Origin of the sequence: Mesorhizobium sp. B4-1-1 (assembly GCF_006439375.1) — a bacterium.
In the GTDB taxonomy this organism is placed as follows: Bacteria; Pseudomonadota; Alphaproteobacteria; order Rhizobiales; family Rhizobiaceae; genus Mesorhizobium.
This window is the reverse complement of record NZ_VFTH01000009.1, coordinates 1-107,025: the sequence shown is the minus strand read 5'-3', so window position 1 is coordinate 107,025 and position 107,025 is coordinate 1. Positions and strand designations below refer to the sequence as shown.

121 protein-coding genes, 2 tRNA genes, 3 pseudogenes and 1 riboswitch (1 of these 127 only partly in view) are annotated in these 107,025 nt (G+C 63.8%); of the genes and pseudogenes, 76 read left to right on the top strand and 50 right to left on the bottom strand.

Going from position 1 to position 107,025, the window contains the following annotated elements; genetic code table 11:
- The 3 genes from mltG to gmk form a co-directional block, all read left to right on the top strand.
- Positions 1-1,206 carry the 3' portion of an endolytic transglycosylase MltG gene (mltG, locus tag FJW10_RS14960; protein WP_140900680.1) on the top strand. It extends 60 nt beyond the left edge of the window, so 1,206 of the gene's 1,266 nt are visible here — the last part of the coding sequence; its start codon lies off the left edge, out of view; its stop codon occupies positions 1,204-1,206.
- 247 nt (positions 1,207-1,453) lie between these two features.
- Positions 1,454-2,344: a YicC/YloC family endoribonuclease gene (locus tag FJW10_RS14955; RefSeq protein WP_140831273.1), complete on the top strand. Its 891-nt coding sequence runs from the start codon at positions 1,454-1,456 to the stop codon at positions 2,342-2,344.
- Between the two features lie 4 nt (positions 2,345-2,348).
- The gene (gene gmk / locus FJW10_RS14950; protein ID WP_140900679.1) at positions 2,349-3,023 is read left to right on the top strand and encodes a guanylate kinase; all 675 of its coding nucleotides are present in this window, start codon (positions 2,349-2,351) and stop codon (positions 3,021-3,023) included.
- Positions 3,024-3,050: 27 nt separating this feature from the next.
- Here the strand turns inward: gmk and FJW10_RS14945 are convergent.
- From FJW10_RS14945 to lptF, 8 genes and pseudogenes are all read right to left on the bottom strand, one after another.
- Positions 3,051-3,344: pseudogene (locus tag FJW10_RS14945) on the bottom strand (type II toxin-antitoxin system RelE/ParE family toxin).
- Positions 3,341-3,649, bottom strand: a complete 309-nt coding sequence (locus FJW10_RS14940) for a type II toxin-antitoxin system RelB/DinJ family antitoxin (protein WP_140900774.1) — start codon at positions 3,647-3,649, stop codon at positions 3,341-3,343. Before FJW10_RS14940 ends, FJW10_RS14945 begins: the two are co-directional and overlap by 4 nt.
- Before the next feature lie 143 nt (positions 3,650-3,792).
- Positions 3,793-4,638, bottom strand: a complete 846-nt coding sequence (gene rsmA, locus FJW10_RS14935; RefSeq protein ID WP_140831275.1) for a 16S rRNA (adenine(1518)-N(6)/adenine(1519)-N(6))-dimethyltransferase RsmA — start codon at positions 4,636-4,638, stop codon at positions 3,793-3,795.
- 7 nt (positions 4,639-4,645) lie between these two features.
- Entirely contained in the window at positions 4,646-5,680 is a 1,035-nt protein-coding gene (gene pdxA / locus FJW10_RS14930; RefSeq protein WP_140900678.1) for a 4-hydroxythreonine-4-phosphate dehydrogenase PdxA, read from the bottom strand.
- 36 nt (positions 5,681-5,716) lie between these two features.
- Positions 5,717-6,640 carry a peptidylprolyl isomerase gene (locus FJW10_RS14925; RefSeq protein WP_140900677.1) on the bottom strand — a complete coding sequence of 308 codons (924 nt, stop codon included), beginning with the start codon at positions 6,638-6,640 and terminating at the stop codon, positions 5,717-5,719.
- 238 nt (positions 6,641-6,878) lie between these two features.
- Positions 6,879-9,281, bottom strand: coding sequence for an LPS-assembly protein LptD (locus tag FJW10_RS14920; protein ID WP_181177540.1), 2,403 nt, complete (start codon positions 9,279-9,281; stop codon positions 6,879-6,881).
- Positions 9,281-10,363: an LPS export ABC transporter permease LptG gene (gene lptG, locus FJW10_RS14915; protein WP_140680024.1), complete on the bottom strand. Its 1,083-nt coding sequence runs from the start codon at positions 10,361-10,363 to the stop codon at positions 9,281-9,283. Before lptG ends, FJW10_RS14920 begins: the two co-directional genes overlap by 1 nt.
- 2 nt (positions 10,364-10,365) lie before the next feature.
- Positions 10,366-11,562 (bottom strand): LPS export ABC transporter permease LptF, encoded by a 1,197-nt coding sequence (gene lptF / locus FJW10_RS14910; RefSeq protein ID WP_140900675.1) that lies wholly within the window; start codon positions 11,560-11,562, stop codon positions 10,366-10,368.
- A gap of 377 nt (positions 11,563-11,939) precedes the next feature.
- On the opposite strand from lptF, the gene FJW10_RS14900 reads away from it, so the two are divergent.
- Together FJW10_RS14900 and FJW10_RS14895 are read left to right on the top strand one after the other, a co-directional pair.
- Positions 11,940-13,460, top strand: coding sequence for a leucyl aminopeptidase (locus tag FJW10_RS14900; protein ID WP_140900673.1), 1,521 nt, complete (start codon positions 11,940-11,942; stop codon positions 13,458-13,460).
- A gap of 4 nt (positions 13,461-13,464) precedes the next feature.
- Positions 13,465-13,914: a DNA polymerase III subunit chi gene (locus tag FJW10_RS14895; RefSeq protein ID WP_140900672.1), complete on the top strand. Its 450-nt coding sequence runs from the start codon at positions 13,465-13,467 to the stop codon at positions 13,912-13,914.
- A gap of 5 nt (positions 13,915-13,919) precedes the next feature.
- On the opposite strand, the gene FJW10_RS14890 is transcribed toward FJW10_RS14895, so the two are convergent.
- The gene (locus FJW10_RS14890) at positions 13,920-14,486 is read right to left on the bottom strand and encodes a T6SS immunity protein Tdi1 domain-containing protein (protein ID WP_140900671.1); all 567 of its coding nucleotides are present in this window, start codon (positions 14,484-14,486) and stop codon (positions 13,920-13,922) included.
- 138 nt (positions 14,487-14,624) lie between these two features.
- Between FJW10_RS14890 and FJW10_RS14885 the strand changes: the two genes are divergently transcribed.
- Genes FJW10_RS14885 through FJW10_RS31050 form a run of 7 tightly spaced genes read left to right on the top strand, consistent with a single transcriptional unit; the run spans position 14,625 to position 21,455 of the window.
- A complete protein-coding gene (locus FJW10_RS14885; protein WP_140900670.1) occupies positions 14,625-15,614 on the top strand; it encodes a 3-oxoacyl-[acyl-carrier-protein] synthase III C-terminal domain-containing protein in 990 nt (329 codons plus the stop codon).
- 3 nt (positions 15,615-15,617) lie between these two features.
- On the top strand, positions 15,618-16,601 hold the full coding sequence (locus FJW10_RS14880) for an NAD(P)-dependent oxidoreductase (RefSeq protein WP_140900669.1): 984 nt from the start codon (positions 15,618-15,620) through the stop codon (positions 16,599-16,601).
- On the top strand, positions 16,598-17,422 hold the full coding sequence (locus tag FJW10_RS14875; RefSeq protein WP_140900668.1) for an MBL fold metallo-hydrolase: 825 nt from the start codon (positions 16,598-16,600) through the stop codon (positions 17,420-17,422). Before FJW10_RS14880 ends, FJW10_RS14875 begins: the two co-directional genes overlap by 4 nt.
- Positions 17,419-18,675, top strand: a complete 1,257-nt coding sequence (locus FJW10_RS14870; RefSeq protein WP_140900667.1) for a CoF synthetase — start codon at positions 17,419-17,421, stop codon at positions 18,673-18,675. Before FJW10_RS14875 ends, FJW10_RS14870 begins: the two co-directional genes overlap by 4 nt.
- Positions 18,672-19,817, top strand: a complete 1,146-nt coding sequence (locus FJW10_RS14865; protein ID WP_140900666.1) for a GNAT family N-acetyltransferase — start codon at positions 18,672-18,674, stop codon at positions 19,815-19,817. The genes FJW10_RS14870 and FJW10_RS14865 overlap by 4 nt, the downstream gene beginning before the upstream one ends.
- Positions 19,814-20,809, top strand: a complete 996-nt coding sequence (locus tag FJW10_RS14860; RefSeq protein WP_140900665.1) for a Rieske 2Fe-2S domain-containing protein — start codon at positions 19,814-19,816, stop codon at positions 20,807-20,809. The genes FJW10_RS14865 and FJW10_RS14860 overlap by 4 nt, the downstream gene beginning before the upstream one ends.
- Positions 20,810-20,843: 34 nt before the next feature.
- Positions 20,844-21,455 carry an addiction module antidote protein gene (locus tag FJW10_RS31050; protein WP_348639757.1) on the top strand — a complete coding sequence of 204 codons (612 nt, stop codon included), beginning with the start codon at positions 20,844-20,846 and terminating at the stop codon, positions 21,453-21,455.
- Between the two features lie 6 nt (positions 21,456-21,461).
- Here FJW10_RS31050 and FJW10_RS14845 read toward each other — a convergent pair whose 3' ends face one another.
- The 3 genes from FJW10_RS14845 to FJW10_RS14835 all read right to left on the bottom strand — a co-directional run bounded on the left by FJW10_RS14845 (position 21,462) and on the right by FJW10_RS14835 (position 24,272).
- Entirely contained in the window at positions 21,462-22,619 is a 1,158-nt protein-coding gene (locus tag FJW10_RS14845) for an ATP-grasp domain-containing protein (RefSeq protein WP_140900664.1), read from the bottom strand.
- Positions 22,620-22,727: 108 nt separating this feature from the next.
- On the bottom strand, positions 22,728-23,228 hold the full coding sequence (locus tag FJW10_RS14840) for a DUF995 domain-containing protein (RefSeq protein WP_140900663.1): 501 nt from the start codon (positions 23,226-23,228) through the stop codon (positions 22,728-22,730).
- 132 nt (positions 23,229-23,360) lie between these two features.
- Positions 23,361-24,272, bottom strand: coding sequence for a glycoside hydrolase family 26 protein (locus tag FJW10_RS14835; RefSeq protein ID WP_140900662.1), 912 nt, complete (start codon positions 24,270-24,272; stop codon positions 23,361-23,363).
- A gap of 588 nt (positions 24,273-24,860) precedes the next feature.
- Between FJW10_RS14835 and FJW10_RS14830 the strand changes: the two genes are divergently transcribed.
- The 3 genes from FJW10_RS14830 (at position 24,861) to FJW10_RS14820 (ending at position 28,618) form a co-directional block, all read left to right on the top strand.
- The gene (locus FJW10_RS14830) at positions 24,861-26,720 is read left to right on the top strand and encodes a cellulose synthase catalytic subunit (protein WP_246674269.1); all 1,860 of its coding nucleotides are present in this window, start codon (positions 24,861-24,863) and stop codon (positions 26,718-26,720) included.
- A gap of 152 nt (positions 26,721-26,872) precedes the next feature.
- Positions 26,873-27,934 (top strand): acyltransferase, encoded by a 1,062-nt coding sequence (locus FJW10_RS14825; RefSeq protein ID WP_140900660.1) that lies wholly within the window; start codon positions 26,873-26,875, stop codon positions 27,932-27,934.
- 279 nt (positions 27,935-28,213) lie between these two features.
- Positions 28,214-28,618 carry a hypothetical protein gene (locus FJW10_RS14820; RefSeq protein WP_140900659.1) on the top strand — a complete coding sequence of 135 codons (405 nt, stop codon included), beginning with the start codon at positions 28,214-28,216 and terminating at the stop codon, positions 28,616-28,618.
- Positions 28,619-28,780: 162 nt separating this feature from the next.
- Here the strand turns inward: FJW10_RS14820 and FJW10_RS14815 are convergent, their stop codons facing one another.
- Both FJW10_RS14815 and FJW10_RS14810 read right to left on the bottom strand, forming a co-directional pair.
- Complete coding sequence (locus tag FJW10_RS14815) at positions 28,781-29,845, bottom strand: glycosyltransferase family 2 protein (RefSeq protein WP_140831311.1); 1,065 nt, start codon at positions 29,843-29,845, stop codon at positions 28,781-28,783.
- Positions 29,846-29,850: 5 nt separating this feature from the next.
- Positions 29,851-30,768, bottom strand: a complete 918-nt coding sequence (locus FJW10_RS14810; protein WP_140900658.1) for a lysylphosphatidylglycerol synthase domain-containing protein — start codon at positions 30,766-30,768, stop codon at positions 29,851-29,853.
- A gap of 486 nt (positions 30,769-31,254) precedes the next feature.
- Between FJW10_RS14810 and FJW10_RS14805 the strand changes: the two genes are divergently transcribed.
- A complete protein-coding gene (locus FJW10_RS14805) occupies positions 31,255-31,758 on the top strand; it encodes a DUF995 domain-containing protein (RefSeq protein WP_246674268.1) in 504 nt (167 codons plus the stop codon).
- A gap of 44 nt (positions 31,759-31,802) precedes the next feature.
- On the opposite strand, the gene galE is transcribed toward FJW10_RS14805, so the two are convergent.
- The 4 genes from galE to FJW10_RS14785 all read right to left on the bottom strand — a co-directional run bounded on the left by galE (position 31,803) and on the right by FJW10_RS14785 (position 35,585).
- The gene (gene galE, locus FJW10_RS14800) at positions 31,803-32,930 is read right to left on the bottom strand and encodes a UDP-glucose 4-epimerase GalE (RefSeq protein WP_140900656.1); all 1,128 of its coding nucleotides are present in this window, start codon (positions 32,928-32,930) and stop codon (positions 31,803-31,805) included.
- On the bottom strand, positions 32,927-33,988 hold the full coding sequence (locus FJW10_RS14795) for a UDP-glucuronic acid decarboxylase family protein (protein WP_140900655.1): 1,062 nt from the start codon (positions 33,986-33,988) through the stop codon (positions 32,927-32,929). Before FJW10_RS14795 ends, galE begins: the two co-directional genes overlap by 4 nt.
- 494 nt (positions 33,989-34,482) lie before the next feature.
- Entirely contained in the window at positions 34,483-34,836 is a 354-nt protein-coding gene (locus FJW10_RS14790; protein WP_140900654.1) for a hypothetical protein, read from the bottom strand.
- A gap of 275 nt (positions 34,837-35,111) precedes the next feature.
- Entirely contained in the window at positions 35,112-35,585 is a 474-nt protein-coding gene (locus FJW10_RS14785) for a carboxymuconolactone decarboxylase family protein (protein WP_140900653.1), read from the bottom strand.
- Positions 35,586-35,669: 84 nt separating this feature from the next.
- Here FJW10_RS14785 and FJW10_RS14780 point away from each other — a divergent pair, with 84 nt between their 5' ends.
- From FJW10_RS14780 to FJW10_RS14770, 3 genes are read left to right on the top strand one after another with little or no spacing between them, the layout of a single operon-like run.
- Positions 35,670-36,329, top strand: a complete 660-nt coding sequence (locus FJW10_RS14780) for a TetR/AcrR family transcriptional regulator (protein ID WP_140900652.1) — start codon at positions 35,670-35,672, stop codon at positions 36,327-36,329.
- Between the two features lie 20 nt (positions 36,330-36,349).
- Entirely contained in the window at positions 36,350-36,979 is a 630-nt protein-coding gene (locus FJW10_RS14775) for a hypothetical protein (RefSeq protein WP_140900651.1), read from the top strand.
- A 58-nt stretch (positions 36,980-37,037) separates the two neighbouring features.
- The gene (locus FJW10_RS14770) at positions 37,038-37,886 is read left to right on the top strand and encodes a 23S rRNA (adenine(2030)-N(6))-methyltransferase RlmJ (protein WP_140900650.1); all 849 of its coding nucleotides are present in this window, start codon (positions 37,038-37,040) and stop codon (positions 37,884-37,886) included.
- A gap of 13 nt (positions 37,887-37,899) precedes the next feature.
- Here the strand turns inward: FJW10_RS14770 and FJW10_RS14765 are convergent, their stop codons facing one another.
- Positions 37,900-38,655 (bottom strand): helix-turn-helix domain-containing protein, encoded by a 756-nt coding sequence (locus FJW10_RS14765; RefSeq protein ID WP_140900649.1) that lies wholly within the window; start codon positions 38,653-38,655, stop codon positions 37,900-37,902.
- A gap of 181 nt (positions 38,656-38,836) precedes the next feature.
- On the opposite strand from FJW10_RS14765, the gene FJW10_RS14760 reads away from it, so the two are divergent.
- The 3 genes from FJW10_RS14760 to FJW10_RS14750 all read left to right on the top strand — a co-directional run bounded on the left by FJW10_RS14760 (position 38,837) and on the right by FJW10_RS14750 (position 40,219).
- A complete protein-coding gene (locus FJW10_RS14760; RefSeq protein WP_140785110.1) occupies positions 38,837-39,259 on the top strand; it encodes a VOC family protein in 423 nt (140 codons plus the stop codon).
- 34 nt (positions 39,260-39,293) lie between these two features.
- Positions 39,294-39,659 (top strand): DoxX family protein, encoded by a 366-nt coding sequence (locus FJW10_RS14755; protein ID WP_140900648.1) that lies wholly within the window; start codon positions 39,294-39,296, stop codon positions 39,657-39,659.
- A gap of 107 nt (positions 39,660-39,766) precedes the next feature.
- Positions 39,767-40,219: a hypothetical protein gene (locus FJW10_RS14750; RefSeq protein ID WP_140831332.1), complete on the top strand. Its 453-nt coding sequence runs from the start codon at positions 39,767-39,769 to the stop codon at positions 40,217-40,219.
- Positions 40,220-40,408: 189 nt separating this feature from the next.
- Here FJW10_RS14750 and FJW10_RS14745 read toward each other — a convergent pair.
- Positions 40,409-40,811: pseudogene (locus FJW10_RS14745) on the bottom strand (YciI family protein).
- A 145-nt stretch (positions 40,812-40,956) separates the two neighbouring features.
- Positions 40,957-41,547, bottom strand: a complete 591-nt coding sequence (locus tag FJW10_RS14740; RefSeq protein ID WP_140680075.1) for a TetR/AcrR family transcriptional regulator — start codon at positions 41,545-41,547, stop codon at positions 40,957-40,959.
- Between the two features lie 102 nt (positions 41,548-41,649).
- On the opposite strand from FJW10_RS14740, the gene FJW10_RS14735 reads away from it, so the two are divergent.
- From FJW10_RS14735 to FJW10_RS14720, 4 genes are all read left to right on the top strand, one after another.
- The gene (locus FJW10_RS14735; RefSeq protein WP_140900647.1) at positions 41,650-42,165 is read left to right on the top strand and encodes a DinB family protein; all 516 of its coding nucleotides are present in this window, start codon (positions 41,650-41,652) and stop codon (positions 42,163-42,165) included.
- A 428-nt stretch (positions 42,166-42,593) separates the two neighbouring features.
- Positions 42,594-42,968: a hypothetical protein gene (locus FJW10_RS30445; RefSeq protein WP_181177539.1), complete on the top strand. Its 375-nt coding sequence runs from the start codon at positions 42,594-42,596 to the stop codon at positions 42,966-42,968.
- 271 nt (positions 42,969-43,239) lie between these two features.
- Entirely contained in the window at positions 43,240-43,836 is a 597-nt protein-coding gene (locus tag FJW10_RS14725; protein WP_140900646.1) for a glutathione S-transferase family protein, read from the top strand.
- Positions 43,837-43,964: 128 nt separating this feature from the next.
- Positions 43,965-44,333, top strand: a complete 369-nt coding sequence (locus tag FJW10_RS14720; RefSeq protein ID WP_140831342.1) for a TfoX/Sxy family protein — start codon at positions 43,965-43,967, stop codon at positions 44,331-44,333.
- Between the two features lie 93 nt (positions 44,334-44,426).
- Here the strand turns inward: FJW10_RS14720 and FJW10_RS14715 are convergent, their stop codons facing one another.
- Positions 44,427-45,074, bottom strand: a complete 648-nt coding sequence (locus FJW10_RS14715; RefSeq protein ID WP_140644522.1) for an outer membrane protein — start codon at positions 45,072-45,074, stop codon at positions 44,427-44,429.
- 413 nt (positions 45,075-45,487) lie between these two features.
- Here FJW10_RS14715 and FJW10_RS14710 point away from each other — a divergent pair, with 413 nt between their 5' ends.
- The 7 genes from FJW10_RS14710 (at position 45,488) to FJW10_RS14680 (ending at position 50,993) form a co-directional block, all read left to right on the top strand.
- Complete coding sequence (locus FJW10_RS14710; RefSeq protein WP_140900645.1) at positions 45,488-46,252, top strand: SDR family oxidoreductase; 765 nt, start codon at positions 45,488-45,490, stop codon at positions 46,250-46,252.
- Positions 46,249-48,330, top strand: a complete 2,082-nt coding sequence (uvrC, locus tag FJW10_RS14705; RefSeq protein ID WP_140900644.1) for an excinuclease ABC subunit UvrC — start codon at positions 46,249-46,251, stop codon at positions 48,328-48,330. Before FJW10_RS14710 ends, uvrC begins: the two co-directional genes overlap by 4 nt.
- A 325-nt stretch (positions 48,331-48,655) precedes the next feature.
- Complete coding sequence (gene pgsA, locus FJW10_RS14700) at positions 48,656-49,252, top strand: CDP-diacylglycerol--glycerol-3-phosphate 3-phosphatidyltransferase (protein WP_040984724.1); 597 nt, start codon at positions 48,656-48,658, stop codon at positions 49,250-49,252.
- A 5-nt stretch (positions 49,253-49,257) separates the two neighbouring features.
- On the top strand, positions 49,258-49,515 hold the full coding sequence (gene moaD, locus FJW10_RS14695) for a molybdopterin converting factor subunit 1 (RefSeq protein ID WP_041001878.1): 258 nt from the start codon (positions 49,258-49,260) through the stop codon (positions 49,513-49,515).
- Position 49,516: 1 nt separating this feature from the next.
- On the top strand, positions 49,517-49,996 hold the full coding sequence (locus FJW10_RS14690; protein ID WP_140900643.1) for a molybdenum cofactor biosynthesis protein MoaE: 480 nt from the start codon (positions 49,517-49,519) through the stop codon (positions 49,994-49,996).
- A 134-nt stretch (positions 49,997-50,130) separates the two neighbouring features.
- Positions 50,131-50,544 (top strand): YbaY family lipoprotein, encoded by a 414-nt coding sequence (locus FJW10_RS14685; protein WP_140900642.1) that lies wholly within the window; start codon positions 50,131-50,133, stop codon positions 50,542-50,544.
- A gap of 179 nt (positions 50,545-50,723) precedes the next feature.
- Positions 50,724-50,993, top strand: coding sequence for a hypothetical protein (locus tag FJW10_RS14680; RefSeq protein WP_140644528.1), 270 nt, complete (start codon positions 50,724-50,726; stop codon positions 50,991-50,993).
- Between the two features lie 291 nt (positions 50,994-51,284).
- Here FJW10_RS14680 and FJW10_RS14675 read toward each other — a convergent pair whose 3' ends face one another.
- Positions 51,285-51,761 (bottom strand): cupin domain-containing protein, encoded by a 477-nt coding sequence (locus tag FJW10_RS14675; RefSeq protein WP_140900641.1) that lies wholly within the window; start codon positions 51,759-51,761, stop codon positions 51,285-51,287.
- 64 nt (positions 51,762-51,825) lie between these two features.
- Here FJW10_RS14675 and FJW10_RS14670 point away from each other — a divergent pair, with 64 nt between their 5' ends.
- From FJW10_RS14670 to FJW10_RS14625, 10 genes are all read left to right on the top strand, one after another.
- Positions 51,826-52,281 carry a MarR family winged helix-turn-helix transcriptional regulator gene (locus FJW10_RS14670; RefSeq protein ID WP_140651854.1) on the top strand — a complete coding sequence of 152 codons (456 nt, stop codon included), beginning with the start codon at positions 51,826-51,828 and terminating at the stop codon, positions 52,279-52,281.
- An 89-nt stretch (positions 52,282-52,370) separates the two neighbouring features.
- Entirely contained in the window at positions 52,371-53,243 is an 873-nt protein-coding gene (locus FJW10_RS14665) for an amino acid ABC transporter permease (RefSeq protein ID WP_210239803.1), read from the top strand.
- A 41-nt stretch (positions 53,244-53,284) separates the two neighbouring features.
- Positions 53,285-54,049, top strand: coding sequence for an amino acid ABC transporter ATP-binding protein (locus FJW10_RS14660; RefSeq protein ID WP_281405126.1), 765 nt, complete (start codon positions 53,285-53,287; stop codon positions 54,047-54,049).
- Positions 54,050-54,088: 39 nt separating this feature from the next.
- A complete protein-coding gene (gene solA / locus FJW10_RS14655) occupies positions 54,089-55,231 on the top strand; it encodes an N-methyl-L-tryptophan oxidase (protein ID WP_140900640.1) in 1,143 nt (380 codons plus the stop codon).
- A 73-nt stretch (positions 55,232-55,304) separates the two neighbouring features.
- The gene (locus FJW10_RS14650; protein WP_140900639.1) at positions 55,305-56,225 is read left to right on the top strand and encodes an ABC transporter substrate-binding protein; all 921 of its coding nucleotides are present in this window, start codon (positions 55,305-55,307) and stop codon (positions 56,223-56,225) included.
- Positions 56,226-56,257: 32 nt separating this feature from the next.
- Positions 56,258-57,019 carry a glutamine amidotransferase gene (locus tag FJW10_RS14645; RefSeq protein ID WP_140900638.1) on the top strand — a complete coding sequence of 254 codons (762 nt, stop codon included), beginning with the start codon at positions 56,258-56,260 and terminating at the stop codon, positions 57,017-57,019.
- A gap of 168 nt (positions 57,020-57,187) precedes the next feature.
- Positions 57,188-58,204: a LacI family DNA-binding transcriptional regulator gene (locus FJW10_RS14640; RefSeq protein ID WP_140900637.1), complete on the top strand. Its 1,017-nt coding sequence runs from the start codon at positions 57,188-57,190 to the stop codon at positions 58,202-58,204.
- A gap of 45 nt (positions 58,205-58,249) precedes the next feature.
- A riboswitch (Fluoride riboswitch) is annotated at positions 58,250-58,310 on the top strand.
- Between the two features lie 98 nt (positions 58,311-58,408).
- The gene (gene crcB, locus FJW10_RS14635) at positions 58,409-58,822 is read left to right on the top strand and encodes a fluoride efflux transporter CrcB (protein WP_140900636.1); all 414 of its coding nucleotides are present in this window, start codon (positions 58,409-58,411) and stop codon (positions 58,820-58,822) included.
- Between the two features lie 3 nt (positions 58,823-58,825).
- Positions 58,826-59,248 (top strand): fluoride efflux transporter CrcB, encoded by a 423-nt coding sequence (crcB, locus tag FJW10_RS14630; RefSeq protein WP_140900635.1) that lies wholly within the window; start codon positions 58,826-58,828, stop codon positions 59,246-59,248.
- A 32-nt stretch (positions 59,249-59,280) separates the two neighbouring features.
- On the top strand, positions 59,281-59,625 hold the full coding sequence (locus FJW10_RS14625) for a DUF190 domain-containing protein (RefSeq protein WP_140900634.1): 345 nt from the start codon (positions 59,281-59,283) through the stop codon (positions 59,623-59,625).
- Here the strand turns inward: FJW10_RS14625 and FJW10_RS14620 are convergent.
- Both FJW10_RS14620 and ndk read right to left on the bottom strand, forming a co-directional pair.
- Complete coding sequence (locus tag FJW10_RS14620) at positions 59,607-59,846, bottom strand: hypothetical protein (RefSeq protein WP_140831363.1); 240 nt, start codon at positions 59,844-59,846, stop codon at positions 59,607-59,609. The genes FJW10_RS14625 and FJW10_RS14620 overlap by 19 nt on opposite strands.
- A 173-nt stretch (positions 59,847-60,019) precedes the next feature.
- The gene (ndk, locus tag FJW10_RS14615; protein ID WP_041010781.1) at positions 60,020-60,442 is read right to left on the bottom strand and encodes a nucleoside-diphosphate kinase; all 423 of its coding nucleotides are present in this window, start codon (positions 60,440-60,442) and stop codon (positions 60,020-60,022) included.
- Positions 60,443-60,597: 155 nt separating this feature from the next.
- Here ndk and FJW10_RS14610 point away from each other — a divergent pair, with 155 nt between their 5' ends.
- A complete protein-coding gene (locus FJW10_RS14610) occupies positions 60,598-60,834 on the top strand; it encodes a hypothetical protein (RefSeq protein ID WP_140900633.1) in 237 nt (78 codons plus the stop codon).
- A gap of 3 nt (positions 60,835-60,837) precedes the next feature.
- Here FJW10_RS14610 and FJW10_RS14605 read toward each other — a convergent pair whose 3' ends face one another.
- Positions 60,838-61,134 carry a DUF1905 domain-containing protein gene (locus FJW10_RS14605; RefSeq protein ID WP_140900632.1) on the bottom strand — a complete coding sequence of 99 codons (297 nt, stop codon included), beginning with the start codon at positions 61,132-61,134 and terminating at the stop codon, positions 60,838-60,840.
- 22 nt (positions 61,135-61,156) lie between these two features.
- Positions 61,157-61,849: a glutathione S-transferase family protein gene (locus FJW10_RS14600; protein ID WP_140900631.1), complete on the bottom strand. Its 693-nt coding sequence runs from the start codon at positions 61,847-61,849 to the stop codon at positions 61,157-61,159.
- Between the two features lie 61 nt (positions 61,850-61,910).
- On the opposite strand from FJW10_RS14600, the gene FJW10_RS14595 reads away from it, so the two are divergent.
- Positions 61,911-62,420, top strand: coding sequence for a DinB family protein (locus FJW10_RS14595; protein ID WP_140900630.1), 510 nt, complete (start codon positions 61,911-61,913; stop codon positions 62,418-62,420).
- Between the two features lie 401 nt (positions 62,421-62,821).
- Positions 62,822-63,607 carry a GGDEF domain-containing protein gene (locus FJW10_RS14590; RefSeq protein ID WP_140900629.1) on the top strand — a complete coding sequence of 262 codons (786 nt, stop codon included), beginning with the start codon at positions 62,822-62,824 and terminating at the stop codon, positions 63,605-63,607.
- Between the two features lie 76 nt (positions 63,608-63,683).
- Here the strand turns inward: FJW10_RS14590 and FJW10_RS14585 are convergent, their stop codons facing one another.
- Positions 63,684-64,103 (bottom strand): hypothetical protein, encoded by a 420-nt coding sequence (locus FJW10_RS14585; RefSeq protein ID WP_140900628.1) that lies wholly within the window; start codon positions 64,101-64,103, stop codon positions 63,684-63,686.
- A 238-nt stretch (positions 64,104-64,341) separates the two neighbouring features.
- Here FJW10_RS14585 and FJW10_RS14580 point away from each other — a divergent pair, with 238 nt between their 5' ends.
- Positions 64,342-65,157, top strand: a complete 816-nt coding sequence (locus tag FJW10_RS14580; protein WP_140900627.1) for a sterol desaturase family protein — start codon at positions 64,342-64,344, stop codon at positions 65,155-65,157.
- A 64-nt stretch (positions 65,158-65,221) separates the two neighbouring features.
- Here FJW10_RS14580 and FJW10_RS14575 read toward each other — a convergent pair whose 3' ends face one another.
- The 3 genes from FJW10_RS14575 to FJW10_RS30440 form a co-directional block, all read right to left on the bottom strand.
- A complete protein-coding gene (locus tag FJW10_RS14575) occupies positions 65,222-65,524 on the bottom strand; it encodes a DUF982 domain-containing protein (protein WP_140831379.1) in 303 nt (100 codons plus the stop codon).
- Positions 65,525-65,665: 141 nt separating this feature from the next.
- The gene (locus tag FJW10_RS14570; protein WP_140900626.1) at positions 65,666-67,747 is read right to left on the bottom strand and encodes an ATP-dependent helicase; all 2,082 of its coding nucleotides are present in this window, start codon (positions 67,745-67,747) and stop codon (positions 65,666-65,668) included.
- A 102-nt stretch (positions 67,748-67,849) separates the two neighbouring features.
- A complete protein-coding gene (locus FJW10_RS30440) occupies positions 67,850-68,017 on the bottom strand; it encodes a hypothetical protein (RefSeq protein WP_181177538.1) in 168 nt (55 codons plus the stop codon).
- A 144-nt stretch (positions 68,018-68,161) separates the two neighbouring features.
- Between FJW10_RS30440 and FJW10_RS14565 the strand changes: the two genes are divergently transcribed.
- Complete coding sequence (locus tag FJW10_RS14565; RefSeq protein WP_140648177.1) at positions 68,162-68,344, top strand: hypothetical protein; 183 nt, start codon at positions 68,162-68,164, stop codon at positions 68,342-68,344.
- Between the two features lie 368 nt (positions 68,345-68,712).
- Here the strand turns inward: FJW10_RS14565 and FJW10_RS14560 are convergent, their stop codons facing one another.
- Positions 68,713-69,681: a LysR substrate-binding domain-containing protein gene (locus FJW10_RS14560; RefSeq protein ID WP_140900625.1), complete on the bottom strand. Its 969-nt coding sequence runs from the start codon at positions 69,679-69,681 to the stop codon at positions 68,713-68,715.
- 112 nt (positions 69,682-69,793) lie between these two features.
- On the opposite strand from FJW10_RS14560, the gene FJW10_RS14555 reads away from it, so the two are divergent.
- From FJW10_RS14555 to FJW10_RS14535, 5 genes are all read left to right on the top strand, one after another.
- Positions 69,794-70,627, top strand: coding sequence for a hypothetical protein (locus tag FJW10_RS14555; protein WP_140900624.1), 834 nt, complete (start codon positions 69,794-69,796; stop codon positions 70,625-70,627).
- Positions 70,627-71,724 (top strand): DMT family transporter, encoded by a 1,098-nt coding sequence (locus FJW10_RS14550; protein ID WP_140900623.1) that lies wholly within the window; start codon positions 70,627-70,629, stop codon positions 71,722-71,724. Before FJW10_RS14555 ends, FJW10_RS14550 begins: the two co-directional genes overlap by 1 nt.
- Positions 71,714-71,926, top strand: coding sequence for a hypothetical protein (locus FJW10_RS14545; protein WP_140831399.1), 213 nt, complete (start codon positions 71,714-71,716; stop codon positions 71,924-71,926). Before FJW10_RS14550 ends, FJW10_RS14545 begins: the two co-directional genes overlap by 11 nt.
- Before the next feature lie 353 nt (positions 71,927-72,279).
- The gene (locus tag FJW10_RS14540; RefSeq protein WP_140900771.1) at positions 72,280-72,723 is read left to right on the top strand and encodes a MucR family transcriptional regulator; all 444 of its coding nucleotides are present in this window, start codon (positions 72,280-72,282) and stop codon (positions 72,721-72,723) included.
- A gap of 3 nt (positions 72,724-72,726) precedes the next feature.
- The gene (locus FJW10_RS14535; RefSeq protein ID WP_140900622.1) at positions 72,727-73,029 is read left to right on the top strand and encodes a hypothetical protein; all 303 of its coding nucleotides are present in this window, start codon (positions 72,727-72,729) and stop codon (positions 73,027-73,029) included.
- 87 nt (positions 73,030-73,116) lie between these two features.
- Here FJW10_RS14535 and FJW10_RS14530 read toward each other — a convergent pair whose 3' ends face one another.
- The 3 genes from FJW10_RS14530 to FJW10_RS14520 form a co-directional block, all read right to left on the bottom strand.
- Entirely contained in the window at positions 73,117-73,317 is a 201-nt protein-coding gene (locus tag FJW10_RS14530) for a hypothetical protein (protein ID WP_140831403.1), read from the bottom strand.
- A gap of 297 nt (positions 73,318-73,614) precedes the next feature.
- The gene (locus FJW10_RS14525) at positions 73,615-74,358 is read right to left on the bottom strand and encodes a lysozyme inhibitor LprI family protein (RefSeq protein ID WP_140900621.1); all 744 of its coding nucleotides are present in this window, start codon (positions 74,356-74,358) and stop codon (positions 73,615-73,617) included.
- A 159-nt stretch (positions 74,359-74,517) separates the two neighbouring features.
- The gene (locus FJW10_RS14520) at positions 74,518-74,754 is read right to left on the bottom strand and encodes a hypothetical protein (RefSeq protein WP_140900620.1); all 237 of its coding nucleotides are present in this window, start codon (positions 74,752-74,754) and stop codon (positions 74,518-74,520) included.
- Positions 74,755-74,992: 238 nt separating this feature from the next.
- Between FJW10_RS14520 and FJW10_RS14515 the strand changes: the two genes are divergently transcribed.
- Positions 74,993-76,870, top strand: a complete 1,878-nt coding sequence (locus FJW10_RS14515; RefSeq protein ID WP_140900619.1) for an ABC-F family ATP-binding cassette domain-containing protein — start codon at positions 74,993-74,995, stop codon at positions 76,868-76,870.
- Between the two features lie 39 nt (positions 76,871-76,909).
- On the opposite strand, the gene FJW10_RS14510 is transcribed toward FJW10_RS14515, so the two are convergent.
- Positions 76,910-77,362 (bottom strand): helix-turn-helix domain-containing protein, encoded by a 453-nt coding sequence (locus FJW10_RS14510; RefSeq protein ID WP_140900618.1) that lies wholly within the window; start codon positions 77,360-77,362, stop codon positions 76,910-76,912.
- A gap of 94 nt (positions 77,363-77,456) precedes the next feature.
- Here FJW10_RS14510 and FJW10_RS14505 point away from each other — a divergent pair, with 94 nt between their 5' ends.
- From FJW10_RS14505 to FJW10_RS14490, 5 genes are all read left to right on the top strand, one after another.
- Complete coding sequence (locus FJW10_RS14505) at positions 77,457-77,867, top strand: mercuric transporter MerT family protein (RefSeq protein WP_140900617.1); 411 nt, start codon at positions 77,457-77,459, stop codon at positions 77,865-77,867.
- A gap of 51 nt (positions 77,868-77,918) precedes the next feature.
- Positions 77,919-78,227, top strand: a complete 309-nt coding sequence (locus tag FJW10_RS14500) for a mercury transporter (protein ID WP_140900616.1) — start codon at positions 77,919-77,921, stop codon at positions 78,225-78,227.
- 105 nt (positions 78,228-78,332) lie between these two features.
- Positions 78,333-79,784, top strand: a complete 1,452-nt coding sequence (merA, locus tag FJW10_RS14495) for a mercury(II) reductase (RefSeq protein WP_140900770.1) — start codon at positions 78,333-78,335, stop codon at positions 79,782-79,784.
- Between the two features lie 139 nt (positions 79,785-79,923).
- Positions 79,924-80,061 (top strand): hypothetical protein, encoded by a 138-nt coding sequence (locus FJW10_RS30435; protein ID WP_181177537.1) that lies wholly within the window; start codon positions 79,924-79,926, stop codon positions 80,059-80,061.
- Between the two features lie 90 nt (positions 80,062-80,151).
- Positions 80,152-82,257, top strand: a complete 2,106-nt coding sequence (locus FJW10_RS14490) for a molybdopterin oxidoreductase family protein (protein ID WP_140900615.1) — start codon at positions 80,152-80,154, stop codon at positions 82,255-82,257.
- An 83-nt stretch (positions 82,258-82,340) separates the two neighbouring features.
- Here FJW10_RS14490 and FJW10_RS14485 read toward each other — a convergent pair whose 3' ends face one another.
- The gene (locus FJW10_RS14485) at positions 82,341-82,559 is read right to left on the bottom strand and encodes a hypothetical protein (protein WP_140900614.1); all 219 of its coding nucleotides are present in this window, start codon (positions 82,557-82,559) and stop codon (positions 82,341-82,343) included.
- A 202-nt stretch (positions 82,560-82,761) separates the two neighbouring features.
- Between FJW10_RS14485 and FJW10_RS14480 the strand changes: the two genes are divergently transcribed.
- Entirely contained in the window at positions 82,762-84,222 is a 1,461-nt protein-coding gene (locus FJW10_RS14480; RefSeq protein WP_246674266.1) for a winged helix-turn-helix domain-containing protein, read from the top strand.
- A gap of 23 nt (positions 84,223-84,245) precedes the next feature.
- On the opposite strand, the gene FJW10_RS14475 is transcribed toward FJW10_RS14480, so the two are convergent.
- Together FJW10_RS14475 and FJW10_RS14470 are read right to left on the bottom strand one after the other, a co-directional pair.
- Positions 84,246-84,746 carry a hypothetical protein gene (locus tag FJW10_RS14475; RefSeq protein WP_140900612.1) on the bottom strand — a complete coding sequence of 167 codons (501 nt, stop codon included), beginning with the start codon at positions 84,744-84,746 and terminating at the stop codon, positions 84,246-84,248.
- A gap of 254 nt (positions 84,747-85,000) precedes the next feature.
- Positions 85,001-85,264 (bottom strand): hypothetical protein, encoded by a 264-nt coding sequence (locus FJW10_RS14470; protein WP_140900611.1) that lies wholly within the window; start codon positions 85,262-85,264, stop codon positions 85,001-85,003.
- Positions 85,265-85,383: 119 nt separating this feature from the next.
- Between FJW10_RS14470 and FJW10_RS14465 the strand changes: the two genes are divergently transcribed.
- The 5 genes from FJW10_RS14465 (at position 85,384) to FJW10_RS14445 (ending at position 90,221) form a co-directional block, all read left to right on the top strand.
- Complete coding sequence (locus FJW10_RS14465) at positions 85,384-86,187, top strand: agmatinase family protein (RefSeq protein ID WP_140900610.1); 804 nt, start codon at positions 85,384-85,386, stop codon at positions 86,185-86,187.
- Positions 86,188-86,262: 75 nt separating this feature from the next.
- Complete coding sequence (gene dapB / locus FJW10_RS14460; RefSeq protein WP_140900609.1) at positions 86,263-87,039, top strand: 4-hydroxy-tetrahydrodipicolinate reductase; 777 nt, start codon at positions 86,263-86,265, stop codon at positions 87,037-87,039.
- Between the two features lie 219 nt (positions 87,040-87,258).
- Positions 87,259-88,218, top strand: coding sequence for an ABC transporter substrate-binding protein (locus tag FJW10_RS14455; RefSeq protein WP_246674276.1), 960 nt, complete (start codon positions 87,259-87,261; stop codon positions 88,216-88,218).
- A 259-nt stretch (positions 88,219-88,477) separates the two neighbouring features.
- Positions 88,478-89,332: an ABC transporter ATP-binding protein gene (locus tag FJW10_RS14450; protein ID WP_140831423.1), complete on the top strand. Its 855-nt coding sequence runs from the start codon at positions 88,478-88,480 to the stop codon at positions 89,330-89,332.
- Positions 89,333-89,345: 13 nt separating this feature from the next.
- A complete protein-coding gene (locus FJW10_RS14445; protein ID WP_140831425.1) occupies positions 89,346-90,221 on the top strand; it encodes an ABC transporter permease in 876 nt (291 codons plus the stop codon).
- Here FJW10_RS14445 and FJW10_RS14440 read toward each other — a convergent pair whose 3' ends face one another.
- Positions 90,222-91,610, bottom strand: a complete 1,389-nt coding sequence (locus tag FJW10_RS14440) for a sensor histidine kinase (protein WP_140900607.1) — start codon at positions 91,608-91,610, stop codon at positions 90,222-90,224.
- Complete coding sequence (locus tag FJW10_RS14435; RefSeq protein WP_140648061.1) at positions 91,607-92,284, bottom strand: response regulator; 678 nt, start codon at positions 92,282-92,284, stop codon at positions 91,607-91,609. Before FJW10_RS14435 ends, FJW10_RS14440 begins: the two co-directional genes overlap by 4 nt.
- A 483-nt stretch (positions 92,285-92,767) precedes the next feature.
- On the opposite strand from FJW10_RS14435, the gene FJW10_RS14430 reads away from it, so the two are divergent.
- From FJW10_RS14430 to FJW10_RS14415, 4 genes are all read left to right on the top strand, one after another.
- The gene (locus tag FJW10_RS14430; protein ID WP_140648060.1) at positions 92,768-93,001 is read left to right on the top strand and encodes a DUF680 domain-containing protein; all 234 of its coding nucleotides are present in this window, start codon (positions 92,768-92,770) and stop codon (positions 92,999-93,001) included.
- Positions 93,002-93,066: 65 nt separating this feature from the next.
- Positions 93,067-93,273, top strand: a complete 207-nt coding sequence (locus FJW10_RS14425; RefSeq protein ID WP_140900606.1) for a DUF680 domain-containing protein — start codon at positions 93,067-93,069, stop codon at positions 93,271-93,273.
- Positions 93,274-93,594: 321 nt separating this feature from the next.
- Positions 93,595-93,801 carry a DUF680 domain-containing protein gene (locus FJW10_RS14420; RefSeq protein WP_140648058.1) on the top strand — a complete coding sequence of 69 codons (207 nt, stop codon included), beginning with the start codon at positions 93,595-93,597 and terminating at the stop codon, positions 93,799-93,801.
- Positions 93,802-94,080: 279 nt separating this feature from the next.
- Positions 94,081-94,323: a DUF680 domain-containing protein gene (locus tag FJW10_RS14415; RefSeq protein ID WP_140831435.1), complete on the top strand. Its 243-nt coding sequence runs from the start codon at positions 94,081-94,083 to the stop codon at positions 94,321-94,323.
- Positions 94,324-94,425: 102 nt separating this feature from the next.
- Here the strand turns inward: FJW10_RS14415 and FJW10_RS14410 are convergent, their stop codons facing one another.
- From FJW10_RS14410 to purM, 3 genes are read right to left on the bottom strand one after another with little or no spacing between them, the layout of a single operon-like run.
- Positions 94,426-94,941, bottom strand: a complete 516-nt coding sequence (locus tag FJW10_RS14410; protein WP_140831437.1) for a histidine phosphatase family protein — start codon at positions 94,939-94,941, stop codon at positions 94,426-94,428.
- 8 nt (positions 94,942-94,949) lie between these two features.
- Positions 94,950-95,657, bottom strand: a complete 708-nt coding sequence (gene purN / locus FJW10_RS14405; protein ID WP_140831439.1) for a phosphoribosylglycinamide formyltransferase — start codon at positions 95,655-95,657, stop codon at positions 94,950-94,952.
- Positions 95,654-96,733, bottom strand: a complete 1,080-nt coding sequence (gene purM / locus FJW10_RS14400; RefSeq protein WP_140900769.1) for a phosphoribosylformylglycinamidine cyclo-ligase — start codon at positions 96,731-96,733, stop codon at positions 95,654-95,656. The genes purN and purM overlap by 4 nt, the downstream gene beginning before the upstream one ends.
- A 294-nt stretch (positions 96,734-97,027) precedes the next feature.
- Between purM and FJW10_RS14395 the strand changes: the two are divergent.
- From FJW10_RS14395 to hdaA, 3 genes and pseudogenes are all read left to right on the top strand, one after another.
- Positions 97,028-97,568 (top strand): annotated as a pseudogene (locus FJW10_RS14395) (CDP-alcohol phosphatidyltransferase family protein); the annotation flags it as partial.
- The gene (locus tag FJW10_RS14390; RefSeq protein WP_246674265.1) at positions 97,555-98,802 is read left to right on the top strand and encodes an AI-2E family transporter; all 1,248 of its coding nucleotides are present in this window, start codon (positions 97,555-97,557) and stop codon (positions 98,800-98,802) included. The pseudogene FJW10_RS14395 and the gene FJW10_RS14390, both read left to right, overlap by 14 nt.
- A gap of 1 nt (position 98,803) precedes the next feature.
- Positions 98,804-99,508: a DnaA regulatory inactivator HdaA gene (hdaA, locus tag FJW10_RS14385; RefSeq protein WP_140831443.1), complete on the top strand. Its 705-nt coding sequence runs from the start codon at positions 98,804-98,806 to the stop codon at positions 99,506-99,508.
- A 6-nt stretch (positions 99,509-99,514) separates the two neighbouring features.
- Here the strand turns inward: hdaA and FJW10_RS14380 are convergent, their stop codons facing one another.
- The 4 genes from FJW10_RS14380 to FJW10_RS30960 form a co-directional block, all read right to left on the bottom strand.
- Positions 99,515-99,778, bottom strand: a complete 264-nt coding sequence (locus FJW10_RS14380) for a hypothetical protein (protein WP_140900605.1) — start codon at positions 99,776-99,778, stop codon at positions 99,515-99,517.
- A 513-nt stretch (positions 99,779-100,291) separates the two neighbouring features.
- A tRNA-Pro gene (locus tag FJW10_RS14375) sits at positions 100,292-100,368 on the bottom strand.
- A gap of 73 nt (positions 100,369-100,441) precedes the next feature.
- Positions 100,442-101,629, bottom strand: coding sequence for an NAD(P)/FAD-dependent oxidoreductase (locus tag FJW10_RS14370; RefSeq protein WP_246674264.1), 1,188 nt, complete (start codon positions 101,627-101,629; stop codon positions 100,442-100,444).
- 124 nt (positions 101,630-101,753) lie between these two features.
- A complete protein-coding gene (locus FJW10_RS30960) occupies positions 101,754-102,722 on the bottom strand; it encodes an NAD(P)H-dependent oxidoreductase (RefSeq protein ID WP_140900604.1) in 969 nt (322 codons plus the stop codon).
- Between the two features lie 241 nt (positions 102,723-102,963).
- Here FJW10_RS30960 and FJW10_RS14360 point away from each other — a divergent pair, with 241 nt between their 5' ends.
- Both FJW10_RS14360 and FJW10_RS14355 read left to right on the top strand, forming a co-directional pair.
- Complete coding sequence (locus FJW10_RS14360; protein WP_140645008.1) at positions 102,964-103,269, top strand: ETC complex I subunit; 306 nt, start codon at positions 102,964-102,966, stop codon at positions 103,267-103,269.
- Between the two features lie 52 nt (positions 103,270-103,321).
- A tRNA-Arg gene (locus tag FJW10_RS14355) sits at positions 103,322-103,398 on the top strand.
- 76 nt (positions 103,399-103,474) lie between these two features.
- Here FJW10_RS14355 and FJW10_RS14350 read toward each other — a convergent pair.
- A complete protein-coding gene (locus tag FJW10_RS14350) occupies positions 103,475-104,401 on the bottom strand; it encodes a hypothetical protein (RefSeq protein ID WP_140900603.1) in 927 nt (308 codons plus the stop codon).
- A gap of 216 nt (positions 104,402-104,617) precedes the next feature.
- On the opposite strand from FJW10_RS14350, the gene FJW10_RS30955 reads away from it, so the two are divergent.
- Both FJW10_RS30955 and FJW10_RS14340 read left to right on the top strand, forming a co-directional pair.
- Positions 104,618-105,289 carry a CatB-related O-acetyltransferase gene (locus FJW10_RS30955; RefSeq protein WP_281405125.1) on the top strand — a complete coding sequence of 224 codons (672 nt, stop codon included), beginning with the start codon at positions 104,618-104,620 and terminating at the stop codon, positions 105,287-105,289.
- A gap of 3 nt (positions 105,290-105,292) precedes the next feature.
- Complete coding sequence (locus FJW10_RS14340) at positions 105,293-106,267, top strand: glycosyltransferase (RefSeq protein WP_140900602.1); 975 nt, start codon at positions 105,293-105,295, stop codon at positions 106,265-106,267.
- A 199-nt stretch (positions 106,268-106,466) separates the two neighbouring features.
- Here the strand turns inward: FJW10_RS14340 and FJW10_RS14335 are convergent, their stop codons facing one another.
- Positions 106,467-106,709 carry a DUF982 domain-containing protein gene (locus tag FJW10_RS14335; RefSeq protein ID WP_095816412.1) on the bottom strand — a complete coding sequence of 81 codons (243 nt, stop codon included), beginning with the start codon at positions 106,707-106,709 and terminating at the stop codon, positions 106,467-106,469.
- Positions 106,710-107,025: the final 316 nt, after the last annotated feature.

The window sequence follows — 107,025 nt, the reverse complement described above, 5'->3', positions numbered from 1 at the left end:
ACAAACGGGCCGATCAGGCCGAAGACCGCGGCCGAGGCGTTGCGCCCGGAAGCCGGCACGCCGCCGCCGTCGAAGCGCTCGCGCGCCTCGCGCAGCCAGGTCGTCGTCTTCCTCAATTTCTTCCTCTCCATGGTCATCCTGGTCGTGCTCGCCTCGGGTGTCGCGCTCTATTTCGGCATGCAGGCTTTCGTCGAGCCCGGCCCATCCGCCAATGGCGATACCTTCCTGATCAAGCCGAGCACCGGCGTGCAGGAGATCGCCGACCAGCTGGAACGCCGCAACCTGATCAGCGATGCCCGCATCTTCCGGCTGGGCGTGCGCGCCACGGGCAATGAATCGGCGCTGAAGGCTGGCGAATACGCCATCAAGCCGCGCGCCTCGATGCGCGACATCATGGAGCTCTTCAAGAGCGGCAAGTCGGTCATGTACTCACTCACCATTCCCGAAGGGCTGACGGTCGAGCAGGCGCTGCGCCGCGTCGCCGAGCAGGAGGCGCTGACCGGCGATATGCCGCCGGCCTTGCCGCCGGAGGGCAGCATCGCCACCGACACGCTGCGCTTCACCCGCGGCGCCACAAGGCAGCAGATGGTCGATAAGCTGATCGCCGACCAGAAGAAGCTGGTCGACGACGTCTGGTCGCACCGCGCGCCCGACCTGCCGATCGCCAACATCGACGACTTCGTCACGCTGGCCTCGATCGTCGAAAAGGAGACGGGCAGGAGCGACGAGCGCTCGCGCGTCGCCGCGGTGTTCCTCAACCGCCTGGCCAAGGGCATGCGGCTGCAATCCGACCCGACCATCATCTACGGCCTTTTCGGCGGCAAGGGAAAGCCGGCGGACCGGCCGATCTACCAGTCGGACCTCGACAAGCAGACGCCCTACAACACCTACATGATCAAGGGCCTGCCGCCGACGCCGATCGCCAATCCGGGCCGCGCGGCGCTGGAAGCGGTCGCCAATCCGTCGAAGACCGACGACCTCTATTTCGTCGCCGACGGCAATGGCGGCCATGTCTTCGCGGCGACGTTGGAAGAGCATAACCAGAACGTTGCCCGCTACCGGGCGCTTCAGAAGAAGCAGGCGGACGCCGCCGCCAAGGCTTCCGGCCAGACGACGGCGCCGGCCGCTCCCGATGGCAACGGCGACAGCGGCGATGCCGGCGCCAATGGCGAGAACGGCGACGCCGGCGTCGGCGACGCGCAATAGGCGCAATGCATGTCGCCCAAAAGTGCGCAGCGGTTTTGGGAAAACGACTTGCATCAAACGCACTGCATGTCGCCCAAAAGTGCGTAGCGGTTTTGGGAAAACGACATGCATCAAACGGAAGTACGCGTCCTTTGACGCGAGGCCGTATTCATGTTTTGAGGGGGCGCCGGCCTTTCGTCCGGTGATGTTTGGGGCGCGCAGCGCTGGGCCACGCATGCCTTGACTGCGACAGGGGGACGACAGGGCAATGAGCCTGCAAAGCATGACCGGTTTTGCGCGGTCCGCCGCCGAAAGTGATGGCACGTCGATCGCCTGGGAGGTGAAATCGGTGAACGGCAAGAGCGCCGAGGTGAGGCTGAGGTTGCCGCAGGGTTTCGACCGGCTGGAGACGGCGGTCCGGCAGACGATTCAGAAGCGCTTTGCGCGCGGCAACTTCCAGGCGACGTTGACCGTCGGCCGCGCCGCCGCCAGGCAAGTCCAGCCGGTGGTCAACGAGGCGTTTCTCAAGGATCTGGCGGGGCTGGCCAAGCGTTTGCAGGAGCAGTTCGGCACCGAGCCCGCCACCGCGGATGGCCTGCTTTCCCTGCGCGGCGTGCTTGACATCCCCGAGGCCGTGGAGACCGAGGAGGAGCGGGCTACCCTCGATGCCACGATCCTGTCGGCGCTCGAGGCGGCGCTCGCCGGCCTTGAACAGGCGCGCCTCGGTGAGGGCGCGGCACTTGGCGCGCTTCTTTCCGGCCATGTCGACACCATCGAGACGCTGACGCTGAAGGCGGAGGCCGATCCCTCGCGCGAACCTGCCGCGATCCGCGCGCGCATCGCCGAGCAGATGCGTCTGTTGATGGATGTCTCGGCCAATCTCGATGCCGTCCGGCTGCACCAGGAAGCGGCCTTCCTCGCCACCAAGGCCGACATCCGCGAGGAGATCGACCGGCTGAAGACACATGTCGCTTCGGCGCGGGCGCTGCTCAAAAGCGGCGGCGCCGTTGGCCGCAAGCTCGATTTTCTCGCGCAGGAATTCAACCGCGAATCGAATACGTTGTGCTCGAAGTCGAACGCCGCCGCGGTCACCGCGATCGGGCTGGAGCTCAAGGCGGTGGTCGACCAGTTTCGCGAGCAGGTCCAGAATCTGGAGTGACGGGATGGTTGCCAAGGAACCGACGGCCCCCAGGGATCTGGGGTCCCGCATCCGCCGTCGTGGATTGATGCTGGTGCTGTCGTCGCCGTCGGGCGCCGGCAAGTCGACGATCGCGCGCAATCTTCTGGAAAGCGATGGAAGTCTCGAGCTTTCGGTCTCCGTCACGACAAGGCCGCGCCGCGGCTCGGAAATCGAGGGCGTCCACTACCATTTCCGTACCATGCGCGAGTTCGAGCGGCTGCGCGACTCCGACGCGTTGCTCGAATGGGCCGAGGTGCACGGCAATTGCTATGCGACGCCGCGTGAGCCCGCGGAAATCGCGCTGGCCGAAGGCCGCGACATGCTCTTCGACATCGACTGGCAGGGCGCCCAGCAGCTCAAGGAGAAGATGCGCGCCGATATCGTTTCGATCTTCATCCTGCCGCCGTCGATGAAGGAATTGAAGGCGCGCCTAAAGCGTCGCGCCGAGGACCAGGAATCCGTCATCGAGACCAGGCTGAAGAACGCCCGCCTCGAGATCGAGCATTGGAAGGAATACGACTTCGTCATCGTCAACGACGATCTCGACCGCGCCTTCGCCGAGGTCCGCGCGATCGTGACGGCGGAGCGGCTTCGGCGCGACAGGCGCCCTGGCCTGTTCGATTTCATTTCGGGGTTGCTGGACGAGAAGACGACATAGCTGGCCGGACAAGCCGGATAAATAGCGTCAGCTGTCTGCAAGATCGTCCGGCCAGCGCTGTGCTCCATGAAGCACACGCAGGATTCGTATCCTGCTCTCAGCTATCTGATAGGCCACGATATATGGCGTGCCGACGATGACAAGCTCTCATGTTCCTGAAAGCCTGCCGGTACGGCCGCTCTCGGGAATGTCACGGAGACGGCCTATCGCGGCGACAATCCGCTCATCGATCGCGACCGCGGCGGCAGGGTTGTCAGCCTCGATATGCGTGAATATCCCATCGCGATCCGAAAGTGCGAATGCCGACCATACGATCTTCAAGATCTAGGCTCACTGACCTTGCGGCGTGCTGCAGCGTGTCTTTCGGCAAAATGCGACTCGACTTGTTCGTCAGGAATGTCGGCTCGGGTGTCGTCCAGAGCCTCGCGCACCTTGGCGCGAAACCACACATCGTAAGCCTCACTGTTTGCGAGCAGATCGATGGGCAACGCGCCCTCGTTGGCGGTTCGGGTAAGAAGTATCCGCACCGCATCCGAAACCGTGAGTCCCATGCTTTCGAGCACCGCGGAAGCCCGATCCCGGATATCGGCGTCGATACGCGTCTGGACAAGTGCGTTCGTTGGCATGGCCATCTCCTTTGCCATGAATGTAATGCGTTTGAATGACGGTTGCCAGCGCAACTTTCCCCTTAAGGAGCGCCATACTTTTGCAGGTTCGCGCCGCCCCTCATCTGCCGGCATTCTTCTCCCCGTGAACGGGGCGAAGAGAACTACACCGCGTTCGTCAACCTGACGAACTCCTCGACGCTCAGCGTTTCCGCCCGACGCGTCGGGTCGATGCCGGCGCGGGTCAGCAGCGCCTCGCCGCCCAGGCTCTTCACGCTTTGCCTGAGCATCTTGCGGCGCTGGCCGAAGGCGGCCTCGGTGACGCGGCCCAACTTTCTGGCGTCCACGGGCAGGGGAGATGGGCGAGGCACCAGATGCACCACCGATGAGGTGACCTTCGGCGGCGGCGTGAACGCCTGCGGCGGCACGTCGAAGGCGATCCTCGCCTCGGTGCGCCAGCCGGCAAGCACGCCGAGCCGGCCATAGGCGTCACTGCCAGGAGCCGCGGTGATGCGCTCTGCCACCTCGCGCTGGAACATCAGCGTCATCGACTGGTAGAAGGGCGGCCAGTCGGCCACCGTCAGCCAGCGGATCAGAAGCTCCGTGCCGATATTGTAGGGCAGGTTGGCGACGATCTTCACAGGCGCGCCGTTCGCCGCGCCGGCGAGTGCGGCAAAATCCGTCTTCAGCGCATCGCCGGGAATGATCTCGAGCCGGCCGGGATAATGGCTGGAAACCTCGGCCAGCGCTTCGAGGCAGCGCTCGTCGCGCTCGATGGCGATCACGCGCCGCACGCCGTTGAAGAGCAGCGCCCGCGTTAGTCCGCCCGGGCCCGGACCGACCTCGATCACCGTCGCCTCGCCGAGATCGCCGGCGGCGCGCGCGATCTTGCCTGTCAGGTTGAGGTCGAGCAGAAAATTCTGCCCGAGCGCCTTCTTGGCCTGCAGGCCGTGCCGCTCGATCACCTCGCGCAGCGGCGGCAACCCGTCGATTGTGGTGCGTCCGCTCAATGCATCCTCACGCGGCGGCGGCCTGCCGTCCGCTGTCGGCCAGCCGGCGCGCCAGCCTCAAAGCGGCGATCAGGCTGTCGGCGCGCGCGATGCCCTTGCCGGCGATGTCGAAAGCAGTGCCGTGGTCGGGCGAAGTGCGGATGAAGGGCAGGCCGAGCGTCACGTTGACCGCCTCGTCGAAGGCTAAGGTCTTGGCCGGGATCAGCGCCTGGTCGTGATACATGCAGAGCGCCGCGTCATAGCCGGCGCGCGCGCGCGGATGAAACATCGTGTCGGCCGGCAGCGGTCCGATCGCGTCGATGCCTTCCGCCTGCAACATCTCGACGGCGGGAGCGACGATCGCTGCATCCTCCAGCCCCATGGCGCCGCCCTCGCCGGCATGCGGGTTGAGCCCGGCGATCGCAAGCCTCGGCCGGGCGATGCCGAAGCGGTTCTTGAGATTGGCGGCGGTGATGCGCGCGGTTGCGACGATCAGCTCCGTCGTGAGCATTTTCGGCACTTCGGCCAAGGCGATGTGGATGGTCACCGGAACGGTACGCAGGTCCGGTCCGGCCAGCATCATCACCGGCGTCACGTCCCTGCCGGTGTGGCGCGAGGCCAGATGCGCCAGATACTCTGTGTGGCCCGGAAAGCCAAATCCGGCATCATAGAGCGGCTTCTTGGCGATCGGGCAGGTGACTATCGCCGCGGCGCGGCCGGCGAGGCAGTCCGCGACGGCGCGGTCGATGGCTTCGATCGTGCCTGCGGCATTGGCCGGGTCTGGCTCTCCTGGGCTGTCGACATGACGCGCATAAAGCGGCACGACGGGCAGTGCGCGGGAAAAATGATGCGCTGCCTGTCCTGGCAGCGTCTCGGCAATCGCAACATTTGCGCCGACCAGGCGGGCGCGGGCTTCGATCAAAGCGGGGTCGGCAAGCAGGTAGAAGGGCGGCACGCCGGCGCTGTCGCCGGCCTGCCAGGCAGCGATGGCGATTTCGGGCCCGATGCCCGAGGGATCGCCGACGCTGAGCGCCAGCGGCGCATCGGTCTTCTGCGCGCTCATGCGGTGGGCCGGCTGCGGTATCGCACGCTTGTCGCCCTAGCGTTCGACGATCTTGGCCTTCTGGCGCAGCTCGGCGACATATTTCTTGCTGAGTTCGTCGGCGTCCTTGTCGTTGCTGCCTTCGGCCTGGAACACCATCTGCGCGGCCTTGTCGTCGGAAACATCGCGCGAGGAGCAGACGCCGATGAATTCGACGCCGCGCTCGGTCTCGCGGGTCGGCGTCGCGGCGCCGACCTTGGTCGCCTTGATCTGCTCGGCCCAGTCGGACGGCAATTGTGGCGCCAGAAAGCGGCCGAGATCACGCACGGTGACGTCGAGCAGGCCCTTGGCGAAGTCGCGCGTGGTGTTGCAGCCGCTGAAGCGGGCGCGCATGGCGTCTGCCTCGCGCTTGCGTTTGGCGAGCGTGGCGCCGCGCTCCGACGCGGGCACCACGAAGATCACCTGCTGCAGCATGTATTCCGTCGCGGTCGGCTTTGCGCCGCCCTTGTCCAGCATGCGCCGCACGGCATCCTGCTCGGTCACCGAGCCGCCTTCACCGGAGCGGTAGCGAGCGCTGAGCGCCTGGTTCCAGGCCATCTGGGCACGGATGAATTCCTTGAAATGTTCCTTGGTGACGCCCGACTGCGCCATGATCGCGTCGAGTTTCGCCAGCGGCATCTTGTTGCCCGAAGCGAAGCGCTGGTAGGCGGCGTCGACCTGCTGGTCGCTGATGCGGATGCCGAGCCGCTTGGCCTCGGCCAGCCGCAGCGTCTGGTCGATCATCTCCTGCGCGGCATCGCCCTTCTTGTGCTGCAGCTTGAAGAAGGCTGCGCGGTGCGCGATGTCGCCGGTGGTGATCGCTATGTTGTTGACGACATACTTGATCTCAGCGGCGAAAGCAGGCTGCACGACAGCCGTGACCGAAACCGAGGCCGCTGCCACCAGAAGCGCGAATCCCGTTGAAAACAGGTATTTCCTCATCTTACCTTCCTAATTTTTCCCCATCCCAATTTTCCCCACCATCGCGGCGCCGCGCGTCCTCCGAACGCCTGCGCGATGCGGTCGACCCCCATGCCCATCTTATGCGGCGAAACGATGTCACCGGCGCATGGCCCTGAGAATCAGGCCCATTTTCGAAGGAACACGCTCCAGATCAAGACCAAAGCCCATCAGCGCTCCAGTCGACGCACGGCTCGGAGGCCGCGCGCCTGCCGCTTGGTCACTGGATGGTATCGATCGAGCTTGTTGACGAACCGAAATCGCCGAGCGTGCGGAACGACAGGTTGAAACCGATGTTCTGCGACACTTCCTTGGTGACGGTGTCACGCGTCTGCGAATACGTCATGATGTAAGTGAAGCAGGAATCATTGTAGGCGAAGCCGACACCGTCCTTAACCAGAACATTTGTCTCGATGTCGTAGGTGCCGGTGCCGAACAGCCGCCAGTTCTGCGCCAGATGGGTCGAGGCGCCGAGCGTGAGCTCGTGGCGGTCGGTGGTGAAACCATAGAGCGGCTGCGCCTCGATGAAGGCATATTTGGCGCTAAGCGATATCGGCAGGCTGGAATAGGCGGCCTTCACTTCGGCGCGCCTGACCTCGAAGGTCTGCTCGTCGAAACGCCCGCTCAGCGAACCGGAGAAACCGCTCGGGCTGTTGAAGCCGACCAGGCCGACGTAATCCGAGGTCCGCTTGTCCAGACCGGATTCGGCCGCAACGTTTACAAGATCGGGCGCGGTAAAAGAGTTTTCGCCGGCGAGCTGATAGGACTGGCCGAAGATGGCGTTCGTGCCCCAGCCATTGTCATAGGCGCCTGAATAGCGGAAGCCGACATTGGCGCGCGTGCCGCCTTCTATGCGGTCGTAGCCCGAGAATTTGTCGCGCTCGAACAGTGTGGTGGCGTCGAAGACGAAGCTCTGCGCGTCTTCGTTGGGAATCGCCAGCCCGCCGACATATTGCTCGTTCGGGCGCACGAAGACCTGCGCGGTCGGTTCCAGGATGTGGCTGGAGCTAGGCATCGAGAACAGCAGCGGCCAGCGCGCTTCGAGGCCGAGCGTGGCCATGTAGCGGGCAAGCGACGAGCGCATGTCGACGTCCTGGCCGAGATTCGTCGCCATGTCGTTGACCGCCGCAAGTGAAGCCGAATTGGCGTTGACGTAGCCGGCATCGCCGCGGAAGGCGAGCAAAGGCGTCAGCTGCAGGCCGTTATCGGTGGTGAAGGTCCGCTTCCACTCGGCTTCCGCGCTCAGCCGGCTGGATTGCCCCTCGATTCCGGGAACCCGTTCCACGTTCGAAAACTTGTCGAAAGTCTCATCCAGCCGGTTGCGGCTGATCACGCGTGCGTTGACGTTGAACGACAACTGGCCGCCGGCCACCGAGGTGTCGGGGACATAGGCGTAGTCGAGCGACGGCAGCACCCAGGGTTGCTTGGACGCGCGCGCCGTCGGGTCGCTGGAGAGCGTGTCTTCCTGCACCTCGAAGCGCATGGCGCGGACGTCGAAATAATTGCGGTCGCTCAAGCCCGTCAAATAGATCGACGACTGGTGGACGAGGTCGCTGTAGCCGTCGATGTTGTAGGTGCGCGAGAATTCCTTGTCGGTCTGGAGCAGCACGTCCCAGCCGAAATTCCAGCGCTCGTTGATGGCGAACTGGCCCTTGGTGCCCATCATGCCGCGGAACTTGTTCGGATCGTCGGCCGGCCCGGAATTCACATTGCGGATACCGGAATCGACAAACGCGTTGGGATCCTGCTGGTTGATGCCGGCGATCTTCAGCGTGTACTGGCCGTTGTTGAAGCGCTGGCGCCACTCGGCCTCGCCGAGGAAACCCTGCTTGGTATAGCCGCTGCCGGTGACGGTCAGGTCATAGGTCGGAGACAGCGCGAAGTAATAGGGGACTTTGACGCCGACGCCGAGATGGTTGTTGTAGACGATGCCGGGGATCAGGAAGCCGCTCTTGCGCTTCACCGTCGGGTCGGCGATCTCGAAGGCCGGCAGGTAGGCGAGGGGGAAGCCGAAGAACTCGAAATTCGAGTTCTCGAAGCGGACCGTCTTCTTCTCGCCGTTCCAGATGATCTTGCGCGCCTTGACGCGCCAGGTCGGCGCTTTGTCCGGCTTGTCCTCGCAAGGTTCGCAGGCGGTGTAGACGCCGTTGTGGAAGGTGGTGAGCACGCCGCCCATGCGCTCGGCACTCTCGGCGGCGAAATAAGCCTTGTCGATCGTCTCGACACGCAACGCGTTGAGAAAGCCGTCGGCGAAGTCGTCGGTGATGTCGATATGGTCGGAATTGACCTTGGTGCCGTCGCTGTTGATCAACTCGACGGCGCCGCTGGCGACGAGGCGCTTGGTGTCGCGATTGTAGACCACACGCTGGGCGACCAGCTTGTTGCCGCCATAGTCGATCTGCACACCGCCGACGGCGGTCACCGTATGCTTGTCGTTGTCATAGACGAGCGTATCGGCGGCCAGCAGCATCTGCGTGCCGGAAGGGACGGACTTGGCAGCGATCGTCTGCGCCAGCGCGGGCACCGTCGGCGCCGCGCAGGCGAACAGACACGCCAAGGCAGTCGCCCCATAGAGGCGTGCCAGACCGGCCTGCCTATGGCTGCGCAAAACCGCCTCCCTCACTAGCCGTCTTCCTTGTATAGCAGAAAGGTCACCCCAAAGAACATAGCCACGACAACCGGAACCCATGCAGCCACCACAGTAGGCACGAATCCGGCGACACCGAATGCCTTGACCAGTACCGAAACGACATAAAGCAGAAAGCCGGCCACGACGCCACCCAGAATCATCGTTGCCGACTGCCCCATTCGCGCAAATCTCATTGAAACCGTTGCAGCAATCAGCGTCATGGCCACGAGAAGGAACGGCAACGCCACCAGTGAATCAAATTGCATGGCGAAGGCGTTTGCCTTGAGTCCGAAGGAACGGGCGACCTCGATCTTGCGCGGCAGCTCGTAGAAGGGGATGGTTTCCGGACGCGCCAGCCGCTCCTGCACGAATTCCGGCTTCAGATTCGTCGGCACCTTGTCGGACGCCAGCGTCTGGATATTGCCGCCCTTGAAGACCTTGACGTCCTGCAATTCCCAATAGCCGTCGCGCAGGAAGGCCTTGGCGGCATCCTTGCGCTCGGTAATGTTGCCCTCATGGTCGAGGACGAAAAACACCGCATCCGCCATCTCCAGCCCCTGGTTGAGGATGGCGCGGGCGCCGATGATGGTGTCGCCCGATTCGGTCTTTTGCCGAAGCCACGGCGTGACATTGGTGGTGACTGCATTCGATTTGCCGGCCCGCAGGTCGTTCTCCATCTGCTCGGACCAGGAAAAGCCATGCGCGGCGATCGGGTTGATGATGGCGACCGACAGCACACCGAACATCAGCGCGCCGACGCAGCAGGGGAACAGGAACTGCCAGGCCGAGACGCCGGCCGAGCGCGCAATCACCAGCTCGTAGCGGCGGTTGAGCGATACCAGCGTCGCCATCGCCGAGAACAGCCCGACGAACGGCACCGTCTGCAGCATGATCATCGGCATCCTGAGCGCCGAAATCGCGAAGGCAATGCCGTAGGTGAAGCCGGGCAGCCCAGTCGTGCGGCCGGAAAGCTCGGTAAAGTCGATCAGGAACACCAGCGCCAGCAGGCCCAGGAAGAACCAGAAGGTGATCGAGACGTAGCGGAAGAAGAAATAGCGGCCCAGCGTCCAGCCCATCGTCAGGCTCCCTGGCCGTAAGTGCGCCGGGCGAGCCAGAGCTTGAATGCCATCCAATTGTCGCCGGTGCGCTTGGCAAGGTTCGTCAGCCAGTCGGCCCAACTGACCGGCAATTCCATGGTGCGCGAGGAGACGATGAACCAGACCGAAACCGCGGAGGCGATGATCGGTATGCCGTAGAGCAGGTAGACGTAATACCAGACCTTGTCGGCCTTGCCGGCGGCGAAGAAGCCAAGCCATCGCACGAAAAGCGCGATTGCGATCGCCGTGATCAGCGGATTGATGCGCGCTTCGCGATGCGAGCGCGCATCGCCCGCCACCGCTAGAGCGATCAGCGCAAACACCAGCGAATAGGACCATTCGGCGAAACGCTGGTTGAGCTCCGCACGATAGCTGCCCGGTTCGCGCTGGAACATCTTGTCGTTGGGATCCGGGTTGAGCAGATACGCCGTCGTCCGGTCCTTGGGCAAAAGCGTGATGTCGTTCGCCGCCGACAGGAAGGCCGACATGTCGAAGGCGTAAGAGGTGAAGCGGATGACGGAGAGGTCGCCGGTCACCGACTTGCGGTTGATGACGCCGTCATTCATCATCAGCACCTTCTCGTCGCCTTTTTCGACGATGCTGCCGGTCTTGGCGTAATAGGTGAGGCTGGCCCCTTCCTCGCGCGAATCGGCGACGAAGATGCCCCCGAGCCGGTTGCCGGGAAGCCGTTCGCCGACCTGCAGGTAAAGGCCTTCGTCGATCTTGCGGAACGTGCCTTCCTGGATGATCAGCGACACGAGGTCGGCGCGCGAGGCCGCCACCAGCTGGCGGTTTTTTTGCCTGGCATAGGGGTCGGCGGCGTTGTCCACGATGAAGGAAAACGCGCAGGCAAAAGCCGCGAGCAGCAGGATCGGCCGCGCGATCGTCCAGCGCGAGGCGCCCGCGGCGCCGAGCACCGCCAGCTCCGAATCGGTGTTCATCGCGCTCAGCGTCTGCGCCACCGCCACCACCAGGGCGAAGGGCACCACGATCGGGATGATGGAGGGGATGATGAGCGCCGCGACCTCGAAGAAGGTCAGCGCCGATTGGCCGTTGTCGGTGACGAGGTCGATCTTGGCCAGCACCTGCGTCGTCCACACGATCGCCAGCGTCCAGACCAGCGATGCGAGGAACATCGTCAGCGTGCGGCGCATGATGTAGCGTTCAACGACCTTCATGAAGGCTTTTCTCGATTTTGCCGAACGGCATCATGCCAGCCGACAAGGTAGTGATCCGGCGCCGCCCGCACAACTGGGTCATAGGCGGCTCGCTCCGGTTCGTCGCCCCACGCCGCGTGCCCCGGCGCGGCGGAGTCTCCGCGTCAATGGATAAGAAATGCAAAACATCGATGGTTAACAGCACGTTACGGCAGCAAGCTAAGGTCGTGCCGAGGCGAATCCTTTGTCTATGGTGGCGCTGATATAGACAGCGATTTCGGCCAAAGTCTTGCCAAATGGCTGAAAACGACCAAATGTCGCGCACGCTTGCCAACGCGTTGCTCGCCAAGAAATACCCTTTGCCGGCACCTTCCGGCCATCCCTGAAAGCAGGACCTGATGACGTCGAGACCTTCCATTTCTTTCGCCAAGTTTGCCGCGCCGAAAAAGGGCAGCGTCTTCGTGTTCGCCGCCGATGGCGGCGGGCTCGGCGAGGCGGCGAAGGCCTGCGATCCGGCCGGCGCGCTGGCACGCGCCTTTCCGGTCGCGGATTTTTCCGGCAAGTTCGCAAGCTCGGCCGAGGTGCTGGCGCCGGAAGGAACGCCGGTCGACCGGCTGGTGGCGGTCGGCGCCGGCAAGATCTCGAGCCTCGACGACAATGCATGGCTGAAGCTCGGCGGGGCCATTGCCGCTTCGCTGCGCAAGGCGGTCGAGGTGGCCGTCATCCTCGATCTGCCAGAACTGCAGCCCGACGGCCGTCAGGCGGCCAATCTTGCCGCCGGTATCCTGCTGCGCAGCTATTCCTTCGACAAATACAAGACCAGGAAAGACAAGGAAGACGGGCAGTCTGACGCGAAGGGCGCCAAGAAGGCCGAGGCGGCGAAGCCCGCGAGGATAACCATCCACTGCGCCGATCCCGCGGCCGCGAAGAAGGCGTTTGCGGGCGAGGAAGCCGTGACCGACGGCGTGCTGCTTGCGCGCGATCTCGTCAACGAGCCGGCCAATGCGCTCGGGCCGGTCGAATTCGCCGAACGCGTCAAGGCGCTGGAGCAGCTCGGCGTCGAGGTCGAGATCCTGGCTGAAAAAGAGATGAAGAAGCTCGGCATGGGTTCGCTGCTTGGGGTCGCGCAAGGCTCGCCGCGCGGCGCGCGGCTGGCAGTGATGCGCTGGAACGGCGGCAAGGCCAAGGACGCGCCGCTCGCCTTCATCGGCAAGGGAGTCACCTTCGACACCGGCGGCAATTCGATGAAGCCGGCCTCCGGAATGGAGGACATGAAGGGCGACATGGGCGGCGCGGCCGCCGTCACCGGCCTGATGCATGCGCTCGCCGCGCGCAAGGCGAAGGCCAATGTGGTCGGCATCATCGGCCTGGTCGAGAATGCCGTCGACGGCCATGCCCAGCGCCCCGGCGACATCGTCACATCGATGTCCGGCCAGACGATCGAGGTGCTCAACACCGACGCGGAAGGCCGCCTCGTTCTGGCCGACGCGCTCTGGTACGCCAACGACCGTTTCAAACCGAAATTCATGATCAACCTGGCGACGCTCACCGGCGCCGTCATGGTGGCGCTCGGCCAGCATTATGCCGGCCTTTTCTCCAACAATGACGAGCTTGCCGGGCGGCTTTTCGGCGCCGGCCAGGTCAGCCAGGAGCGACTGTGGCGCATGCCGCTCGGGCCCGAATACGACAAGCTGATCGATTCCAAGAACGCCGACATGAAGAACATCGGCGGCCGCTATGGCGGCGCCATCATCGCCGCGCAGTTCCTGCAGCGCTTCGTCCAGGACACGCCCTGGGCGCATCTCGACATTGCCGGCACCGCGATGGGCGCGCCGTCGAGCGAGATCAACCAGTCCTGGGGCTCGGGCTTCGGCGTGAGGCTGCTCGACAGGCTGGTGCGCGATCACTACGAAGGGTAGGGGGATGGCCGACATCCTGTTCTACCATTTGACCGAATCGACGCTCGAAGAGGCGCTGCCGGGCCTGCTCGAGCGCAGCGTCGAGCGCGGCTGGCGCGCGGTGGTGCAGACCGGCACCGAGGAGCGACGCGACGCGCTCGACCAGCATCTGTGGATTTTCCGCGACGATTCCTTTCTGGCGCATGCCACCGACCGCGAGGCCTATCCGGCCGAACAGCCGGTCCTGCTCACCACGGGCGGGGGCAACCAGAACGCGGCGCAGATCCGCTTCCTGGTCGACGGCGCAAGCCCGCCCGAACTATCGGGCTACGAGCGCGCCGTCTTCCTTTTCGACGGCCATGACGCCGCGCAGCTTGAAGGCGCGCGGACGCATTGGAAGACGCTGAAGGAAGCCGGCCACGCCGTGACCTACTGGCAGCAGACGCCCGACCGTCGCTGGGAGCGCAAGGCTTAGAGCCGTCAGCGATCGGAGATCGTTACCTTGTTGATTTTCGTACCGTGCGGAAGGTCTTTTACTTGCCGGTGAATCTGGCCGGCTATGTGCACTTTGACCACGAAGAAAGTCTTGTTGATTTGCTTAACGGACATTTCGCCACCGAGCACGGGCGGCTTTTCGAAGTCGTAACATTCGCCGACCCCCAAGACCAATCCCTTCTTTCGTGCCGTCGTCACCAATCCAGCCAGCAACAGTTCGTCGCGCCGATCAGGATCATTGAACTGGGTTGTAAGTTCCGGCCACGTTTCCGAGACTTCGGTCAATCGGCCTCCGACCATGTCCAGCAATTTGACGGAACCATCGGGAGCGCGGAAGAAAATGTCGCCGAACGCAGAGACTGCGCCGGGCTCCAAGCCATCAAGCCCAATCCACTTCCAGCCGTCCAGCGCTTCCCAGATATCCTTCTTTGATGGCTCGATAAACAGATGCTGGAGACCGCTCGGCCACGGGCTTCTGACAGCGTCTGCATTTGGCTTAGAAACAGAATTCCCGAAGACAAAAGAAATAAAGCGAGAAAAAGAATTAGCCATACCTCATCCCCTGGAAGCATCGCATACTTACAGCAGAATGATCGACGATCAAACATGGTCGCGCAGGCGCCGATGATGGTCGTCGCCTCGAACCGTTTTTTGCGTTAGATAGGGCCAAGCTCACGCGGCGGGGGGAGAATGCGGATCAGGATCGTCGGAACCGGCAGGGCGGTACCGGCTGAGCGCCTCACCACACGCGCCCTGGAGGCGAAGCTGAGCCTTGGCGAGGGCGCGCTTGAAACCGTCACCGGTGTCGTCGAGCGCTATGTCTGCAATGCCGAATCGCAAATCGATCTCGCCTGTGCCGCCGCGCGCCTTGCCCTTGAGGATGCCGGCGTAGAGGCCGGCTCCGTGGACCTGATCGTCGGCGGCTGCGGCGTGCCTTACCAGCCGTTGCCTGCGACCGCGCCGCTCGTCATGCAGCGCCTCGGGGTGGCGGACGGCTCGGCCGCCGCCTTCGACGTCAACAGCACATGCCTTGGCTTCCTCACCGCCTTCGAGACCGCGGGCCGCATGATCGAGGCGGGGCAGTGCGAAACGGCGCTGGTCTTCTCGTCCGAAGTCGCCTCGCGCGCTTTGCCGTGGCAGGACGCGCCGGAGATCGCCGCGCTCTTCGGCGACGGCGCGGCGGCGGCCGTGCTGCGCAAGGCCAAGCCAAGCGAGGGAAAGGTGGCGGCGAGCCTGATGCGTACCTATCCGTCGGGCTGGGAAGCCTGCGGCATTGGTTCGGGCGGCACGCGCTTCGATTTCCGCAAGGAGCGGGAAGCGTTTGCCGCGCACAGCCTGTTCCACATGGACGGCAAGGAATTGTTCCGGCTCACTTCGCGCCACTTCAACGGCTTCGTCGATGCTCTGCTCGAGCGTGCCGGCTGGCGGCATGACGATGTCGATCTCGTCGTGCCGCATCAGGCGAGCCCCTTCGCGCTTGCCCATATGACGCGCCAGACCGGTTTTGCGCCGCAAAAGCTCGTCGACATCTCCGCCCGCTTCGGCAACCAGATCGCGGCTTCCATGCCCTTCGCGCTCGACGTCGCGCGCCGCGAGGGGCGCGTCGCGCCAGGCATGAAGCTGCTCTTCCTCGGCACGTCGGCCGGGGTCTCCTTCGGCGGCATGGCGCTGGAGACCTGAGGGATGGCCGTGCTCGTCACCGGCGCCAGCGGCTTCCTCGGTGCTCATGTGCTCGAGCGGCTTGCCGCGTCCGGTATGCTGGCGCTCGGGCTCGGCCGCGATGAAGCGCGTTGCGCCGCACTGGAGGCCGCCGGCCATCGTATCGTCCGCCACGATCTCGCGCAGCCGCTCGATGGCGCGCTCGATCCGAGGCTTGGCAGGATCGAACGGATCATCCATTGCGCGGCGCTCTCTTCGCCCTTCGGCCGCCTCGGGGATTTCGTGGCGGCGAACGTCACGGCGACACGGAACCTGCTCGGCTTCGCCGAGCGACTAGGGGTCAGCCGCTTCGTCCACATCTCCAGCCCGTCCGTGTGCTTTGCCTTCCGCGACCAGCTTGGGCTCAGCGAGGACGCGGCCTTGCTGGAGCCCGTCAATCACTACGCCCGCACCAAACGCGAGGCCGAAAAGATCGTGTTCGGCCAGCCCGCCATCCATCCGGTGGTGCTGCGGCCGCGCGGCATCTATGGCATCGGCGATCGGGCGCTGCTGCCGCGGCTGATCAAGGCCGCGAGGAGCCGGCCTTTGCCGCTGTTTCGCGATGGCCGGGCGGCCATCGATCTCACCCATGTCGACGACGTCGTCGACGCGGTGCTGGCGGCGCTTGCCGCGCCCAGGGAAGCGGAGGGCCAGGTCTTCAACATCTCCGGCGGCGAAGTGCTGCCGGTCCGCCGCATCGCCGACGAGGCCTGCAGCCGCGCCGGTCTCAAGGCGCGCTGGCGGCCGACGCCGCTCATGCCGGCGATGCTGGCGGCCGGCCTGATGGAAGCGGTGGCGCTTCGGTTGCCCGGGCGGCCCGAGCCGCCGGTCACCCGCTATGGGCTCGGTCTCTTCGCCTATGCGCAAAGTCTCGATCTTTCCAAGGCGAAGCGGATGCTTGGCTGGGCACCGAAAATCTCGTTCGAGCAAGGGCTTGACCGCACGTTTGCCGGTGACGCCGAGCCATGAGGATCGTCTTCGCCAACAGCGCCTGGGTGAGCGCCGCCGAGCGGCTGATCCTGCGCGGCGGCGGCTGGCAGAGCGTCAGGCTGCGCGTCCGCTACGGGTTGATTTTTCACCCGGTTGCCGGGCCGGTGCTCATCGACACCGGTTACACGCCGGAAGCACTGACAGGCGAGGGGCGCGGGCGGATGCTGCGGCTCTATGGTGCGCTGCTGAAACCGCAGCTCAACACCGCGGAGCAGGTCCTGCCGGTGCTGCGGCGTTTCGACCTGTCGCCCGATGACATCCGCACAATCATCGTCACCCATTTTCACGCCGACCACATTTCGGGCCTGTCGCTGTTCCGCAACGCCCGCTTCATCGCCAGCGATGCCGCCTGGGCGCGGGTCAAGGCGCGCAACCCGAGGCACAATCTGCGCCATGGCGTCTTCGCCGAACTCTTCCCGCTGGATTTCGAGGCGAGGCTGGAGGGCCTGTCCGCAAAGCGGAGGGTCGAGGCGCGCGAGGATGTACCCGGCGGCTCCGATCTCTTCGGCGACGGCAGGGTGATCGCGGTCGATCTGCCTGGACATGCCGACGGCCAGATCGGCCTGCTGTTTACCGGCCTGGAGCGGCCGCTGCTCTATGCCGTCGATGCGCAATGGCTTCTCACGGCCTTGACCCAGAACCGCACGCCGGGTTTCCCGGCCACGCTGATCGCCGAGGATGCCGCGGCGATCGAGCCGACCAGCGCCATGCTGCGCCGCTTCCTCGCCGCCGGCGGCGAGGTGATACTCTGCCATGATCCCGCTCCGACATCTTATGATCTCGCGCCGGAGGCCGCATGAACGGGCTGGCGGAAGCGGCGGGCTGCTTCGCCCTGACACACTGGGTCTCGCGCAAGACCCGGCCCGGCTTCGAGCGCTGGCAGGCGGCCGCGTTGCGGCGCTTCCTCGATCGTGACCTGCCGCGCGCGTCCTTTTACGGCAAGGCGCCGGCGCACCTCGCCGACCTGCCGGTCACGGACAAGGCGCTGCTGATGGCGCGCTTCGACGAATTCAACATCCACGGTCTCACCGCTGCGCAGGCCCGGGCGGCCCTGGAGCGCGATGGCCGCGCCGGATCGCTCACGGTCGGCGCCAGCACCGGAACATCGGGCAATCGCGGCCTGTTCGTGATTTCCGAGGCCGAAAAATACCGCTGGCTGGGCGCGATTCTGGCCAAGGCGGCGCCGGATCTTCTGTGGCGCGGCATGCGCGTCGCCGTCATCCTGCCGCAAAACACCGGGCTTTACGACAGCGCCCGCAGATCGCGCCTGATCAAGCTCGCCTTCTTCGATCTGACCGCAGGGCCGGAGAGCTGGCGCGGCGCGCTCGAAATGTTCGATCCGACGGTCATCATCGCGCCGCCAAAAATCCTGCGCCATTTCGCGGCCGAAAACTTCCGGCTCCGGCCGAAGCGTGTCTTCTCCGCCGCCGAGACTCTCGACCCGGTCGATCGCCCGGTGATCGAAAATTTCTTCCGGCTGCCACTCGACCAGATCTATATGGCGACCGAAGGCCTGTTCGCGGTGACCTGCCGGCAGGGCGGACTGCATCTTGCGGAAGACTCCGTCTTCTTCGAATTCGAGCCGGCGGGAGAGGGGCTGGTGACGACGCTGGTGACGGCCTTTCGGCGCCAAACCCAGATCATGGCGCGCTACCGGATGAATGACCTTTTGCGCCTGTCCGGACAGGCTTGCGGCTGCGGCTCGCCGCTGCGCTGCGTCGACGAGATCGTCGGCCGCATGGACGATGTCTTCCGTCTCATGTCACAGGATGGCCCGATCCTGGTCACGCCGGATGTGTTGCGCAACGCCGTGCTCAAGGCCGACCGCCGCATCGATGACTTTCGCCTCGTCCAGTCCGCGCCGGGCAGGGTCGAGCTCCGGCTTCCATCAACGCTCGCGGACGAAGCGGCAGAGGCCGCTCATCTGGCAGTCCGCGCGCTGCTGGAAATGCGAAAGGCGGTCGCTACCGTGACGCTTATCCGCGCGCCGCTGCCGCTGGAAACAGGCCGCAAGCTGCGCCGCGTCGAATGCCGCCTGGAGCCGGCGCGATGAGCGGCGCGGCGATGATGGAAAGACCTGCGCAGCGGGCCGACCGGGTCGAGAACAAGCCGGCAAAGGTCGAGGCTTTTGTGGGGCTTTTCCACGAGGTGCCGGTGCGCGATCTCATCGCCAATCTGGACACGAAAGTCGAGACGTTCGAAGTCGCCGGGCGTATTTTTCCATTGACACTGAACGACGCCGACGAAGCGCCCAACTGCTATATCTGCTGCCCGACCTGCGCCTATGTCGACTATGCGATGGACGAGACGCGCAACTTCGCCTCTCACCCGCTGCTGCAACGAGCGCTCAACGCCTTGATTGGGGCGTGCGCGCCGCTTGTCAGGGCAAGCGGCCTCGACCATCAGGCGCAGGTCAACAACTGGCTTTATTCGACCAATCCGGTGCCGTTGCTCGACCGGCCGGCGGCCGCGTCGCTGTGCGCGGACCTGACCGGGCGTTTCCCCGATCGCGCCATCGTCATCCGCTCGTTGAACGATATCGCCGATCCGGCGACCATGGCCGCCTTGAAGGCCGAGGGGTTCCGCATGCTGGCGGCGCGCCAGATCTACATCTTCGCCGACCGCAGCGCCGCACCGGTGATGACGCGCGACATGAAGCGCGATCGCGCCCGCCTGCGCGCGACGCCGTTCGAGCGGGTCGGCAATGGCGATTTCACCGAGGCCGACTATGCGCGTGCCGAAATCCTCTACAACATGCTCTATCTCGACAAATACACGCCGCTCAATCCGCACTACACGGCTCGCTACATCGCCGAAATGCACCGGCGCGGCATCATCGGCCTGGCGGGGCTGCGCAGGCCGGGCGGCGATCTGGTCGCCGTCACCGGCCTGTTCGAAAACGGCGGTACGCTGACCCAGCCCATCGTCGGCTACGACACCGGCTTGCCGGTGGCCGACGGGCTTTATCGCATGATGATGGCGATGGCGCAGGACCACGCCACGGCGCGCGGCCTGTTCTTCAACATGAGCGCGGGTGCCGCCGATTTCAAACGCCGGCGCGGCGCGGTCGCCGCGATCGAATACAACGCCGTCTATGCCGGGCATCTTCCGCTTCGCCGGCGCCTGGCGATCCGCGTCATGGAGACCGTGCTGGCGCTGGTCGGCATTCCCCTGCTCAGGAGGTTCGAGTTGTGAGCGAGCGGCGTGGGGAGGATCATTGGCAGGCGGTGGCGCTGTCCGCCGATATCGGCAAGCAGCCGAAGCGCATCCTGTTCGATCGTGCGCCCGTGGTGCTGTTCCGCTCGGCGCAAGGCATCGCCGCGTTGTTCGACCGCTGTCCGCACCGGCTGGTCGAGCTGTCGACCGGCAAGATCGTCGGCGGCGAGATCGAATGCCCCTATCATGGCTGGCGCTATGACGGCGAGGGCCGCTGCACCGCGATCCCCGGCCATGTTGGCGCCATGCCGCACTACCGGGTTCGCCGCTACGCGGCGATCGAGCGCGACGGCGTCGTCTTCATCTCATCCAGCACGCCGCGGTGCGAGCCTTACCTGCACTGCATGCAGGGCAGGGACATCATCGTGCGGCGGGTGCGCTCGTCGACGCAGTCGACGGTGATCGACGCGGCGGAAAACATCCTCGATGCCACGCACACCCACTTCACCCATAAGGGCCTGCTGCGCGGCCTCACCTCCAAGCGCCATCTGGTGCGGGTCGAGGTGACCGGCGGCGAAGGCTGGGTCGAGGCCAGCTACACCGGCGAGAACCGCCAGCAGGGCCTCATCAGCCGGTTGCTCGAAGGCGAGCGCGCGAAAACCATCGGCCGCTTCCGTCATCCCGGCATCGCCGAGCTCGAATATTGGGGCAAGGACGGGCTGGTCCTGGCCACCACCTTCCATCTTCGCCAGGCCGACGAGCGCACCGTCGAAGGCATCGGCTGGCTGATCGGCCGGCGCCAGGGCCTGCTCGGCGAACTGAAGGCGCTGGCCTTCAAGCCGCTCTTCACCATCGCGCTGCACCAGGACCGCCGCGTGCTGAAATCGGCGAGCGACAACGCCCGTTTCGCGCCGCAAGTCCTGCCGGTGATCGGCCCGCTCGATTTCCTGCGCCGCGACATCGCGGCGATCATGGAGGGGAAGATGCCGGCGGCGGCCGGTGAGCCGAAGGTGCACCAGATCGAGTTGTGAATTAAAGTTCACGGCACTTGATTGGATCGTTTCTGTGAATTATAGTTCACGAGTGATCGAGGTTCGGCAGACTGACGAATTCGGAAAGTGGCTGCGGGACCTTAAAGATATCCGAGCCGCCAGGAAGATTGCTCAACGGATCATTCGTGTTGAAGCGGGCCTGCTGGGAGATGCCAAGTTCTTCGAAGGCATCGGCGAGCTTCGGATCGACTACGGACCGGGCTACCGTGTCTATTTCATCAGGCGCGGCAATACGGTCATCATCCTGCTTGCGGAGGCGACAAATCCTCTCAAGACAGGGACATCAGAAAGGCCAAGCAGATGGCAAGCGAGGTTTGACATGGCTCTCAAAACCACACCATTCGATGCCACTGAATATTTCGACGACGCAGAGTCTCAGGCCGAGCTCCTTGCCGACGCGTTCGAGACCGGTGACGCAACCTATATTGCACACGCGCTCGGCGTCATCGCACGAGCTCGCGGCATGACGGCCGTGGCTAAGAACGCCGGTGTTACCCGCGAGGCGCTTTATAAGGCGCTGAGTGAAAAGGGCGATCCGCGCCTCAGCACGCTGCTGGGCGTCACCAAGGCGCTGGGTTTGCAACTTGAGGTCAAGCCTATCGGCCCGGGCTCGCTCGGGGCCTGAAGCGCCTCAACCAGGCCCATTCCATTCGATATCACGCGTCGACGCCGCCTGCAGGCTGATGCGTTGGCGCAATGCCACTCGCGCAACCTCCAGCAGCGCCGGCCATTGTGCCTTCACCGGCGCGGAATCTCCCGGCCAGTCGAGCAATTCCTCGCCCTCGCGCATCGCCTTGCGAAAGTGGGCGAGCCCGCCTGAGCGCAGCGCGGCCGGCAGCCCAAAGATCCACATCGCGAGTCGCACGGTTTGCGGCACGGACACATCGGGAATGACTTCCTGACCGTCGCCGAGCACGGCATCCACAAAGCGCGCCGGATCGCGGAAGAAATGCAGGCCGCTCACGGCGCGCGGGTTGCATTCGAGCGGCAGCACGCGGCCATCCGCCTCGCGCATCAGGTCGAAGGAGATCTGCCCGGTCCATGCGATGCCGGCGACGATGCGCTCGACCAGATCGCGCGCCGCATCGTCCTCGACCCGCTCGAAGAAGATGCCGGCGCCTTTGCCGGCGCGGTAGAGCGAGCGGTAGAGCGCAAGCGCCTTGAGCCTGCCTTCTAGCGCCACCGCATAGGCGCTGATCTCCTTGCCCTCGACAAAACGCTGCGCCACCCAGGGCATGGCGGGCGAGGGCACGATCGCATCGAGGAAATCCGGTGTCGGACGCAGCAGAACGTGGCTGGCGAAGCGCGACCAGACCGGCTTGAACACCAGGTCGCGCGAGCGGCCACGTACCGCCTCCAGATCGTTGAGGGAATTGAGAAGCGCCGTTTCCGGCACCGCGAGGCCAAGCTGTTCAGCCAACCGGATGAAGCTGTGCTTGTTGTGAACCTGCGCCAGCAACGCGATATCGGGGGCGAACAATCGCGCCGGCATGGTCCTGCCGCGCCAGGCGAGCGCGAGGTGAAAGACCTCCTCGCAGGTCGGGACGACCATTTCGACGCCTTCAGTCCGTATCAGCGTCTCCACCGCCTCTGCATAGGCTCGCGGTTCGAAGCGCGGCGGCGGCAGCCGGCAATAGCGCGCGCAGGCCTTGCTCGCCGCCGCGATGGGCCTCGCCGGCGTGTCGGCCAGGATCACCCTTTTCCCGGCGCCACGGAGAAGGCGCGCCAGATGCAGCGCCACCGGCGCGCGTGCCCCTGTAATCAGGATGGATCTGTCAGCCGTCTGCATCGGTCATTCGCGGTCGTTCCCGTCGCGAAAACCGTTGCGCGAATCGCCTTGCCAGGCAATCGCGCTGTTCATGCCAACCCTGCATGGCGCCATGCCGGCGGGCAGCGACTACAACTTCGCCTTGAAGCGTTTCACCTTCCTGCTGGCGTAGTCGCCGTTGCGCAGGCTCGATTTGCCGTGGCGATCCTTGAACTCATACCAGTCTCCGCTCGGAGATTTGCGCTGGTAGATCACCTTGCCGGCCTGGCGATGCTCGAAGCAACTCAAGGAGGTCTTGGCGCCCCACGAGCCGTGCCAGGTTGCCCGGAAACACAGTTTGCCGTGGCCGGGCATGAACCAGAGACCCTCGCCGTAGCTCTTGCCACCCTCGGTGGACCACGCTGTGAACTGTCGCTTCTGCACGGCAAAATACGCAGCGCCGTGATTGCCCCAGCGCCATGAACGATTCTTGTAGAGCTGATAGACACCTTCGTCGGAAACGGCGACGGCCTTCGCCGCCTTGGCGTCGATCCTGTTCGCGGCTTTGGCCATTGCAGCACCCTGCTGGCCGACAACAAAAACGGAGAAGGCGAGCGCCGCTCCGAGCAGATTTCCCAACACCCTGTTCACGATTTTACTCCGCCAACTCATTTACGCCACGCGCCTTGCATCGACTCCCAAGGCCCGGCCCTGGGAGCGATCCCTATCAAACTGGAAAGCTGGAGCCCGTCCCTGTTCTGCCGGACGGGCATGGCCTCGCCACTACGGCAGGACGTGCTGGGTTACCCGCCAGTCGGGCAGCCCATAGCCGCCCAGCCACGGCCAGACTTCCTTCTGGTTGAAGTAGACCACCGAGGTCAGGGCCGGAAACCCCGCATAGGACTTGCGCGAGTCGTCAGCCCATTTCGACACGTAGTCCTCTTTTCCGACATAGCCCAACTCGGCGACAATGACCGGCTTGTTGAATTTCGCGACACGGTCATAGCCTGGCTTCAGCGTTTCTTCGAATGTCCGGTCGCGGCCGGCCTCGTCATTGTCCTTCTTCTGCAGGCCGAACACCGACAGGCCGATGACGTCGACGTAATCGTCGCCGGGGTAGTATTTTTCGAGACCCTCGACACCCTTGGGCGACCACATGTATTTTGCCGCGGGCGCGACCTTGCGGCAGACGTCCACCTCGCGCTTGTAGGCGGCGATCCAGTCCTTCGGCGCCCAGTTGGCCCAGGTGAAGCGACCGTTCTTGTCTTCCATCTCTTGCGCCCAGCGGATGGTGACCGGGCTCTTCATCTGCCCGACAAGGCTGCAGATCGCCTGCATGTTGGCGTCGTATTTGCCGCTCAATATGCCGTCGCGCAGTTCGGGCGGCGTGATGCGCCAGTCCTTCGACCATGTCCAAGGCTCGATGGTGATGAGCAGCGAGCGGCCGCGTTGCTGCGCATAGGCGTCCGCCAGCGGCAGCGTCGACAGGTCGACGTCTTCCCAAGGCAGGAACAGTTCCTCGATACTGGCCGACTTGTCATTGCTGAAATCGCCGTAGGGATCGTAGGAGCCGAACGCCGACGCGGCCGAGCTCGTCTTGATCGGATCCGTCCCGGCGGGCGATCCGGCCGACGCCGGTAAGGCCACGCCGAGAATGAGTGCCGAAACAACCGCGGTTGCTGTGGAGAGTTTCATTCCCGTCTCCCATGGCTTCAATGCCCCGCCGGACCTTTGAAGCTTGCCACGACGTGCCGATCGAAACCGGTACGCAAACCCAAATATCGGTCTGCTCACGTGAACTGCGGGTTTTCCGAGCGACTGGGACGGTGCGTCTCACGCTGTGCCGTCCACTACGATAGTCTATCGAGGCCCTATACCCAGACCTTTAAGACAAGGTCGCCGCGATACTCACAAATTCGCGCCAACAATACGATATTAACCCTTCCTCATATAAGAGCCTATGCCCGGCGAGAGTCAAGCGCAATTAACCGTTACTTAACCTTGTTGCTATCGGCATGGTTAACCGCGCGCATGGCAAGATCGGCCGCCCGGACGGGCGGACGCTCTTGATCAAGTCGACAAAAGGCCGGGCCGGCGCGGCTGCGCCCGGAAGGTAATGGCACGCAGGCAAGGGAAGGTTAACCAGTTCGCAACAAGCGTGGTTAACGAAAACCTAATTCTGTTGACTCCGCATTAGCGTCGGCTGATTCTGTCGCCGGGTGAACGTCCTCGACCGGTTTTTGGTCGGGCGCGCAAGGCGGCGGGTAGAGTATGAGTACGTCGATGGATGCCGGCATCTCCGGCGGGGCGGCAAAGTCCGTGCGCCGATCCGATGCAGTTCGGACTGACATCGGCCCGAAGGGCCCTTATCTCGTGCCCGTTCTCACTTCCCGCCAGCGGCTGATCCTACGGCTGGGTCTCGGTTTCTGGTTTGTCACGCTGGCCTTCTTCTGGTCGTGGTGGCTGCGACCCTCCCATGTCGAGCATATCGGACCCTTCGCCTTCGCCACCATAGTGTTGGCCTGGCTGACCTTGATGCCGATGTATTTCCTGCTCAACGTCCACGCCTCGAGGAAGTCGTCGAAGCTGCACACGATCCCGAAGCGCTCGCGCGTGGCCATGGTGGTCACCAAGGCGCCGTCCGAGCCTTTCGCCGTGGTCCGCCGTACGTTGGAGGCGATGCTGGCGCAGGATTATCCGCACGACACGTGGCTTGCGGACGAGGACCCGAGCGAGGAAACGATTGCCTGGTGCGACGCGCATGGCGTGCTGGTATCGACGCGGCGCGGCCGCCAGGATTATCATCGCAAGACCTGGCCGCGCCGGACGCGCTGCAAGGAAGGCAACCTAGCCTTCTTCTATGATCATTACGGTTACGAGCGCTACGACTTCGTCGCCCAGATGGACGCCGACCATGTGCCGTCACCGACCTATCTGAGGGAAATCCTCTATCCCTTCGCCGATCCCACGGTCGGCTACGTATCGGCTCCCAGCATCTGCGACAATAACGCCGACGAAAGCTGGGCGGCCCGGGGCCGGCTGTTCGTCGAAGGGATGCTGCACGGCCCATTGCAATCCGGCTACACAAGTACCGGCGCCCCGCTCTGCATCGGCTCGCATTATGCCGTGCGCACCATTGCGTTGCGGCAGGCGGGCGGGCTGGGCCCTGAGCTGGCCGAGGACCACTCCACCTCGATGATGATCAGCGCGGCTGGATGGCGCGGTGTACATGCCATCGATGCCATCGCGAATGGCGACGGTCCGCAGACTTTCGCCGACTTGGTTACTCAGGAGTTCCAGTGGTCCCGGAGTTTGACGACCGTCCTGCTTGAATACACGCCTGGATGTCTTTCCAGGCTCAGCCCAAGGCTCAGACGGCAGTTCGTATTCTGCCAGCTCTGGTATCCCATGTTCGCTCTATTCGCCATGGCAACGTACGCTATGCCGATCTACGCGCTTTTGTCGGGCAACAATTTTGCCAACGTGACGTATCTGGAATTCCTTTTCTATTATGTGCCGAGTGCGACCGTCCCAATTGCTCTGGTGATCTTTCTAAAAAGGTTGGGCCTCTCGCGTCCATTCTCGGCCAAGGCCATCAGTTGGGAAGGGACACTCTTCCATTTGTTCGCGCGCTGGCCTTGGGTGATGGCGGGAACGCTGGCGTCGGTTCGCGATTATCTGACCAAGTCATTCGTCGATTTCCGCGTCACCCCAAAAGGCAGTGGACCAAAGCATCTTCTGCCCGCCCGCGTCATCGTGCCATATGTGATGCTGGCGGTTGGCGCTTCGTTGCCGGTTCTTCTTGTGGAGCATCCTTCGAGAGCCTTCGGCTTCTACTGGTTCGCCACGTTCAATGCGACGATCTACGGATTGCTGATCGTCGTGATAGTTGCCAAGCATCTGACTGAGAACAAGATTTCACTGCGGCAGAACGCGGGGAAGTTTGCCTTGCAAGGATCGCTCGCCGCCGTCGCCATTTTAATCCCGCTGGCGGGATTTTACGATCGCGGGCTGCAAGGCATATATGGACTGCAACAGGGCGCCGGCGTGCACATCGTCAAGGTTATCTATCCGGTTTCCGGTGCCGGCCGTGGCGAGGTCGGAAGCCAAAGGTTCAGCTTCGATCCCGGTTGGGGTGATTGAAGCGTCAACAGTCAGTGGACTAGTCAAATGGAATGCCCGGAGACAGCTGTCATTCATGGTTCAATCCTATCGGCGGGTCACTTCCTTGGTGAGTGGTCCGAATGCCGGCGCGGCACCACTAAGCCCTCGCAAGCGGGCATTCCCCGCTCACCATGATGCCTAAGTCCGAGTACAGGCCGCAGATCGACTCGCTGCGGGCCATTGCTGTATTCGCCGTCATGTACTCGCACTTCTGGGACGATGCCTCACTATGGGGGCATTATGGTGTCCGGCTGTTTTTTGTTATCAGCGGTTACCTGATTACCGGTATCTTGATCCGGTCGAAGGAAGCGGCCCGATCACAAGGCGCTCTTGGGGTCATTCTGGTCTTCTATCTGCGGCGAGCCCTGAGGATTTTCCCGGCATATTACGTGATGCTGGCCTTGGCGGCCGCCTTCTTGCCCGAAGTCCGGTCATCGTTGCCTTGGCACGCTGCCTACCTTTCCAACATCTTGTTTGCGCTCGACGGCAACTGGGACCCCTGGCCGCTCGCCCATCTGTGGAGTTTGAGCGTCGAAGAGCAATTTTATTTGTTTTGGCCGCTGCTGATCGTGCTGAGCCCTGGCCGGACACTGATCCCGACGCTGATCGGGATCATCTTCGCGGCGGTCGCCTTTCGGGCTGCCATTGTGTTCTACCTTCCGGAAGGCCCGGCACGTTACGTGTTGACGCCGGCTGCGTTTGACGCCTTGGGCGGCGGCGGACTGCTCGCAGCGATTGAAGCGTCCAATCGACTGACCGATCCACCGCGCCGGAGACTGGCAATAGCGAGCGTCGCGGCCATCGCCATCGTGGTGGTTTCACTCACGCTGCAGTCTGCGATGTTCAACTTTGTACTCGGCGACTTCCTGACCGTCGTACCTATGGTCGCGGTTGTGAGTTGGGCCAGTGTGGGTGCAAAGGGTCTAGTCAAACGACTGGCAGAGAACTCCATCGTGCGATATCTGGGTCGGATCAGCTATGGGATCTATCTTTATCATTTCCCCGCGCTGGCCGTCGTCTTCCTGTTCTGCGAACACTTCGAGATGCAGCTCCCCTCGCTCGGCCCGATCCGGTTCGTGATTGCGAGTCTTGTCACGGTCGCGGCTGCCGCGGTCTCGTGGCACCTGCTGGAACAACCGTTGAACCGCCTGAAAGCGAGGCTGTCCTACGTGGCCGCGCCGGCCGGAAACTGACCAAAGGCGGTCCTCACCGGCAGTTGTGGCTGACGTCGATTCGACCTGAAATCATACTGATCTGTAGGCTGCCGATATAAAAATGTTCGCATTTTAATAATATTCGATCGAGCAGTGAAAGACGGCGCTCATCACGTCGTTTGCGCGAATTTTAACAAGTCTCCTCTAATATTAAGTCACGGTGTGAGCGGCTATGAGCTGTTCGCGCGGCGCGGAAGCCAAGGAACGAGAAAATATATCCGCGCATCAGCAACGTGTGTTCAGTGGCAGGGGACGGCAATGAACAATTTCATGGGAAAAGCGACAGCCATCGGCAGGAGATACGCTCATGCCTTTGCCGCCGTTGCACTGGTGTCGATGGTGTCTGGCTGTCAGAGCATGGACACGATGAAGACCGCCTCGCTCAGCATCAAGCCGGCAACGCACATGACCGGCAAGAAGGTTTACCACCTCAAGAAGCAGCGGCTGCCTCGCATCCACCGCAAGCCGCTGACGCAGACGACCAGCGTGACGCGCGTCAGGGAAGAGGCCTACGCGGCGTACGTGCGTACGCAGCGCGTTCGCTTGGCCGGGCCGGTCAGGATCTCCTACAGCCCGGGCAGCGTCGGTCCGCTGCTTGGCCATTCGCCGTGGATCTGCGGTCCAAGCGGTTTCGGCCAGCACTCGGCTTGCCGGGCACGTTAAAAACGCCGAAGCCCCGCCGCTCGGCGGTTCCGTGAAACGCTGAACCGCTCTGGGGCCGGATGACTTCAGGTCGAATCGACCCGAAATCTGAATCCGGCACGCCTTTCGGCATCATGCTCCAAGGGTGGGCATCGCGAGGCAAGGGAATGTGCGCTATCAGCGCTACCCCTTGCCTCCGGTCGCCGGCTTGCTCGGCCAATGCCAGCCGTCGCCCTCGCCATGCGCGGGCTGCGGCCGCGCCACATAGGCGAGCGCGCCATTGGCCTCGAGATAGACGCGCGACAGCATCTCGGCGAGCACGCCCGACGTCACCGCCTGCAGCCCGGCGATCACCAGGAAGAAGCCGGTGATCAGCATCGGCCTGGTGCCGATGTCCTGTCCCCAGAAAACCTTGATCGCGAAGAGATAGGCGAGGATCAGCGAGCCGAGCACGCCGAGCACGATGCCGATGCCGCCGAAGAAATGGCCAGGCCGCGTGCGGTAGCGCAGGAAGAAGAACATGAAGACGAGATCCAGCACCACGCGGAAGGTGCGCGAGATCCCGTATTTGGACTGGCCGTGGATGCGGGCGTGATGCGTCACCACCTCCTGGGCGATGCGGCGCGGCGTCGTCACGGTCGCGAGCCATGCCGGGATGAAGCGGTGCATCTCGCCATAGAGCCGGACGCTGCGGATGACGCTGCCGCGGAACACTTTCAGGCTGCAGCCATAGTCCTTGAGCTTAACGCCAGTGACGCGCGCGATCAGCCTGTTGGCGATGCGCGAGGGCAGGCGGCGCAACCAGAACCCTTCCTTGCGGTCCTTGCGCCAGCCCGCGACGAGGTCGAGATCCTCGGTCAGCAGGCGGTAGACCATGCGCGGAATGTCGAACGGGTCGTTCTGCAGGTCGCCGTCGAGCGTGGCGATGACGTCGCCGCGCGCGGCGTCGAGGCCGGCCTGCATGGCCGCGGTCTGCTTGTAGTTGCGCACCAGCTCCACGCCATGCACATGCGGCCCGTATTGAGCCGCCAGCCGGCGGATCTCGGCGGGTGTGGCATCGGTGCTGCCGTCGTCGACCAGCACCACTTCCCAGGGCTGGCTGTAGTTCTCCATCGCCTGATGGATGCGGACGAGCAGCGGCTCGACATTGTCAGCCTCGTTATACATCGGGATGACGATGGAGAGCTTGTGCTCGGGCATGACGGCGCCCTCGGGCAGTCCCGATGCGGGAATGGGAAGCACGTTCATGGCGGTCATTTCCTTGCCGGTCCCGCCGCCGGGTTTTCCGGCAGCGTCGATTTCGAGGGGAACAGCCAGGCGATCGCACCGGTTGCGACCGCAGAGCATAGGATGAAGAGATGCAGCGCCAGCGCCGCCTGCAGGCCATCCTTCATGGCAATGCCGGAATAGAGCAACGCGGCTGCGGCGCCCGCCTCATAGGTGCCGAAGCCAGCGACGCCCTGCACCGGCAGGATGGCCGCGGCTTCCGCGCCGACGGCGCCGGGAAAGGCGGTCTGGAACGAGGTGTTAAGCACCATGGCGAGCAGCCATCCCTGCACGCCGAGCTTCAGCGCCCAGTTGGCGATCGTCCACCACCAGCCATAGCGCGAGCGTCCCGTCGCTTCGGTGAAGATATCGCGCAATTTGCCGAGCTTCGAGAGGATCCTGCCGCCAGTGGTCCAGTTATGCGGCGCGCGCGCCCAGCGCGGCAGATACCATGCGGCGGCGATCAGCGCCGCGATGCCGGCGGCCCTCAGCGCCGGATGCACGCCCGGCCAGACCAGGCAGGCCAGCACGCCGACGACGAAAGCGTCCTGCAGCCTGAACCAGAGGAGAGAGGCGCTGGCGCGCATGATCGATACGCCGAACACCTGGCGCAAAAGGATCGGGAAGGCCGTCTCCCCGCCACGGAACGGCACCACGTTGATCATCGCATTGTGGATCAGGATGATGCGAAGCACGGCACCGAAGCGGCCGTTCACGTCGGCGCGGAATTCGTCGCAGACGCGCAACGCTCTCAGCACATAGGTGACGAACAGCGCCGCCGCCACCGCCGCGAAGGCGCCGGGCGTGATGGAGGCGAAGGCGTCGCCCACCATCTTCCAACGCTGGTCGCTGGCAAGCCATGCCAGCAGCGCCAGGGTGACGACTATCGATATCGCTCGCTTCAACCAATCCTCCGATGGCGCCCGCCGCCGCGTAGAAGCGGCTTATCCGGTGGTTCGACAATTCACGCCTTTGTCCGCGGATCGCTTCGCCGGCGCGCCTCGAACGGCGCGCCGTCACGGGCGGGTGATCCTATAGACCAGCATCGTATCCGAATCCACAAGCTTGGCCGCGGTCTTGTCGAGGTGGTCGATCACCCGTCCTGTCAGGGCTTCGAGCGAGTTGACATCGCGCCGCGCGCGGCTGTTAATAGGACCAAGGGCGCTGCTCGCGCCGCCATCGGGCCGATAGGCTCGGGCAACGTGACGGATCGCGGAAAGCCCGAAGAAACATCTTCCAGATCATAATTCCTCGACCCGGGCCATGTCAGGGTCGAAAGGGGGCCTATTTATATGCGAGCGCTCATCGGAACGACAGCTGAAACCACGTCGCCATGCGAACCGGGATCGACCGGACGGGGCTCGAGAGGTAGGCCATCGAGGCGCGTTTGGTTGCTGCTGGCCGTCTGTGGCCATCTGGCCTTCATCGGCGCCGCCGGTGCGACCACGGCAAAGAACAATGCGCCCGTCGAGGCGGCCGCCAAGCCCGAAGCAGCTCCGACGGCTTTCGAGTTGCAGCTCCTTTACGCCGACCGCACCTGGAACTGGGAGAATGGGGCGGCTTATTTCGGGACGGACAGACGGCTGCGGGCCTGGACAGGCGGACAGGATGCGCCGGCCGTCGGCGAGGGCCGCTGGCTGGTGACCGAGACCGGCAAGATGTGCATGGAACTCGCGTGGCGATCCAAGACCTACAACACCAAGCCGCAGCGCACCTGCTACAGTCACCGTGTCGAGAAGGGCAATATCGAGCAGCGCAAGGATCCGGACGGCGGCTGGTACGATTTCAAGCACGCCAAGGATAATCCCGCCGACGAACACCGCAAGTTCGAGGCGGGCAACACCAAGGGCGCTCAGTTCGACGAGGCTCGCAAGCTCATCGATACCAAGAGCTAGGGTAAGCCCGGCAAAGTCCAAAATGGAGGCTCGCTGAGACGGCCTTAGCCGAACTCAGCGAGCCCACGCCCCGACACATTACTCACAGGGCCGACCACCGGCCTTGCGGGCCGGCGTATCTGATTGGCGTTCGCGCCGCGCGGCGCGCGCAATGCGCGTGGCACGACGGCCGAAGCGCTGGAACCATGCGAGGCCGTACCGAACCCGAAGAAGGGCGCCGCGGTCCTGACGATGGTGTCGATGTCTGACAGTTGCGCCACAAAGCCCAGTTGCTCGCGCGCCAGGCGGGGGTCGGCAAAAAGCCCCGCCGGGTCGCCGGAGCGGCGCGCCCTGTACATCACCGGGACCGGCCGGGACGTGATCCGCTCGACCGCCTCCATGATCTCTCTGATCGAGACCCCACGGCCGGTGCCGAGGTTGACCGCGAGGCTTTTGCCGCCGGCCTCGAGATGCTGTAGGGCCTTGAGATGCGCCCGGGCGAGGTCGCTGACATGGATATAGTCGCGCACGCAGGTGCCGTCCGCGGTCTCGTAGTCGGTGCCGAAGACCTCGATCGCGTCGATCATGCCGGACGCCGCCATCAATACCCTGGGGATGAGATGGGTTTCCGGCGTGTGCCATTCGCCAAGCTCGCCGTCGGGGTCGGCGCCGCAGGCATTGAAGTAGCGCAGGATTGCGTATTTCGTGCCGTAGGCCGAGGCGTGGTCCCTGATGATCTCCTCGCCCATCAGCTTGCTGCGGCCGTAAGGGCTGATCGGGTTCTGAGATGAAGTCTCGCGCACGGGCAGCGTCTCAGGCATGCCATAGGTCGCGCAGCTGGACGAGAAGATGATGTTGCCGATACCGTTCGCCCGCGCGGCCTCGAGCACGGCGATCGTGCCGGCGACATTGACCGAATAGTAGTCCGCCGGGTCGCTGACCGACTCGCCGACATAGGCAAGCGCGGCGAAATGGATGACCGCCCGCGGCCGGTGGATGGCCATGGCTCGCTCGAGCGCGTCGCGGTCACGGATATCGCCGACCACCAGCGGACCCCAGGCCACCGTCTGCTCGTTGCCGCGGCTGAGATTGTCGTAGACCACGGGCAGATAGCCGGCCGCCGCCAGTTGTTTGCAGGTGTGGCTGCCGATGAAGCCTGCGCCGCCCGTCACCAGGATGGGGCGGGCACTCATAGCGCGGCCGCCTCGCCGCGGGCCGACGGGCGGCCGCTATGCTGATCTGCGGGCCGCCGGCTACCCAGCAGGGCCTCGAAATAGCCCGCGGTGTGGGCCAAACCCTCGCCGAGCGAGACCTTTGGCTCCCAGCCAAGATGCTGCCTGGCAAAAGCGATATCAGGCTTGCGCTGCCTGGGGTCGTCGACAGGCAGCGGCCGGTGCACGATCCGCGAGCGGGAATTCGTATAATCGAGAACGAACTCGGCCAATTCCATGACGGTGAATTCGCTGGGATTGCCGAGATTGACCGGATGTGTCGGCGCCACCGGCGACCGCATCAGCCGCACGAACCCTTCGATCAGGTCGTCGACATAGCAGAAGGAGCGCGTCTGCGTGCCGCTGCCATAGACGGTGATCTCTTCGCCGCGCAGCGCCTGCACGATGAAATTGGATACCACGCGTCCATCGTCGGGCTGCATGCGCGGCCCATAGGTGTTGAAGATGCGCGCGACGCGGATATCGATGCCGTACGTCCTCGAATAATCGAAGAACAACGTTTCGGCCGAGCGCTTGCCCTCGTCGTAGCAGGCACGCGGGCCATGCGTGTTGACGTTGCCGAAGTAGCTTTCCGGCTGCGGATGCACCAGCGGGTCGCCATAGACCTCGGAGGTCGAAGCCTGGAAAATCTTGGCATTGTGGCGCCGGGCAAGCTCCAGAAGGTTGATCGCCCCGAGCACGCTCGTCTTGAACGTGTGGATCGGATCGGCCTGGTAGTGCGGCGGGGAGGCGGGGCACGCAAGGTTGTAGATTTCGTCGACTGCAAGATCCATCGGCAAGGTGTCGATGACGTCGTGCTTGATCAAGGTGAAGGAGGCGTCGCGTGCGATGCCGGCCAGATTGTATCTCTTGCCGGTGTGGAAATTGTCCAACGCGATGACTTCATAGCCGTCGGCAAGCAGCCGCTCGCATAAATGAGAACCGAGGAATCCCGCTCCGCCAGTTACAAGGGCCCGGCCACGGTCGATGCTCTTTTTGCCAGACCCGACCGGTTTCAGAACCTTGATGACCCTATTCATGGCGACCTCATACGCACACACACGCTACCGTTCCGGGACGGGGCCTTGCCCGACCAGGTTGTAAGAGCGATTCCCCCGCATGCGCGGAATCGCTGGCACTGATGTGCGTCATAATTTTCTGAGTTCGCGGAGCTTGTTGCCTACGGCTTATTTTGCCGTTTAGGCGTCCCTTCTGCCCCTAAGTTGCGATCTATGAGACGGTTGCCACCATCGCAGACTGCTCGCCCAAATTGCACACCCAACGCATACAAAGATATACCTGCGCCGGGGCTAGTCAACTAAATTAGCGTTTTGTTAACCTTGCGCCTTTGCGATTGGTTAACGATGACGGGCGCTTACCCGGCTGGTCGGCGGTGAAGCCTTGCTTGGGACACTTTGTAACCGGCGCTGCAATAACCGAATTGCAGAAGCATGTCGAAAGCAGCCTTCGGCATCATCCTTCAAACCTCGAAGCAACGCTATCATGACACCAGGTCAAGGCTGCCGCGCCGTGTCTAGATGTTCTCGGCAAGCGCCCCAGAACTTCTAGCGAAACAATGCGATTGCTGTCCGAAGCCGCTTGGGCCGCAAACGAAAGCAGCGTTCCCGAAATAAGGATTGGCGCTTGCGACAGGAGCCGGGCGAGACAGGTTCAATGTCTGGGCGGGCCGGCTCGGCTTCAAGTCGATCAAGGCGGCGTTGCCGCTTTGCGAGACGCTGAATGAGGTCGAATGGCCAAAGTTGAAGTATTGACAACCGGAAGTTGCCAACAATGCACCCAAAACAAAAAGATAGGACCAGGCGTTGATCGGCACGCGGAAATTGTTGTTGGGGCAAGATCGGCTTAAGCCGCGATAAGCCATGAGCATGAAGTAGTGTCCCCTCAAACGCGCGGCGCTTATTTTCGAATCATTGATCGGTCACCCACCCAACTCATTATGGCAAAGTTGATTAATTTAGCGATAGCTGTTTGAACGCTTCCACGGATTTTCTGTCGCCGCAAAGGGCGGGACGGCTCGAGGAGCGGGCATGCGGCCGCCCGCCGACGACGATCGAGCGGAGGGCGGCTGGTTGGCCGCGAGCAAAAAAATGGCCCGCGTGGCTGCGGGCCATTTGTCGCCTTCGGTGTCTGGTGCCTGCCGCTTTACTGGCTGCCCATCTCTTTCTTGAACTGGTCGAAATCGACCTGCATGCCGTTGAAGATGGTGCTCCAATGGCGCGTCAGCGCCGCCATGGCGACGGCCTCCTGGATCTCCTGGTCGGTGGCGCCGGCGTGCTTGGCGTTCTCGGTATCCGACCAGATGCAGTAGCTGCACGGGATCTGCGCCGCGACCGCCAGCGAGATCAGCGACTTCTCCTTTGGCGTCAGCGCCGTTTTGTCGCTGAGCTCGATGGCCTTGACCTCGGCCCAGGCGCCGGGCAGACCGGCCTTGGGAAACTGTTTCACGAAGCTCGGCACGCCGCCCATCGTCGACTGGATGTCCTTGAGGGCGGCGTCGTAGTCATCGGCCCGGGCAGGCGCGGAAGCCAGAGCAGTGGCAAACACGCTCGCGGCGGCGATAAGCGAGGCGGAACGAAGGCAGGAATGCACGGTTGAGACGATGCGAATGACTGACATGATGTTCTCCTCTGGTTTTTGTTAGCCTTACGATGTAAGGTGCGTGGAAGATGAACCTTACAGTGTAAGTTGTCAAGCGACGCCATGGATGCACCGAGTAAAAAAAAGCGACCCCGCGGAAAACTTTCCCGCGAGATGATCGAGGACGCTGCCTTCGAGGTGATCGAGCGGGAAGGGCTTTCCGGCTTTTCGATGCGCAAGCTCGCCGCCAGGCTCGGCTGCGAGGCGATGAGCATCTACCACCACTTTCCCTCGCAGGCGCATCTGTACGAGGCGCTGATCGACCGGCAGATCGGTCCGCTGCAAATGCCGGATCCGGATTTGCCATGGCGCCAAAGAATGCGCCTGGCGGTGCTGGATTATCGCCGGATTGGCCGTGAGCATCCGGCCTTCGCGACCTACTTTCTGAGCTACCGGATGAATTCGCCCATTTGCCTCGCCTATATCAACGGCATTGTCGGCCTGTTCAACGAGGGCGGATTCGATCAGGAAACCGCCGCGCGACTGTTCCGCGCCATTGGATACTATCTGGGAGGCGCGATCCTGGACGAGACCGCCGGCTACGCCAAAGGTCCTTCTGCGACCACGCCTGTAAGCAACGATCAGCTCGCGCGCGATTTTCCCAACATCGCCGCCGCTGGTCGCTACTTCGGCACCGCCGAATTCGACAAGACCTTCGATCTCGGCCTCGAAATGCTGCTGGACGAGATGGAACGCATCCGAGACGGTGCGAACGCGAAATAGTTGCAAGGGTACGGCTCTGAATGCGCTTCCTCTTTGTCCTTCTCCTCATCGTTGGTGCCGCCATCGGCATCTTCTATCCCTGGGCGATGAGCAATTTTTCCGGCCATGCGATCGGCACTTACCGCGTCTATGAGGGCGGCCGCTTCCGGCCGGTCACCGTGCAACTCGCCGCAAGCGACGCGCCGGTGAGGGTGCTGGTCGACTTGACCGCGCGGGCCGAGCGCGTCGCTGGCCAGCAGCGCACGGTGCTGACGCTGACCGCGGCGAACGGCGGCCGCACGGCGCTGGCGTCGGCGCTCTCCTTCAACCACACCGACAATCCCCGCCAGGCGAGCCCGCAACTGCCCGACAAGATCTTTCGCGACGAGGGCGGCGTCATCGATAGGGTCACGCCCGGTCCTTATGTGTTCACCGTGGGCCCCGGCGATGCCGACGGCATCGATATGCGCGCGGTCGATCTCATCCTGCGCGCCGGCACCGGCTCGATCGACGAACGCGCGCAGCCGGCCGGCTATACGCTGATGGGCGTCGGCCTTGCCGGACTGGCGCTGTCGCTTGTCTTCGGGCGCCGCGGCGGAGGCGATCCCCAGAATCCCAATTCGCAGCCGCCACCGCCACGCTGGGGCCGCAACGGTTCGCCACGAGCATGATACCGAAAAGTGTTAAGCGGTTTTCGGTCGACATCATGCTCTCTAGTGGTAGGCGCGCATGAATTATCGCCACGCCTACCACGCCGGCAATTTCGCCGATGTCGTCAAGCATGCCGTGCTCGCGTGCCTCGTCGAATACCTCAAGCAGAAGGATAAGGCGTTTCGCGTCATCGACACCCATGCCGGCATCGGCCGCTACAACCTTGCCTCGGTGGAGGCCGGCAAAACAGGCGAATGGCAGGGCGGCATCGGCCGGGTGGCCGAGGCGACGCTCGAGCCGCGGGCGGCGGCGCTGCTTCAGCCCTATCTGGAGGCGGTGCGCGCGCAAAATCCCGACGGCGGCCTCAAGCATTATCCCGGCTCGCCGTTGATCGTGCGCCATCTCCTGCGCAACCAGGATCGGCTGACGGCGATCGAACTGCACCCCAAGGATGCCGCGCGGCTGAAATCCGTCCTCGCCGGCGATTTCCAGGCGAGGGTGATCGAACTCGACGGCTGGCTGGCGCTGGGCGCGCAACTGCCGCCAAAGGAGAAGCGCGGCCTCGTCCTCATCGATCCGCCCTTCGAGGAGGAGGGCGAGTTCTCCAGGCTCGTCGATGGCCTGTTGAAGGCGCATCGGCGCTGGCCGGGCGGCATCTATGCGCTCTGGTACCCGATCAAGGATCGCAAGGCGGTGACCGCTTTCCGCGCGGCGCTGAGGGAGACCGGCATTCCAAAACTGCTCGACATTGCCTTTGAGATCCGGCCTGCCTCGGACGAGCCCAGCCTCGACGGCAGCGGGATGGTGGTGGTCAATCCGCCCTACACGCTGGAAGGCGAATTGAAAATCCTGTTGCCCGCTCTCCACAAGGCGCTTGCTCTCCGGCAGCCGTCGCGATGGACGCTTGATTGGCTGGCGGGCGAGTAGGGCGACCGCGCGCCTAAGCCAGCGCCGTAGGCGTCACACCGGTCAGCCGCCGGCTTTCGCGGATCAGATGCGCCTGGTCGGCATAGCCGGCCTCGATGGCGAGCAACGCGGTCGAGGCTTCGCCCTGCTGCCGTTGCAGGCGCCGGAACCGGTGGAAGCGCAGGATGCGATCGAGCGTCTTCGGGCCATAGCCGAAGGCGTCCTCGAAGCGGCGTCGCAGCGTCCGTTCGCTCATATGCAAATGGCGCTGCAGGAAGGGAACCAGCGGCGTCTCCGGCGACAGGCCCTCGTCGAGGACACCAAAGGCCCGGCCCATCCGCGGGTCCAGCGCATCGCGGCCCTCGGTGCGCATGCCGACCGTCTCTTCCAACTGCCGCAGCATGGCCGGCAGATCGGTCGCAGCCTTGATGCGATCCGACAGTTCGCGGGCACGCGTGCCCCATAACTCCTGGAGGTCCAGCCGCCCGCCGACGATTTCGCTGGCCGGCACGCCGAGCCAGCCGGCGGCCGCGCCCGGCCGGAAGCGGAAGCCGACGATCACCGCGCCGGCGGCAGGCGTCTCGATCTGTGGCACCCTGTCCGGCCCGGCAACGCGGAAGCGGCCGTCGATCCATTGCAGGTCGATCGTCGCGTCAGGCGTGATGACGAGGGGCGGAGCGGCGCGCTCGTCCATGCGGTGGACCCAGATCGCACAGAAGGCATCGGCCAGGCCTTTGCCAGCGGGCCGTTCCCGGAAGAAGCCGATTGTCTGCGCCAGGACCGGTTCCATCTCTTCTCCGATCTCAACCATCGGATGCCGGATCGGTGCGACGGCCAATTTGGCCGAAATCTTCAAGGCCGGCCTCGTCATCCATGGCAGAACAGACGCAGCCTGATGGCGCCCATCGGCGCGTTTGCCAACCAGATCCGATTTCGGATGTTGGTTTCGAATATAGAAAGGAGTGAGAGAAATGAAAGCTCGCATCACCGTATTGACGCTCGGCGTCGACGATCTGGAAGCGTCGCTCAAATTCTATCGCGACGGCCTCGGCCTGCCGACCGAAGGCATCATCGGCCGAGAATTCGAGCATGGCGCCGTCGCCTTCTTCGAACTCGCCGGCGGCTTGAAATTCGCCATCTACGAACGCGCCAACATCGCCTGGGATGCCACGGTGCCGCAGAGCGGCCGCAGCCCGACCGAATTGACCATCGGCCACAATGTCGGCAGCGAGGCCGAGGTCGACGCGGTGATGGCCGAGGCCGTCAAGGCCGGCGCGCGCGTGGTCAAGCCGGCGCAAGAAACCTTCTGGGGCGGCTATGCCGGTTATTTCCAGGATCCCGACGATCATCTGTGGGAGGTCGTCTACAACCCGGCCTTCGTCCCCGAGGACTGAGCGGAGCGAAGTAGATCATCGAGAGGACGCCGCCATGGCTGTTCAAACCGTTCAAGCGCTTGGCGCTCTCCTCATCGGTGGCGTGTTCGTCTTCGCCGGAATCGAACATTTCCTGAAATTCGGGGCGATGCGCGACTATCTTGCCGTCCAGAAATTTCCGGCGCCGGCCTTGATGCTGGCCGCCGGTTCGGCGGTCGAGATCGTTGCGGGTTTCCTGCTTGCCGTTGGCATGGCCCGGCCCGTCGCCGCCGGCGCGCTGGTCATCTTCACGCTGGCGACGAACGCGATGCTGCTGCGTTTCTGGGCCAGCGAGGAACCGAAGCGCCAGGTGCTGCGCAACGCGTTCCTGATCAACATCGCGGTCATCGGCGGGCTGCTGCTTGCCGGCACTCTTGGTTAGCTGGTGAAGTCTGGAACGAAGTTTTGCGGAAACCATTGTTTTCGCGACCGCTTGACCGCCGCCAAGCGAATCCGCACAGTGCGCGCAACCGACCTTGAGAGGCTGTCATGACTCGCTTCGCCCATTCCGCCCTTGCCGCGCTGGTTGCGCTGTCCACTCCCTTTGCCGCTCCGCTGGGTTTCACCCAGGCGGCGCAGGCCGCAGACCTTTCCATCTACAGCGGCGACGATGGCAGCGTCTGTGGCGAAAGCTGGGTGCTGAGCAAGATCACCGACCGCTTCTCCTACCAAGTGCATCACGTGCCGCATCTGCCGGATGTCGCGATCACAGATTTCCGCAACATCCGCCAGCATCGCTACGAGCCGGCAACCGACGAATGGCCGATCGGCCGCCACTATTGCCGCGCCACCGTCAACCTGTCGGACGGTCGCGACCGCTCGATCTTCTACCTGATCGAGGAAGGCCAGGGCTTTGCCTCGATCGGCGACAATGTCGAATTCTGCGTCTCGGGCTTCGACCGCTGGCTGGTTTATAACGGCCGCTGCCGCGTGCTCAGGTAAATTTTCCGGCTGATAGGCAGGCCGGAGGGGCGCTGTCCCGCCGGCCTATCCTTTTTCTCTCAACCATCACCGTCACCAGCCCGCGCCAGCAGCAGCGCGCGCTCCCGACATCGCGCAGGGTGTGGGTGAGCCTGGCGGCGAGTTTCGGCTGCTCGATCCGCCAGACCGCTTCGATCGTTGCAGTCGCGGTCAATCCTTGAGCTCGTCGAACCCGTCGACGATCTTCTGGACGTCCTCGGGAAAATCGTTCATCTCGAAAACGCGCCGGACCTCGATGACGTCGTTTTCTCCCGCGGGGCAGCGGCGTGCCCATTCGATGGCTTCCTCGGGCGAGCGCACGTCGATCATCCAATAGCCGCCGAGCACTTCCTTGACCTCGGCGAACGGGCCGTCGGTGACGGCCGGCTTGCCGCCCTTGAAGGAAACCCGCGCCCGAGGACGGCGGATGCAGCCCATCGAGCGCAAGCAGCACGCCGGCCCGCTTCAGCTCTTCATTGTATTTCATCATCGTCGCCACGGCCTCGGCTTCGGGCCTGACGTCGGGAGCCGCGGTCGCGTAGCCGCCGGGGATCATCAGCATCATGAAACGCATCTTTGTGTTCCTTCGGTTTGCAGGTTGCGATGATACGACGAACGGCGATCGTCGGAATCGACAGTCGATACGAATTTAATTGCGATGCCGATAACCGAGGAGGCTCGGGCACGCGGCCGGCGCCAGCCTGTCTGCCGTCGCTGCCTCAGGCTGCCCTGCCGCCCGATACATAAGCCTCGATCAGCTCGACCAGTTGCCTCTGCAATTCCGGCGCGTCGAGCATGTTGCGCCGTGCCGCGTTGTGGATCACGCCCTCGATCGCCGAGGAGAGCACGCGCGCCATCGTCTCGGTATCCTTGCGGCGCTTGCGGTACTGCGCGACGGCCGCCGCGTAATGTTCGAGATAGCGCGTCTGGAACGAGGCATGCGCGGCACGCGAGCCGCGGTCGCCGGGCGCCTCGTCGAGCAGCACCTGGTGCAACGTCGGATGGATCGAGTGCGCGCCGATCATGCCGCGCACCAGCTCGCGCGCGAATTGCCTGAGCGGCTTCTCGTCGGCCGCCGCTTCGCGAATCACCGACAGCACATGATCGAAGTGACGGCGCCGGATCGCTTCGACCAGAGCGAGCTTGTCGGGGAAATATTGATAGAGCGAGCCGATGCTGACGCCTGCGGCCTCCGCCACCTTGTTGGTGGAAAAGCCCGCCCAGCCGAGCTCGCTAAGAACGCGAGCACCGGCTTCGATGATTGCCTCGACGGTGGCGATCGAACGCGCCTGGCGCGGCTGCTTGCGCATGCGTGCGGCCGGCTTTGCAATGCGAGTAGACATCCTGGCCAGTCTCCCGAGAATATAAACAGGATACTCACATTCATTTCACCAACGCAAATGGGCCGGCACATGAGCGCCAAGACCTTGCTGAAGAGCCTGCTTGTCTATCAGGCCTGGGCGAATGATGAGCTCGCGGGAAAGCTTGCGGGGATAGATCCGTCCCGCGACCCCGAGGAGCGGCGCGCCGCGATCCACCTGATGAACCATATCCATGTCGTGTCGCGGATTTTTGCCGCGCATCTGGAGGGCGTCGCCCATGGCTATGCGAGCGACAATACCCCGGACACGCCCGAACCGCGCGCGTTGCGCGTCGCCTTGGCCGAGATCGACGGCTGGTATCTCGACTATCTTGAAACCGTTGCGGAGCAAGAGCTTGCCGACCCGGTCGCCTTCACCTTCACCGACGGCGACAGGGGCTGCATGACGAGGCAGGAAATGCTGACCCATATCGTCTTGCACGGCAGCTACCATCGCGGCGAGATCGGCCGCATGCTGGCCAGGATCGCGCTCTCGCCGCCCTGGGACACCTACGCCGTCCATCTGCACCGGGCCGAGCCGGCGCGCCGCCTGCGGCGTGATCGCTGACCGGCGGCGACGTTTGATTCCGGTGGTTGAATATGAGCTTTAGGCTCACTTTAAGATGCGCAAGCTTTGGTCGTCGCGCTTGATGGGTTCATCTGTAGATGTTTTCGCTGGACAAGATGAAGCCGACGTTTGGCGGTGTGTCCTCTATTGTGAGCACTATGCTCACATTGCGATATAAGGTTATGCCTCGGGCTGCTGGATGATCGGGTGATAGAAGCAGCGCGAAAACCTGTGGGCCGAGCTGTCACTTCGAAAGTGATAGATTCGCTCACAATTTTTCAATGAGATGCATCTTCGAGCGTTTCGTGTAACCAAAATTCAATAACTGAAAATCATTGTGTTGCTTCGCTGGCTAGACAGTCGCGAGTCAGATATGCATAGACACGCCGGGTCACTCACGACCATCGGCAAAACGCAAGGGGCATCGCATGGCAAAGACGACAACCAAGGCGCCGGCGGCGAAAGCGCCGGCAAAGAAGCCGGCAGCTAAGGCTGCCGCGAAACCTGCAGCAGTGAAGAAGGCAGCGGCCAAGCCCGCCGCCAAGGCTCCGGCCAAGCCCGCCGCCAAGGCCGCGGCAAAGGCTGTGGCTAAGCCCGCCGCCAAGAAGCCGGCGGCGAAGGCAGCGGCCAAGCCCGCCGCCAAGGCTGCGGCAAAGCCGGCGGCCAAGCCTGCCGCCAAGAAGCCGGCAGCGAAGGCAGCGGCCAAACCAGCCGCCAAGGCTCCGCTGAAAGCCGCCGCCGCCAAGGCACCGGCAGCAGTGAAGAAGGCAGCTCCGGCGAAGAAGCCGGCCGCCAAGAAGTAATCGCGTAGCTTCGCTCGCGAACCGCAACAGGTGAGGGCGGGTGCCACCTTGGCCCCCCTCTCGCCAATCCGGTGCCACAGCGGGCGGAGTCGGAGCGGGCGCTCCTCCTAAAGCTCTCGGAAATTTTGCCGCCAGGCAGAACTTCCGGGAGCTTTTTCTTTGGGATGCCCGCGCCGGCAGGATGCTGTTGGCCAATCCGGATTGCCCGGCTGGCCGTTGCCCTTCGGATCCCGATCGGTCAACAGTGCCGTAAACAACTGGGAACCCGATCATGCCGAAACTGCTCTACGCTTCCACGTCGCCCTATAGTTCGAAGGTCCGCATGGCGGCCGCGTATGCCGGCATCGCGATCGACCTCGTGCCGGTCAAGACGGAGGACAAGCCCGCCGAGCTGCTGTCGGCCAATCCGCTCGGCAAGATCCCGGTGCTGGTGCTGGAGGACGGCCGCTCGATCCATGACAGCCGCGCCATCATCCAGCATCTCAACCGGTTGTCGAAGAACGCACTCTTCCCGCGCAATCCGGACAAGCGGCTCGAGGCGGAAGTTCTCGAGGCGCTGGCCGACGGCATCTGCGACTGCGCCCTGTCGATGGTCTACGAGCGCCGCACGCGGCCGGAGGCGATGGTCTACCAGCCTTGGCTCGACCGCCAGTGGACCAAGATCGCCACCGCGCTCGACTTCATCAACGCCAATCCGCCGAAGCTGCCGAAGAAGATCACCGCCGGCCACATGGCGCTGCGCGCCGCCCTCGGCTATCTCGCGTTGCGCTTTTCCGGCCAATGGGAGAAAGGCCACAGCCGGCTCGTGCGCTGGGCCGCGAGGTTTGACGAGAAGTTCCCGGAGCTGAAGGCAAGCGTGCCGGGGTGAGAACTGCCAATCTCCTCCGCAAGGGGGAGATCAGCAGCTTCGCCGCTGCGCTTCTCCATTCGCCGCCCCCACTTGAACCCCATTCCCTTCCATGCTTGCCTGGCATCACCCAAGTCGGAGTGGTGAGCATGGCAAAGCCCTCAACCAGCGCCGCGCCGGACCCGATGGTCGCACGCCTGCGCGCCGCCCTCGGTCGGCGCGCCTTCACCGAGCAGAAGATGTTCGGCGGCACCTGTTTCATGATCAACGGCAACATGCTGATCGGCACCTCGAAGCGCGGGCTTCTGGTACGTGTCGGCAAGGGCGCGCATGCGGCCGCCGCGGCACTTCCTCATGCAGGCGCGATGGAGATGGGTGGACGCTCGATGGAAGGCTATATCCGTGTCGCGTCCGAAGGGACGGCAACCGACGCCGATCTTGCCGGTTGGCTCGGCCGCGCATTGGCTTTCGTCGAGACGCTGCCGGCGAAGGCGAAACTGCCGAAGCGGTCGAAATGAGGACGACTGACGAGCTCGCAGCCCTTCCGTCTTCCGCGGACACAAAAAAACCGGGCGCAAGGCCCGGCTTTTCCGTGTCGTGGCTTTTACGACTTAGAACTTCATACCGACGCCGAACGTGACGCGGTTGTCCGAAGACTTGACCTTGCCCGTGTCGCCGAAGTTCTTGCTGCCGTAGTCGGTGTAGCGATACTCGACGCGGCCGAACACGTTGTCCGTGATCTTGATGTCGGTACCGGCGCCGGCGGTCCAGCCGAGCATGGCCTTGCTGTCGTTCACGCCGGTGACGCTGTCGTCGATCTTCTGGTTCTTCGCAGCGAGACCACCCGTGCCGTAGAGCAGGATTTCCGGGGTCACGGCATAGCCGAGGCGAGCGCGCAGCGAACCTTCGATGCCGGTCTTGGCCGAAAGGCCGTTGTCCGAACCCTTGGTGCCATTGTAGCCGAGGTCGGCTTCAGCACCGTAGACGAAGTTATCCTGCTGCCAGTTGTAGCCGCCGAAAACGCCGCCGATGAAGCCCTTGGTCTTGGCGTCGACGCCCGGGGCCTTCACATGGCCGCCGAAGCCGTAGCCGAGATTGATACCGGCATAAGGGCCGGCCCAGGAAGCAACCGGAAGCTCGGCAACCGGGGCGGGAGCCGGCGGCTCCTCGGAAACGACGTCGGCCGCGAAGGCGGTACCACCAAGGGCGAACAGCCCGAGCGCAGCGGCGAGCGGCGCGAATTTGAGATTGGTCTTCATTGTTATACTCTCCTTAAGCCACAAGACACTTAGGCTTGTTTGTTCATGAAACGCCCCGGCCCGTCCGGGGGGATAAACGGGCTTGGCGCTCAACGGTTCCAAATGTCGTGCTGAAATGCGGCTGAAGCGAACCTGAACTTGGGTCATATCCCGGCGCGAATGAGGCCGAAAGTTGACGTTGCATCTTCGCAACAGCGAATGTCAGCAGGCTAAATATGTTGCGCTGCACAGCGCTTGGTTCAAGGGGTCCAGCGACATATATTGCCGGGAACGGTGCCCCAAATCCGGCGGGGCGGAAGCGCGTCCGGGCCGCTTCGCCACATTCTTGCCCCAGGTGGAAATGGCATTTAACGCTTGGCCCGTCATATTGTGCCGGCTTCCCGGAATCGTGAAGCCGATTGAGGATTGACAAGATGAGACAAGCCACGGCTGTCGCGCTGGTGACGGGTGGAGCACGACGGATCGGCAAGGCGATCGTCGAGGACCTTGCCGCCAATGGCTTTGCTGTCGCCATCCACGCCAACCGGTCAAGCGACGAGGCCGAGGCGCTGGCGGAGAAGATCGCGGGCGAGGGCGGCCGCGCCGCCATGGTAGCGGCCGACCTCACTGACATGGAAGCCGTGGGCGGCCTTGTCGGTCGCGCGCAAGCGGTGCTCGGACCTGTCACGCTGCTGGTCAACAACGCTTCCCTGTTCGTCGACGATCGTGTCGAGGATTTCGACTGGCAGGGCTGGGATCGCCACTTCGCCATCCATGTGAAGGCGCCGGCGCTTCTGGCGCAGGCCTTTGCCCGCGCCCTGCCTGAAGGCGAAGAGGGGCTGATTGTCAACATCATCGATCAGCGCGTCTGGCGGCCGACGCCGCGCTATTTCTCGTATGCGCTGTCGAAATCGGCGCTTTGGACGCAAACGCAGATGCTGGCGCAGGCGCTTGGGCCCCATATTCGCGTCAACGCCATAGGCCCCGGCCCGACGCTGAAGAACAAGCGCCAGGACGACGCTGACTTCGGCAAGCAAGTCGAGGGCCTCATTCTGAAGCGCGGCCCGCAATTGTCCGAATTCGGCGCCACGATCCGCTATCTCTGGCAGGCGCGCTCGGTGACAGGCCAGATGATCGCGCTCGACGGCGGCCAGCATCTTGCGTGGCAGACGCCCGATGTGACAGGCATGGTGGAATGAGTCCTGCCCTAAAACATAAGCGAAACGGCGCCGCCGACGATCTGCCGCCCGGTGTCGATCTCGACGTCGAGGACGAGGCGGCGGAGGAGATCGTCGAGTCGGAGTCGATCCCGACCGGGCCTGACGTCGCCTTCACGGCCATAGACTGGACGCCTCATGCCGGCGACGCCGACGGCATGGTCGGCGCCGAGGTCATCCAGACCTTCGTCAAGCGGCTGCCCAACCAGCCCGGCGTCTACCGCATGATGAACGCCGCAGGCGACGTGCTCTATGTCGGCAAGGCACGCAGCCTGAAGAAGCGCGTCACCAACTATGCTCAGGGGCGGTTCCACACTGCACGCATCGGCCGCATGGTGCGCGAGACGGCGACGATGGAGTTCGTCGTCACCCGCACCGAGATCGAGGCGTTGCTGCTCGAGGCCAACCTCATCAAGCGGCTCAGGCCCCGCTTCAACGTGCTGATGCGGGACGACAAATCGTTCCCTTACATCCTCTTGACCGGCGACCATGTCTCACCCGGCATCTACAAGCATCGCGGCGCGCGCTCGCGCAAGGGCGACTATTTCGGCCCTTTCGCCTCGGCCGGCGCGGTCGGGCGCACCATCAATTCGCTGCAGCGCGCCTTCCTGCTTCGAAGCTGCACCAACTCCTTCTACGAGAACCGCACGCGGCCTTGCCTGCTCTACCAGATCAAGCGTTGCGCCGGTCCCTGCACCGGCGAGATATCGCATGAGGGCTATGCCGAGCTGGTCGAAGAAGCGAAGGACTTCCTTTCCGGCCGCAGCCAGAAGGTGAAGACCGAAATCTCGGCTGCCATGCAGCAGGCCTCGGAAGAGCTCGATTTCGAGCGCGCCGCCATCTACCGCGACCGTCTCGCGGCGCTCTCGCATGTGCAGGCGCATCAAGGCATCAATCCGCAGACGGTGGAAGAGGCCGACGTCTTCGCCATCCACCAGGAGGGCGGCCAGACCTGCATCCAGGTGTTCTTCTTCCGCACCGGCCAGAACTGGGGCAACCGCGCCTATTTCCCCAAGGCCGATCCGGCGCTGGAGCCGGCGGAGGTGCTGGGCTCGTTCCTGGCGCAGTTCTATGACGACAAGCTGCCGGCGCGCGCGCTGCTGCTGTCGCAGACCGCGCAGGAACAGGAACTGCTCGCCGAGGCGCTCTCCACCCATGCCGGCCGCAAGATATCCATCTCGGTGCCGCAGCGCGGCGAGAAGAAGGACCTGACGGACCATGCGCTGCAGAACGCGCGCGAGGCGCTTGGCCGCAGGCTGGCCGAGACCTCGACCCAGGCGCGTCTGCTCAAGGGTTTTGCCGAGACCTTCGGCCTGGAAAAACCGCCGGTGCGCATCGAGGTCTACGACAACTCGCACATCATGGGCACCAATGCGGTCGGCGCCATGGTCGTCGCCGGGCCGGAGGGGTTCGTGAAGAACCAGTACCGGAAATTCAACATCCGCTCGACCGAGATCACGCCAGGCGACGATTTCGGCATGATGCGCGAAGTGATGCAGCGGCGCTTTTCGCGGCTGCTCAAGGAACATGGCGACGTTCAGCCCGGCCCGGCGGTCGAGGACGAAACAGGCGAGGAAGATCTGGTCGCCGGCAATGGCGGCTTCCCGGCCTGGCCGGACGTCATCCTGATCGACGGCGGCCAGGGCCAGATGACGGCGGTGCGCCAGATCCTCGCCGATCTCGGCGTCGAGGACCGGGTGGTGGCCATCGGCATCGCCAAGGGCCCGGACCGCGACGCCGGCCGCGAGCGCTTCTTCGTCAAGGGCAGGGACTCCTTCATGCTGCCGGTGCGTGATCCGGTGCTCTATTTCGTCCAGCGCCTGCGCGACGAGGTGCACCGTTTCGCCATCGGCTCGCACCGGGCGCGGCGCAAGAAGGAGATGGTCAAGAGCCCGCTCGACGAGATCGCCGGCATCGGCCCGGGCCGCAAGCGCGCCCTGCTGCTCGCCTTCGGCACCGCCAAGGCGGTCAGCCGCGCCGCGGTCGAGGACCTGGTCAAGGTCGACGGCATTTCCGAGCATGTGGCGAAGCTGGTCTACAATCACTTCCACGAGAGCTGAGAGGGCTAGGGTCGGGCACGGAAGGTTGAAGAGACTTGCGCTGGCTACTTGTAGTCAGAAGATTGGCGGAGAACCCCGCGCCATCGTCATCCTCGGGTCTGCGCGTCCGCTTCGCCCCCGCTCCGCCCGTGGATGACGAACGCACAGAGACCTCCGCTAATCTCGAAGGTCCGCGATAGCTCGCCCCGGTGATCGGACGTCTGCATCGTCTTTGTTCTCGACGCATCCGTGGCATTTTTCCCTGTCCAATCGAATCTCGCCTGTTGACCCCCTGCATTCGCTTCTGATTTGAGTACGTCTGGCGGAGGAGATTTCCCGAGACAACATGGCACAACGCGCGTTCAACCTGCCGAACATCCTCACCTATGCCCGCATCGTAGCGGTGCCGCTGGTCGTGCTGTGCTTTTTTCTCGAGGGGCATCTGAAGTCGTCCGACTTCGCCCGCTGGTCGGCGCTGGTCATTTTCCTGCTGGCCTCTATCACCGATTACTTTGACGGCTATTTCGCGCGCGCCTGGCAGCAGACCTCCAACATCGGCAAGATGTTGGATCCGATCGCCGACAAATTGCTGGTCGCCACCTGCCTGCTCCTGCTTGCCGCCGACACCGACCGCCATGGCGGCATCGCCGGCTGGTCGCTCTGGGCGGCCATCATCATCCTGTGCCGCGAGATCCTGGTTTCGGGCCTGCGTGAATATCTGGCTGCCTTGAAGGTGTCGGTGCCGGTGACCCAACTCGCCAAGTGGAAAACCACGATCCAGATGGTCGCCATCGCCTTCCTGCTGGTCGGCCCGGCCGGCGATAAGATCTTTCCGCTGACCACCCAGATCGGCCTGGTGCTGCTGTGGGTCGCGGCGCTCGTCACGCTCTACACCGGCTACGACTATTTCCGCGCCGGCCTCAAGCACATCATGGACGAGTGAAGACAATGTCCACGAAGCTCATCTATTTCGCCTGGGTGCGCGAGCGGATCGGCAAGCCGGAAGAGGACGTCGAATTGCCTTCCGGCATCGAGACGGTCGCCGATCTGCTGCGCTGGCTGAAGTCGCGCGGCGAGGAGTATGAGAACGCGCTGCAATACCCCGACGTCATTCGCGTCGCCATCAACCAGGAACATGTCGGCCACCGCGAGAAGATAGCGGGCGCGCGCGAAATCGCGCTGTTTCCGCCGATGACCGGGGGCTGAGATGGCCGGCGCCGTGGTGCCCGCCATCCGCATCCAGCGCGAGGATTTCGACGTCGCCGCCGAGATCGCCGGCCTGACCGGGGGCCGGGCCGATATCGGCGCCGTGGTCAGCTTCTCCGGCCTTTGCCGCGACGAGCAGGGTGCGCTGTCGGCGCTCGAGCTAGAGCACTATCCGGGCATGGCCGAGGCCGAGATCGGCCGCATCGCCGCGCAAGCCCTCGAGCGCTGGCCGCTGCAAGGGCTCACCGTCATCCATCGCCATGGCAAGATAGCGCCGGGCGAAAACATCGTGCTGGTGGTCGCGGCGTCGTCGCACCGCGAGGCGGCCTTCGAGGCGGCGAATTTCCTGATGGATTACCTGAAGTCGCGCGCGCCCTTCTGGAAGAAAGAGCATCTCGCCGACGGAACTCAAGGCGGCTGGGTCGAGGCCAAGGAAGCCGACGATCACGCCGCGGACCGCTGGAAGAAACAAGGCGAATAATGCATGTCGCCCAGAAGTGTGCAGCGGTTCTGAGGCAACGACATGCGTCAGAAAAAACTCCCGTTCGGCCATCGAACGACCGCAATCCTTCCCAAGCTTGCCAATCGGTTTGATTTGCTTGGCGGAGCAATCTCATGCTGGACGGGATCGCGGAGTTTTTCATCTTCGGGCTGGTGCCGCTGGTCGTCGGCGTGCTTGCCGTGCCGGAAGTGACCAATGCCGGCGAAAAGACGATCGCGGGCGAGGTGACCTATCGTGAACGCATCGCCCTGCCGCCCGATGCCGTGCTCGTGGTCGAGCTTGCCGATGTCTCGCTGGCCGATGCGCCGGCAACCGTGATCGCCAGGCGCAGGATAGCGCCCACCGGCCAGGTGCCGATCAAGTTCGACATCAGTTTCGATCCCAAGGCGATCCAGAACGGCCGAACCTACGCGCTTCAGGCGCGCATCACGGTCGGCGAGCGGCTGATGTTCGTTACCGATACACGTCACCAGCTCGATCCGCTGGCGAGCACGCCGCGGACGGTTTTGCTGAAAATGGCGCACTGACGTCGTGCGCCGCGCCTGACCGCGCGACTTTTCCGCCTCGAAACCGTGTTCGCCGGAATAAACCGGCAACGCCAGGCGTTGACTTATGCAGATGGCGGGCAGGCAAAGGGACGATGTCCCTTCACTTAAACCGCCAGACCGAATGCGCGGATCGATCTGGCGCTCAAAGGAGACCAGATATGAAAAAGCACACGCTCTTTCTCGCAGTCACAAGCATATCGCTGATCGCCTTGGCCGGTTTTGCCAGGGCGGACGATCACCTGTTCAACGCCACGCAGCACGGCCTCAGCCCCGACAGCCAGCCTTTCCAGACCAACAAGGCCGGCCACAGCGGTGACCTTGCGCCTGGACAGGGCAGTCCGTTCGCCGGCGAGGAGACGAAGACGCCGTCTACCGATACCGAGGCGGCGAACGCCCATGCGAATGTGAAAGACCGTCAAGCTAAATGACGTCCGCCCGCCGGGGGGGCCGGCGGGTTTTAAGAGAATTCCAGGAAAGTGGGACGCGGTTTTCCGTCCGGAATTGCGTGAAACAAAGAGATAGAGCGGTTCGCCGTTTCCAGGAAATGGTGAAACGCTCTAGCATGCCGGACCGCGTCAACAGCGCGAATAAAATCCCGTTCGGCCATCGAAGGACCGCAATCCCTCCCAAACTTGCCAATCGGTTTGATTTGCCTGGCGCGAGTTGAGGTCTGTCGGGGTTCCATTCAGCCGGTTCGATTTGCGGCATGCGCCAGGAATTCAAGCCTGCGCCGCCGCCGCCGGTGTCAGGCCGAAGCGGCGCATCAGGTCCATGATCCTCGCCCGGTCCGGCGGGCCGCCGGCGCCAAAAATGGCAAAGGCCTCGCGGAAATAGTCCGGGCTGATCGCCGCGGGTGTGACCACGCACAACACTTTGGCGGTTTCCGCGGTGTTGTTGTCGAAGCGATGGACCGCGCCGCGCGGAATGCAGAGAGCCTGTCCCACCCCGACCTCGTGTCGCTGCCCGTCGACCGTGAGCGTCAGTACGCCCTCGATGCCGTACATCGTTTCCTCGTAGTGGTCGTGGCTGTGCGCCGGGGCGAGCAGCCGCTGCGAGCCGGGCACGGTCAGTTCGAAGGCCGCGATGCTGCCGTTGGACTGGTCGCCGGTGAGCAGGAATCGAATGGCGAGGCCGCCGTCATCGCCGATCGTTTCTTCCGCCGGATTGACGCGCACATTGCTGGCTTTCCCTAGCATTCCATCCTCCCATGTGGTAAATCGAATTTACCGAAATGAGTAAACTCAATTTACTAGTATGTCAATGCCTCAATCCACGGACGATCCTCCAAAAAAACCGCCACTGATCGGCGCGCTGTTGCGCGTGCCGGCCTTGGCCATCCACCGCAAGCTGATCAGGGATTTGCGGGCATCCGGCTTCGACGATTTGAGCCCGCCGCATATGGCCGTGATCCAGTATCCAGGACCGGATGGGATGCGTCCGAGCGCGCTTGCCGAGCGGGCCGCGATGAGCAAGCAGGCCATGAACCAGTTGCTGAAGACGCTGGAAGGGATGGGCTATATCATTCGCAGCGCGGCGCCCGATGATGCCGGTGGGACCGTCGTGAACTTCACCGACAGGGGCAGGGCCGCTTACCAGAAGATGGCGGACATCCTGCTCGATATCGAGCGGGAATGGGCCGAGGAGCTTGGGCCGAAGCGCTTCCAGGAATTGAAGACGCTGCTTGGCGATCTCTGGGACACGCCGCTGATCCGATGAGGGCGGCGCGGTGCCGCGCGAAAATTGAATCTCGATTGACAAGATATCGATTTCTAATACTCTGAAATCGATATCTGAGCGAGGTTGGCGTGAGAAACACGATTTCCCAGGATATTCGCGAGCGACCTTTTCTTTCGGGCAAGCCGAAGGCTCTGGGGCGCGGCAAACGCGCCATCGTGACCGCCGTCATGGTCGCGCTCATATTGGCCCTGGCGCTACGCGTCGTCGCCAGCGGGGCCATCAACTGGTCGATCACCTTCGGCTTCTTCTTCCATCCCGCGATCCTCGACGGCCTGGTCATGACGCTCGAGCTGACGGCGCTCTCGATGATCGTCGGCGTGCTGCTCGGCATCGCATTGGCCGTGATGGCGATCTCGCGTTATCCGGCTGTCTCCGCTGCTTCTGCCCTTTACGTTTGGATCTTCCGGGGCACGCCGCTGCTCGTTCAGCTAATCTTCTGGTTCAACATCGCGCTGGTGTTCCCGACGGTCGGCATCGGCGCCTGGCAGGTCTCGATCAACAGTCTGGTGACGCCGTTCGCGGCGGCGTTGCTGGGATTGGGCCTCAATGAGGCCGCCTATATGGCCGAGATCGTGCGCGCCGGCATCAAGTCGGTCGACAGCGGGCAAAGCGAGGCGGCCGTCAGCGTCGGCCTCAACAGGCGCCAGGTGATGAACAGCGTGATCCTGCCGCAGGCTCTCAAGGTCATCATTCCACCGACCGCCAACCAGACGATCGGCATGCTGAAGAACACCTCGCTGGTCTCGGTCATCGGCGCGCAGGAACTCCTGACCAAGACAGAGGACATCTATGCCCGCAACTTCCAGGTCATCGAACTCCTGATCGTCGCTTCGCTCTGGTACCTGGTGCTGACCACGGTCGCCTCCGCCTTCCAGTTCTGGCTCGAACGTCGCTTCGGAGACAGCCGCGCGGTCGAGGTCATTGCCGGTGTCCAGCCATGACAGTCCCCATGCCGATGTGTTCGAAGCAGGCAAATGAAGCTGTGACGCAGCCCATGCTCGGCGCGCGCCACATCGGCAAGGCGTTCGGCGCGCATGTCGTGCTGAGAGACGTCTCGCTCGAAGTCGAGCGCGGCGAGGTCGTGTGCATCATCGGCCCGTCGGGTTCGGGCAAGAGCACGTTCCTGCGCTGCATCAACTTCCTCGAAGTGCCCGATACGGGCGGCGTCTGGGTCGATGGCGAGCGGATTGGCTGCCAGGAGGTGGACGGCGTGCTGTGGGAGGTTCCGTCGGCCGTCCTTGCCCGCCAGCGCGCCACCATGGGCATGGTTTTCCAGCGCTTCAATCTCTTCGGCCATCTGACGGCACTGGATAACGTTGCGCTCGCATTGCGGCTGGTCAAGCGCATGCCGCGGCCGAGGGCGCGCGAAAGGGCGCTTACGGTGCTTGCGTCCGTCGGCCTGGAGCGCTTCGCCGGCCACCGCCCCGCCCAGCTTTCCGGCGGCCAGCAGCAGCGCGTCGCCATCGCCCGGGCAATGGCGATGGAACCCAAGGTGCTTTTGTTCGACGAGCCGACCTCGGCGCTCGACCCCGAGCTTGTCCATGAGGTGCTTTCGGTGATGGGCCGTCTGGCCGGGCAAGGCATGACGATGGTCGTCGTCACCCATGAGATCGGCTTCGCGCGCGAGGTCAGCAACCGCACCGTCTTCATGGACGGCGGCGCGATCGTCGAGCAGGGGCCGTCGGCGCAAGTGCTGGGCCAGCCGTCGGAACCGCGCACCAGGGCATTTCTGTCGAAGATCAAGTGAGGAGCGGTCCGCGATCGCGGGCTGAGCAGAGTGAGAAGAATGAAGGCCAGGAAGAAGATCGCTGTCGTCGGTGTGGGCGCCATGGGCAGCATGGCGCTTTGGCAGCTCGCGAAGCGGGGCCATGAGGTCGTCGGCTTCGACCGCATGGGCGTGCCGCACGACACCAGCGCGCATGGTGCCGAGTCCCGCATCTTCCGCCTGGCCTATCGAGAGGGCAGGGAATACATCCCCTTGCTCAAGCGCTCGCTTGAGCTCTGGCGGGAATTGCAGTCGACCTCCGACCGCAAGTTCCATTTTCCGATCGGCTGCCTCTATATCGGCGAACGCGACGCGGACTGGCTCACCGGCACCATCGAAGGCGCGCGCGAGCATGATGTCCGCCACGAGGTGCTCGACGAGCAGGAACTGCGCCGGCGCTTTCCCCAGCACCTGTTGGACGGTGGCGAATTCGCCCTTCTCGACACCGACGGCGCCCTGTTGCGGCCCGAGCTTGGCGTGAGGGCCGCGGTCAGGGCGGCGCAGGCGACGGGGGCCACCTTGCATCAGGGCTGCGCCGTCGAGCGCATCGTGCCGCAGGCCGATGGCGTTGCGATTACCGTCGGCGGCAAGACCGAGCATTTCGACGCCGCGGTCGTCACCTGCGGCGCCTGGGGCACGCGGGCGATCGAAGGGCCGTCGCCGCAATTCATCGCCAGGCGCCTCGTTGGCACCTGGTTCGGCGTCGACGATGTCGCGGCCTATCTCCCGGAACGCTTTCCGGTCTGTATCCGGCGCACGTTAGAAATCGATTACTCAGGCTTCCCCTCCATGGATGGCTGGACGATCAAGGTCATGCCGCCGGTCAACTTCCTCAGCAACATCGACCCCTCCCGCGTCGACCGTACAGTGTCCTACGAGGACACCGCGATCATGCGCCGCGTGGCGCAAACCCTGCTTGAAGGGGTCGACCCGGAGCCGGTGCGCTCCGGCGTCTATCTCGACGGCTTCACCACCGACAACCACCCGATCATCGACCACCATCCCGCAAGCGAGCGGATCGTGATCGCGGCCGGCTTTTCCGGCCATGGCTACAAGATGGCGCCGGCGGTCGGCGTCGCGGTGGCCGATCTGATCGACAGCGGCGGGGACAATTACATCCGCCATCATTTCTCGGCCAGCCGGCCCACCCTTCAGGTGGCGTGAGCAGGGAAAATTCAAAACCGGCCGCGTGGCCGGGCAACCGACCGCGTCAAGCGGCAAACAGAGGAGAACGGAAATGAGCATTCTTACCACGGTCGGACGGGCGATCGCCCTTGCTTCCGCGCTTTTGGGCGGCACCTATGCGGCAGCCGCCGCGGACCTGAAGATCGGCCCCGATGGCGCGGCTCTTTCGGTCGGCGCTTCGGCAGATCTCGCGGGCAAGGTACCGGACGCCTTCAAGGACGGCACGCTGAAGATCGCGACGGATCCGAGTTCGCCTCCCTACACCTATTATCAGGCGGACGGCCAGACGCTCATCGGCTCCGATATCGATCTCGGCAATGCGGTCGCCGCCAAGCTCGGCCTCAAGGCCGAATGGTCGGCCGTAAAATTCCCCGGCATCATCGCCGCCATCGAGGCCAAGCGCTTCGACACGGCGCTCACCGGCATGGGCGACACGCCCGCCCGCGAGCAGAAGCTGGACTTCGTCGACTATTCCACCGACGGCAACGCCATCGTCGTCCTGAAGGGCAATCCGCTGGCGATCAAGACCATCGCCGACCTGTGCGGCAAGCATGTCGCCGTGCTGCAGGGCTCGGTGATGCAGGGCCTTGTCGAGAAGCAGGACGGCAAATGCACCGACAAGAAGATCGACATCCAGGTCTTCCAGGACATCAACCAGGCGCTCCTCCAGGTCCGCACCAAGCGCGCCGACGCGACGATGTACCAATATGGCGTCGCGGCCTACGTGATCCAGACCTCGCCGGATGCGGCGGGTCTCGAGGTGCTCGCCTTCGAGCAATACGGCACCGGCTACAACGCCATGCCCTTCCGCAAATCCGACAGCGCCCTGCGTGACGCCGTGCAGGCGGCGCTGACCGAGATGAAGGCGGACGGCAGCTACGACAAGATCCTCACCGCATGGGGGATGCAGGCCAACGGCCTCGAAAAGATCACCGTCAATGACGGGCTGCGTTTCAACCAGCCGAGCAATTGAAGGCTCGCCGAATACCGCAAGGAGAAAGTAAAATGGCAGTTCGAGTTCTATATTGTGGGGACACCCAGGCCGAAACGCTGATCACGGCGAAAGGCATGGACACGTTCATCCACAATTACTACCGGGATTCGGCGCGCGTGCTGCGGGAGGCGCTGAGCCCACGGCCCGGCATCGAACTCACTCATATGCCCGCCGACAAGATACGCGCCGAGTTTCCGATGACGCCGGAGCAGTTTGCAAAGTGGGACGTCATCATTCTCAGCGACGTCGGCTACAACAACTTCGCGCTGCTGCCCGGCAATCGCGAGCGCCTCGTGCCGATGGGGCCGGACCGCATCGGCAATTTCCGCAAATGGGTCGAGGGCGGCGGCGGGCTCATCATGGCCGGCGGCTACACCACTTTCTCCGGCATCGAAGGCAAGGGCATCTGGGGCGGCACGCCGATCGAGGCGGTGCTGCCCGTCACGATCATGCGCGGCATCGATGACCGTATCGAGGTTCCGGAAGGCGCCACTCTGGATGTGGCGGTGGCGGATCATCCGATCCTGAAAGGTGTCGCGTTCGACAAGGACAGCATCATCCTCGGCTACAATCAGGTGACCGCCAAATCCGACGCCAAGGTGCTGATGAAAGTGCGCGGCGACGTCTTCATGGCCGTGGCGGAAGTCGGCAAAGGACGTTCGATTGCTTACACGACCGACCCTGTATATCACTGGTGCGGCAATCTTCACGAATGGGAAGCTTATGGCCTAATGTGGGAGCGCATGGCCAAGTGGGCGGCACGTGAAATCTAGGATTTGACTTGTTGGCCGCATCGCGTTGCAGCCGTGTCGGATTTTGTTCCGGATATTGCAGCAACAATCGATGCGCCTTTGCTCCCGTGAAGGTTTCATGACTTACGGCCTCGGCCGGCCCATTGCCGGGTCGGCCGAGGCGCAACATCACCGCCGTCGGGATCAGATTTGACCGCAACCATCTATGATGTAGCCCGTCACGCCGGGGTTTCGGCCGCCACGGTCTCGCGCGTCGTCAACGGCCTCAAGGTGCGCGGGGACCTCGCGGAGCGGGTGAAGGCGTCGGTTTCGCAACTGGGATACCGGCCAAGCCGTACCGCCCAGCGCATGCGCACCTCGGCATCGCATCTGTGGGCGCTGATCGTTCCCGATTTCGAGAACACCTTTTTCACGCGGCTGGCGCGCGGCCTCGAGCAGGTCTGCCGGCCGCGCGACACCTGCGTCTTCATCGGCAGCTCGGATGACGATCCGGAGAAGGAGGGGCACTATCTCGATGTCGCCCTCGCCGAGCGGGTGGGAGGTGTCGTGATCGCACCGTCGTCGGACGCCACCGATTTGACGAAAGTTGCTGAGGCCGGAATTCCGGTGGTCATCGTTGACCGGGCGCTGCCGGGCAATGCCTACGATACGATATTGACCAACAATCTCTCGGGCGGCGCCCTCGCGGCCGGGCATCTGGAGACATTGGGTTTTCGCAAGGCTCTTTGCATCGCCGGCCCGCTAAACCCCACCAGCGACGCGCGCCTGCAAGGTTTTGTCGAGGCGGCAAAGCAGAAGCAGGGTCTGGACATCGTCCGCATCGAGCATGCGAACAATCGCGTCGACGGCGGCTACCTCGCTATGCGGCGCATCCTGGAAGAGCAGGCTGCGTTCGATTGCTTGTTCGTCACCAACAATTTGATGGCCATCGGCTCGATCAAGGCGCTCGAGGACGCCGCTCCCGGGCGCAAGGACGACATCGGCATCATCGGCTTCGATCTCAAGGAGATACCGTTTCTCAGCGGCAGGCACATGGCCTCGATCGATCAGGACCCCCACGAGATAGGCCGCATCGCGGGCGAGCGGATCCTGGAGCAGCGGCAGGATGGGTCGAGCCCCGGCTGCTGGATCGAACTGCCGCCGACCCTGGCGACGTTCGATACGAATCCGTCGCTGATTGTGCCTCGATATTCTTCCGGCACATAAGCGCTTCCGTCGCATTGACCGCGCCGCCTCGACCCCCTAGGCTCCCTCGAAAATGGGGATGGGGTTCCCCGAAACTGCCCTTAGGGCTGATGACTCCTGCCAGGCGTGCTCTCGCGCGGCAGGATTTGTTTTTCCCGCTCGCATCATGCCTCATTTCGTGAAGTGATTCCGATGCGGAATCGCGTTTGGAAAGGCACTGAAGCGATGACCCTTGCGGCTTGCGCCCTGGTCCTGATCGGCGGTTTCCTCGGCGGCATTTCCCGCTTTTTCCTCTCCGGCATGGTCGGCCGTGCCATCGGCGACACCTTTCCCTGGGGCACGTTGCTGGTAAACGTTTCCGGCGCCTTGGCCATCGGCGCCTTCGCAGGCGCGGCGCGGGCTGTCGGCGGCGTATTCGCCGGCGATCTCGTCCGCGACCTGATCGTCGTCGGCCTGTTCGGCGGCTACACCACGGTATCGTCCTTCTGCCTGCAGACGCTCAACCTCGCGCTCGACGGCGAGGGGCGGCTCGCCGCCTTCAACGTCGTCGCTTCGTCAGTGCTGTGCGTGTTGTTCGTCGCGCTTGGCTTCTGGGCGATCGTCTGGGTTTCTGGTTCAGCCACCGGCATGGCGGGCTGAACGATGACGGACAGGCAGGTGGCGACGCGGCTTTATCTGGCGGTCGGTTGTGGCGCGGCGAGCGGCTCGCTGGCCCGCTTCCTGTCGAGCTATGTCATCGTCTCGCTGCTCGGCATGAACGCGCTTTGGTCGACTGCTTTCGTCAATGTCGTCGGCTCGTGGGTCATCATGGCCTTCGCCACGCTGACCAGGCCGGACGGGCGCCTGATGGTCGGCCCGGCCAGCCGCAATTTCGTCATGGCCGGCTTCTGCGGCGGCCTCACCACGTTTTCGACGATGAGCCTCGATACATTTATCCTGCTGTTCGAGGGCGACTGGCCGCTGGCCGCGACCTATCTCATCAGTGTGGTCGGCCTGTCGCTCGCCGCGGCGTGGCTGGGCTATCTCATGGCGTCCAGGCTCAACCGCTTGCCGGCCGACAGGTGATCGGGCCAATAGGTGATCAGGGGGAAGAGAACATGGAACTTCCCACCCAATGCGCGCTGCTCAGGATCTTCTTCGGCGAGGACGACAGAGCAGCCGATGGCAAGCCGCTGCATGAGGCGATCGTCATCAAGGCGCGCGCGACCGGCATGGCGGGCGCGACGGTGCTGAGGGCCCCGCTCGGTTTCGGCCGATCGAGCGTGCTGCACACCGCCAAGATCCTGCGCCTGTCGCAGGATCTGCCGATCGTTGCCGAGATTGTCGACGCGCCCGAGAAGATCGATGCGCTGATCCCCGAGATCAAGGCGCTGACGAAGACGAAGAGCTGCCTGATCACCAGGGAGAAGGTCGAGGTCATCCGCTACGGCGACGGGGAGTGACCCCCGCCATCTCCGATCCGCCCCCGAAGCCGGCGGCAGATCGTCTCCTCATCGAAGACGCCCGCGGAAAAGAGTTTCATGGCCTCTATCGCCAGGTCGGATGCCTCGGAACTGCCTGCGACGATGCCGCGTTCCTCGCAGAGCTGGTCATAGATACGCTTCAACAGGACAAGGTCGTCCGGGTATGCAACGCCACTTTTAGAAACATGAGGCATGATCATGCTTGCCTCCCTCGATTTGGGCGGAAGCGCGGTGGTCGCTCACAGCCGGCGACGCCCTAGGCTGTTCTGCCGCCGGTGTCGTCGAACCTAGGGCGCGCGGCAGGCGCGACCACCCCTCAAAATAAAAACGGCCCGCTCGGGCGGGCCGTCTCTGCGAGATCCAGAGTTGCGGCTCAGCCGACGATCTCGGTGTCCGAGAACCAGTACTTGATCTCCTGCGCGGCAGTCTCCGGCGCGTCGGAGCCATGCACGGAGTTCTCGCCGATCGAAAGCGCGTGCACCTTGCGGATGGTGCCCTCGGCGGCGTTGGCCGGGTTGGTGGCGCCCATCACTTCGCGGTTCTTGGCGATGGCGTTCTCGCCCTCCAGCACCTGCACGATCGTGGGCGCCGACGACATGAATTCCACCAGTTCGCCGAAGAACGGACGGTCCTTGTGCACGGCGTAGAACCCTTCGGCCTCGCGGCGGCTCATCCACACGCGGCGCGATGCGACGACGCGCAGGCCGGCGTCTTCCAGCATCTTGGTGATGGCGCCGGTGAGGTTGCGCCTGGTCGCGTCCGGCTTGATCATGGAGAAGGTGCGTTCGATCGCCATAGGGTCGTCCTTGTTGTGGGAATGGAAACTGGGGTGGCGGGCTCTATACAAGTCGCCCGGCGGCTTGCCAAGGGGAGGCGGCTTCTGGTCAAGGCGAGCCGTTTGCGGGATAATCAGGCGGCTGCACACACCTCGGGCGCGAGGTCCGGAGCGCCGTGGCGGCGGAGCGTGAGGCGATGAACCGGCCTTATCTCAGACGCGGCGACATGGCAGGCATAGTTCTCATGGCGGTCATGTGCGCCTTGATCATCTTCGTCCTGCTGGCCCTGCCGCCGCGAGATCGCAATTTCGGCTTCGGCCCGGAGTGGCAATGCACGCGCATGGGCGAGGGCGACCCGATTTGCGTGAGGCTGGTCGACAACGGCGAGACGACCAAGGCGCCCCAGAAATAGGCGCTAAGGCTCGATCTCAACGGTCACTGTAGGCGCATCGCCCGCCTTGAGGCCTTCCCGCTGGCGCACCGAGGCCTTGACCGGCAACAGCAGGCTGCCGGACGACTTGTCGGGAAAGAGCGACGTTTGCCACCTGGTCTTGCCGATCGCCGCCGTGATGCCGACCGAGCCCCAAGGGCGCGCCAGCCCCGCCATCGCCGCCTTGATCCGCGCCGCGACGTCCGTCGGCAGCGTCATGAAATGCCAGCCACCTTTGCCGGGATAGACCCAGATCTCGGCCTGCATCTCATAGCGCAACATGGCAGCCCCGCGCTCGCGGCGTTCACGCCGCAGCCGCGACCTGCCGGCCGATCCCGCCATGCAGGTCGAGGCAGCGCTCGAACCAGCGCGCGATGCCGTCGGCATCGTCGAGCAACTGGAAAGGCGAGGCGATGCGACCCCATTGCAGCGCCCCGAACACAATGTAATCGACAAACAGCGGCGCCTCGCCGCCGATGAAGGGCTGGTAGGTCAGCGTCGAGCGCAGCGGCTCCAGCGCGGCACGGAAGGCCGAGAGCCCGGCGTCGCGATTGGCCACCACGTCTTCCAGGCGCTTGCCGTAGCGCTGTTCGCGGTTCTCGCGGAAATAGGCCGCGTTCGGTTCGTCCTGCATCGCATGCAGATCGGTCAGAGCCACCGACGCGATATAGGGGTGGATGGTGAGCTGCGACCAGCGCTCGATGAAGCGCGCCGTCGCCTTGCCGCCTTCGCCGGAAAACAGCGTCGGCCGTTCGGGGTAGGCTTCGTCGAGATAGAGCGCGATGGCGAAGGAATCGGCCACCACGCGCTCGCCGTCGCGGATCACCGGCACCGTCTTCGACACGCCGCCCTCGACCTTCGGAACCTCCAGGAAGCGCGTCGGTACCTTGGTGGCGGCGAGCCCCTTGTGCGCAAGGGCCATCTTGGTCTTCCAGCAATGCGGGCTGAACGGACGGGCGATGTCATGGCCGACAAGGTCGTAAAGCAGAATGGTCATTGGCGGGTCCGTTGCTGCGGGTTACGAAGGGTCCGGATTCGAGTTGAGCCGGGTGGGAAGAATGAAGCAGCATTTCATGATGTTTGCGGCCTATAATCAATGGGCCAATGGCCGTCTCTACGATGCCGCCGCCGATCTTGGCGAAGACGAGCTCGGTCGCGACGTCGGCGCTGTCTTCGGCTCGATGCTCGGCACGCTGAACCATCTGCTCGCCGTCGACCGCGTCTGGATGAAGCGTTTCACCGGCGAGGGCGACGCGCCCTCGAACACCGCCGCCATGCTCTACCACGCCTTGCCGGCCCTGAAGCTGGCGCGCGAGGCCGAGGACAGGAGGGTCGTCGACTGGGTGAGCGGGATGGACGACAAGGCGATCACCGGCCGTTTCTCCTACATGACCGTCGACATGCGCACCGTCTCGCAGCGCCTTTCGCCTGCGCTCAGCCATTTCTTCAACCACCAGACCCACCATCGCGGCCAGGCGCATATGGTGCTCACGGTACTCGGCCGACCCTCGGTGCCGCTCGACCTTGCGCTGTTCCAGCGCTCCGAGGAAGGTCGCGCCTACGCCTGAAAGCGCGTTGGCCGGAAGAAGTGCTCGCGCGAGTTATCCGGCAATAGCCGGTCAAGCAGCATATCGGGCTGCATTGTCCATGAATGGCCAAGTTTGCGGCCCGGTTGTTCTTGAGAAGTTTTCCAAATTTAAGAAAAGTCAAGGCAACGGCCAACCGGGAGTGTCGAACCGGCCGTGAGGCTCGGCGGCATTCTCCTGCCGCGTCGCCGGCTGCGGCGGCGCGCTGACGAGAACCTCCAGCCAGTCGGAGACCCTGCCGCCTTTGGTGACGGGCTTTCTGCCTGCCCGTCACCAAAGGCGATGCCGACGGCGTCTTAACCACACTTGCATTGAAGCTAATATGTTAGGACTTCTTTTGCGCTCGCGCTGCACAATAAGCCAGTTGCAGTGGGAGCAATGACATGCGCATCGATTTGTCCCCCACGAGTTGGGGCAGGGTCGTGGTGGTCACCGCCGCCGGCACCGCCTTTTTCATTGCCGCCGCCTTCTTCGTCGATTCCTTCAATTTCCCCTCGCTGTCGCCGCAGGCGCTGCTGTGGGCGCAACTCACGGACCTGTTCCTGCCGCTTGTCCTCGGCGGCTCCTTCCTGTTCTTCCTGATGTGGAAGATGCGCCAGCTGGCGATCACCCAGAAGGAACTCAGCGTAATTGCCGCGACCGACAGCCTGACGGCGGTCTTCAACCGCGGCGCCTTCTCGATGCTGGTCGAGGCCTACCTCGAGCGGGCGCGGGGCCAGACGGTCGCCGATGCCGGCGCGCTGCTGATCGTCGATGCCGATCACTTCAAGTCGATCAATGACCGCCTCGGTCACGATTGCGGCGACCAGGCGCTGAGGTTGATCGCGGCGACGATCAAGGGGCAACTGCACGGCGCCGACATTGTCGGGCGTATCGGCGGCGAGGAATTCGCGGTCTTCCTGCCCGGCGCCGATGCCGCGCGCTCCTTCCTGGTCGCCGAATCCATCAGGCGCCGCATCCGCGAGGCCGAGTTTGCACCCGGCGGGCGGCCCTGGCCGCTTTCGGTGAGCATCGGCGGTACCGCCTTCAGCGGCCCGACCACCTACCATGACGTGTTCCAGGTCGCCGACCGTCATCTCTACAAGGCCAAGTCCAATGGCCGCGATCAGGTGAGCTTCGAGAGCCCGCGTGGCGGGCTGGCGGGCGACGCCGCCGGCACGGTCCACTAATCAAAGTGCGATCCGTTTAGGCCCGGCAACCGCGCCGTAGCCGTCCATTGTCGTGCCCGCGGCCTGGAAGCCGAGGTCAACGGTGGCTGCGGTTGAGCAGTGGCCTGTGCTGGCGGATCAACTGGCGCTCGACATCGAGATAGGGCCTGATCAGGCCCGCCGCGGTCGTGGTCGGCTCCGGCTGGTGCACCACCGCCGTCAGCATGCCGTGTTCGGTGAGCAGGTTCAGCCACTTCAGCGCCTCCCATTTGGGCGTCGCGCCGCCGCGGCCGGTGAGGCTGCGGTTGATATAGCCGGGATAGGAAAGCAGGCGCTTGCCCGCCGACGCGCCGCAGGTGCCGATCCTGACCGCCCTGCCGTCGGCGGTGATCCAGGCATAGACGGCATCGCCGAGTTCGCACGCCGTAGGGTCGGTTATCGTCACCCGGATGGACGATCTGTCCCGGCTGAGGCGCATTTCGGCCGCCGGCTTGAAACGCTCGCGATCGAGAAACATCCGCCCTCCTTGCCGCGCGTCCGCACTGACATGGTGAACGCGAGCGGTCCGTGCGGTGTTTCACGCAGCGCTCGAAAAGTTTCATGGGATGTCCGCGCCGCCTAAATCAAAGAGATAGAGCATGATGTCGTCCGAAAGCCGCTTCACGCTTTTCGCATCATGCTCTGCGCCATCAACGGTCCGTTCATCCTTTGGCGGCTAGTGTCGGAGGCTGGCCTCAGCCGATCCGCGAGCGACCGTGTTCGACCTTATCGACTTCAAGGCGGTGCTGGTCATCGCCCTCATCTTCATTCCGCTCGAGCAGCTCCTGCCGCTGCATGCAGAGCAATCGGCGACGCGCCGGCACTGGCTGAACGACGTTGTCTACCTGCTCTTCAACGGCATCGTCATCAAGCTCGGCATGTTGCTGGTGGTCGGCGCGGCGATGCTCGTGGTGCAACGTTTCGTTCCCGAAGCGCTCGCCGCCGCCGTCCAGTCGCAGCCTTTATGGCTGCAGGCAATCGAGGCTCTGCTCATCGCCGATATCGGCTTCTACTTTGCCCATCGCGCCTTTCACGCGGTGCCGTTCCTGTGGCGCTTTCACGCCATCCACCACTCGATCGAGGAAATGGACTGGCTGGCCGCCCACCGGGTGCATCCGGTGGACCAGATCCTGACCAAGTCGGCTTCGTTCCTGCCGCTGTTCGCATTGGGCTTTTCCGGCGAGGCGGTTCTTATCTACGTGCTGATCTATCACTGGCAGTCGGTGTTCATCCACTCCAACACGCGCATAAAGTTCGGGCCGCTGAAATGGCTGATTGCCTCGCCGCAGTTCCATCACTGGCACCATGCCAACGAACGCCAGGCCTATGACAGCAATTTCGCCGGACAATTGCCCTTTCTCGACCTGATCGGCGGCACCTTGTTCATGCCGCAACGAATGCCGGAAAAATACGGCGTCGACGAGCCGGTGCCGCAATTCTATCACCAGCAGCTCGTCTATCCCTTCGTCGCCGCGGCCGAACCGGCCGCGGCGATCGTTGAGGCCGCGCCCGCCGCCGCCAAGCCGGAATGACGGCACGGAAAAGCCCGCCACTGAGGCCGGTTTTCGCGGGAGGGTAGTCCTTTTGCCGTAAACCTCAGGCGGCGAAACCGCCATATCCGCGCGTCACCGGCTTGACCGAGACGACCGGCTGCTCCGAGGGCCAGAGCACGCCCGCCGTCACCGCGAAGGTGATCAGCGCGTCGCGCGCCGCCTCGACCGAGATTTCTCCACTGCGCGCTGCCTCGCACGCCTTCACCGCCGCGCCGTAGCTGAGGCGGCGGCGCGACGGCGGAAACTCGGTCAGGAAGTCATGCATGTCGAACAGCGAGGCGATCATGCGCTTGTGGCCGGCGCCGACGCTGAGGGCGACGGGGGTGAAGAACATCCTGTCGTACATTCGGACCTCGTGTATTGGCTGTGGAAGCAGGGGGCTGCCGCCCCCGGTCTGGGGGAAGGACGCCACACAACGCGGCTTGCGGCAAGTGGTTCCGTGCGTGCCGATTTTTCCGTACTGGACGTGATCCGTCGGGCAGGGGGCCTATTTCCACATCCCGCGCATGCGGGAGCCGAGATCGACCTTGACGCCCGGCTTCTGGCGCGGGTCGTCCTTGAGCGCAGCACTTGCCCAGGACGACTGCTCGAAGGCCGAAAGCATCGAGGCCGGGATGAAGCGGGTGCGCGAGGCATAGACGTGGCGGTCGCCGCGCGCCGGCTGGTTGTGCGGATAAAAGCGCTGCGGCACGACGAGATGCAGGCTGTCCTTGGCCCTCGTCATCGCCACGTAGAGCAGGCGCCGCTCCTCCTCGATGTCCTCCTTGGTGCCAACGCCGAGATCGGCCGGGATGCAGCCATCGACGGTGTTGAGCACGAAGACGTTCTTCCACTCCTGGCCCTTGGCCGAATGGATGGTCGACAGGATGAGATAATCCTCGTCGCGATGCGGCGGCCCGGCCTGGTCGCTGGTGGCGTCGGGCGGGTCGAGGGTGAGCTCGGTCAGGAAGCGCTCGCGCGACGGATAGGTCGATGCGATCTGTTCGAGCTGTATGAGGTCGGCGCGGCGCGTGATCGCATCCTCATGGATGCGTTCCATATGCGGCTCGTACCAGAGCCTGATCCGCTCGAGGTCGGCCGGCCATTTGGCGCCGGCGCGTAAGCCGCCATAGATGTCGAGGAACACCGGCCAATCCTGCGCGGCGCGCTGCGGCGGCCGGAAGCGGGCAAGGCCGAGCGTCTCGTCCAGCGACGTCGCCATGGCGTCCACGATCTGCGAGGCGGCGGATGGGCCGATCCCTGACATGAGCTGCAGCACCCGAAAACCGGCGACGCGGTCGCGCGGGTTTTCGGCGAAGCGCAGCATCGCCAGCATGTCCTTGACATGCGCGGCATCCAGGAATTTCAGGCCGCCAAACTTGACGAAAGGGATGTTGCGGCGTGTGAGCTCGACCTCCAGCGGCCCGCTATGGCTCGAGGTGCGGAACAGCACCGCCTGCGCCTTCAGCGCCGTGCCGGCCTCGCGCTCTGCCAGGATCGCCTGGCAGACATAATTGGCCTGCTCGGCCTCGTCGCGCACGCTGACCAGCTGCGGCTTGTGCGATGACCGCCGCTCGGTCCAGAGATTCTTGGTGAAGCGCTCGCTGGCCTCGCCGATCACCTTGTTGGCCGCGGCCAGGATCGTCTCGGTCGAGCGGTAATTGCGCTCCAGCATGACGACCGCTGCTTCTTGCGCGAACTGTCTTGGAAAGTCGAGGATGTTGCGCACTTCCGCGGCGCGGAAGGAATAGATCGACTGCGCGTCGTCGCCAACGACGGTCAAGCCCGCGCCGTCCGGTTTCAGCGCCAGAAGGATCGAGGCCTGCAGCCGGTTGGTGTCCTGGTATTCGTCGACAAGTACATGGTCGAAGCGGCTGGAAAGATGCGCGGCGATCTCCGGCTCCGCCGCCATCTGCGCCCAGTAGAGCAGCAGGTCGTCGTAATCGAGCACGTTCTGCGCCTGCTTGGCCTCGACATAGGCCGCGAACAGCTCCTTGAGCTGGTCCGCCCACGCAGCGCACCACGGGAAGGCGGAGCCCAGTACTTCACCCAGCGGCGCCTGCGCATTCACCGCCCGCGAATAGATCTGCAGGCAGGTGCCTTTGGTGGGAAAGCGGCTTTCGGTTTTCGAGAATCCCAGCTCGTGCCGGGCAAGGTTCATCAGGTCGGCGGAATCTTCGCGGTCGTGGATGGTGAAGGCCGGATCGAGGCCGATCTGCTCGGCATAATCGCGCAGCAGTCGCGCGCCGATGCCGTGGAAAGTGCCGGCCCAGGCGAGCGCGTCGGTGATGATGGCGGCGTCGCGTCCCAGCACCTCGCCGGCGATGCGCTCAACGCGCTTGGCCATCTCGGCAGCGGCGCGACGGGAGAAGGTCATCAGCAGAATGCGGCGCGGATCGGCGCCCTTGACGATGAGATGGGCGACGCGATGCGCCAGCGTGTTGGTCTTGCCGGAGCCGGCGCCGGCGATCACCAGCAGCGGCGCGGCCACCTTGCCGTCGCCATGCATCACCGCCAGCCGCTGCTCGTCGTTCAGCCGGCCAAGATAGGCGGGCGCCTCGAAGGACGAATCACGAGCGGCGATGTTCATCGCCCATCAAGCATCGTTTCCGCTTTGTTCGCAACGGGTACGGCGCTGGCGATTGGCGAAAGCCGACGCGACAGACGATCTCCCAAGGGGAGATTGGCTGAACTACCGCTTCGGCTCGACCCCCATCGCCGCCGACTGGCGCCGCAAATTGCGCCGCTCGTCGCCCGGCATGTCCAGTGGCGCGACGTTGCCGGGCACCTCGTCGATAATCCTGATGGCGACGCGGTAGGCGGTGTAGGCAAACAGGCCTGTTAACATCAGGCGGATCATGGCTATCTCCTTATGCGGTTCGATCGGGTCTCAACCGGGTGGCCAACGGTTGGTTCCCCTCCAGCCAGCCAAACCGCGCCACGCAACCAAACCGCCACCGCTTCGTTGCCCTTGAGATCAAGGAGCAAACGAGAGGAGCTCGTCATGAAGAAGCTTCCTGTGCTGCTGGCTCTTGCGGCAGGGCTCGTGCTCGTCGCCTGTGACAACAGCGTGCAACCCACCAAGGCGCCGGGCGCTGAAGTCAACCAGAACCCTCAGGTCGACAAGAACCCGGTGCCGAAATCGACCACCGGTGGCGACCAGCAGGGTACAGCGCCGAAGCAATAGGGCAGGGCGGGCTGAATTGTCGTCAGTCTGAAACGAAGAAGGCCGGCGCTGCTTGGGAGGAAGCTGATAGCGCCGGCCAAGCGGGAAAATCAGGCCCGCCGCACAACATAAGATAGCTGAGTCTCCGCTTTGCGTCATGGTGCGATCGCGGTAGCCGGCTATACAGCTCCGAAGAAATCACCGGAAAATCCTGAAATTCCGCCGAGGTCCGCCTTCGCGGGTATCTGGGTGTCGTGTCTTGCTGCGCGCGACCTCATCGGAGGCAATCGTGAAAAGTTTGGCGGCCAAGACGCTGCCGACGGCCGGATATTGGCGGCCAGAGCTATCGAGGAAGAGGTGTGCGAACGCTGATAGCCGGCATCCGGCCTTCAAGCCACCGCCGCGCGCCCTAGTTGTCCGCCGGCGATCTCTACGTCCAGCTGGCGCTGCGTCAGCGCCGCTTCGGCCATGATCCACTGCTTGAACAACTGCACCTTGCGGGCGCCGAGCGCCTTGGTGGGGTTGACGAAATACCAGCCCGCCGTGTTGGGGTGGTGGACCGCGAAGGGGGCCACCAGCCGTTCGGCGCGGATGTCGCTTGCCATGTAGGCGCGGTTGGCGACGGCAAAGCCCATGCCGGCATTGGCCGCCTCGTAGGACATCATGCAGCTATCGAAATAGACGCTCATGGTTTCGCCAAGCACGAAGCTCGCGCCGGCAAAGCCCAGCCATGACTGCCAGCTCTGCGTGCAGGTGTCGGAATGCAGCAGTGTGAAATAGCGCAGGTCTTCCGGCGTCACCTTCGACAGCGGCTTGTCGCCTAGCACATCGTGGAAGAGCTTGCGGCTGCAGACCGGTGTCAGGTCCTCCTTGAACAGCAGTTCCGAGGTGAGGCCGGGGAAGTTGCCGTCGCCATATCGGATCTCGAGATCGTATTCCGAGGTCGAGAATTCATGCGTGGCGTAGGAAGTCGCCACGCGCATCTCGATGTCGGGATATTGCCGCTGGAAGGCCGAGAGTCGCGGGAACAGCCAGCGCGCGGCAAAGGTCGGCAGCACGCAGATCCGCAGCACATGCGCCTGCGATTGGCCCGTAGCCTCCATGCTGGCCGCCACGATCCGCTCCAGCGCCTCGCGGACGCGCGCCACGTAGGTCTCACCCTCCGGCGTCAGCGACACGGCATTGCCGCCGCGCTCGAAGATCTTGAAGCGAAGCTGATCCTCCAGGCTCTTCACGCGCTGGCTGACGGCGGAAGCGGTGATGAACTGCTCTTCGCCGGCACGCGTGAAATTCCTGTGCCTCGCGGCGCTCTCCACGATTTTCAGCGAGTTGAGGTTGACCTGACTGAGCAGACGCACGGGGTTTCGACCTTAAGCTGGGCTTACGCTACCACCAGCATTCCTAAATTTACAGGGGTAGGCGTTTAAATGACTGCTAACCAAGTGTTGCCCCCACCTTGGAGAAAGTAGAATGAACGCCCATACAATTCCCGAACTGCGCTGCGCAATGAGCCGCGAGGCGATCATTGGTCATGAGACCTCCTGGAAAGTGTCGGGTTTCGGCGTCGCCCAGTATCGTCACGGTTACGACCCCGCTCTGCTTGCCGCCATCGAGGAAGCCGCCCTGAAGTTGAAGGCCAGCCATGCCGTGCACAAGCACCTCGACCTCACCTTCATCACCGGCGCCGACCGCTATATTCCGGAGATCAAGGAGCTTTTACACGACAAGCTGCGCCTGGAAAGACTTTCCGACATGATGGGCACCAAGCTCGAGCCGTATCCGCTGTCGATCGTCGGCTCGACCGTCACCTTCATGAATCCGAAAGACGGTGCGGTCGAATGGCATTGCGACGGCGTTCCGGTGACCGAACTCATTCCGCTGTCGATCAGCGACCCGCTCATCGGCGGCCATCTTGAGATCTATTGCGACGATTCCGAGACCGGCCGCTCGATCCTGGAATCCGGCCGCGATCTGCCGCGCAACAAGATCATGCGCATCGACCACAAGATGAACTATGCCACGCTCGGCCAGTTCCTCGGCGTGCTCCATCGCACCGCGCCGATCCAACTCGGCGAGCGCGTCACGCTGGTGCTCAACCAGCGTTCGGCGACCAAGCCCTATGTCGACGACAACCGCATGTTCTATCTTGCCGCCGACAACGACCATGACCGTGCCTGGGTGAACGAACTGGCCGAGGATGTCTGGACCAACCAGTTGCCCGCCTACCGCCGCCATGCCGAGGAGCATCCCGCGCCGCAGCCGACGGCGGAAGCGGTTTCCGGCGGGACGAGGGAGTCGTGGTAATGAGCCACGATCCGGTCGAGCGTCAGCCGCCCTCAGTGTCGCTGAGCCTCGGTCCGGTCGTGCCGGAAAGTCAAAACCGTTCCAGCGTCGCCCCCGGGGCGGCGCTGGCCTTCGCCCTCGGCGCCGTGGCGCTGTGGGCCACCAACGCCCTGGTCGGCAAAACGCTGATTGCCCTCTATCCGGTGTCGCAGGTGCAGTTTCTGCAGTTTTGCGGCGCGGCCATGGTCTTCGCGTTGATCCGGCTCTTTCCTTTTTCCCCTGTGGGAGAAGGTGGATCGGCGCGCAGCGCCGAGATGGATGAGGGGTGTTCCAGCGAAATGGGACGTCGGCGTTCCCTGGAGCATCCCTCATCCGACCTCGCTTCGCGAGCCCGCTTTCTCCCACAACGGGAAAAAGGGAATGCCGCGTTCGCCTATGCCGTCGGCTTCCTGGGCCTGGTCGGCACGATGGTGCTGCAATATATCGGCTTCGCCTCGATGCCGGTTATCGAGGCAAACCTCGTCGCCTACACTTGGCCGCTGATGACCGCCGCGGCGGTCATCCTGCTTGCCCGTCCGCGCCGTCCGCTGTTGCTCGGGCTGGCTGCGGCGCTCGGCTTCATCGGCGTGGCGCTGGTCATTTCGGGCGGTCGCGCGCAGACCTGGTTCCAAGGCGGCAGCCTCGTCGGCTACCTTGCCGCGTTCGGCTCGGCGCTCTGCATGGCCTTTTACTCGCTCGCCGTCGGCCGCCTTGCCGTGTCGCCGGAGCGCCTGCTGTTGCCCTCGGCGCTGATCGGCGTCGCGCTCACCTTTGCCTGGTGCCTGCATGACGGCGTCGTGCGCCCGACCGGCGCGCACCTTCTGCTCGGCCTCTATCTCGGTGCCGGCCCGATGGGGCTCGGCTATTATTTCTGGTCGCGCGCGGCGAAGCTCGATCATGGCGGCAGGATAGCGGTCGTCGCCTATCTGACGCCGATTGCTTCCACGTTTCTGCTGACGCTCTCGGGCGAAAGCCTGTCGATGACGGCGGTTGCCGGCGCCGTTCTCGTCATCGGCAGCTGCCTTGCGGTCGGCATCGAAGGTACGGAGACCCGGAACGATGTCCAAGATGGCCGTTGACGATGACGAACGCCGCGCCAGGCAGGAGGCGCACTGGCTGGTCAGGGAGTTTGGCGCGGAGGCGCCGCTCTATGCGGCCATGAAGGCCGAAAAGGCCATCGAGCAGAAGGATTTCGGCCGCTGCGCGCGCTGGAAGCGCGTGCTGGAGATCCTCGCGGACAAGCCGCCCGCGGAACTCAGGCGCGGTGTCGCCGCCAGATGACCGATTTGCCATGGGGCCGCCGAATCGCGCATGTTCGATTATCCGAGGGTAGATTATCGCGGCGTGCCGGAACTTGCCCTGAACTTCGATTTTTCAGCAACTTTCACGGCGAATCGAAGTGCTATAGCGCCTTTTGCGCATCCAGGCGGGCCGCCGGTGCTATAAAGCGCTGGCTATAGCTATTAGAATTCCTAACTTGCGCGTTTCCAGTCCGCGTAGAAACATCACCCGGTATTGAGTGTCGTAGCTTTACTGACTCTGGACGGTCCGTTGGGGGACAGGTCCAATTCGATACACCGACGAAAGTCTTAAAAAAGAGCTGGCGATTTGAGGACCAGCAGAAGGTGAAAAAATTGTCCAACATCGACGACAAGACTGCAATCGAGCTGACCGCCGACATTGTTTCGGCCTATGTCGGCAACAATCCGCTCCCCGCCTCTGGCCTGCCTGATCTGATCGCCAGCGTCAGCGCCTCGGTTCGCAAGCTCGCCGGCGGCAGCGTTGTCAAGGAGGCGGTGGCTCTGACGCCCGCCGTCAACCCGAAGCGCTCGGTTTTCCCCGACCACATCGTGTGCCTGGAGGATGGAAAGAAGTTCAAGTCGTTGAAGCGCCACCTCGCGACCGACCATGGTCTGACGCCGGACGAATACCGCGCGAAATGGGGCCTGCCCGCTGACTATCCGATGGTGGCACCCAGCTATTCGGCGACCCGTTCCGCACTGGCCAAATCCTCCGGCCTCGGCCGCAAGCCAGCGGGCGGCGACGCGGGCAAGGGCAAGCGCAAGGCCAAGGCCTGAGGCATGTTGCCCGCAACGGATGATGGCGCGCCATGGCCGTGGCGCGACCATCTGGCTGCCCTCGGCGCGTTGCGCCGTGGCGTAGCCGTCCAGTCCTCGGTGGACGCGGCCGACGGCGTCAGGGCGCGGCGCATCCTGTTTTCGCTAGGCGATCCCTCCGGCGACTTGCTTGCCGCGCTCGACGCGCTTGACCGATTCGAGCGCGCCATCGTCGAATGCGACGACCCGTCGGCCATCGAAGCGCGCAGACTGAGCTGCTTGGTCATCCTGGACCGCCTTGCGGCAAACGGTTCGCCGCGCGCCTAATGCATGTCGTGCAAAAGTGCGCAGCGGTTTGCGATAACGATATGCATGAAACAAAGGCCTAAAGTTTCCGTGAAACAGTGGAACGCGCTAGCGGCGGGCCTGGGGCGGCTTGACCGGCCGGGTGCGCTCGGAATCCTGCTCGCCGGCAAGGCTCTCCGCCTCGACCGCTGTCATTTCAAGGAGATAGACAAGCATCTGGTAGCGCGTGTGCGAGAGCATTTTGGCCAGCTTGCGCGTGATCTCCGCGACATATCGCAACGTTCGTAAATCGCTGGGCGCTCCATCCATCGTGAGCTCCTGATATGGCCAAGTTGTTTGGGCCAAGTTACGTGAACCAAGTTATCGTTGGCGCCCACTCACGACTCACGGCGCGACTACAGGTTTGCAGGTTTGCGGCAAAACTGAAATCATTTTTGATAAGCATCATGCTTGGCCCGGAAGATTTTGCCATCTTTTTTTGGTGGTATCGCCACTTGTGGCGCTAATATTGAACCAAAGCCGAACTTGCGGTTGTCTTGCCGCGCATGGCTGATTTTCCGCCAGGGAATGTTGATCGTAACAGGCCGGCTATGGCGGTCACGCCGCTCAGTCCTTATAGGCGGAGCAGAAGCTTGGCGGGTTGTCGTTGCCGATCATGGTGCAGCCGCGCTTGATCTCGTCGACCATCATGCTGCATGCATTCTGCCCGTTGCAAGGCGGATTGGTCGCCGGCGACACCTGGATGCACTGCGAGACATACTGGTCCGACTTCGCCTTGCCGGCGGATTGCACGCATGGCCGCGTGTCGTTCTGGCTAGCCTTGGCGGGCGCGGGTTTCGCGGGCGCGGCGCCAGCCGTCGCGGGCGCAGCCTTGGTCGTCGCGGGCGCGGCCTTCGCAGGCGCGGCACTGCCGCCGCTTTGCGGCACGCAGGAGAGATCGCCTTCGGGGCATTGCAATTGGTGCTGCAACTGCGCCAGCCGCGCCTTGGTCAACTCCGCCCTGCAGGTCTCGATGAGGGTCGAGTACACTGAGCCATCGGCATAAGGCTGGGTGCGGAAGGCGCACTCCTTGTCGCGGAATGGGATCCAGGCGCGCTGCGCGTCGCGCAAGCGCTTCAGGTTGGCGGGAGCGAGACGTCCCGCCAGCGCCTTGTAGACCGCGTTGAGGCCAGCGTCGGCCGAAGCGGCATTCGCGGTCGTGCAGGTAGCAAGGTCGGCCTGCGTCTTCGCTGCCGCGCAGTCGGTGGCCGCACGGGCTGCGGGGGTGGTGAGAAGCATAGCCAGCCCGGCGGCGACTGCGAAAATTGCGACCGCCAGCGAGGCCGAAAGGAGCGAGGTCTTGCCCGACATCTGATCTGCCCTCTGTTTGAATCGAACCCCGTCGCTCGCGCCAGCATAGGTTGAGACAACAGCCGCAATCAACGCCAAACCTGTGACGTGGCAAGCAAAGTGTGACCGGGCGAGATTGGCGAAAGCGCAGGAGCGCGCAGTCTCGGGACGATGGCCGCCCTAAAACGCCTTCCCGGAATCGATCTGGATCAACAGGTGTTCCGGCGCCCGCGTCTCTGGTCTGTTCGCAATCTTTCCCGCCTGCGGAGAGGTTGGTTGGGCCTGCGGCCCACTCGCGCGCTCGGTCGGAACAGCAATTTGAGCGGTCTGGTCCTCGAACAGAACCACTTGCGTCGCCAGCGCGGTTGTCGTGGCGACCTGGAAGAAGATGAAGGCTAGGGCGAGATGGCGGATCACGGGCCTCCAAACGCTTCGCCCGGCAACTGGTTCCAGTCCGTCGTGTTTTTTGCTGAGCGGCCAATACATGTCGCCCAGAAGTGTGCAGCGGTTCCGGGACAACGACATGCGGCAAAACAAAGACTTAAAGCGCATCGCTTGAGTCCGGTGCAACGCTACGCGCTTTAACAGGCTGCGGCGGGCCTCATCCCGGCTCCTGGCTCTTGCGAAGCGCCGATCTCCCGTGCAAAAGCCGGCCATGCTTATCATCAACGACCTTACGCTGCGCATGGCGGGGCGACTGCTTCTCGATCATGCCTCATTGACCCTGCCGGCCGGCACCAAGGCCGGTCTCGTCGGCCGCAACGGCACCGGCAAGACCACGCTGTTCAAGGCGATCACCGGCGATTTCCCTTCGGAGACCGGCTCGATCAGCCTGCCGAAGAACACCCGCATCGGCCAGGTGGCGCAGGAAGCGCCCGGCACCGAGGAGCCGCTGATCGACATCGTCCTGAAAGCCGATGTCGAGCGCCAGGCCTTGCTCGATGAGGAAAAGACCGCGACCGATCCGCACCGCATCGCCGAGATCCACACGCGGCTGGCCGACATCGACGCGCATTCGGCCGAATCCCGCGCCGCCACCATCCTTGCCGGCCTCGGCTTCGACGATGCCGCGCAGAAACGCCCCGCCTCGTCCTTCTCCGGCGGCTGGCGCATGCGCGTGGCTTTGGCCGCCGTGCTCTTCTCCGAGCCCGACCTGCTGCTGCTCGACGAGCCGACCAACTATCTCGACCTTGAAGGTACGCTGTGGCTGGAGAACTACGTCGCGAAATATCCGCACACGGTGTTGCTGATCTCGCACGACCGCGATCTGCTCAACCGCGCCGTCAACTCGATTGTCCATCTTGATCAGAAGAAGCTGACCTTCTGGCGCGGTGGCTACGACCAGTTCGAACGCCAGCTCACCGAGCAGCGCGAGCTGCAGGAGAAGAGCCGCGTCAAGCAGGAAACCCAGCGCAAGCATATGGAATCCTTCGTCGAGCGTTTTCGCGCCAAGGCTTCCAAGGCCCGGCAGGCGCAGTCGCGCCTGAAGGCGCTGGAGAAGCTGAAGCCGATCGCCGCTGTCGTGAACGACACGGTGCGGCCGTTCTCCTTCCCGGAGCCGGTGAAGACGGTGGCTTCGCCGATCGTCGCGCTCAACGGCGTCAATGTCGGCTACACCGAGGGCAGCCCGATCCTGAAGAAGATGACGCTGCGCATCGATGCCGACGATCGCATCGCGCTGCTCGGCGCCAACGGCAACGGCAAGTCGACCTTCGCCAAATTGCTCGCCGGCCGGCTGAAGGCCGAGGCCGGCACGGTGACGGTTGCGCCCGGGCTGAAAGTGGCGATCTTCGCCCAGCACCAGCTCGATGATTTGCGTCCCGAGGAAAACGCCTACGAGCATGTACGCCGGCTGATGCCGGACGCGCCGGAAGCCAAGGTGCGCGCCCGCGTGGCGCAATTCGGCCTTGCGACCGAGAAGATGAACACCGCGGCGAAAGACCTTTCCGGCGGCGAGAAGGCGCGGCTGCTGATGGGTCTGTCGGCTTTCGAGGGCCCGAACCTCTTCATCCTCGACGAGCCGACCAACCATCTCGACATCGACAGCCGTGAATCGCTGATCCATGCGCTGAACGATTTTCCGGGCGCGGTGATCCTGATCTCGCACGACCGGCACCTGCTCGAAGCCACCGCCGACCGGCTCTGGCTGGTCAAGGACGGCGCGGTCAACCCCTATGACGGCGATCTCGAGGATTACAAAACCCTGGTCACCGGCGTGTCGTCCAACCGCCGCGAGCAGAAGGAAGCGGACAAGGCGTCCAAGGCCGATCGCCGCCGCGAAGCCGCCCAGCGCCGCGCTGCATTGGAACCGCTGGCGAAGGAAATCCGCGCTACCGAGGCGCTGATGGACCGCATGCGCAAGCGCATCGACCTGATCGAGGACGAGCTCGCCAATCCGGCCGTCTACGAGAAGGATCCCTCGACCGCGACGCGTCTCGCCAAGGAACGCTCGCAACTGGCGCAGACGCTGGCGCAGAACGAGGACAAGTGGCTCACGATGTCGGCGGAGTATGAAGAAGAGATCGCGGAGTAGCGTAATCTCCCCAGGGGGAGATTACGCCCTGCACCATCGTCATGAACGATCAGCGGCAAGTGATGCGGTTCGGCCGCCTATCGGGCGCATCTCGAACAGCGCGTCGATGATCGGGCATTCCGGAATCTGTTCGGTTGTGCATCGCGCGGCCATTTCCGACATCACCCGTTCCAGGCGTCGCAGGTCGGCGATCTTCCGACGGATGTCCCTGAGATGGCCGACGGCGAGAGCGTGAACTTCGGCGCATGTGTAGCTGTGCCCGTCGACCAGATGAAGCAGGCCACGCAACTCATCCAGGCTGAAGCCCAGTTCGCGACCTCGGCGAATGAAGTGCAGGCGCCTTACATGTTCAGCCTCGTAGACCCGGTAACCGCTCGCGCGGCGCGCCGGCGATGGCATGACGCCGATCTTTTCATAGTAGCGGATCGTCTCGATGTTGACGCCGCTGCGCTCCGACAGAACGCCTATGGAAAGTCCGCGTGCCGTCTTCATCATAGGCCTCACACACACGTGATGAATTCGCGCTTGACCCTGTAGTCGCTACAGGCCGCAGGCTCACCATAGATCAATTTCGGGAGCTTTTTCAATGACGGTTCGAGACGAGCAAACCGTGCCGCCAAGAGCGGTCGGGACACCGGCGCCAAGACGTTTCGACCGAGCGGCGCTGCTGTCGGCCGGCGGCATCCTGGCGGCGCTCGGGGCGGCAAGCTGTTGCGTGGTGCCGTTCACCCTGTTTCTTGCCGGCATCAGCGGCGTCTGGATCGGCAACCTGACGGCGCTCGAGCCTTATCAGCCGGTCTTCGCGGCGGTCTCGGTCGGCTTCATCGGTTGCGGCGCTTGGCGTGTCTATCGCAAGCCCAAGGTCGCCTGCGCCGATGGTTACTGTGCCACGCCGGGCTCGCATCGTATCGCCAAAATCGGCCTCTGGGCCGCGGCCTTGCTGGTCATCCTGGCTGTCGGATTTCCCTACGCCATTCGGTATGTCCTTGTCTCCTGAGCGGGCCTGATATGACCTCCCTCGCATTACTTCGCTGAAAGGATATCTGCGATGCAAACTTTTCTCGGCGCCATTCTCGGTCTTGGCCTGTCGTTCGCGCCTGCCGCCGCACAAGCCACCGAAACCAAGGTCGTGCTCGACGTTCATCACGCTGGTTGCGTTTTGTGCGGTCCGATCGTCAAAAGCACGCTGGAGCACGTAAATGGGGTGTCTTCGGTTACGGTCAGCCAGCCGGATGGAATGGCCGATGTCACCGCCGTGGTGACGTATGACGACGGGCAAACTTCGCCCGAGGCGCTGATCCAGGCCACCACCGGTCGGGGCTATCCGGCCGACATTTCAAAAAAGACCAGCGGCTGAGCCGGCCGGTCGCCGCTTAGCTTCGGTGTCTTGGGAGCATTGGCCGAGGGTTCGAAGCACCCCAGCGCGCGGAGGCGATGACAAGAGAAAGAAAGATTGAGCCGGATGGATGAAGTTAGTTGCGCTCCAGCTTCGAACAAGAGCGACGACCGGTATGACCTCGTCGTCGTCGGCGCCGGTTCCGCCGGCTTCTCGGCCGCGATCACAGCTGCCGAGGAAGGCGCGCAAGTGGCTCTCGTCGGACGCGGCACGGTCGGTGGCACCTGCGTCAACATTGGTTGCGTGCCGTCGAAAGCGCTGATCCGTGCCGCCGAGGCGGTGCACCATGCCAACGGTGCCGCTGCTCGGTTCAATGGCATCGAGAGCAGCGCGCGCGTGGTCGATTGGTCCGCGCAGATCGCCCAGAAGGACGTCCTGGTTGCGGACCTGCGCCAGGCGAAATACGCCGATCTGCTGCCGGAATACAACAACATAGCCTACCGGCAGGGCCGGGCGCGGCTCGTCGATGGCGGCATCGATATGGACGGGCGGCGCCTCGCCGCAGAGCGTATCATTGTCGCAACCGGCGCGCGCCCGGCATTGCCGGCCATTCCGGGCATAGCGGACGTTGTGCCGCTCGACAGCACGACGGCCATGTCGCTGAAGGAGCTGCCGCGTTCCATGATCGTGCTTGGCGGCGGCTATACCGGGGCTGAGCTTGCGCAGACTTTCGCGCGTGCCGGCGTCGCCGTGACGCTCGTCTTCCGCAGCAGCCTTTTGCCAGAAGCCGAGCCGGAAATCGGGCGGGCGCTGGCGGGCTATCTGGCCGATGAAGGGATCGCGATCGTCGGTGGCCTGACCTATGGATCCGCCCGCAAAACCGACGCCGGCGGCGTGGCGCTTGCGGTAATCCGGGACGGTCGTGCGGATATTCCGGATATATTGACCGCCGAGCGGATTCTGGTTGCCACGGGGCGCATCCCGAACACCGAAGGCCTCGGCCTTTCCCAAGCTGAGGTCGCGCAGACATCTTCCGGTGCGATCGTCGTCGACGACCGCATGCGCACATCGAAGTCGGGCATCTATGCCGCCGGCGACGTCACCGGCGCGGACCAGTTCGTCTACATGGCAGCCTACGGTGCCAGGCTGGCCGCCAGCAACGCGCTGAACGGCGACCGCCTGCGCTACGACAACGCCACCATGCCTGCCGTTGTCTTCACCGACCCTCAGGTGGCCAGTGTCGGGTTGACCGAAGCACAAGCCCGTGCCGCCGGGCGCGTCGTGCGGACCTCGGTGCTGTCGCTCGACGATTTGCCGCGAGCACTCGCAGCCCGCGACACCAGGGGGCTGATCAAGCTCGTAGCGGATGCGGCAAGCCGCAAGCTGCTCGGTGCGCACATCCTGGCGCCGGAGGGCGCCGACAGCATCCAGACGGCGGTACTGGCCATTCGCTGCGGGCTGACGATCGATGACCTGTCGGAGACGATCTTCCCTTACCTGACCACCGTCGAGGGCCTGAGGCTCGCGGCCCTGGTATTCGACAGGGACGTGAAGAAGCTGTCCTGCTGTGCCGGGTAACGGCGGACCACATGTTAAGGATTAGGCCATGGAATCGGGATATCCACCTCCCTCCCTAGAGGAATACTGGCACGCCTGGGCTCCCGTCTGCGGCACGGTCGATGCCAGATAGTTGGGCAGGACGCTCGGAATCTCAGCCGTGACGAGCCTCCGGCGTCAAGTTCGGCCGGTCGGCTATGAGATCGTCCTGCTGTATCTTGGCGGCCTCGCCATGCTCGCCATCGGCGGCCCGTGCCGGCTGTCGCTCGAAACCGTGCTTCGCCGGCAGACGAGGTAGAACTGCCGAGCGCATTGTGACGTTCGCAGTGTGGGGATCGGCAGGTATCTGGCCCTACACCTCTCCCGCAAAACCCGCTAAACACCCCGCATGAACCAGCACGCCAAGCTCCGGATCGGCCATTCGGCCTGTCCGCATGACTGCCCTTCCACCTGCGCGCTCGAGGTCGAGCTGCTCGACGACAACCGCATCGGCCGCGTCCATGGCGCCAAGGCGAATAGCTATACGGCGGGCGTCGTCTGCGCCAAGGTTGCGCGCTATGCCGACCGCGTACATCATCCCGACCGGCTGCTGAAGCCGCTGGTGCGCGCCGGCGCCAAGGGCGAGGGCGCCTGGAAGGAATCCAGCTGGGAAGCCGCGTTGGACCTCGTGGCGGAAAAATTCATCGCGGCGGAAGAGAGATACGGCTCGGAAACGGTCTGGCCCTATTTCTACGCCGGCACGATGGGGCTGGTGCAGCGCGACGGCATCGAACGTCTGCGCCACGCGAAAAAATATTCAGGCTTCTTCGGCTCGATCTGCACCAATCTGGCCTGGACCGGCTGGATGATGGGGGCGGGCGCCTTGCGCGGGCCCGACCCGCGCGAGATGGCCAAGTCGGATTGCGTCGTGATCTGGGGCACCAATGCCGTGGTCACGCAGGTCAACGTCATGACCCATGCGATGAGGGCGCGCAAGGAACGCGGCGCGAAGATCGTCGTCGTCGACATCTATGACAATGCCACGATGAAGCAGGCCGATCTCGGCCTTGTCCTGAAGCCCGGCACCGATGGCGCGCTCGCCTGCGCGGTCATGCACGTGCTGTTCCGCGATGGGCTGGCCGACCGTGCCTATCTCGAAAAATACACCGACGATCCGCGCGGGCTGGAAGAGCATTTGAAGGCGCGCACGCCCGAATGGGCGGCCGCCATCACCGGGCTCAGCGTCGATGAGATACAAGCTTTCGCGCATTTGGTCGGCACGACGAAGAAAACCTACTTCCGCCTCGGCTACGGTTTTGCGCGCCAGCGCAACGGCTCGGTCAACATGCACGCCGCCTCCTGTATCGCCGCCGTCACCGGCGCGTGGCAGTATGAGGGCGGCGGCGCTTTCCACTCCAACTCCGGCATCTTCAAGCTGAACCAGGACGTGCTGGAAGGCACAGCGATGCGCGACCCGAAGGTGCGCTATCTCGACCATTCGCGCATCGGCCCGGTGCTGACCGGTGCGGCGGATGCGCTCTATGGCGGTCCCCCGGTGACGGCGATGCTGATCCAGAACACCAATCCGGCTAACGTCGCGCCGGAGCAGCGGCTGGTGAAACAGGGTTTTATGCGTGAGGACCTGTTCACTTGCGTACACGAGCAGTTCATGACCGATACCGCCAAGCTCGCCGACGTCGTGCTGCCGGCGACGATGTTTCTGGAGCATGACGACATCTACAAGGGCGGCGGCAACCAGCACATCACGCTCGGCCCCAAGCTGATCGAGCCGCCGGCGGGGCCGCGCACCAACCACTACGTCAATGAGGAACTCGGCAAGCGCCTCGGCGTCGCCGACCGTCCGGGCTTCGGACTGACGGAGCGCGAGCATATCGACATCATCCTCGGCAAGCGCGGGCTGGGCAGCTTCGACAGCCTGAAGGAACAAAAGTGGGTCGACCTGCAGCCCGGCTTCGACGACGCGCATTTCATCAACGGCTTCGGTCATGCCGACAGGAAGTTCCACTTCCGGCCGAATTGGACCGGGCAGTCGGCGCCCAACCGGCCGCCGAAAAGCATGGGCCTATTCGGCCCGGTCGGGCGGCTGCCGGAATTCCCCGACCATGTCGAACTGATCGAGGTGGCGGACGAGGAGCATCCGTTCCGGCTGGCGACCTCGCCGGCGCGCAACTTCCTCAATTCCAGCTTTGCCGAGACGCCGGTCTCGAAGGCCAAGGAAGGCAGGCCCGAGCTTCTCATCCACCGCGAAGATGCAGCAGTGCTCGGCATCGAGGATGGCGGCCGCGTCGAGGTCGGCAACCGGCGCGGCGACCTGGTGCTGCATGCCAGGTTCTTCGACGGCGTGAAGCGCGGCGTGGTGATCGCCGAAGGCATCTGGCCGAACAGCGCACATGAGCGCGGCGAGGGCATCAATGTGCTGACCGGCGCCGATGCTCCGGCTCCCTACGGCGGCGCCGCCGTCCATGACAATAAGGTCTGGCTCAGGGCGCTTTGATCGCTTCGGATTAGAAGCGCAAGCGCCCAGAACGCCGATCTGCAGGCCGCACCGCCAGGCGCCAATCCGCAAGGCGTTGCGGATCACCAGTTGGGATTCCGGCCTTCGAGATCGTCTTCCGGGATGATCGGCGGTCGGCGGTCAAGACTGGTGAAAGGGTCCAGATACGCTGCCTTGCCTGCATTGACCATCAAACTGAACATGGTGTTGAACGTCGCGAGGACTGCCAGCCTCGGGACGCTTGGCCGCGGCAGTTTGAGGCGCCGGACTGCAGTTGAACCGGTGGTGAGGATGTCGGTCATGATGTCTTCCTGTGACGGCGACAATGGCAGCGCTTCCCACCCAGGTCCTTGGCTTAAACCTGAAGAGTCCTGAACGGCTCTGAAATTGCTTGAAACGAAGAATCCCAAACGGCCCCGAAGTTCGCCTTCAGGATCATCTTGGATTATCCTGCCCGCGAGGGTGGGTTCTTGGCCGATGGACTTGGAGTTTGGGAACTATCGTTTGAGACGAGCCGAACGGCAGTTGCTGGGCCCGAAAGGGCCGGTGGAACTTTCGGCACGTTCCTTCGACATCCTCGCCATGTTGCTCGACAGGCCCGATGAGGTGATCGGCAAGACCGAACTTTTCGATGCGGTCTGGCCCGGCGTGGCGGTGGAGGAGAATACGCTGCAGGTCCACATTTCGGCGCTGCGAAAACTGCTGTCTGCCGAGCTGATCACAACCGTGCATGGTCGCGGTTACAAATATGCAGGCCCCAGGCCCTTCCCGGTTACGGCAGATGATGCGCCGCCGTCCAGACCGTCCATCGCCATACTTCCCTTCGACAACATGAGCGGTGACGCGGAGCAAGACTATTTCAGCGACGGGATTACCGAAGACATCATCGTCGAGCTCGGCAAATATAGGGAGTTTCTGGTCATTGCGCGGAACTCGTCCTTCCAGTTTCGCGGCAAGGCGCATGACCCGGCGGAGGTAGCGAGCAAGCTTGGTGTCCAATATGTCGTCGAAGGCAGCGTGCGGAAGATCGGCAACAGGGTGCGGATCGCAGTACAGCTAACCGATGCGTCGTCGATGGCTCATATCTGGGGCGAACACTACGACAGGGAACTCGACGACATTTTCGCCATCCAGGACGAAATCACCCGGATGATTGCAGCGCGTCTGGCCCGGCAGGCCAGAACCGCGATTGCGTCGCGCGCCAGGGCACGGCCGACCAACAACATGTCGGCCTACGAGTTTTACCTACGGGCGCTGCAACTGGCAGCCGTTTATGACACGGTGCTCGAAGCCGAACCGTTTCTGCACCAGGCGGTAAAGCTCGATCCGCAGTTTGCCGCTGCCCACGCCATGCTAAGCTTTGTGGAATCCATCAAGTACTATTGGGACTACAACAATCCCGGTCATTTGCATTCCGGACTGGAGATCGCAAGAACAGCATTGGGCCTTGATCCCGACGAAGCCTATGGACATCTCGCCACCGGCTTCGCTCACTTGTACCTCCGCCAATTCAGGCAATCTGAAATCAGCCTTGACCGGACCGTTGCGCTCAATCCGAACGATCCGTTCATTCTCAGCATCCGTGCTATTTTCCTCAATCACACTGACAGGCCGGAGCAAGGGCTTGATGAAATAACCGAAGCCCAGCGCCGCGACCCATACGCCGTGGGATGGTATGACGACTTCCGTGGCGTCCTGCTGACGACGGCCGGGCGATATCGCGAGGCGGCTGCCTGCTACGCGAAAATGGCGACTGTAACGCCGTGGTCGCTCATTCGTCTTATCATATGCCATTCCGAACTCGGCGAAATCAGGCAAGCGCAAGACGTGCTGGCGAAGGTCAAGGCACATTATCGCGGACTAAGCCTTGACCAGATCATCGACACGGAAGTGGATTTTTATCAGGACGCCGCCGTATGCAGCCGCTATCGCGCGATCCTCGAGCGTGTTGACAAGGCGGAATAGGCCCGTCGCGGCTTGTTGCCTTGCTACTTCGCCGCCTGCGCGTCCAGCGTCTTGATCCCGTCCGCGGCCGCCTTGCGGGCCGCCGCATCGACACCGGCCGCGCCTTTCTCCCTGGCGAAGGCAATGAGGGCAGTGCGCGTGTCCTCGTCGCATCCGTCCGAACCCACGCCATCGATGCCGGCTTTCTTGGCGGCGGCGAGCACGGAGCCGCAGGCGTCCGGAGCGAAGGCGATCTGACCCATGATGGCGCCGAGCGTGAGCGGATCCTGCAGGCGCGGATCATCGCGGATCGCCTGGATGGCGGCGCTGCCCACCACCTTGGATTTGCGATCCTGCGCGATCTGCGTCAGGTCGAAGATGAACTCGAATTCCGCCTTTTCGACGCCGGCAGGCTTCGACACAAGAATGTCCAGCGCATAGCGGGTGACTTCCTCGGGCGTGACCACCGCGCGCACCACCTTTGCCTGATGGTAGTTGCGCACCAGCGCCCAGCGCGACGGAAGGTCGCCATAACGGGCGAGCAAATCGAGCTGCTTGATGGCGGCGATCTTCTGCTTGTCGGTCTTGGCGGCCTGCGCCTGGGCGAAGACCTTCTTGCCGACGCGGTCGATGATTTCGTTCGCAAGCTGGCCCGAAGCCGGCGCGGCCTGCTGCGTCGCTGCGGTCTGGGCGGGGATTTCGGCGAGCGGGCCTTTGGCGTCGACCCAGGCGGCCAGCGCCTTGCGCGCGTCCGGGCCGAAATGGCCCTTCGGCTCGCCGGTGTAAAAGCCTTCGCTCTTCAGCGTCGTCTCGATCGCGGCGCGGATCTCGCCGGGCAGCGCCTTGCCGATACCGACGAGGTTCTCGTCATCGAGCCCTGCCGGCGCCTCGCGAAAGCGTCCATCACCGCGGCCGCGATCGCTGCCGTTCCGGCGCTGGAGGCAGGTCCGGAAAAGAGGCCGCTCAGTTCGATGCCTGCCGCGCCGTTGCCGAACACGCCGGCGCCCATCCTACCGATGCCGTCATTGTAAAGTGCGATGCGGTCGGTGATGCCTTCGCGCAACGCTTCACACGGCGTTGCCTAAGACTGCACCTTTGCGATCTGGCCCAAACGGCTTCGGTCGCACCCAGCAGCTCCGGCGTCTATAGAGGCCCCTTGTCTCGGCAACGAAGGAGGATGTCGTGGCCAAGGTCTCGCTTCTGGGCATTCCGCACGACCAGAATTCGTCCTACCTGCGCGGGCCGGCCGAGGCGGCGCCGCTGATTCGGCGCGAACTCGCAAGCGACGCCTACACTTCGTGGTCGGAAACAGGCTTCGACCTGACGGACCGCTTCGTCGATCACGGCGACATCGATTTCACCCAGCCCGGCGACCCGTGGCAGCGGATCGAGGCCGAGGTCGGCCGCGCGCTCGACGCCGGTCATCCGCTGATCTCGCTCGGCGGCGATCATGCGATCTCTTGGCCCATACTGCGTGGCGTTCGCCGCCGCCATCGGAACCTGACCATCGTCCATATCGATGCTCATCCGGACATCTATCATTCCTATGACGACAATCCGCGCTCGCACACCTCGCCCTTTGCCCGCGTCATGGAGGAGAAGCTGGCTGACCGGCTGATCCAGATCGGACTGCGCACCGTCAACGATCACCATCGCGACCAGTTCAAACGCTTCGGCGTCGAGGTGGTGGAGATGCGGCATTTCAGGGAAGGCCTGCAACTCGACCTCCGGACGCCTGTCTATATCTCGATGGACATCGACGCTCTCGATCCGGCCTTCGCTCCCGGCATCTCGCACCGCGAGCCGGGCGGCTTCACCACCCGCCAGGTCATCGGCCTGATCCAGGCAATAGACCAACCGATCGTCGCCGCCGACGTGGTCGAATACAATCCGCGCCAGGACCTCTCCAACGTGACGGCGCTGGTCGCCGCCAAGCTGGTCAAGGAAATCGCCGGCATGATGCTGAAGACCAACGGCGCCGCCTGAATCAACGCTTGAATCAATTTGCCAAGGCGGCGTGCTAGAGGATTGTTCCGACTCGGGCTTTCGACAAGGATCGCCATGCCGCAGCCGCTCAGGATAACCGTCGCCGGCGCGCTCGGCCGCATGGGCCGGCAGATGGCGCAGACCGTCGCGGCCGATCCGCGGCTGCAGCTCGTCGCGCGCTTCCATCGGCCGGGCAGCACGGACGAGGGGCTGCTTGAGCGCGACGAAGCGCTGGCGCTTGCCGATGTGGTCGTTGATTTCACCACGCCCGCGGCTTCCGCCGAGTTGGCCAAGGCCTGCGCCGCGGGCGGCGGTCCGGCGCTGGTGATCGGCTCGACAGGTTTCAACACCTCGGAGCTGGCGGCAATCGCCGAGGCGGCGAAGAAGATCGCCGTCGTGCGCTCCGGAAGCTATTCGCTGGGGCTCAACATGCTGACCGGGCTGGTCGAACAGGCGGCGAGGGCACTTGGCGCGGAAGACTGCGACATCGAAATTCTCGAAGCGCATCACCGCAAGAAGGTCGACGTACCGTCGGGCACGGCGCTGATGCTAGGCGAAGCGGCGGCGCGCGGGCGCGGCGTCGAGCTGGACGATGTGGCGAAGCGCAACCGCGACGGCCACGTCGGTCCCCGCACAACCGGCGAGATCGGATTTGCCGTGCTGCGCGGCGGCGGCATCGTCGGCGAGCATGGCGTGAGCTTCCTCACCGAAGGCGAGACGCTCACGCTCTCGCATGCCGCCGGCGACCGCTCGATGTTCGCGCGGGGCGCCATCGCGGCGGCACTCTGGGTCGCCGGGCGGCCGCCGGGCGAATATGATATGCGCGACGTTCTCGGCTTCACTGCCTCGTGACCGGGAACCACGCCGGATTCCATTCCACGGCCGCCAAAACGGCTGAAAGCCAGCTGAAAGCTTAGCCATGCCATGACGGTTTTGTGGCGTTCGCCACATGAGCGGCCTGGGAGCGGCCGGCAGGAGGAAATGCGGCGCGCCGCGCCGCCCAGCGGAGGAAGTTACGTGACCGGTTTCATCTCTAAACGCGCGCTGCGCTCAGTGGCGCTGACGCTTGCCATGGTTGGCGCTGGCGCATCGGCGGCATCGGCTGCCGACAAGATCACCATCATCGTCGGCGGCATGGAAAAGCAGATCTATCTGCCGGCCGTGCTCACCCAGCAGCTCGGCTATTTCAAGGATGAAGGGCTCGATGTCGAGCTGATCAATTCGCGCGCCGGCGTCGAAGCCGAGAACGAGTTGCTGGCCGGCGCCGTGCAGGGTGTCGTCGGCTTCTACGACCATACCGTCGACCTGCAGTCGAAGGGCAAATACATCCAGTCGATCGTGCAGTTCAGCCAGGCGCCGGGCGAGGTCGAGCTGGTCTCGGCCAAGCATCCGGAGATCAAGTCGCCCGCCGACTTCAAGGGCGCGACGCTCGGCGTCACCGGGCTCGGCTCCTCGACCGATTTCCTGACGCAGTATCTCGCCGTTCGCAGCGGCCTGAAGCCCGGCGACTATACGCTGCTTCCGGTCGGCGCCGGCAACACCTTCATAGCCGCCGTCAAGCAGGACCAGATCCAGGCTGGCATGACCACCGAGCCTACCATCGCCAAGCTGCTCCAGACCGGCGAGGCCAAGGTGTTGGTCGACATGCGCACGCCCGAAAAGACCAAGGCAGCGCTCGGCGGCGACTATCCGGCGGCCTCTTTCTACGTCCAGTCGAGCTGGCTCGACGGCCACAAGGACGAGGCGCAGAAGCTCGCCAATGCCTTCGTCAAGACGATGAAGTTCATCGCCGGCCACTCGGCCGAAGAGATAGCCGACAAGATGCCGAAGGACTATTACGCCGGCAGCAAGGACCTCTATGTGCAGGGCCTGGCCGGCGGCAAGGCGATGTTCACGCCGGATGGCCGCATGCCCGCCGACGGCCCGGAGACCGTGCTGAAGGTTCTGTCGACTTTCTCCAAGAGCCTGCAGGGCAAGCAGATCGATCTGTCGAAGACCTACACGACCGAATTCGTCGACGCCGCGAAGTAAGCGTTGGCAGGCGAGGGCGGGCTGTTCAGTCCGCCCTTGGAGCAATTCCAGGAAAAGTGTGAAACGGTTTTCCACCCGGAATTGCGTCAAGCAAAGAGATGGAGCGGTTTGGCGTGAAACGGCGAACCGCTCTAGGGAACAACGACTTGCGCCGGCTGCCTGAATCAATTCGGCAGCGGCGCCTTCCGGATGCCAAGCTGCGGCAAGCCCTCCGGCTTTAGCCGAAGGCATCCTCGCACCACCACGACAGGAGTGTGCCATGCAGTTGCAGACCATGGCGGCGGAGAAACTGTCTCCGGCCGCGCCCCCGGCCGATGCCGCGATCGCCATCGATGACGTGACGCTGCGCTTCGTCACGCCCGACGGCCACATGATGACGGCGATCCGCGATTTCACCATGACGGTGGCGCGCGGCGAGTTCGCCTGCGTCGTCGGGCCGACCGGCTGCGGCAAGTCGACGACGCTCAACCTGGTCACCGGGCTGTTGCGTCCGACCACCGGCAATGTCCGCGTCATGGGCAATCCGGTGACCGACATCAGCCGCGACATCGGCTTCGTCTTCCAGGCCGACGCGCTGTTTCCGTGGCGCAGCGTCATCGACAATGTCGCCGCCGGCCCGCTCTTCCGGGGCACGCCGAAGAAGGAAGCCTACGAGAAGGCGCGCGACTGGATCGGCCGGGTCGGCCTTTCGCGTTTCGACAAGCACTACCCACACCAGCTCTCGGGTGGCATGCGCAAGCGCGTGGCGCTTGCCCAGACCTTCATCAACCAGCCCAAGATCCTGCTGATGGACGAGCCCTTCAGCGCGCTCGACATGCAGACCCGCACGGCCATGCAGGACGAATTGCTGGGCCTCTGGTCGGGGCTGAAATCATCCGTCGTCTTCGTCACGCATGACCTCGAGGAAGCGGTGGCGCTGGCCGACAAGGTCTACGTGCTCACCGCCGGTCCGGGCACGGTGAAGAGCGTCTATCGCATCGACCTGCCGCGCCCGCGCGTCATGGCAGACATCCGCTACGATCCGAAATTCATCGAGATCGCCAAGGTTATCTGGAACGATCTGCGCGAGGAGGTGCAGCTTGGCCAAAGCCGCGGCCTCCAGACCGGCCATTGACAGGAGACACAGCATGACTGCCATTTCTCCCACCGATCAGGCCGCCACCCGTGCCACTTCGATCGTCGCCGCTGAAGCGCGGGCAAGGGCACGGCTGCGCAAGCGCCATGCCTTGGTCATCGGCCTGCGCCTCGCGATCCTCGTGGTCTTCCTGGGCCTCTGGGAACTCTGCGCCGATTACAACATCATCGATCCGTTCTTCTTCTCCAGCCCCTCGGGCATCTGGGAACAGATCTGGTCCTGGATCACCGAAGGCACCTCGCAGGGGCCGCTCTGGCTGCAGATCTATGTGACGCTGGAAGAGACCTTCCTCGGTTTCGTCATCGGCGCCGTTGGCGGCATCGTGGCGGGCATCATCCTCGGCCGCAACAAGCTGCTGGCCGACGTGTTCTCGATCTACATCAAGATCGCGAACTCCGTGCCGCGTGTGGTGCTGGGCTCGGTGTTCATCATCGCGCTTGGCCTCGGCATGGCGTCCAAGGTGGCGCTGGCTGTCGTCATGGTGTTCTTCGTCGTCTTCGCCAACGCCTTCCAGGGCGTGCGCGAGGCGGACAGGGCGATGATCGCCAACGCCCAGATCCTCGGCGCCTCGCCGATGCAGATCACCCGCTCGGTCATCATCCCTTCGGCGATGAGTTGGATCCTTGCCAGCCTGCATGTCTCCTTCGGCTTCGCGCTGGTCGGTGCTGTGGTCGGGGAGTTCCTCGGCGCCAAGCAGGGCATGGGTCTCTTGATCTCCACCGCGCAGGGCGCCTTCAACGCCAATGGCGTCTTCGCTGCCATGATCATCCTGGCGGTGATGGCGCTGGTGGTGGAATTCATCATCACCCGCTTCGAGAACTATGTGGTGAAGTGGCGGCCGGCACCTTTCAACGAGCAGGGGACTTGATCAGGCAGATCGCTCTGCAGGTGAAGCAAGCGGCAGCCGCACCTCGACCTTGAGCCCACCCGCGGCGGCGTCGCCCAGCGTGACGCTGCCGCCGGCATTCTCGACCACCTCGCGCACGATGGCGAGACCAAGGCCGCTGCCTTCCTCGGCCGAGCCGGCGAGGCGGTAGAAGCGCTCGAAGACATGCTCCCGCTCTTCCGCCGGGATTCCCGGTCCGGCATCGCTCACCGTGAGCGCGGCCTCGCCATCCGCCGTCGCCAGCCTCACCGTGACGCTACCGCCCGGTCTGGAATAGCGCAGCGCGTTGTCGACCAGATTGACGATCATCTCGCGCAGCATCGTGCCGTCGCCGACCACCGTCACCGGTCCGCTTTCCTCGAGGCCGAGATCGATGTCGCGCTTGATCGCCGCCGGCGCTTGCGCTTCCAGCACATGGCGGGCGGCTTCGGTGAGGTCGATGCGGTCGGCGCGCGGCCGTCGGCTGCCGGGTTCCGCCCTCGACAGCGTAAGCAGTTGTTCGGCCAACCGCGCCAATTTGCCCGAGCTCGCCTGCAAGGCGACCAGCGCCTCCTGGCGCCGGTCGGCCGCGGTTTCGCGCAAGGCATAGCTTGCCTGCGTCGACAAGAGCGCCAGCGGCGTGCGCAGTTGGTGCGCGGCATTGGCGATGAAGCGCCGCTGCGCCGCCATCTGCGCCCGCACGCGCTCCATATAGGCGTTGAGCGCCTCGATCAGCGGTCGGATTTCGCTCTGCGCGCCCGGGACCTCGACCGGGTCGAGATCGCTGCGGCTGCGCGAGCGCACCGCATCGCGCAGCCGGATCAGCGGCGCCAGCCCGCGGCGCAGGCCAAGCAGCACGAACACGCCGGCAATAGCCACCAAGGCAAGCTGCTGGGCGAAGGCGCTGAGCCACAGGCGCTTCACCATCGCGTCATGCCCGGCGAGCGTGACGCCGACAGTGACCTTGATCGGCGAATCCGTGCCGGCGCCGATCACGGCATGGCTGAGCGTCGCCAGGCGCAGCGGGTGATCGCGATAGGCAGCCTCTATGCTGCCGTGCTCCGGCGCCACGGGCAGGTCGGGATAGCCGGTCAGCAGCCGCCCGCCGGCGGTCTCGACCCGGTAATAGACGCTGTCCCGGTCGCCGGTGTCGAACATCTCGATCGCCGCCGGCGGCACGATGGCGTCGAGCGCGCCGTCGGCCATTGCCACCTGCTCGGCGATGGCGCGCGCCGAGCCGACCAGCATGCGGTCGGTGACGAGGTCCGCGGTCGCCAGCGCGTTGCGCTGGCTGGTCCACAGATTGATGGCGACGAGCCCGGCAAGCGGCAGCACCACCCAGGCCAGCAATTGCAGGCGAAGGCTGCCGATCCGAAACCTGCCGATCCTCATGGCGCCGGATCGTCGTGGCGCAACAGGTAGCCGAGGCCGCGCAAGGTGGCGATCTGGACGCGCGATCCCTCCAGCTTCTTGCGCAGCCGGTGCACGTAGATCTCGATCGCGCTGGGGTCGGCGTCGGTCTCGAAATCGTAGATCGCGGTCGAGAGCGCCGCCTTGCTCACCGTGCGGCCGGCCTTGACGACGAGCTGTTCCAGCACGGCGTGCTCGCGCGGTGTCAGCGACAGCGTCGCGCCGGCAAGCGAGAACAGGCGTGTGTTGGTGTCGAAGACCAGATCGCCGCAGGCAATGACCGGCGCGGTTCGGTCGTTGGCGCGGCGCAGCTGCACGCGGATGCGCGCTTCCAGCTCCTCGATCTGGAAGGGTTTCGCCAGATAGTCGTCGGCGCCTTCGTTGAGGCCCTTGACCCGGCCGTCGAGGCTGGCATTGGCGGTGAGAACGATCACCGGCACCGGGTTGCCGCGTGCCCGCAATCTTTTCAGCACCTCCATGCCGCCCATGCGGGGCAGGGCAAGGTCGAGGATGATCAAGGCATGGTCGCCGGCGGCCAAAGCATGCTCGACATCCTCGCCGTCATGCACGACGTCGACGACATAGCTCGCCTGGCGCAGCGTCTTGCTCAACCAATCGGCCAGTTCGCGATTGTCCTCGACAAGCAGCAGCCGCATCGTTTGTCGCTGTTTCCTCCCAATGGCGTCGACCGTCGCCAAAGCGCGGCGGGCAGCGTCCAAATTGGTTCCCGAGGCAACCGATAGTATCGATCCACGCGCAAGGCAAACGTGCTTTCCCGGCGGCCGCCATCCCGGTCGTGGCGTCTGCCGAGCCGCTTGTTCGGCCGGGCAAGCAACGAAATCGAACCGTTCGGTTCAATTAATGTTGACGGTTCGTGTAGCCAGGGTGAACACCGGCAGCCCGTATCAGAATCCCGCATCGCGCGGGGTTCTCTATAACCAGTTGATATTAAACGATAAGAATGTGGCCGCTACGTTCTTCGCATAATTTCAAGATCGAACCGAACGGTTCGGTTCACAACTTTTCGTGATTGGAAATGGCAACAGGGCCGACCCATTTCGAGGTGGTCCGAGCGACGCGAATTTCCATTACGGCACGCCACTTGACGGACATGACTTTTGAAATCTGGAGTACCTAAAATGAACAAGATTGCTTTTGCCGCCGCTGCCTTCCTCATTGCCACGGGCAGCGCTTTCGCCGGCAGCGACCATTACAACCCCAACGATGCCAGCCAGTCGGCCGTAACGGCCCCCGCGGGCAACGTCGACCGGACCGTTACCGGCTCGATCAACAAGTTCGAACAGCGCTTCATCAAGAATGCGCCCAGCTCGAACCAGCAGGAATCCGGCCAGGGCCTCTGGGGCAACCACTAAGCTGGTTCCAGTCCTGACCAAAATCTGACCATCAACCCATCAACCTTGAATTTGGAGTAACTCAAATGACCAAGATCGCTCTTACTGCTGCCGCTCTCCTCGTCGCCACTGGCGCCGCTTTCGCTGGGTCCGACCACTACAACCCCAACGAGGCCAACCGGCCGGCCGCGCCGGTCGATACCTCGGTTACCGCTTCGGTCAAGAATTCGGACGCGAACGTCCAGAAGCCGGCGACCCAGGCTCCTGCCCAGGATCTGTTCGGCAACCGCTGAACGCCCTGGTCTTCCAAGACTTCAAAGCGGCGGGCTTGTCCCGCCGCTCTGTTTTTCTAAAGCCGGCTGCTCCCGGGCCGGCTTTTCAGGGTCGATCAAGCATTCATCACGAAGCGGTGATGCCTGTAACGGTGCCACTGGTGCTGTCGAAATGGGAGTAAGGGCCGATAGACGGGGCCGATGCCAAGGAAATTCAAGTGAGTGGAGCGAGCGGGCAGCACCCGGGCGATGTCCGAGGCTACCCTGTGCCGATCCACTTGGTCATCTGATCGTCGATCGCGCCTGATCAAACAGCGCAACCCGAAACCTGGAGTATTTGAAATGACCAAGATCGCTCTTACCGCCGCCGCCCTGCTTGTCGCCACTGGCGCCGCCTTCGCTGGGTCGGACCACTACAACCCCAACGAGGCCAATCGGCCGACTGCTTCGGTCGACAGCTCGTTCACCGCTTCGATCAAGAATTCGGGCGCGAATGTCCAGAAGCCGGCGGCCCAGGCCGCTGATCAGGATCTTTTCGGCAACCGCTGAATGGCCTGGTTCCAAGACCTCGAGCGGCGGGCTTGTCCCGCCGCTCTGTTTTTCTACAGCCGGCTACCGGCATTGTGAAATCACTTCACAAGTATTTGTATCACAAGTATTTGTAATCGTTTGTCTTTTTCTCGGCGAAGTTTGGACCGACGCTGCCGGGGCCGCTAAAGAAAGCGAGCGGGCCGGGAATAAATCCCGGCCGCCGCGGGTCTTGTCGGCAGCGGGGTCATCCTCCCAGGGCCTCCGCCTCTATGAAACCAACGAACAAGGAAAACCGAAATGACCAGGATCGCTCTCACCACTGCCGCAATGCTTCTCGCGATGGGCTCCGCCTTTGCCGGCAGCGATCACTACGACCCCAATGACGCCAACCGGCCGACCGCCGGCGTCGACAGGGCCTATACGGCCTCGATCGGCAAGCGTGAGGTTGCCAAGCAGGCCGATGTCGACACCTCGATGACGACAGGTTCGGCTGGCTCCAAGGCCTGGTCCGACCCGGGCCAGGGCATCTGGGGCAACTGATTCTTGACGCTTTGAACTGTCAAAGGCGGCGGACTTGCTCCGCCGCCTTTTGTTTTACGCGGCGAGCAGCGCCACCCAGTGCGAGGAGATCGGCGGCTCCCTCTAGGCCAAATCCTTCGGCCGAACACAATGCGTCAGGCGCGCGCCGCGAAAGTCGAGGTCCACCCAATCCTCGTCCAGCGTGAACCGCGCGAGCGCCGCCGTCGGGAACTTCGCTTCGATCTTCTTGAACACGCTCTCGTCCGACCCGGCGCCGGCCAGCCGCAACACAAAATGCTGCAGGCCGGGATTGTGGCCGATCACCAACAGGCTCTCCGCCTTGGCCTGCCGCACACGCGCCAGGATGGCTCCCGCCGCCGCCTCGTAGAGTTCCTCGGCAAATTGCACCGGCACATGGTGGGGCAGTTCAGCCGCGACCGTCTGCCAGGTCTCGCGGGTGCGCAACGCCGGCGAGACCAGCGCCAAATCGGGCAGCCAGCCGCGCCGGGCAAGCTCGCGCCCTATCAGTGGCGCCGTCTTCAGCCCGCGCGGCCCGAGCGGCCGGTCGAAATCGGCGAGGGAGGGATCGTCCCAGCTCGACTTGGCATGGCGCAGGATAAGCAGTTGTTTTACGGGCATTGACGCCTCTAAGGCGTGATCCGCGCCAGCTGTTCGAGGTCGGTTTCCTCGCGCAACGGGTCCGGTGCTATCACTACTGAGGTGGCGTTGTCGGCATCGTCGGCGAAATGGGCAAGCACGGTGTGGCCTTTTTCCATGCGCGCCTTGCCTTCGGCGACCAGCCCCAGCGCCAGCGGATAGAGCCGGTGCTCGACCTTCAGCACCCGCGCGGCCAGCGTGTCCTCGTTGTCGCCGACCATGACCGGCACGGCGGCCTGCGCGATGATCGGGCCGTCGTCCATCTCCGGCGTGACGAAATGCACCGAGCAGCCATGGATGCGAACACCCGCGCGCAATGCGCGAGCATGCGTATCCAGCCCCTTGAAGGCCGGCAGCAGGGCAGGGTGGATGTTGACCATGCGCCCCTGCCATTTCTCGACGAGGCCGCGGCCGAGGATCCGCATATAGCCGGCTAGGGCGACGATGTCGGCGCCGAAGCCGGTGAGCGCGGCATCGATCGCTGCGTCATAGGCATCCTTGCTCGGATGGTCGGCGCGCTGGATGACCTTGGTGGCGATGCCGCGCGACTGGGCGATGCCGAGGCCGGCCGCGTTGGCGCGGTCGGAGATGACGCCGACGATTTCCGCCGGATAGCTTGGATCGGCGGCCGCGGCGATCAGCGCCGTCATGTTGGAGCCGCGTCCCGAGATCAGGACGACCGTGCGTTTCCTGCTCATAGGCCGATCGAGCCCCGATAGATGACGCCGGCGTCTCGGCGCGGCACGATGCGGCCGATCGGCGTCACCGTTTCGCCGGCTTCCTGCAGCACTGCCGCCACTTGCGCTGCCTGGCCGGAAGCGACGGCGAGGACCATGCCGATGCCGCAGTTGAAGGTGCGCATCATTTCTTCCGGCGCCACGCCGCCGGTCTTGGCCAGCCACGAGAACACCGCCGGCACGTCGATCGCCTCGAGATCGAGCTCGGCGGAGAAATCCTTGGGCAGCACGCGCGGAATGTTTTCCGGGAAACCGCCGCCGGTGATGTGGGCCAGCGCCTTGATGCCATGCGTGTTGCGGATCGCCTTCAGGATCGACTTCACATAGATGCGCGTCGGCTCGAGCAGCGCCTCCGCGAGGCTCAGTTCCTCGTTGAACGGCGCCGGATCGCTCCAGCCAAGGCCGCTCGTGGCAACGATCCGGCGCACCAGCGAAAAGCCGTTGGAGTGCAGGCCGGACGAGGCAAGGCCGAGCAGCATGTCGCCCTCGACGATGTCGTCGGTCGGCAGCAACTGGCCGCGTTCGGCAGCGCCCACGGCGAAGCCGGCGAGGTCATAGTCCTTGTCGTGATACATGCCCGGCATTTCCGCCGTCTCGCCGCCGATCAGCGCGCAGCCGGCCTGCCGGCAGCCTTGCGCGATGCCGCCGACGATCGAAGCGCCCTGGTCCGGGTCGAGCTTGCCGGTGGCGAAATAGTCCAGGAAGAACAGCGGCTCGGCGCCCTGGACGACGATGTCGTTGACGCACATGGCGACGAGGTCGATGCCGATCGTATCGTGCTTGCCGGCGTCGATGGCGATCTTGAGCTTGGTGCCGACGCCGTCATTGGCCGCGACCAGCACCGGGTCGGTGAAGCCGGCGGCCTTCAGGTCGAACAGCCCGCCGAAGCCGCCGATCTCACCGTCGGCGCCCGGCCGGCGCGTCGTGCGCACCAGCGGCTTGATCTTCTCGACCATCAGGTTCCCGGCATCGATATCGACGCCAGCCTCGGCATAGGTGAGCCCGTTCTTGCGCTTGGCTTGGTCGCCCTTGCTCATGGTCGGCTCGTCCCTGTTTGTCATTGCGGGCTCTTCGCATGAATGGTTTCGGGGAGCAAGGATGACGGTCGTCGAGGCGGACAAAACCGTGGAAAGTGGGCGAGGCGATCGAGCGATCAGCTTTTCGATATCCAATGAGCAACGGTCGATAAGCTGGCGGGACAGCACTCCTCTCTGCCTTGCCAGACATCCCCCGCGAGGGAAGAGATTGGCAGCTTCCGCGCCGCTTCCACTTGCCCAATTTGCCCATCTCCCTCATCTATTCCCCAACAAAGGACCACGACGGGACATCACGTGACCTTTCCCAACATGATCACGATCATGCGGCTGCTGCTCGTGCCTGCCGTGGTGCTGGCCATGCTGCAGGCGCTTTGGGGTTGGGCCTTCGCCGGGTTCCTCGTCGCCGGCGTCTCCGACGGCGTTGACGGCTTCATCGCGCCGCTGGAACCAGTCGTCCAGCCTCGGCGCCTATCTCGATCCTATCGCCGACAAGCTTCTGCTGGTCTCGGTCTTCGTCGTCATGGGTTTTGCCGGCGAACTGCCGCTCTGGCTGGTGGTGACCATGGTCTCGCGTGACGGGTTGATCGTCTGCGCCGTGCTCTTGTCCAGTGTCATGAGCCATCCGGTCGAGATGAAGCCGCTCTTCGTATCGAAGGCCAACACCGCGGCGCAGATCGTGCTGGCGGCGCTTGTGCTGGGCGAGTTGGCCTTCTCGGTGCGTCTCGGCCCGCTGCGGACCGCGCTCATATTGCTGACCGGGGTCTTGACCGTGGCTTCGGCCGCGGCCTATCTCGTGGCTTGGCTAAGGCATATGAGCGGCTATGGCGAAGGCTCCCGGACGAGCAACTCCCAGACCGGCGACATCAAGTCGGGCATCGGCAAGTCGGGCGGTTCCAACACGGGCGCTTGACAATGACGCCGCAGCGATCGCGGCCGACGACAACTCGGGCGGGCTTCGCCGCCAGGCCTTCTTCTGGCTGGCCACGGCGATCCTGCTGGCGCTGTTCCTCTATGTCTTCTCAGGCATCCTCCTGCCTTTCGTCGCCGGCATGGTGCTCGCCTATTTCCTCGACCCGGTCGCGGACTGGCTGCAGCGTCTCGGCCTCTCGCGCCTGATGGCGACGGTGGTGATCCTGATTGCCTTCATCGTCGTCGTGGTGCTGGCCTTCGTTATCCTGGTGCCGGTGCTGGCCACCCAGATGGCCGATTTCGCCCGCAAGCTGCCGGAATATCTCACCCGCCTGCAGTCGCTGATCACCAGCTTCGACCCGAAATGGCTGGAGCAGCGCTTTGGCGTCAACGCCGCCGGCCTGCGCGACGGGCTGAACTCGCTGCTGACCACCGGCTTCGGGCTGCTCACCACCGTCTTCACCTCGATCTGGAGCTCGGGCGTGGCGCTGGTATCCGTCGTCAGCCTGTTCGTCGTCACTCCGGTCGTCGCCTTCTACATGCTGCTCGACTGGGACCGCATGGTGGCGGTGGTCGACAGCTGGGTGCCGCGCGACTATGTCGAGACGGTGCGCGCGCTCGCCCGCGACATCAACACCGCCACCGCCGGCTTCGTGCGCGGTCAAGGCACGCTCTGCCTGGTGCTCGGCGCGATGTATGCCACGGGCCTGACGCTGACCGGGCTGAACTTCGCCATCCTCATCGGCTTCTTCGCCGGGCTGATCTCCTTCATCCCCTATGTCGGCTCCTTGACCGGGCTGGTGCTCGCCGTCGGCGTCGCCTTCGTCCAGTTCTGGCCGGACTGGACAATGATCGTGGCGGTGGCCTGCGTGTTCTTCGTCGGCCAGTTCATCGAGGGCAACATCCTACAGCCGAGGCTGGTCGGCAAAAGCGTCGGTCTGCATCCGGTCTGGCTGATGTTCGCGCTGTTTGCCTTCGGCGCGCTGTTCGGCTTCGTCGGCCTTTTGATCGCCGTCCCGGCCTCGGCTGCGATCGCCGTACTGGTGCGCTTCGCCATCGGCCGCTATCTCGAATCGCCGCTTTACAAGGGTCACGCCGCCCGGCCCGTGCCGCCATTGCCAGCCGATCGCGGCGGCGGCCATCGCTCGAAGCGGGGCTGAAATGGCTGCCCAGCCAGCCGATACGCCGCGCCAGCTGCCGCTCGATCTCGGCCACGGCACCGGCTATTCGCGCGACGAACTCGTCGTCTCGGGCACCAATGCGCAGGCGGCATCGCTGATCGACCGCTGGCCGGACTGGCCGTCGCCGGTGGTCGTGCTGGCAGGGCCGCCCGGTTCCGGCAAGACGCATCTCGCCCGGATCTGGCAGGATCGGACGCATGCCGTCGCCATCGATCCCGGCCGGATCGACGAGCACATTGCCGGTCTCGGCACCAGGCCGGCGCTCATCGACGATATCGACAAGGGGCCGATCGACGAGCAGGGCCTGTTCCACCTGATCAACGCCGTGCGCGGCGCGGGTTCGACGCTGCTTTTGACGGCGCGGCGGTTCCCCTCGGCCTGGCGCGTCGCGCTGCCCGATCTCATCTCGCGGCTGAAGGCGGCGGCCACGGTCGAGATCCACGAGCCCGACGACCTTTTGCTTGCCGGCGTCATCACAAAGCTGTTCGCCGACCGCCAGGTCGAAGTCGAGCCGCATGTGGTGCAATACCTCGTGCGCCGCATCGAGCGTTCGCTCGGCACCGCGATGCGCGTCGTCGAGCGCCTCGATCGCGCCGCCCTCGAGCGCAAGACGCCGATCACCCGCGTCTTGGCGGCCGAGACCGTCAGCGCCATGGACGAGGGGCAGGGCGAGTTCGATATCTGAGGCCTGTCACGCCCATAGTCCGGCCAGATGCCGGGCCAAAAGATAGACTCCCGTGTGCGCCGCCACATAACAGGCGGCGACTAGGATGAAGAACATCAGGCCGGCGGACCGCGACCGGGCTACGCCGCCATTCCTCTTGCTGGGCCGGTTGTTCCAAACCCACAGGGCAGCGCACAGAATTGCCCAGACCACCGTCACCGCAACCGTAAAGCCGTAATAGGCCAGATAGGCCGGGCCGATCAGCGACAGCAGGGCCTCGAGAACGGGCATCGAAAATCCCCCTGGTTCGAAGTCTAGACCGGCGACAAAGTTGGAGGCGAGGGATTATTCGAGCCACGGCAGGCGTTTCCGTGATCTACCCGTGGGAGCACGCGGCGTAGCCGTCCCATTCCGGAACAGTCTTCCGGCATCACTCTTGCAACGCGGACAGTGCCGGCTGATCCCGGTCCCGGTCGCGTTCCAGATCGGGTTGTAGGCTCGCCGGGCTCGAGGTGTTGGGGTTCTCGCCCGGCGGGTTTACCGTGACTTCGGCCGCGCCGTTGAATGGCTGGTTCCGCTTGCCCGTGAGCCTGTCCCGCCGAGCAGCAAGCTGCCGCCACCATGGCGAGGCCGCATCGACGCGCGTCGTTGAAGAGGGGGGACCATAGGTCGCGGAGTACCCATGTCAGCTGCCCTGGAAACATCCGCAACGACGATGATGTCGGTGTTGGCGTCCCAATTGTCCCTGTCCTTCCGGTTGTAATGCAGGGACGGCGAGACCGATTTGGTCTGGGAAAGAAGCAATGGTCGGAGTGGCAGGATTCGAACCTGCGACCCCCTGATCCCAAATCAGGTGCGCTACCAGGCTGCGCTACACTCCGACGTCCCGCGGCGTATAGGGGGCGCACGCCCGGAAGGCAACACAAAAACCGAGGTCGGAACTGACGATGCCGCTCAGCGCTTCTGGCCGACGATCTTCCTGGCGATCGCTGTGCCCTGAATCCTTGCATTGGAAAAACAGCCGCGAATGCTCGGCCGCATGCCGGTGAACCAGAGCCCGGGCAGCTTCGGGTCGTTGGCGGCGCCGTTGAACAGCGGCACGCCTTTGGCGTCGAGCACGCCGAGCCGGCCCAGCATCGTCTCCAGCCCCGTGCGGTAGCCGGTGGCGGCAATGACGATGTCGGGCGCGATCATCTGTCCATTGTCCAGCACCACGCCGTCGCGACTGAATTCGCGCGGTTGCGGCACCACGATGATGCGTCCGGCCTTGATGGCATCGACCGCGCCGTCGTCGGCGGCGATCGCCGTATAGTCGGAGCCGAGCCGGCTGGCGCCGCCCGACGGGGCAGGAGGCAGGCCGTATTTCGTCAGATCCCCGAACACCAGGCGCTGCGTTGCAGCCATGGCCGCGTCCGCGAGCCATGTCGGCAGGCTTGCCATCACCGGCGAGATGCGATGCACCGCGATCTTGCCGATGCGCCTGGGCAGCAGCGAAGGTCCATTGCGCGCCGAAAGCCACATCTGGCCCGTCTCGACGCGGGAAAGATGGTTGAGCGCGTCGAAGCCGGAATTGCCGGCGCCGACCACCAGCACCTTCTTGCCGGCATAGTCGCTCGCCTTGCCGAAATCGGCCGAGTGGATGATCGATCCTGAAAAATCCGCAATGCCCTTCCAGGCCGGGATGAAGGGTTGCCGGTCGCGCCCGGTGGCAACCACCACATATCGCGCCGCCTTCAAGCCCGCGCTTGTCCGCAGCAGCCAGTGGTCCTCGCGAAATTCGATCTCGTCGACCTTGACGCCGAAGGCGATCGGCAGCCTGTGCGTCTCGGCGAAATCGTTGAGATGGCGGATGACGGCGCTGCGGTGCGGGAAGGCCGGCGTTCCTGCCGGAAAGGATACGCCCGGCAGCGAGGAGAGGTCGCGATGCGTGTTGAGGTGCAGGTTGTCGTGGCGGCGATGCCAGGGCTCGGCCAGCCGTTCCTCGCGTTCCAGGAGCTGCGTCGTCACGCCGGCCTTGGCCAGCGCATGCGCGGCGGCAAGCCCCGCGGCGCCCGCGCCGATGACAATCGCGCCTTCCAATATCGCTGGCTCGCCGACCCCCGACGGCAAGACTTTCGCTTCCGCGCCCATACGTGTCTTCATCGCCGTCATCATGCCTTCAACTGGCACGACCATGTATCTGACATATGCCGCCCACGGGCCAAAAGGAATAGGCCTATGTTGCAAAGGCCACCGGCATTGTGTCGCGGATTTTTGCAAGCGCCGGCTAATGAACCGGGTCGGCGTGGCGATGCACCAGCTTGAACGCGCCGTCCTCCAGCCGGAACACCTCGGTGACTCGCAAGGTCATCTCGGTTGCCTCGCCGTTTTTGCCCATGCGCGCCTTGGCATGCTGCAAGCCGCTCCAGAAGGCCAGATCGCCGCTTGCCGACGCCTGCAGCACCTCGAGGTCGGTGTTGCCGCCTTTGTGGAAGCTCGCGGCATCGCGCTCGTAACGGCCGGCAATCGCTTCGGCCCCTTCGAGATGGTCGCCGCGCGGCGAGAAGAACGTCGCCGGCCCGGCACGGGTGACGATCGCTTTCAGCGAGGAGGCGTCGCCATTGACATAGTCCTCGGCAATCTTCTCGCGCTGCTTCATGAAGGCATCGAAGGACGAGCCGCCAGGATGCACCGTCCTGATCCAGCTCTCCAGGCTGGCCACGAAATTCTCGAGGAAGGTGGCGGTGTCGGCGTTGGTCACCGCGCCTTTGTCGTCCAACAGCTCCGAGACATTGCCTATATAAGCCTCCGGCTGCTGCATCACCGGCATGTCGAGGAAGACGAAAGTTTGTCTCAGCGCCTGGTTGGCGCCGAATGCGCCGAGCTTGTTCGGCGTGACGCTGACCACACCGGCGGGCATGCCCTTGAACACGTTGTTGCCCGATGGGCGCGAGCCGACATCGAGCGCGTTTTTCAGGCAGCCCGGGATCGAGCGGTTGTATTCCGGCGTGACGAACAGCACCGCGTCGCATTCCCGCATCGCCGCACGGAAGGCCGACCACGCCGCCGGCGGGCCGTTGCCGTCCAGATCCTCGTTGTAAAGCGGCAGGTCGCCGATCTCGATGAAGCGGCAGCGCACCGAATCCGGCGCGCGGGCGGCGAGCGCCTTGGCGATCTTGCGGCTGAAGGATTGGGCGCGCAGGCTGCCGACAAGCACGGCGAGCTGCACGACGGGGTGTTCGGTTGCATTGGTCATGACGAACGTCCGCTTTTGATGGATGGTTCACGGGAAGGCTGGCTCCGGCCCGCCGCCCGACCTTTCGATAATGTCGCCGGCACGGCGAAGTTCCCCGCGCCGTGGGAACGCAGGGGCGCTTGCGGCCTTGCCGCCGCGCCCATTGCACAGTAATGACGGATTGGCGTGAAATCGGGGCTTCCGTAGGATCCCCGGAGGCGCTGAACGAGGTGCCCGGTCTTCGGGCGGCAAAGAGGTGGTCATGTCCGCGCGCATTTTCAGTCCAGCCAAAACCGCGATGCAGTCCGGCAAGGCCAAGACCGGACATTGGGTGCTGGAATTCGATCCCGCCCAGCGCAAGAAGATCGACCCGCTGATGGGCTACACCACCTCGGGTGACATGCTGAGCCAGGTGAAGCTCACCTTCGACACGAAGGAAGAGGCCATGGCTTATGCCGAGAAGGAAAAGATCGCCTATCGCGTTGAAGAGCCGAAGGAAGCAAAGCGCCGGCAGATTTCCTATTCGGACAATTTCCGCTATGACCGCAGGACGCCCTGGACGCACTGACTCTGGTCTTGCGTCGCTCGGCATGACAGACCAGCCGGCCCGGCCGGCCGACGGTCCCGTAGCTCAGCTGGATAGAGCACCGGCCTTCTAAGCCGATGGTCGCAGGTTCGAATCCTGCCGGGATCGCCAGTCTATTCAACGACTTACGGGACTTGGCTGACTCCGGATCCAACCTTCGCCAACGGCTTGGTCGCGAAAAGCCTCGTCAGAAATCGTTCACCGTCTGCCCGGCGGAGCCGCCCAGATACGTGTTCCACACATAATCTCGAAGCATTTCCCGATGCTCCACCGTCCGTTGGTGATAGCCAGGCCTTTCCGGATATGACACGCCGGCGAGATGGAAGAAGGCACCGTCGATGAATTCGTGATGCCCGACCGCGCCCGCCATCGTCATCGGGCTTTGCTCCAGCGTAGCCTCGGCGACATCTGCTTCGTCGAGCTTCGAATAGAGGATCGCCCAGTTTGCGCCGCCAGTGTCGAGGCCGAGACTCAAGCGGGGGTCGAAGTTCAGTTTGCGGCCGGCCACCGCCGGGAAACGGTAGAAGCAGTAGCCGGCCCACAGGTTCCAGTGCCGATCGCCCGGCTTGGCCTTGTAGACATGGTTTTCGTTGCCGTATGCCCTGCGGCCATACACCGTTTTACCAGCCAGCTTGGACGGAATGTCAAATGGCGCGACCGGGAAGCAGTCGTGATCGATGAAGCCGAAAAGCTCCGGCTTCAGATGGCGCACGATGTTGTGGAAGGCCCATGTGATGGCGGTTCCGTGCGATCGCGACAGGTGCTTTTCGACCCGCATAGGCAAGGCAAGGTAAGGCACGCCGCGCATTTTGCAGATGCGCGCGATCGCTTCTCTCGCCGCGATCTTGGTCGAGTTGTCGACGACGACCAGTGTCATCCCAGGCGAGTGCATCTCCCACGCTTTGGTCAAAGCGTCGATCACCCAGGGCGTGTTGAATGCGATCGTGATGCAGACGCGCGACACTCCGGCGTCCTGCAATTCTTCCGCCATACGGCGCCCGGACGCACGCCCCCGATATTCGAAGGCCTTATAGACAAACTGGTTTCTGAGTAATTTTATCCGGATGACCGTCCGGTTTCGGCTCAGTCCGTCAACTATCGGTTTGAATGCCAAGGCTCCCTCGCAATAGCCGCAGCCCCCCGATGTTCTCTTTGCCTGAGGCCGCTGGAAAATCAAGCGGCTGGAATTTCTCTGGTCTATCCCAAAGAGTGGGAGATGGTTCAGCGGCTTCGCTTCAGTCCCAATACAGATCGATGTTCGTGATATCTTCGCGGGAAATACGGTTGCGAAGCGCTCAAATCCTGCGGCAAGGCCGGAGGATCCCGTCGTTTGGCAACAGAACTGCGGTTTCCAAGAGCTTTGAGTTGTTGGTTCGGCCGATCAGCGGCTATGTCGGCGGAGAATGAGGATGAGCTTCTGATGTCGTCGATTTCCAGATGGTTCAAGGACGCGCGCTCCAAATTGCCAGACCACGTAAAGGTCGGCCGCCACACTTACGGCGTGACATGGCGAAAGGTGTTGTTTCCCACAAGGGACGCTCCGCTGGAGATCGGCGCCTTCTGCTCGGTTGCCGGTCAAGTGCTTTTCATTTGCTCTGGCCAGCATCCGACCGACAGCGCAACGTCATTCCCGATCTACAGCCGATTGCTGAAGCAGCCCGAGCCGATCGCGAATGGCGGCAAGCCGGCCGGCATTACCGTCGGCAATGATGTCTGGATCGGCAACGGTGCGATGATACTGCCGGGGGTGGAGATCGGTGATGGCGCGATTGTCGGCGCCGGAGCCGTCATCACCAAAAAAGTGCCGCCCTACGCGATCGTCGGCGGGTCTCCGGCCACCCTGATCAGGTATCGATTCCCGGAGAAGACCATATCGAAGCTTCTGGCGATCCAATGGTGGCGCTGGGACGATGACAAGATCAAGAGCGAGGCGGCCTCGCTCACCGGCCCGATCGAGGCTTTCGTCGAGAAGCATTTTGTGGCAGGCACCGCGGCGAGATAAGGGTTGCGGTGGCGAATGACCAAATCGTGTTTCTTCCTGGCCGCGGACGCCAAATACTTTCCATATGCCTGCCTGGCAGCGCGTCGGATAATCGATGTCTCGACTCCGGTCGACGGCTTTCTGCTCTACACCGGTGCGGGCGAACCGGACCTAGAAGTTGCCCGCCATCTGCTGAGAGGCAAGGTCGAACTGGTCGATGTCACGGACTTCATGACGAATTTCGGCTTTCGCTTCGGAACATACAGCATCGCCGCTTACGTTCGGCTTTTCGCCGATCGGTTTCCGGTTTTCGAGCTGTACGATCGCATCGCTTACACAGATTGCGATGTTCTCTTCAACAGGGACATCAGTGACTTGGCCGGACAACCGCTGCGCGCCCCGCTGCTCGCCGCGCATGACGACTACATGTATTTCAGGCCTTCATACCGGCAAAAGCTCAAACTGGCGCCCGGCGCGCCTTATTTCAATTCCGGTGTGGTCGTCTTCGATATGAACGCTGTCCGGGAAAAGGCCCTGCTGGAGCGGACGCGAAAGACCGCCATCGATGGCAAGATGAATGACCAAAATGCTCTGAACGTCGCCTTCGAGGGCAACTGGCAGACGATGCATCCAAACTGGAATCTGCAATCGCTCGGAACGAGAGAATTTCGCTTCTCGCAGGCCTGGGCCAGGCATTTCGCGGGCGGCAAGCCGTGGGGCAATCAGGTCGGGGTCGAACTCGAAGCGCTGGGCATCTGGCGCGACCTGGCGAAGGACACGCCCTGGCAAAAGCCGTTCGGGCAGCGCATACCATTCGAGCGCGGCGTGATGAAGCGCTTCTTCCGGCGCTTCGATGCTGTTGCCGGCCTTTTCGGCAAGGACGTGCAACGCCGCCGGGCCAAGTATGACGGCACGAAGATGCATCGGATCTACGCCCGGCAGGCGGATGAAGGAGAGATGGCGGTCCAGTTTCCGGAAGTGCTTGGCGGATTCGCCTGAGGAAGGGCCTGAACCCGTCAGGCGACCCCGAAGCCCAGCGGCCGGCGTTTCATGTGCCCAACGGGATGCGTGCTTGAACGTGTTCCGGAGTATGCGTTGGCCGTCGCCTCGCCCTCATGGAAACAAAAGCCCGCCGCGGCAATGGGAAACCGCGACGGGCTTGGCGGCGTCCCCGGTGGGACGCCATGGGAAATCGAGGCTAAGCCAGCAGGCCGGCGACCTTGGCCGCCTTGCGCAGTGTCTTGCGGGCCTCCACCGGGCTGCGCAGACCGTCAAGCGCATCGCGGCAGACACGGCTTGCCGAGCGCCAGGCGCCGTCGCGCGCCTGTCCCGGCCAGCGTTGGTCGAGGCATTCCATCGCTTCGAAACAGCTTGATACCTTGCGCTGGCCGTTTGGCTGGAAATCGATCACGACTGGTTCGGAAAACCAGACATCGTTCATCACTTCCTCCGTTCTTATGATCGTCTTAGAGCAAGCAATCGGTGCCGGATGGGCACCCGATGCGGGTCCGCGCGGGGGCGGTGCGGACCCTCGCATTAACCAACTATCGCGCGTTAGGTTCCGAAGAATTTCAAGGCCGGGACGACCGCGCCCGGACGGGCTCATGGGTCTCCGGATCCATGTCTGGATGGCTGAAAAATCGCGTGACCAAAGTCACTGCCGCGCCCTCGCGGACGGCGCTAGAGCGGTTCCTGCTTTGACGGAATCGAGGGGGATTCCGTATCCACGGTTTTTGTGATTCAAAATGCTGGCTGGA

What these genes read in the sequence shown, in the direction of transcription:
- FJW10_RS30445 (WP_181177539.1), top strand. Translation starts at nt 42,594, where the DNA reads ATGGCAAAGACGACAACCAAGGCGCCGGCGGCGAAAGCGCCGGCAAAG.
- FJW10_RS14780 (WP_140900652.1), top strand. Translation starts at nt 35,670, where the DNA reads ATGGATGCACCGAGTAAAAAAAAGCGACCCCGCGGAAAACTTTCCCGC.
- FJW10_RS14900 (WP_140900673.1), top strand. Translation starts at nt 11,940, where the DNA reads ATGACGTCGAGACCTTCCATTTCTTTCGCCAAGTTTGCCGCGCCGAAA.
- FJW10_RS14565 (WP_140648177.1), top strand. Translation starts at nt 68,162, where the DNA reads ATGAAGAAGCTTCCTGTGCTGCTGGCTCTTGCGGCAGGGCTCGTGCTC.
- crcB (WP_140900636.1), top strand. Translation starts at nt 58,409, where the DNA reads ATGACCCTTGCGGCTTGCGCCCTGGTCCTGATCGGCGGTTTCCTCGGC.
- FJW10_RS14870 (WP_140900667.1), top strand. Translation starts at nt 17,419, where the DNA reads ATGAACGGGCTGGCGGAAGCGGCGGGCTGCTTCGCCCTGACACACTGG.
- FJW10_RS14830 (WP_246674269.1), top strand. Translation starts at nt 24,861, where the DNA reads ATGGATGCCGGCATCTCCGGCGGGGCGGCAAAGTCCGTGCGCCGATCC.
- FJW10_RS14455 (WP_246674276.1), top strand. Translation starts at nt 87,259, where the DNA reads ATGGTTGGCGCTGGCGCATCGGCGGCATCGGCTGCCGACAAGATCACC.
- FJW10_RS14670 (WP_140651854.1), top strand. Translation starts at nt 51,826, where the DNA reads ATGCCTCAATCCACGGACGATCCTCCAAAAAAACCGCCACTGATCGGC.
- FJW10_RS14555 (WP_140900624.1), top strand. Translation starts at nt 69,794, where the DNA reads ATGAACGCCCATACAATTCCCGAACTGCGCTGCGCAATGAGCCGCGAG.
- FJW10_RS14485 (WP_140900614.1), bottom strand. Translation starts at nt 82,559, where the DNA reads ATGACCGACATCCTCACCACCGGTTCAACTGCAGTCCGGCGCCTCAAA.
- FJW10_RS14880 (WP_140900669.1), top strand. Translation starts at nt 15,618, where the DNA reads ATGGCCGTGCTCGTCACCGGCGCCAGCGGCTTCCTCGGTGCTCATGTG.
- FJW10_RS14955 (WP_140831273.1), top strand. Translation starts at nt 1,454, where the DNA reads ATGAGCCTGCAAAGCATGACCGGTTTTGCGCGGTCCGCCGCCGAAAGT.
- FJW10_RS14645 (WP_140900638.1), top strand. Translation starts at nt 56,258, where the DNA reads ATGGCAGTTCGAGTTCTATATTGTGGGGACACCCAGGCCGAAACGCTG.
- FJW10_RS14430 (WP_140648060.1), top strand. Translation starts at nt 92,768, where the DNA reads ATGAACAAGATTGCTTTTGCCGCCGCTGCCTTCCTCATTGCCACGGGC.
- moaD (WP_041001878.1), top strand. Translation starts at nt 49,258, where the DNA reads ATGTCCACGAAGCTCATCTATTTCGCCTGGGTGCGCGAGCGGATCGGC.
- FJW10_RS14450 (WP_140831423.1), top strand. Translation starts at nt 88,478, where the DNA reads ATGCAGTTGCAGACCATGGCGGCGGAGAAACTGTCTCCGGCCGCGCCC.
- FJW10_RS14535 (WP_140900622.1), top strand. Translation starts at nt 72,727, where the DNA reads ATGTTGCCCGCAACGGATGATGGCGCGCCATGGCCGTGGCGCGACCAT.
- FJW10_RS14600 (WP_140900631.1), bottom strand. Translation starts at nt 61,849, where the DNA reads ATGACCATTCTGCTTTACGACCTTGTCGGCCATGACATCGCCCGTCCG.
- FJW10_RS14775 (WP_140900651.1), top strand. Translation starts at nt 36,350, where the DNA reads ATGCGCTTCCTCTTTGTCCTTCTCCTCATCGTTGGTGCCGCCATCGGC.
- FJW10_RS14595 (WP_140900630.1), top strand. Translation starts at nt 61,911, where the DNA reads ATGAAGCAGCATTTCATGATGTTTGCGGCCTATAATCAATGGGCCAAT.
- FJW10_RS14710 (WP_140900645.1), top strand. Translation starts at nt 45,488, where the DNA reads ATGAGACAAGCCACGGCTGTCGCGCTGGTGACGGGTGGAGCACGACGG.
- FJW10_RS14720 (WP_140831342.1), top strand. Translation starts at nt 43,965, where the DNA reads ATGGCAAAGCCCTCAACCAGCGCCGCGCCGGACCCGATGGTCGCACGC.
- FJW10_RS14735 (WP_140900647.1), top strand. Translation starts at nt 41,650, where the DNA reads ATGAGCGCCAAGACCTTGCTGAAGAGCCTGCTTGTCTATCAGGCCTGG.
- FJW10_RS14865 (WP_140900666.1), top strand. Translation starts at nt 18,672, where the DNA reads ATGAGCGGCGCGGCGATGATGGAAAGACCTGCGCAGCGGGCCGACCGG.
- solA (WP_140900640.1), top strand. Translation starts at nt 54,089, where the DNA reads ATGAAGGCCAGGAAGAAGATCGCTGTCGTCGGTGTGGGCGCCATGGGC.
- merA (WP_140900770.1), top strand. Translation starts at nt 78,333, where the DNA reads ATGGATGAAGTTAGTTGCGCTCCAGCTTCGAACAAGAGCGACGACCGG.
- purN (WP_140831439.1), bottom strand. Translation starts at nt 95,657, where the DNA reads ATGAGCAGGAAACGCACGGTCGTCCTGATCTCGGGACGCGGCTCCAAC.
- FJW10_RS14925 (WP_140900677.1), bottom strand. Translation starts at nt 6,640, where the DNA reads ATGAGGAAATACCTGTTTTCAACGGGATTCGCGCTTCTGGTGGCAGCG.
- FJW10_RS14715 (WP_140644522.1), bottom strand. Translation starts at nt 45,074, where the DNA reads ATGAAGACCAATCTCAAATTCGCGCCGCTCGCCGCTGCGCTCGGGCTG.
- uvrC (WP_140900644.1), top strand. Translation starts at nt 46,249, where the DNA reads ATGAGTCCTGCCCTAAAACATAAGCGAAACGGCGCCGCCGACGATCTG.
- FJW10_RS14755 (WP_140900648.1), top strand. Translation starts at nt 39,294, where the DNA reads ATGGCTGTTCAAACCGTTCAAGCGCTTGGCGCTCTCCTCATCGGTGGC.
- FJW10_RS14890 (WP_140900671.1), bottom strand. Translation starts at nt 14,486, where the DNA reads ATGGCTAATTCTTTTTCTCGCTTTATTTCTTTTGTCTTCGGGAATTCT.
- FJW10_RS14685 (WP_140900642.1), top strand. Translation starts at nt 50,131, where the DNA reads ATGCTGGACGGGATCGCGGAGTTTTTCATCTTCGGGCTGGTGCCGCTG.
- gmk (WP_140900679.1), top strand. Translation starts at nt 2,349, where the DNA reads ATGGTTGCCAAGGAACCGACGGCCCCCAGGGATCTGGGGTCCCGCATC.
- FJW10_RS14490 (WP_140900615.1), top strand. Translation starts at nt 80,152, where the DNA reads ATGAACCAGCACGCCAAGCTCCGGATCGGCCATTCGGCCTGTCCGCAT.
- FJW10_RS14690 (WP_140900643.1), top strand. Translation starts at nt 49,517, where the DNA reads ATGGCCGGCGCCGTGGTGCCCGCCATCCGCATCCAGCGCGAGGATTTC.
- FJW10_RS14510 (WP_140900618.1), bottom strand. Translation starts at nt 77,362, where the DNA reads ATGAAGACGGCACGCGGACTTTCCATAGGCGTTCTGTCGGAGCGCAGC.
- FJW10_RS30960 (WP_140900604.1), bottom strand. Translation starts at nt 102,722, where the DNA reads ATGACCAATGCAACCGAACACCCCGTCGTGCAGCTCGCCGTGCTTGTC.
- pdxA (WP_140900678.1), bottom strand. Translation starts at nt 5,680, where the DNA reads ATGAGCGCGCAGAAGACCGATGCGCCGCTGGCGCTCAGCGTCGGCGAT.
- galE (WP_140900656.1), bottom strand. Translation starts at nt 32,930, where the DNA reads ATGAGTGCCCGCCCCATCCTGGTGACGGGCGGCGCAGGCTTCATCGGC.
- FJW10_RS14425 (WP_140900606.1), top strand. Translation starts at nt 93,067, where the DNA reads ATGACCAAGATCGCTCTTACTGCTGCCGCTCTCCTCGTCGCCACTGGC.
- crcB (WP_140900635.1), top strand. Translation starts at nt 58,826, where the DNA reads ATGACGGACAGGCAGGTGGCGACGCGGCTTTATCTGGCGGTCGGTTGT.
- FJW10_RS14650 (WP_140900639.1), top strand. Translation starts at nt 55,305, where the DNA reads ATGAGCATTCTTACCACGGTCGGACGGGCGATCGCCCTTGCTTCCGCG.
- FJW10_RS14765 (WP_140900649.1), bottom strand. Translation starts at nt 38,655, where the DNA reads ATGGAACCGGTCCTGGCGCAGACAATCGGCTTCTTCCGGGAACGGCCC.
- FJW10_RS14500 (WP_140900616.1), top strand. Translation starts at nt 77,919, where the DNA reads ATGCAAACTTTTCTCGGCGCCATTCTCGGTCTTGGCCTGTCGTTCGCG.
- FJW10_RS14390 (WP_246674265.1), top strand. Translation starts at nt 97,555, where the DNA reads ATGGCGAAGGCTCCCGGACGAGCAACTCCCAGACCGGCGACATCAAGT.
- FJW10_RS14445 (WP_140831425.1), top strand. Translation starts at nt 89,346, where the DNA reads ATGACTGCCATTTCTCCCACCGATCAGGCCGCCACCCGTGCCACTTCG.
- FJW10_RS14380 (WP_140900605.1), bottom strand. Translation starts at nt 99,778, where the DNA reads ATGCCCGTTCTCGAGGCCCTGCTGTCGCTGATCGGCCCGGCCTATCTG.
- FJW10_RS14415 (WP_140831435.1), top strand. Translation starts at nt 94,081, where the DNA reads ATGACCAGGATCGCTCTCACCACTGCCGCAATGCTTCTCGCGATGGGC.
- FJW10_RS14835 (WP_140900662.1), bottom strand. Translation starts at nt 24,272, where the DNA reads ATGAAACTCTCCACAGCAACCGCGGTTGTTTCGGCACTCATTCTCGGC.
- FJW10_RS14770 (WP_140900650.1), top strand. Translation starts at nt 37,038, where the DNA reads ATGAATTATCGCCACGCCTACCACGCCGGCAATTTCGCCGATGTCGTC.
- FJW10_RS14585 (WP_140900628.1), bottom strand. Translation starts at nt 64,103, where the DNA reads ATGTTTCTCGATCGCGAGCGTTTCAAGCCGGCGGCCGAAATGCGCCTC.
- dapB (WP_140900609.1), top strand. Translation starts at nt 86,263, where the DNA reads ATGCCGCAGCCGCTCAGGATAACCGTCGCCGGCGCGCTCGGCCGCATG.
- FJW10_RS30440 (WP_181177538.1), bottom strand. Translation starts at nt 68,017, where the DNA reads ATGATCCGCCTGATGTTAACAGGCCTGTTTGCCTACACCGCCTACCGC.
- ndk (WP_041010781.1), bottom strand. Translation starts at nt 60,442, where the DNA reads ATGGCGATCGAACGCACCTTCTCCATGATCAAGCCGGACGCGACCAGG.
- FJW10_RS14785 (WP_140900653.1), bottom strand. Translation starts at nt 35,585, where the DNA reads ATGTCAGTCATTCGCATCGTCTCAACCGTGCATTCCTGCCTTCGTTCC.
- pgsA (WP_040984724.1), top strand. Translation starts at nt 48,656, where the DNA reads ATGGCACAACGCGCGTTCAACCTGCCGAACATCCTCACCTATGCCCGC.
- FJW10_RS14750 (WP_140831332.1), top strand. Translation starts at nt 39,767, where the DNA reads ATGACTCGCTTCGCCCATTCCGCCCTTGCCGCGCTGGTTGCGCTGTCC.
- FJW10_RS14815 (WP_140831311.1), bottom strand. Translation starts at nt 29,845, where the DNA reads ATGAACGTGCTTCCCATTCCCGCATCGGGACTGCCCGAGGGCGCCGTC.
- FJW10_RS14505 (WP_140900617.1), top strand. Translation starts at nt 77,457, where the DNA reads ATGACGGTTCGAGACGAGCAAACCGTGCCGCCAAGAGCGGTCGGGACA.
- FJW10_RS14605 (WP_140900632.1), bottom strand. Translation starts at nt 61,134, where the DNA reads ATGTTGCGCTATGAGATGCAGGCCGAGATCTGGGTCTATCCCGGCAAA.
- FJW10_RS14940 (WP_140900774.1), bottom strand. Translation starts at nt 3,649, where the DNA reads ATGCCAACGAACGCACTTGTCCAGACGCGTATCGACGCCGATATCCGG.
- FJW10_RS14570 (WP_140900626.1), bottom strand. Translation starts at nt 67,747, where the DNA reads ATGAACATCGCCGCTCGTGATTCGTCCTTCGAGGCGCCCGCCTATCTT.
- FJW10_RS14820 (WP_140900659.1), top strand. Translation starts at nt 28,214, where the DNA reads ATGAACAATTTCATGGGAAAAGCGACAGCCATCGGCAGGAGATACGCT.
- FJW10_RS14740 (WP_140680075.1), bottom strand. Translation starts at nt 41,547, where the DNA reads ATGCGCAAGCAGCCGCGCCAGGCGCGTTCGATCGCCACCGTCGAGGCA.
- FJW10_RS14530 (WP_140831403.1), bottom strand. Translation starts at nt 73,317, where the DNA reads ATGGATGGAGCGCCCAGCGATTTACGAACGTTGCGATATGTCGCGGAG.
- FJW10_RS14790 (WP_140900654.1), bottom strand. Translation starts at nt 34,836, where the DNA reads ATGCTCATGGCTTATCGCGGCTTAAGCCGATCTTGCCCCAACAACAAT.
- FJW10_RS14625 (WP_140900634.1), top strand. Translation starts at nt 59,281, where the DNA reads ATGGAACTTCCCACCCAATGCGCGCTGCTCAGGATCTTCTTCGGCGAG.
- FJW10_RS14370 (WP_246674264.1), bottom strand. Translation starts at nt 101,629, where the DNA reads ATGAAGACACGTATGGGCGCGGAAGCGAAAGTCTTGCCGTCGGGGGTC.
- FJW10_RS14515 (WP_140900619.1), top strand. Translation starts at nt 74,993, where the DNA reads ATGCTTATCATCAACGACCTTACGCTGCGCATGGCGGGGCGACTGCTT.
- FJW10_RS14795 (WP_140900655.1), bottom strand. Translation starts at nt 33,988, where the DNA reads ATGAATAGGGTCATCAAGGTTCTGAAACCGGTCGGGTCTGGCAAAAAG.
- FJW10_RS14875 (WP_140900668.1), top strand. Translation starts at nt 16,598, where the DNA reads ATGAGGATCGTCTTCGCCAACAGCGCCTGGGTGAGCGCCGCCGAGCGG.
- FJW10_RS14410 (WP_140831437.1), bottom strand. Translation starts at nt 94,941, where the DNA reads ATGCCCGTAAAACAACTGCTTATCCTGCGCCATGCCAAGTCGAGCTGG.
- FJW10_RS14360 (WP_140645008.1), top strand. Translation starts at nt 102,964, where the DNA reads ATGTCCGCGCGCATTTTCAGTCCAGCCAAAACCGCGATGCAGTCCGGC.
- FJW10_RS14825 (WP_140900660.1), top strand. Translation starts at nt 26,873, where the DNA reads ATGATGCCTAAGTCCGAGTACAGGCCGCAGATCGACTCGCTGCGGGCC.
- FJW10_RS14885 (WP_140900670.1), top strand. Translation starts at nt 14,625, where the DNA reads ATGCGGATCAGGATCGTCGGAACCGGCAGGGCGGTACCGGCTGAGCGC.
- FJW10_RS14590 (WP_140900629.1), top strand. Translation starts at nt 62,822, where the DNA reads ATGCGCATCGATTTGTCCCCCACGAGTTGGGGCAGGGTCGTGGTGGTC.
- FJW10_RS14420 (WP_140648058.1), top strand. Translation starts at nt 93,595, where the DNA reads ATGACCAAGATCGCTCTTACCGCCGCCGCCCTGCTTGTCGCCACTGGC.
- FJW10_RS14680 (WP_140644528.1), top strand. Translation starts at nt 50,724, where the DNA reads ATGAAAAAGCACACGCTCTTTCTCGCAGTCACAAGCATATCGCTGATC.
- hdaA (WP_140831443.1), top strand. Translation starts at nt 98,804, where the DNA reads ATGGCTGCCCAGCCAGCCGATACGCCGCGCCAGCTGCCGCTCGATCTC.
- FJW10_RS14845 (WP_140900664.1), bottom strand. Translation starts at nt 22,619, where the DNA reads ATGCAGACGGCTGACAGATCCATCCTGATTACAGGGGCACGCGCGCCG.
- FJW10_RS14335 (WP_095816412.1), bottom strand. Translation starts at nt 106,709, where the DNA reads ATGAACGATGTCTGGTTTTCCGAACCAGTCGTGATCGATTTCCAGCCA.
- purM (WP_140900769.1), bottom strand. Translation starts at nt 96,733, where the DNA reads ATGAGCAAGGGCGACCAAGCCAAGCGCAAGAACGGGCTCACCTATGCC.
- lptG (WP_140680024.1), bottom strand. Translation starts at nt 10,363, where the DNA reads ATGGGCTGGACGCTGGGCCGCTATTTCTTCTTCCGCTACGTCTCGATC.
- FJW10_RS14675 (WP_140900641.1), bottom strand. Translation starts at nt 51,761, where the DNA reads ATGCTAGGGAAAGCCAGCAATGTGCGCGTCAATCCGGCGGAAGAAACG.
- FJW10_RS14545 (WP_140831399.1), top strand. Translation starts at nt 71,714, where the DNA reads ATGGCCGTTGACGATGACGAACGCCGCGCCAGGCAGGAGGCGCACTGG.
- FJW10_RS14895 (WP_140900672.1), top strand. Translation starts at nt 13,465, where the DNA reads ATGGCCGACATCCTGTTCTACCATTTGACCGAATCGACGCTCGAAGAG.
- FJW10_RS14760 (WP_140785110.1), top strand. Translation starts at nt 38,837, where the DNA reads ATGAAAGCTCGCATCACCGTATTGACGCTCGGCGTCGACGATCTGGAA.
- lptF (WP_140900675.1), bottom strand. Translation starts at nt 11,562, where the DNA reads ATGAAGGTCGTTGAACGCTACATCATGCGCCGCACGCTGACGATGTTC.
- FJW10_RS14620 (WP_140831363.1), bottom strand. Translation starts at nt 59,846, where the DNA reads ATGATCATGCCTCATGTTTCTAAAAGTGGCGTTGCATACCCGGACGAC.
- FJW10_RS14550 (WP_140900623.1), top strand. Translation starts at nt 70,627, where the DNA reads ATGAGCCACGATCCGGTCGAGCGTCAGCCGCCCTCAGTGTCGCTGAGC.
- FJW10_RS14575 (WP_140831379.1), bottom strand. Translation starts at nt 65,524, where the DNA reads ATGTACGACAGGATGTTCTTCACCCCCGTCGCCCTCAGCGTCGGCGCC.
- FJW10_RS14440 (WP_140900607.1), bottom strand. Translation starts at nt 91,610, where the DNA reads ATGAGGATCGGCAGGTTTCGGATCGGCAGCCTTCGCCTGCAATTGCTG.
- FJW10_RS14525 (WP_140900621.1), bottom strand. Translation starts at nt 74,358, where the DNA reads ATGTCGGGCAAGACCTCGCTCCTTTCGGCCTCGCTGGCGGTCGCAATT.
- FJW10_RS14725 (WP_140900646.1), top strand. Translation starts at nt 43,240, where the DNA reads ATGCCGAAACTGCTCTACGCTTCCACGTCGCCCTATAGTTCGAAGGTC.
- FJW10_RS14435 (WP_140648061.1), bottom strand. Translation starts at nt 92,284, where the DNA reads ATGCGGCTGCTGCTTGTCGAGGACAATCGCGAACTGGCCGATTGGTTG.